We start from the raw sequence: 82540 nt of genomic DNA on the forward strand, positions 1-82540 counted from the left end.
TGGCGCGTCCTGGAGGATTCGAACCTCCGACCGCCTGGTTCGTAGCCAGGTACTCTATCCAGCTGAGCTAAGGACGCGCAGATCTTCTTGCTAAGAAGTTGTGAAGTAAATCACATTCATTTCTTACGAAACAAAAAAAAGGCCATCGGGCCAGTCAATGAATGGCGGTGAAGGAGGGATTCGAACCCTCGATACGGGATAAACCGTATACTCCCTTAGCAGGGGAGCGCCTTCAGCCTCTCGGCCACCTCACCGTTTTCATTGTTATATCTCAAAAGAGATATGGCGCGTCCTGGAGGATTCGAACCTCCGACCGCCTGGTTCGTAGCCAGGTACTCTATCCAGCTGAGCTAAGGACGCACTTTTTGTTGATAAATCAACGTTGCAAGAATGGCGGTGAAGGAGGGATTCGAACCCTCGATACGGGATAAACCGTATACTCCCTTAGCAGGGGAGCGCCTTCAGCCTCTCGGCCACCTCACCGTCTTGCGGAGGCACATATTACGTTTTACCGAAAATATGTCAAACACTTTCTTTGAAAAAATCTACGAAACTGGCTTAACCGTTGCTGATTTAATCAAAGTGACTATTAAACGAACTTTATCACTCTATTATGATGAAAAAAGAGAGTCTTCTCTGAAAAAAAGACATTTATTTTCAAATAACTTTCTGAAGTTCGAATCAACATTATTGATGAATTCACAGCCATACTCAACACAATAGTTTCTGCAAATTTTCAAAAACAGTAAAAACTAAAAAGGCCAACCCTTCGGTTAGCCTTTTTCATTCAAACTAAGCTCTGTAAACAGGAGCGACTTAGTAGTTACCTGAAGCAACGTTGCCATTGCCTTTTTCAGCTTGAATGCGCATGTAGATTTCTTCACGGTGAACTGAAACCTCTTTCGGAGCGTTAACGCCGATACGCACTTGGTTACCTTTAACACCTAGTACAGTTACAGTCACTTCATCACCAATCATCAGTGTTTCGCCTACGCGGCGAGTCAAAATTAGCATTCTTTGCTCCTTGAGTAATCTCTAAATTTTCTTGCTACAAAGCTATTATCCAACAAAAGTTATATTTTCGTAAACTACCTTGTTAGCGAAAATCAGCCTAAAAAGGCATGTTTTTGTTGAATGTTTAATGCTTCACTAGACGTAATGTAAGCATCATGCAGAATGTTTGCTGCTGTATCCACACATTCGGGTGCTAAAACTAGCATCATAGTGAGTGCATTCGTTGCGCTGAAATTGATCTCAATATCTCGCTTTGCCAACAAATCGCATGCGTGCTCTACCATTCCATTGGCCTCAAGCCCCACTGCGGTCAACAGGCTTACCACTTCACTATTACGGATTTTGTCGCTGAACACCAGATCGAACTTGGCACATGCATCTTGTTTTATCATGATACCTGCCCGTTCTGTTTCCTCGATCACATTCCAAATGTCGATACCCAACATCTGACATTGTTTTGTAGCACTAGATAAATGTTCTTTATCGACTTCGATTATGGCAAGGTCACGTTGAATGGCTATACCAGAGACGGCTTGATTGCCTAACTCCCCCTTTACCAGACTGCCTTCATTAACATCAAATGTCGAAAGCACGCGCAGTGGCACATTATTCTTCCATGCAAATTGCACTGAAGGTAAATGTAATACTTTCGCGCCTCGGCTTGCCATCGCTTCCATGGAAGGAAAATCGATAACCGCCAATTTTCGCGCGTTTTTCACTACACGTGGGTCACAAGTATAAATACCATCAACGTCGGTAAAGATTTGACACTCATCAGCGCGCAATGCGCCTGCCAGTGCCACTGCGCTCGTATCTGAGCCACCTCGACCTAATGTGGTGATATCCCCGTTCTCATTCACACCTTGAAAGCCTGCAACAATCACGATTTGGTCTTGCTCAAGCAATCCCAGAATTGTCTTAGTATCAATGTGTTTAATCGTTGCGTCATTGTGTTGATTATCCGTCACAATATTCGCCTGTGCTCCGGTAAGCGAGCGTGCAGCATGACCCAATTTATTGAGTGTCATTGCTAACAGTGCCATTGACACTTGCTCACCAGCAGAGAGCAAAACATCAAGTTCTCGAGCTGTAGGCACGCTATCTATCTGTTTAGCGAGGTCCATCAGTCTGTTTGTTTCGCCTGACATTGCAGACACGACAACAACAACTTGATTGCCATCATTTTTCGCCTTAATGATGTGTTCAGCAACTTGGTGGATTCTTTCAATTGAACCCACGGAGGTTCCGCCAAACTTTTGCACGATAAGGGGCTTTTTCACCAGTCTTCACCTTCCCAAGACCGAAGTCTCTTTAGAACTGCTTACATCGTCAGTATTTCCTTTTAGAAAAATTATATAAGCAGTAGTTACAACAAAAACCAAATAGCCTAAATGACTCGGTTAACTTTTGGTCAATTAAACCACTTGGCTGCTAAAAAAAATTACGCTCAATCAAAGAAACTTGATTGAGCGTAATTTTAGTAGTTAAAAGCTTATAAGCGCTCTTCTAACCAAGGCTGAACTGTTTTAATTGCCTCTGGTAGTGCGGCTACATCAGTACCACCAGCTTGAGCCATGTCAGGACGACCACCGCCCTTACCACCGACTTGCTCAGCAATCATCTTAACTAGATCACCAGCTTTTACTTTACCAGTTAGATCTTTAGTCACACCAGCAATCAGGCCAACCTTGTCACCTGTTACGTTAGCAAGCAGTACGACACCAGACCCCATTTGGTTCTTGATGTCATCAACCATAGTACGTAGGTTCTTGCTGTCAGCGCCTTCAAGAGCTGCGACTAGAACTTTTGTACCATTGACTTCAACCGCTTTGCCCATGATGTTAGCGCTTTCTGCTGCCGCCATCTTATCTTTTAGCTTCTGCACTTCTTTCTCTAGCGCTTTTGCTTTCTGTGCAGATTCTGCCAGTTTCTCTTCGTACTTCGCGTTTTGAGCTTCAATCGCGTCTAATGCAGCCTCGCCTGTTACCGCTTCAATACGTCGAATACCTGCAGCAATGCCGCTTTCTGAAGTGATTTTGAATAGGCCAATATCACCTGTGCTTGATGCGTGAATACCACCGCAAAGCTCTGTCGAGAAGTCACCCATAGACAGTACGCGTACTTCGTCATCGTACTTCTCACCAAACAGTGCCATTGCGCCTTTCTTCTTAGCAGACTCAATGTCCATCACGTTGGTTTCAATCGTGTGGTTGCGACGAATTTGCGCGTTAACTAGACGCTCAACTTCTTTCAGTTCTGCTGCAGTTACGGCTTCTAGGTGTGAGAAGTCGAAACGTAGGTTGTCTGCCTTCACCAATGAGCCTTTCTGCGTTACGTGCTCACCTAAAACTTGGCGTAGTGCTGCGTGTAGCAAGTGCGTTGCTGAGTGGTTTAGAGAGATAGCTGCGCGACGCTCTGCGTCAACGATAGTTGCTACTTCATCACCTTTCGCTAGAACGCCTTCTGCCATTACACCGTGGTGCGCGATTGCGTTACCTAGTTTTTGAGTGTCCTCAACGCGGAATACACCAGACTCAGTACGGATTTCACCAGCGTCACCACACTGACCGCCTGACTCTGCGTAGAATGGTGTTTCACCAAGTACGATGATTGCTTTGTCGCCCGCAGATAGCGAATCTACTTCGTTGCCTTCAACGAACATCGCTGCTACAGAACTAGAGCCTTTAGTACCTGTGTAACCACAGAATTCTGTTTGCGTATCAACTTTGATTGCTGCGTTATAGTCAGTACCGAAGTTACCCGCTTCACGCGCACGTTGACGCTGCTCTTCCATCGCTTTCTCGAAACCTTCTTCGTCGATTGCGAACTCACGCTCACGTGCTACGTCGTTAGTTAAGTCAGCTGGGAAGCCGTAAGTATCGTAAAGTTTAAATACGGTTTCGCCGTCTAGTACTTTACCGTCTAGGTTATCTAGTGCTTCGTTTAGAATCGCCATACCGCGCTCAAGTGTACGACCAAAGTTTTCTTCTTCGATACGCAGTACTTTTTCAACCACAGCTTGTTGACGCTTCAGCTCTTCACCAGCCGTACCCATGATGTCAGCTAGAACGCCAACCAACTTGTGGAAGAATGCACCTTGTGCGCCCAGCTTGTTACCGTGACGAACTGCACGACGGATGATACGGCGTAATACGTAACCTCGACCTTCGTTTGAAGGCATAACACCATCCACGATCAGGAATGAACATGAACGGATGTGGTCAGCGATAACGCGTAGTGATTGGTTTGATAGGTCTTCGTAACCGATCACTTCTGCTGCTGCTTTGATAAGAGCTTGGAATACATCGATTTCGTAGTTTGAGTGAACGCCCTGCATGATTGCAGAGATACGCTCGATACCCATACCAGTATCTACCGATGGTTTTGGTAGCGGTTCCATAGTGCCGTCTGCGTGACGGTTGAACTGCATGAATACGTTGTTCCAGATCTCGATGAAACGGTCACCATCTTCTTCAGGCGTGCCAGGACGGCCACCCCAGATGTGCTCACCGTGATCGTAGAAGATTTCAGTACATGGACCACAAGGGCCAGTGTCGCCCATTTGCCAGAAGTTATCAGACTCGTACGGCTTGCCGCCTTCTTTATCACCAATGCGAACAATACGATCAGCGGGTACGCCAACTTTCTTGTTCCAGATGTCAAACGCTTCGTCATCGGTTTCGTAAACAGTTACCAATAAACGATCCGCTGGCAGTTTAAGAACTTCGGTTAGGAATTCCCAAGCAAAGGAGATCGCATCTTCTTTGAAGTAATCGCCAAAGCTGAAGTTGCCTAACATTTCAAAGAATGTGTGGTGACGAGCAGTAAAGCCAACATTTTCTAGGTCGTTATGTTTACCACCAGCACGTACGCAACGCTGAGCCGTAGTCGCTCGAGTGTAGGCTCGTTTTTCTAAGCCTAAGAAACAATCTTTAAATTGGTTCATACCTGCGTTTGTGAACAGCAGGGTTGGGTCGTTATGTGGAACTAACGATGAACTTTCTACGATTTGGTGTCCTTTGCTCTCAAAGAACTTGAGGAACGCGTTACGAACCTCATCAGTGCTCATGTACATGCAGCTCTTCCTGAAAATAGTCGAGTTAGAATTTTGCCGTATTGTAGATCATGCAAACAGCTGAGACTAGTTTTCTTGAGGAAAAGAGGGAGTAGGAGAAAAAATTTGAAGCAAAACAAAAATCAGTGCGGACGACTGACCGTTAATCTTCGTCCTCAAAGTTCAGCGCGTAGCTGATTTGGTCAAAACTGTAGCCGCGATACTGCAGAAAACGAACTTGTTTTGCGTACTCTTTTTGGTCTTTGGCTTTAATACCTTTGAATTTCTTTTCTGCCGCCTGTTTAGCCAGCTCAAACCAATCTTGCGGCTCTTCAGCCATAGCTTGCTCAATCACCGATTCCGCAACACGCTTCTGGTTTAACTCTTGACGAATTCGACGCTCTCCATGTCCTTTGTATACATGCTGTCTAATTTGACTCTTCGCGTAACGTAAATCATCTAAATAGTTATGGTCTAGGCAAAAATTAATTGCGATGTCGATGTCTGATTCTTCATAGCCCTTCATCGATAATTTTTGGTAAAGCTCATACTGACCATGATCGCGACGGCTAAGCAATTGTATAGCAGCCTCTTTGCTCGATAATGTTGGCGCCTGGCGTTTTTGGTACATGATGATCCTAAAAGTATTTTTGCTGTACAGGCTCTCAATGGCCTTTGTGATAATTCGATTTTTGATTTCAATAGATACAACAAAGCCCCGCATTGCAGGGCTTTGTCATTTATTAATCTATGAGAGATTAAAACTCTTCAGCTTGCTCTGGCGCTTCACCAGCTTCAGGCGCTTCCGCAAGTGCTGGCGCTAGCAACATTTCACGCAGTTTTGTATCGATAGTTTTAGCCACTTCAGGGTGCTCACGCAGGTAGTTACATGCATTAGCTTTACCTTGACCAATCTTATCGCCATTGTAGCTATACCAAGCACCGGCTTTTTCAACTAACTTGTGCTTCACACCTAGATCGACAAGTTCACCTTCGCGGTTAAAGCCTTGGCCGTACATGATTTGTGTGTTTGCTTCTTTAAATGGTGCTGCAATCTTATTCTTAACAACTTTGATGCGCGTTTCGTTACCTACGACTTCGTCACCTTCTTTGATTGCGCCAGTACGACGGATATCTAGACGAACAGAAGCGTAGAACTTAAGTGCGTTACCACCTGTTGTTGTTTCTGGGTTACCAAACATCACACCAATCTTCATACGGATTTGGTTGATGAAGATACACATACAGTTAGACTGCTTTAGGTTACCCGTTAGCTTACGCATTGCTTGAGAAAGCATACGTGCTTGCAGACCCATGTGGCTATCGCCCATTTCGCCTTCGATTTCTGCTTTCGGTGTTAGTGCTGCGACAGAGTCGACAACCATAACATCGATAGCACCAGAACGTGCAAGTGCGTCACAGATCTCTAGCGCTTGCTCACCTGTGTCTGGCTGAGAAACTAGCAATGCATCGATATCAACGCCAAGTTTCTTCGCGTATACAGGATCTAGAGCGTGCTCTGCATCGATAAACGCACACGTTTTGCCTTCACGTTGCGCAGCAGCAATAAGCTCAAGCGTTAATGTTGTTTTACCTGAAGATTCTGGGCCGTAGATTTCTACGATACGACCCATTGGTAGACCACCAGCACCCAAAGCGATATCAAGAGAAAGAGAACCCGTTGAGATGGTTTCTACGTCCATTGCGCGGTTATCACCAAGGCGCATGATAGAGCCTTTACCGAATTGCTTTTCAATTTGACCTAGCGCAGCGGCGAGCGCTTTCTGTTTGTTCTCGTCCATTACTTTCTCCGATTTATTCATCTTCTTTGGGCGACGAATAGTAATTCATTTTTCTTAAGCAGAAGAACTGCTCAGCAATGAAAGTTATTATACTGTTGATTCATACAGTGTCCATACCTGTATGAAAAAAATTTGGCTGACCTAAAGTCATGATTTGCTCTAGCCCTTATCAATGCTGGGCTAAAACAAGTTAAGAAATTCTAGAGCAGATGTTGATACAATTGAGTCAACGCGTGCTCGACCGCTTTTTTGCGAACTTCTGCACGGTCACCAGAGAAATGCATGGTTTCTACTTGCTGCCAACTTTGGTTATCAGCAAAAGCAAAGCAGACCATACCGACTGGTTTCTCTTCACTGCCACCACCCGGCCCTGCAATACCACTGATGGATACACCGATGGTGGCATTTGAGTTTTTAATTGCACCCTGTACCATTTCAATCACAACTGGCTCACTCACTGCACCATGCGCTTCTAACGTTGAAGCTTGCACACCAAGCATCTCCATTTTCGCTTCATTACTGTAGGTGACGAACGCACGGTCAAGCCACGCTGAACTACCAGCAATGTCAGTAATGGCGGTTGCAACACCACCACCTGTGCATGATTCTGCGGTTGTTAAAACATGCCCGTGTTTAGCCAATAATGCGCCTAAATCGGCACTCAATTTTGTTGTTTTTTCCATAGCCAAAATGCCCTTTGTCTCTTTTTACTTGATAGGGATTCACGTATCCTAAGCCGCTACGGAAATAAACAAAAGAACTTACCTGTGAAAGCTGAACAAAAACACACTCCGATGATGCAGCAATACCTCAAGCTAAAGGCTGAGAACCCAGAGATTTTGCTGTTCTACCGCATGGGCGATTTCTACGAACTCTTTTACGATGATGCCAAGCGAGCTTCTCAGCTTCTTGATATTTCATTGACCAAACGTGGTGCGTCTGCAGGTGAACCTATCCCAATGGCGGGTGTGCCATTTCACGCCGTAGAGGGCTACCTGGCAAAACTTGTTCAGCTTGGTGAGTCTGTGGCGATCTGTGAACAGATTGGCGATCCGGCCACCAGCAAGGGCCCGGTAGAACGTAAAGTTGTGCGTATCGTGACACCAGGTACTGTGACGGATGAAGCGCTGCTTTCTGAGCGTGTCGATAACTTAATCGCAGCAATTTACCATCACAACGGTAAGTTCGGTTATGCGACGCTGGATGTCACCTCTGGTCGCTTCCAACTGACAGAACCAGAAACTGAAGAAGCGATGACAGCCGAGCTTCAACGCACTGCACCACGTGAGCTACTGTTCCCAGAAGATTTTGAACCTGTACATTTAATGGCGAGCCGCAATGGTAACCGTCGTCGCCCAGTCTGGGAATTTGAGCTTGATACGGCTAAGCAACAACTCAATCAACAATTTGGCACAAAAGATCTGGTTGGTTTTGGTGTAGAACATGCGTCCTTAGGGTTATGTGCTGCTGGTTGTTTGATCCAGTACGTAAAAGATACTCAACGTACGGCTTTACCTCATATTCGCTCTTTAACGTTTGATCATCAGGATCAATCCGTCATCCTTGATGCTGCTACCCGACGTAATCTGGAAATTACTCAAAATCTAGCAGGCGGAACCGATAACACGCTCGCTGCAGTACTCGACCATTGTGCTACTCCGATGGGCAGCCGAATGCTGAAGCGTTGGTTGCATCAGCCTATGCGTTGCATTGAAACGTTAAACAATCGTCTTGATGCGATTGGTGAGATTAAAGAACAAGCTCTGTTTGCCGATCTTCAACCAACGTTAAAGCAAATTGGTGATATTGAACGTATCTTAGCGCGCCTTGCATTACGCTCTGCTCGCCCTCGCGATATGGCTAGACTTCGCAATGCCATGCAACAGCTACCAGAGCTAGAATCTGTCACCGCTTCTTTGACCCATCCGTACCTAACGAAATTGGCGAAGTATGCAGCTCCGATTGACGAAGTATGTGACCTGTTAGAGCGCGCGATTAAAGAAAATCCGCCGGTTGTTATTCGTGATGGTGGCGTCATCGCTGAAGGCTACAATGCGGAGCTCGATGAATGGCGAAAATTGGCAGATGGTGCAACAGAATACCTTGAGCAGCTTGAGCGAGATGAGCGTGAACGACACGGTATCGATACGCTTAAAGTAGGCTATAACAACGTTCATGGCTTCTTTATCCAAGTAAGCCGTGGCCAGAGCCATTTGGTTCCACCGCATTATGTACGTCGCCAAACACTCAAAAACGCTGAACGCTACATCATTCCAGAGCTTAAGGAACACGAAGACAAAGTACTTAACTCGAAATCTAAAGCGTTAGCACTTGAGAAACAGTTGTGGGAAGAACTGTTTGATCTATTGATGCCAAACCTTGAGAAGCTGCAAAACCTAGCTTCTGCTCTGTCTCAACTGGATGTATTACAAAACCTAGCAGAGCGTGCAGATTCGTTAGATTACTGCCGCCCAACGCTTGTGAAAGACGCAGGAATTCACATTCAAGCTGGTCGTCATCCAGTCGTAGAACAAGTAACAACAGAGCCGTTCATCGCGAACCCAATTGAGCTTAACCCAGCCCGTAAGATGTTGATCATCACCGGTCCAAACATGGGTGGTAAATCAACCTACATGCGTCAAACTGCGCTGATTGCATTGATGGCACATATCGGCTCTTATGTACCGGCAGAATCCGCACAGATTGGTTCTTTAGATCGTATATTTACTCGTATTGGTGCGTCAGATGATCTTGCATCTGGCCGCTCGACCTTCATGGTAGAAATGACCGAAACAGCCAATATTCTTCACAACGCAACTAAGAATAGTTTGGTGCTAATGGATGAAATCGGACGTGGCACTAGTACTTACGACGGTCTGTCTTTAGCTTGGGCAAGTGCGGAATGGCTCGCAACACAAATTGGTGCGATGACCCTATTTGCAACTCACTACTTCGAATTAACAGAGTTACCGAACCAACTGCCAAGCTTAGCGAACGTTCACTTGGATGCCGTAGAACATGGAGACAGCATTGCCTTTATGCACGCAGTTCAAGAAGGTGCGGCAAGTAAGTCTTACGGCTTGGCTGTTGCGGGCTTAGCTGGCGTACCAAAAACGGTCATCAAAAATGCGCGTAACAAGCTATCTCAGCTAGAGCAACTGGGGCAAAACAGTGACACACCGCGTCCAAGTGCAGTAGATGTGGCCAACCAGTTGAGCCTGATTCCAGAGCCTAGCGAGGTCGAACAAGCTCTGTCAGGTATTGATCCTGACGACTTAACGCCACGCCAAGCTCTTGAAGAGCTGTATCGCTTGAAGAAGATGCTGTAAACAGACTCACACCGACGAGCAAAAAAGAAAAAAGGCTATGGGGAACCATAGCCTTTTGTGTATCTAGTGAAATACGGATTACTTAATCGTCTTCTACGTTAAACAAGTTTTCCATATTCAAACCTTGTTTGATTAGGACTTCACGAAGACGACGTAAACCTTCCACTTGTATTTGACGTACTCGCTCACGTGTCAGACCAATCTCTCGACCAACTTCTTCCAGCGTCGAAGGCTCGTAGCCTAGTAGGCCGAAGCGACGTGCAAGCACTTCTTTCTGTTTCGGATTCAACTCTTCTAACCAATGAATCAACGATGATTTGATGTCGTCATCTTGAGTCGAAACTTCTGGATCAGAGTTGTTTGCATCAGGAATAATATCCAGCAGCGCTTTCTCACCGTCACCACCGATTGGCGTGTCGACAGAGCTAATACGCTCATTAAGGCGTAACATTTTGCTTACGTCTTCGACTGGAATATCTAATTGAGCAGCAATTTCTTCTGCGGTCGGTTCGTGATCGAGCTTTTGAGAAAGTTCACGCGCAGTACGCAGATAAATGTTCAGCTCTTTCACTACGTGGATAGGTAGACGGATCGTGCGAGTTTGGTTCATCAACGCTCGCTCTATCGTTTGTCGGATCCACCATGTTGCGTAAGTAGAGAAACGGAAACCACGTTCTGGGTCGAATTTTTCGACCGCTCGGATCAAGCCGAGGTTACCTTCTTCAATCAGATCGAGTAGTGCTAGACCACGGTTACTGTATCGACGAGAAATCTTAACAACCAAACGTAGGTTACTTTCGATCATACGTTTGCGTGCCGCTTCGTCGCCACGTAGGGCGCGTCTTGCGTAAAGCACTTCTTCTTCGGCAGTAAGTAAAGGTGAGAAGCCAATTTCGCCCAAATACAACTGAGTTGCATCTAAGCTTTTACTGCTCGCGTCAAATTCTTCACGCGCAGTCGCTTTGCTTTCTGTGGATGATGATCTTTCGAGTTCGTTATCAATGGTCTTCACTGACGCATTGTCAAATGCAAACTCTTCAACTTTGGTTACTGTGTTGCTGATACTCATAACGCCTCCCCCTGGCGAGTTAGCAAGACATGACAACTCAATATGTCGCTAAATGATGTCGCAAGTTGTTTTTCAAAGTTTTAAGGCAAATAGCGCTTTGGATTCACTGATTTACCTTGATAGCGAATTTCAAAGTGTAGTTTGACCGACTTTGCACCTGAACTACCCATGGTGGCGATTTTTTGTCCGCTTTTTACGCTTTGTCCTTCTGTGACCAGCAGTTTGTCATTGTGTGCGTATGCGCTTAAATAATTGTCGTTATGCTTTACTATAATTAAGTTGCCATAACCTCGTAGCGCATTGCCTGAATAAACGACTGTGCCGGCTGCGGTTGAAACGATAGGTTGACCACGCTGTCCTGCGATGTCGATACCTTTATTTCCCTGTTCTCCCGCCGAAAAGTTCTTGATTACTCTCCCTTTTGTTGGCCACAACCACTTTGAGACTTTATCACTCTTTGCTGTGGTAGTTGGCGCTTTTTGCTTCACTTTTTGGTTATCTTTTGAACCAACATACTCCTTTGTTTTCGATTGTTCAACCTTCTTTGGAGGCTGTTTTTGTACGACTTTAGGCTTAGTCTCTGTAGGTTTTTGACTAGAGTTTTTACTCGAAGGTTTAGGTTTAGAGGCTGTTGATGTTTTCGTCACTGGAGCTGGGGGGGTCGTAACAACAGGAGCCACAACGGGTTCAACTTTTTGACCATATTTAGGGGCGACATATTTCGGAGCCCAAAGTTTTAGCCTCTGTCCTGGGTAGATAGTGTAAGGCTGAGTTAACTCATTGTAACGAACAAGATCATTTACATCTTTATCTGTGACATAAGCTATGAAGTAAAGCGTATCGCCTTTTTTTACCTCATAATAACTCCCTCTGTAACTCCCTCTTTCAAGGCTTGAATAGTCTTTTTTTAGGCTAGAGACAGGTGCAGGGGAATGCGCTGCACAACCAACTAGTCCTGCAGCAAACACAAAGCTAATACCAATATGACGTAGTAACTTATTCACCTATCCCTAACCCTTAAGCTAAATCACCCGCAACCAGAGGTACGAACCGAACCATTTCTACAACGGTAGAGAGATATTCGTCTCCCTTACGCTCTATTTTTAATAACTGTTGCTCCGTATCTCCAACAGGAATGACCATTTTGCCGCCATCTCTTAATTGTGAGAGAAGAGCTTGGGGAATCACTTTAGCGGCAGCGGTAACAATGATAGCATCGAAAGGACCTCGCGCTTCCCAGCCCTGCCACCCATCAGCATGCTTAGTTGAAACATTGTAGATATCCAATTGCTTCAGGCGACGCTTTGCTTCCCATTGCAACGATTTAATTCGCTCAACGGAGTATACATGATCAACAATTTGCGCCAGTACCGCGGTTTGATAACCCGATCCCGTTCCGATTTCCAGAACACGACTCGCCGGCTCTAGCTCAAGCAACTCGGTCATACGAGCAACGATATAAGGCTGAGAAATAGTTTGTCCCTGACCAATTGGTAACGCATTGTTATCATAGGCTTGGTGCATCATCGCTTGAGAAACAAAGCTTTCTCGTGGCAAGCGTTGGATAGCATCCAGAACTCTTTGGTCTTTGATGCCACTGGAGATAAGAAACGCTATCAACCTGTCAGCATGTGGGTTACTCATTACTTCTCTTCCTTTAACCAACTATCCATAGCACGCAGCGACTCGTGAGCGGTGAGATCAACTTGCAGAGGCGTCATTGAAACTCGGCCATGCTCAATTGCATAAAAGTCCGTGCCCTCTCCTGCATCTTGCTCCTTTCCTGGTGGCCCTAACCAATAAATGTCATGGCCTCTCGGATCTTTCTGCTTGATCATATTCTCTGCGTGATGACGTGCACCTAAACGCGTAACTTCAATTTCACCTAAATTCTCTGATGGTAAGTCAGGCACGTTTACGTTCAGTAGACGATTCGTTGGAATCGGCGACGCTAAATGCTGTTGTACAATTTGACGTGCAATTTTAGCGGCGGATTCGAAATGTCGCTTACCCACTAGTGAAAAAGCCACCGACTGAACGCCAAGGAAATGACCTTCCATGGCGGCTGCTACTGTTCCAGAATAAAGAACATCATCACCCAAATTAGCGCCATGGTTGATTCCTGACAGAACAAGATCAGGCAAATCATCTTTCATTAGCTCATTCAGCGCGAAATGCACACAATCCGTGGGCGTGCCTTGCACTGAGTAGATATTTGGGGCAATTTCAGTCACGCGTAATGGTTGTTCTAATGTGAGTGAATTCGAAGCACCTGAACGATTTCGATCAGGTGCGACAATGGTCACTTCGGCGATATCTCTCAACTCATCAGCGAGGGCATGAATCCCTTGTGCATGAACACCATCATCATTGCTGATTAAGACTCTTAAGGGCTTCGGGTTTCGTGAATCCTGTTCCATTAGTATTCTCTTTCTACTTCAACCTCATTAACTAACTCACGAACAATAGAGGTCGCAAAAGATCCCGCATCCAGTGAGAAAGTCAGCGTAATGTTGTTACCTTCAACCGTCCAAGCTAAATCTTTTGGCTTCAGCGCAATATCGCGACGATCGTGGCGCATGCGATTACCACGAATCAGCGCCATGAGGTAAGGCTCTTCGTCTAAAAATGGTTGCTCTAATGCCATAGCCTCGGCTTGAGTAGGCAGTGCATTATCGCCAGCAAGCGCAGCGGTAATTGCCGCTTCACCTTGTGCAAATTGTACTTGCAAATCAGTGATGTTGTTTGCATCAATCAACTGAGTGCCAGAATTCGTCTGTGCAATGTCACCATCAATGAACTTATCAAACACACCATTCTCTAGACGAGCTGAAACGATGCGGTTGAAAATCCACGAACGAGCCGCTGATAAATACATGCTTCGCTTGTTTTGATTGCGGGTACGGACGTTTTCGCGTCCCCATCGACGTGCTTCTTCAAGGTTGTTGCCATCGTTACCAAAACGCTGACTACCAAAGTAGTTTGGCACGCCAACTTGTTTCACTTTTTCAAGACGTTGCTCTACATCCGCTATATCTGTCACTTCAGACAAAGTAACCACGAACTCGTTCCCTACTAGGTCACCAGGACGCAGTTTTTTATTGTGACGATCTGTTGCAAGGATTTCGATACTTGGGTATTGAGCCAAAAACGCTGAAAAATCTGGCGTTTCACCTTTCGGTAAATGGACACTTAACCACTGTTCCGTCACCGCATGACGGTCTTTAAGACCCGCCCAGCTAACGTCTTTCGACTTAACACCACAGGCTTTTGCTAACTCGTTAGCAACGAAGCTGGTGTTCTCGCCCGTTTTACGGATACGAACCATTAAGTGCTCGCCTTCGCCCGTAAAGGCAAAACCTAAATCTTCGCGAACCTGAAAATGCTCTGGCTGCGCTTTGATTTTTGCCGATGCAATTGGCTTACCTGTTAGGTAAGCCAATGAAGATAAAATGTCTGACATGATGTGTTTCCGCTGATATCACAGCTTAGAGGAGCAAATTGCTAGTTATTGCTTAAACAGAAGTACAACGGCTTCCGTTGCAATGCCTTCTTTGCGTCCAGTAAAACCGAGACGTTCTGTCGTCGTCGCTTTTACGTTAATGTTACTAATGTCGGTTTCTAGGTCTTCGGCTATCGCCGCACACATTGCGTCAATGTGTGGTGCCATTTTAGGCGCTTGTGCCATGATGGTTACATCAGCATTGCCAAGACGGTAGCCTTGCTCTTTAACTCGACGGTAAACGTCTTTCAGTAATTCACGACTGTTTGCGCCTTTCCATTTATCATCCGTATCTGGGAAATGACGACCAATATCGCCGGCAGCAATCGCGCCCAGCAGAGCATCCGTTAATGCATGCAACGCTACATCGCCATCTGAGTGAGCAATCAAACCTTGCTCATAAGGGATTGCTACACCACCAATAATGACTGGGCCTTCACCACCGAATTTATGTACATCGAAACCATGACCAATTCGAATCATTTTCTATCCTTTCTTTGTTCGCCGCGCTCACGGCTTAGATAAAACTCGGCTAACGCAAGATCTTCTGGCTGAGTGATTTTTATATTGTTCGCATTCCCTTGAACTAAGGCTGGCTTCTCGCCTAGCCATTCCAAAGCCGAGGCTTCATCGGTAATGGTTACACCCTGTTCTAATGCGTCAGCCAGTGCTTGAGTAAGCTGCTGAGTTTTAAACATTTGTGGAGTCAGTGCATGCCACAATGCTTCTCTATCTACCGTATGGTCGATATCTTGTACTGCGTTTGCTCGCTTCATTGTATCTCTCACAGGAGATGCGAGAATGCCACCCGTTGAGTGGGCGCAGCAAACATCAATCAAACGGTCAATGTCGGATGTTAATACACATGGCCTTGCAGCGTCGTGAACTAATACCCACTCGCTTTCCAGGTGCTCATTGACATAGTTTAGCCCTGATAACACAGAGTCTGCTCTTTCTTTACCACCAGCTACACGAATCACATCTGGGTGCTTAGCAATGGACAATTCTGGGTAATATGGGTCGCCGTCAGTAACAGCAACGACAACCTTAGAAATATTTGGGTGAGAAAGCAGTTTCTCTACGGTATGTTCCAGTACCGCTTTACCTTCGATCAATAAATATTGCTTAGGGCGATCTGCCTTCATTCTGCTCCCTACACCAGCAGCAGGCACAATTGCGATATGCGATGAGTTCATATCCAACATTTTAATGGTTTTCCTCACCTATAATGCGGTAAAAAGTCTCGCCATCTTTAACTAAACCGAGCTCATGACGCGCACGTTCTTCAATCGCATCAAGACCTTGCCTTAAGTCATCAATCTCAGCGAACATTTCATTGTTGCGAGCTTGTAGCTTGCTGTTCACTTGTTGCTGAACTTCAATTTCATCTTTTACTGTGTAGTAGTCAGACACTCCGTTTTTACCAAACCATAGAGTGTATTGAAGCAAGCCAAACAGTAGCGTAAGGGCTATAACAAAGATTCGCATATCGCTGCTAACATTCTGTACCGGAAGGAATTAGATAAGGTGACATATATAGCATAAATGCGAGGTTGCCTCTAGGGGAGAAAGGGAGACTCACACGCTCCTTACAAGAAATAAGCAGCAAAATGAAACAAGCTCATAGGAAGCGATCCTTACCCATGACCAAAGTAAGAGCCAAAAATACAAACCTATAAATACAAAAAAACCACCGTAGCGATGGTTTCAAAAAGCTATTTAGCGAAACTTTACTCAATAAGAATTAAGCTTGATCTTTAACTTCTTTGAGACCGCTTACTTGAAACATGGAGGAGTGCGCTCACTTAGCGCTTCCGTTATATAAAGAAACACCCCGCCAAGGCAGGGTGTTTTTAAAAGCTTTAAGATAAGCCGTTAACTCAGTTAAGAATTAAGCCTGACCTTTAACTTCTTTAAGACCGTTGAAAGGAGCGCGCTCACCTAGAGCTTCCTCGATACGGATTAGCTGGTTGTACTTAGCAACACGGTCAGAACGGCTCATAGAACCAGTTTTGATTTGACCTGCTGCTGTACCTACCGCTAGGTCAGCGATAGTTGCATCTTCAGTTTCGCCAGAACGGTGAGAGATTACTGCTGTGTAACCTGCGTCTTTAGCCATCTTGATTGCAGCTAGAGTCTCAGTTAGAGAACCGATTTGGTTGAACTTGATAAGGATAGAGTTAGCTATGCCTTTCTCGATACCTTCAGCAAGGATCTTAGTGTTAGTAACGAATAGATCGTCACCTACTAGTTGAAGCTTGTCACCTAGTAGTTCAGTTTGGTGCTTGAAGCCATCCCAGTCAGACTCGTCTAGACCGTCTTCGATAGAAACGATTGGGAATTGGTTAGCTAGCTCAGCTAGGTAGTGGTTGAACTCTTCAGAAGTGAAAGTTTTACCTTCGCCTTTCATGTTGTAGATGCCAGCTTCTTTGTCGAAGAACTCAGATGCAGCACAGTCCATAGCTAGAGTAACGTCTTTACCTAGTTCGTAACCAGCAGCTGCAACAGCTTCTGCGATAACTTCTAGAGCTTCAGCGTTAGATTTAAGGTTAGGAGCGAAACCACCTTCATCACCAACTGCAGTGCTGTAGCCTTTAGACTTAAGAACTTTAGCTAGGTTGTGGAATACTTCTGCACCGATACGTAGACCTTCTTTAAGAGTCTTAGCGCCAACTGGTTGGATCATGAACTCTTGGATGTCAACGTTGTTGTCTGCGTGCTCGCCACCGTTGATGATGTTCATCATTGGTAGAGGCATAGAGAACTGACCTGCAGTGCCGTTTAGCTCAGCGATGTGCTCGTATAGAGGCATGCCTTTCGCAGCAGCAGCAGCTTTAGCGTTTGCTAGAGAAACAGCTAGGATAGCGTTAGCACCGAATTTAGATTTGTTTTCAGTGCCGTCTAGTTCGATCATTACTGCGTCGATTGCAGCTTGGTCTTTAGCGTCTTTGCCAACTAGAGCTTCAGCGATTGGGCCGTTTACAGCTTCAACTGCTTTAAGAACACCTTTACCTAGGAAACGTGCTTTGTCACCGTCACGTAGCTCAAGAGCTTCGCGAGAACCAGTAGATGCGCCAGATGGAGCTGCCGCCATACCTACGAAACCGCCTTCTAGGTGTACTTCAGCTTCTACAGTTGGGTTACCACGTGAGTCGATGATTTCACGACCTAGAACTTTAACGATCTTAGACATTAATGTTTCCTCTCGTTTCAAATATAAATGTCAATCTTAAAGGGCAGCAGCACAACCTTCGCCGCCGCCCGTATCCTTTTACTTCTCGAATTCGCCGCGTGCGTTTTGGCCCGCAGCCTTAACAAAACCTGCAAACAATGGATGTCCATCGCGAGGAGTCGAGGTGAATTCTGGGTGGAACTGAGCCGCTACAAACCATGGGTGAGCTGGGTTCTCAATCATTTCCACTAACTTCTTGTCCGCAGATAGACCTGATACTTTTAGGCCTGCTTTTTCGATTTGCGGACGAAGCACGTTATTCACTTCGTAACGGTGACGGTGACGTTCATGGATCGTCGCGCTACCGTACAGTTCACGAGCTTTAGTCCCTTTCTCTAGGTGACACAGCTGTGAACCAAGACGCATCGTACCGCCTAGGTCAGACTTTTCAGTACGCTCTTCTACGCTACCTGATTCGTCTACCCACTCTGTGATCAAACCTACCACAGGGTACTTAGTCTCTTTGTTAAATTCTGTTGAATGTGCACCTTCCATACCCGCAACGTTACGCGCGTATTCGATTAGTGCAACTTGCATACCCAAACAAATACCTAGGTAAGGCACGTTATTTTCACGTGCATATTGAGCCGCACGGATCTTGCCTTCAATACCACGATCGCCGAAGCCACCTGGTACTAGGATTGCGTCCAAACCTTCTAGAAGTTCAACGCCTTTTGTTTCGATATCTTGTGAGTCTACATACTTAATTGTGACGCTTAGGCGGTTTTTCAAGCCAGCGTGTTTAAGCGCTTCGTTCACAGATTTGTATGCATCTGGTAATTCAATGTATTTACCAACCATACCGATGGTTACTTCACCAGTAGGATTTGCTTCTTCGTAGATAACCTGTTCCCATTCAGAAAGGTCTGCTTCAGGAGCAGTAATACCAAAGCGAGCACACACAAGGTCATCTAGCCCTTGAGATTTAATCAACTGAGGGATCTTGTAGATAGAGTCTACATCCTTCATTGAAATTACTGCTTTTTCTGGAACATTACAGAACAGTGCGATTTTTTTACGCTCATTCGCAGGAATAACGCGATCGCTACGGCAAACTAGGATGTCTGGCTGAATACCGATAGATAGAAGTTCTTTTACAGAGTGTTGCGTCGGCTTAGTTTTCACTTCGCCCGCTGCCGCTAGGTAAGGAACAAGTGTTAGGTGCATGAACATTGCGCGCTCACGGCCTAGCTCAACAGCTAGCTGACGAATCGCTTCCATAAATGGTAGTGATTCGATATCACCAACAGTACCGCCAACTTCAACGATAGCCACATCATGGCCTTCAGAACCTGCAATAACGCGATCTTTGATTGCGTTAGTGATATGAGGGATAACTTGAATAGTTGCGCCTAGGTAGTCACCACGACGTTCTTTACGAAGTACGTCGGCATAAACACGACCTGCAGTGAAGTTGTTACGCTTGGTCATCTTGGTACGGATGAAACGCTCGTAGTGACCAAGGTCAAGGTCAGTCTCTGCGCCATCTTCTGTAACGAACACTTCACCGTGCTGAGTAGGGCTCATTGTGCCCGGGTCAACGTTGATGTAAGGGTCAAGCTTCATCATAGTCACTTTAAGACCACGAGCTTCTAGAATAGCCGCAAGAGATGCTGCTGCAATACCTTTACCTAGAGAGGATACAACCCCGCCAGTAACAAAAATGTAATTTGTCGTCATGTTTAACCTGAAATTGGTTGAATGAGGGAAATGGAGTGCTTCTGGACGGGAGATAAATATACCAGAAGCTCCTTACCGCCACAACGTGAAATCTATCACACCGTAATTTTTTATTTTTTGCTTCAAATCAAAGTGAGCAAAGACAAACCAAAGTCCGTTTTCGTGTAACCAAACAAGCTGACCTTATATTATGTATTCTGCCAGTTTACCTCTGCCTCGATTCTTCTTGTTTTACTTCATCCCAAAAATGGTCAAGTTCTGATAAAGAACAATCTGTAAGTACTTTGCCTGACTGCTGGACCTTGCCTTCAACTTGTTTAAAACGTCGCGCAAACTTTACGTTTGCTTTTCCTAGCGCGACTTCTGGGTTTTTATCAAGGTGGCGAGCCAAATTGACAGTCGCAAATAGCAAATCACCGAGCTCCAACTCAACTTTCTCTTCATCGGGCTGAACTTGCAGTGCCTCTTCCATGACTTCGTCAATTTCTTCTCGTACTTTATCGACAACCGGGCCAAGTGAATCCCAATCAAACCCAAATTTTGCACATTTTTTCTGAATTTTTGTAGCACGAGAAAGTGCCGGTAAAGAGTTTGGTATTGAGTCTAGGATACTTTCTTCCGCTTTGCCTACTAGGGCTTTTTCTTTTGCTTTTTCCGCTTCCCAGTTCGCGTTAATTTCCTCGTCAGATTCAAACTCAACATCTGAAAAAACATGCGGGTGGCGACGAGTCAGTTTTTCGTTCACGGTTTCGACGACATCCGAAAAGTCAAACAGCTCTTGCTCTTTCGCTAGCTGACTGTAAAAAATCACCTGAAACAACAAATCCCCTAGCTCTTCTTTTAGATTGGGCCAATCTCGATTTTGAATCGCGTCCACCACTTCGTAGGTTTCTTCTATTGTATGCGGAACGATGGTGTCAAAGGTTTGTTTTAAGTCCCAAGGGCAACCGTTTTCTGGGTCACGCAGCTTCGCCATGATTTGTTCTAACTGTTCAATTGGATGACTCATTTTTTGTTCCTTTAAACCTTTCTATTAAAGAAAAAGGTGAGCAGCCAAAACCACTCACCTTCTACATTATATTTTCTCAGCAGCTTTCACTAAGTAATTGTTACTTTGACAAGGCAACAAGTTTTCGCGACTCCTGAGCATAGCCTACTATGTGATGCCCCTGAGCCGGCACGTCGGAATAAGTGCAGCTAACGCAGATAAAAAGCCAAATATGACGCAAGTGTAACTATGACGAGAGTTTTAGCCGAGGCGTTTCACCGTCATGACATCCTTGATCTGTTCCACACGTTTCGAAACCCGCGAAAGCACCTCAATATTGGTGACTTCTAGGTCAAAGTCCATGATGGCAAGTTGACGTCTGTAGTCGACTCGGTTCTTCATACTGGTCACTTTGATCTTTTCGTTGGCGAACAGTGTCGTAATGTCTTTGAGTAGACCACCTCGCTCCATCGCTTCAACACGCACCGTGAGGATGTATGACCCCACAAAGCCGCTGCCCCAGACTGTATCGATGATGCGCTCTGGCGCATGATGGCGCAGTTCTTCTAGCTGTTCACAGTCACTACGGTGTACTGAAATCCCACGACCTTGCGTTATGTAACCAGAGATATCGTCACCTGGAATTGGCTGACAGCAACGTGCTAGATGTGTCATTAGGTTATCGACGCCTTCTACTACAACTGCGTCTTTTTTCGGTCGGCTTTGCGCGGGTGATTTATGCTCAGCTTCTTGCAGTTTTTCCAGTGCTTGCTGGTCTTCTTCCTCTGCCGTTGGCTTGTTAACTAACGCGTTAATATGGTTAATGATTTGGTTGATGCGCAAATCACCGCTACCTACACCAACATACAATTCATCTGGTGTTTTGACGTTAAACCGCTTGAGGGCGTAATGCTCTGCATCTTTTAACGTTGCGCCAATTTTGGCTAACTCATGCTCAAGGATTTCACGACCTGCTTCAAGGTTCTTCTCACGGCTTTGTTTTCGGAACCAGGCGTTAATTTTGGCACGCGCACGACCAGAATGAACGAAGCCTAATGATGGGTTTAACCAGTCACGTGATGGGTTAGGTTCTTTCTGAGTGATAATCTCGACTTGGTCACCCATATGTAATTTATGCGTGAACGGCACAATACGGCCTCCGACTTTGGCACCGATACAACGGTGTCCCACTTCGGAGTGAATGTGATAGGCAAAATCTAGCGGCGTTGCCCCCATTGGCAAATCGACAACATCACCACGTGGTGTAAAGGCATAAACACGGTCATCAAAGACTTGGCTACGCAGCTCATCGAGCATTTCGCCAGAGTCAGACATTTCTTCTTGCCAATCCAGTAGCTTACGCAGCCACGTGATCTTCTCATCATAACCGCTTCGGCTACTTGCCCCTTCTTTATATTTCCAGTGCGCTGCAACACCCAGTTCCGACTCTTCATGCATTTGCTTGGTACGAATCTGGATCTCGATGGTTTTGCCTTCTGGCCCTAGAATTACTGTATGGATCGATTGATAACCGTTTGGTTTAGGGTTAGCAACGTAGTCATCAAACTCGCTCGGTAGGTGCTTGTATTTGGTGTGAACTACGCCTAAAGCCGCGTAACAATCTTGCAGTTTGTCTGCGATGATACGCACTGCTCGCACATCAAACAGCTCATCAAAGGCCAAACTCTTTTTCTGCATTTTTCGCCAAATGCTGTAGATGTGCTTAGGTCGACCACTCACTTCGGCATTGATGCCCGACACTTCCATTTCGTGCGTGAGGTCTTCAACAAAGTCTTTGATGTACTGTTCACGAACGATGCGTCTCTCAGAAAGCTGTTTGGCAATTTGTTTGTAAGTTTCCGGTTGTTGGTAGCGGAAAGCGTAATCTTCAATTTCCCATTTCAGCTGACCGATGCCTAATCGGTTTGCTAGCGGCGCATAGATGTTGGCACACTCTTTTGCCGCCGCACGTCGAACTTCATCTGGCGCTTTTTTAACTTCAATAAGGTTACAAATTCGTTCCGCGAGCTTGATAACTACGCAGCGGAAGTCATCCACCATGGCAAGCAGCATGCGGCGTACGTTATCTACCTGAGATGACGCTGCACTGCCTTCCATGTTGACGTTGAGTTGGCCAATAGCAGCCATTTCTTCAACGCCGTCGATTAATTTTATGATTTCTTTGCTGTATTTCTCTTCCAGAATTTCTCTGTTGAAAGCACCACTTGAAACCAAAGGAAACAGTTGAGCAGCCACTAAAGTGGCTTGATCCATAGACAAGGTGATCAAAATTTCGATCATTTCTCGTCCACGCCACAACAACAGTTCCGCTTGCTCGTTATCAGCTAATACTGTCTGGCAATCTCGATATACTTCGATTAAGCGTGAGGCTGTGTTTTTCTCTTGTCCTAGGCTAGCCACCCAGTTTTCGAGTTCAAACTGTTCATCTTGGTTTAAATGCGCGCTTCTTACCGCAACCATCTCATCATCCTAATTATTATATTCGTGTGGTTTGACTAACACCGTCCAGGTTAGTTCTTTTTACCGCGCGTACACGCTGGCTTTATGACCACCCACCACAAATAAGGGGTCAAAGTCCTAAAGTTAGGATTTTTCAAACAATGCCATCGATTCTAGATGACTGGTATGAGGGAACATATCCAGCATACCTAATTTAGTTAATTTATAGCCTTGCTCTATCAAGCTTTGACTATCCCTAGCAAGGGTAGCAGGATTACAAGAAACATAAACTACACGCTGTGCGCCAAGCTCAGAAACTTGATCGATGATCCCACTCGCTCCCGCGCGTGCCGGGTCTAATAATACTTTATCAAACCGCTCTGCGGCCCAGGCTTGGCCTTCAAAATCTTGCTCAAGGTTAGCGTGATAAAATTGCGCGTTATTGATTTGGTTCAAAGATGCATTGTTTGTGGCTTTTTCTACCATCTCTGCAACACCCTCTACTCCAACCACGTACTTAGCTAATTTCGCAACTGGTAAACTAAAGTTGCCTAAACCACAGAACAAATCTAACACTCGGTCACTCTTTTGTGGGTCTAACCACTCAACCGCTTGTTTGACCATTTGTTGATTTACACCTTGGTTTACTTGAATAAAGTTATTTGGTGCAAAAGGGATTTTCACTCCAACTTCTTGATAAAAAGGCATATCGCCTTCGATAAGGTCTAATTGTTCTGTCGATGGCATTAAGTAAAACGATGCGCCATGACGTTTTGCCAACTCCGTTAGAGATTGAGTTTCACTCGTTGTCAGAGCACTCAAGTGGCGCAGCGTAATACACGGCCCATTATCACCAAGTACCAGCTCTACATGACCCAATTGTTCAGGCTTTTTGAACGCTTTTAGGGCTGAGTAAATCTCTGGCAGCAAAACATTCAGTTCCGGTGCCAGCACTGGGCAATCGGTCACTTGCGCAATTTGCTTACTCTGCTTTTTACGGAAACCAAAATGTAGCTGACGTGTTTTTTTATCAACAAACAAGCTCACTCTCGCACGGCGACGGTAGGCCTGCGAATCTCCCAATAACGGGGCATCTAGTTCAATGTCACTGCCTGAAAATTTTCGCATTAGCTGACGCAACGTTTGCTGTTTGTACGTCAATTGTTGGTCATAATCTAGATGCTGCAAATCACAGCCACCGCACTCATTATAATGTGGGCAAAATGGCTCCACACGAGCTTCACTCGGCTTAAGGATTTTAATCAACTTACCGCGAGCGTATTTGCTCTTTTCTTCCACCAATTGAGTGACCACCTCCTCACCCGGCAGTGCTCCATCAATAAACAATGGCTTCTTTTTGAGGTAAGCAATGCCTGCGCCGTGGTGATCTAAACGCTCTACTTGCACTGCTTGGTGCCGAGTATTGAGTTGGGTTTTCTTTTTCGGTTGAAAGATGCGTGCCATGCTCTATGCCTGATTTATGTGTAATTGCTCTTCGGCTTCACTATTCTTGATTGCAGCCGTTGTGTGATTCGAGTGACTTGATTATGCTTACCGTTTATTCGGTGACGTCACTTCTTTGCTCAAGGCTTTATCGTGCGCTTGAGAAATAATGCGTTATTTTCCCATATCCAGACTCCGATGTAATTAGATAACATGACCAGATATGGCTTACGAGCACGTGTAATTACACTAACTCTCGCTCCCACTCTCATTATTGGTTTATTACTGAGCGGCTTTTTCTCATTTAACCGCTACCAAGACCTTGAGAAACAAGTTATCACCACTGGTAACAGCATTATTGAGCCGCTGGCGATTGCCAGTGAAACTCATCTACTATCAGAAAGCCGAGAGGCGGTACGTCGCTTGATAAGCTACGCGCACCGTAAAAACTCCAAACTGGTTCGTAGTATCGCGGTATTTGATGAACATCATGAGCTCTTTGTAACCTCTAACTTTCATCCTAATTTTGAAGCCTTGATGTTTCCCAAAGATAAACCGATCCCGCAACTGGGTAATTCGGAAATCTACGAAAACTCACTGATATTGCGTGTCCCCATTTTGTCAGAAGGTCACTACTTAGCGGAGTTGTCGAACGAAAGCCAAGGCACAAAAGCGATTGGTTACATCGCCGTCGAGTTAGATCTATCCTCCTTGAGGCTGCAACAGTATCAAGAAGTCTTCTCTGCGTTTTTAGTTCTGGTTCTCGGTCTTGGCTTAGCAAGTGTGTTTGCTTCACGTCTAATGCACGATGTGACCCAACCTATCACCCACATGAAGAATGTCGTTGACCGCATTCGCCGTGGTCATCTGGATGTGCGTATCGAAGGCAAAATGCACGGTGAGTTAGACCAGCTAAAAAATGGCATCAACGCCATGGCGGTATCGTTATCAGAATATCACGTAGAGATGCAGCACAGTATAGACCAAGCCACGTCCGACTTACGTGAAACGCTTGAGCAGCTAGAAATTCAGAACGTTGAGCTGGATATCGCGAAGAAACGCGCGCAAGAAGCGGCCAGGGTTAAGTCAGAGTTCTTGGCGAACATGTCGCACGAGCTGCGTACTCCGCTCAATGGGGTGATTGGCTTTACTCGTCAAATGCTTAAAACGCAGCTTTCTAACAGCCAAACGGATTACCTACAGACGATTGAGAAATCGGCGAACAACTTGCTGAATATCATCAATGACATTCTCGACTTCTCGAAACTTGAAGCGGGTAAGCTGGCGCTGGAAAACATTCCTTTTGATTTCCGAGAAAGTTTAGAAGAGGTAATTAACCTACAAGCCACAAGTGCACATGAGAAAGGGTTAGAAATCACCCTAAAAGTGGACCCTAAAATTCCACCAGGTTTAGTTGGGGATCCACTACGTATCCAGCAAATTTTGACGAACTTAGTCGGTAACTCAATCAAGTTTACCGAGCGAGGCAACATTGATGTTAGCGTAGAAATGCGCTCTCAATCAGGAGACTCCGTCGAACTACAATTCATGGTGCGTGATACCGGTATTGGTATCTCTGAGCGTCAGCAAGCGCAGTTGTTCCAAGCCTTTAGCCAAGCGGACGCCAGTATTTCCCGTCGTTACGGTGGTACTGGCCTTGGTCTGGTTATCACTCAGAAACTGGTGAGCCAGATGGGCGGCGAAATCAGTTTAACCAGCCGTCTACACCAAGGTTCAACCTTCTGGTTTACGGTGCGCTTGCACTCAACCGAGATGCCAATGAGCGAACTGATTGAAGTGGAACTTCTGACTGGGAAGCAGTTACTGCTGATTGAACCAAACATGCAAGCCGCATCCGTAACCCAACAGATTCTAAGTCAGGAGGGTATTTTAGTAACCTACCGCTCTTCGCTACCAAACAACGAAGAACAATATGATTATGTACTGTTGAATTTAGCGGCCAACCAGACTCACGATGCGGAAGTTATTACACCTTGGATAGAACAAGCAAAACGCATGGCTCCAAGTGTTCTCCTAGGGACACCGAGTACCGAATTGGCGCTTGCGGACCATATAATGACTGAGCATCATGTCCAGTGCCTGACCAAGCCATTGTCTCGCCGTAAATTGCTACAAAGCCTGATTAGCGAACATGTAGAATCGCCACCGGTATTAAGCGCTCCAATTACGCCAAGCGAAGGGGACCGTTTACCTCTGACTGTACTAGCAGTGGATGACAACCCTGCAAACTTGAAGCTGATCTCTGCACTGCTCCGCGAACGAGTAGAAACCGTCACCGCCTGTAGCAATGGCCAGCAAGCGGTGAACCTGGCGACAGAGAAAAAGTACGATTTAATCTTCATGGATATCCAAATGCCACAAATGGATGGGGTGACCGCTTGTAAGCACATTAAAGAGTTGGAGCTAAATAAAGACACGCCAGTGATTGCGGTAACGGCGCATGCCATGGCAGGGGAACGAGACCGCTTGCTCTCGGCAGGAATGGATGACTACTTGACCAAACCTATTGAAGAGCATGTGCTACAACAGGTTTTGGTTCACTGGAACCCCAATGCTTGTACAGAGAGCATTGGCAAAGTCGCCCCTTCATACGTTGATGAACCTGAAGGAAGCGCACCACAATCCGTTTCTTCACCTCAACAGGATGTGATTATTGATTGGCAAGCGGCCTTGAAACAGAGCGCGAATAAAGAGGATCTCGCCAAAGATATGCTGCGCATGTTGATTGAGTTCATCCCTGAAGTAGAAGCGGTTGTTGACCAAGCTCTAGAGCAAGAAGATATCTCTCGTGATGACCTAATTCATGTCATCCATAAGCTGCACGGCAGTAGTTCATATTGTGGCGTTCCAAGACTGAAGTCACTCTGTGCGACGCTTGAGCAAGCACTGCGCTCAGGGATCAGTCTTGAGGAGGTTGAGCCTGAAATGTTCGAGCTGCAAGATGAAATGATTAAAGTAACAACAACCGCAAAGTTATACCTTGAACAGTGATCTATTGAAGAGAAACAAAAGCCAGAGCAAATGCTCTGGCTTTTTAGTATTTTGTTTAAGACTTACAAGCTAGGATTCAAAAATGACCGTCGCCACAGCGTAATGACGCTCATCGGAAATGGACAGGTGAATGTGGTTAACACCCATCGCATCCGCTATTTGCTTGGCTGTGCCCGTCAATGCGAGCACTGGTTTTCCAAGCTCATCGTTCGAGATGGAAAAGTCGTGAAACGTGACCCCTTTTGCGATCCCTGTTCCCAATGCTTTTGAGGCCGCTTCTTTAACTGCAAAGCGCTTAGCAAGATAACGACCTTGCAGCTTAAGCTGTGAGAATTTGGCCATTTCTTCTTCTGAAAGAATCCGCTGAGCAAAAGGTTCACCACTACGAGCTAACGCTTTTTCAATACGCTCAATTTCTGCAATGTCGGTCCCTAACCCTATAATCGCCATCTAGATAGCCCTATGACTGGCGAGCCTCAATCATCAGTGCTTTCATGTCAGCAACCGCTTTATTTAAACCATCAAATACTGCGCGACCAATGATTGAGTGACCAATGTTGAGTTCGTAAATTTCTGGTAATGCAGCAATTGGTGCGACATTGTGATAAGTCAGGCCATGCCCGGCATTAACAATAATACCTAGGTCATGTGCATAACTCGCACCAGCAGCAATCTTCTTCAGTTCAGCTTGCTGTTCGTCTTCTGTCGTCGCATCTGCATAGTGGCCAGTATGTAGCTCAATAAACGGAGCGCCACACTTTTTCGCAGCTTCAATCTGTTGACGGTCAGCATCAATAAAGAGCGAAACTTTAATGCCGGCATCTGTCAGCTTTTTCGTCGCAGCTTTAATTTTTTCAAGCTGCCCTACAACATCTAAGCCACCTTCCGTCGTCAGTTCTTCACGCTTTTCAGGCACTAGACACACAAACTCTGGTTTAGTTTGCAGCGCAATCTCAACCATTTCGTCCGTCACTGCCATCTCTAGATTCATACGCGTTTGAATGGTTTCACGCAGAATACGTACATCACGATCCAAAATATGGCGACGGTCTTCACGTAAGTGGATAGTGATACCGTCCGCGCCTGCACGCTCTGCAATTTCAGCAGCGTGAACAGGATCTGGGTATTTTGTACCACGTGCATTACGTAGAGTGGCAATATGGTCGATATTGACGCCTAAATAAATTGAGCTCATTTTCCGTTACTCCGTGCTCTGGGGGTCTGAATGAAAAATTCACGACTTTTTAAAGGTTTGCCGCCAAGATACGGCTTTAAGGCTATACGTGTAAAGCGTTTTGCCGCTTTTAGCTGCTCTTTAGTGACGAACCGCCGCTCACTGATAGCAATCAGTTCATTCCCTAAAAACGTGAGGTTATCGCGCCTAACCGAAGCAATAAACCCTTTCTGTTCCCGGTAACGATAGGTCATTTCTGGATCGACGGGCTCGCCGGTACCTGCACAATGCAAAAAATCCACGCCATACCCCATCGCAGACAGCAAGGCTAACTCAAAACGACGCAGTGCAGGCTCAGGGTTCTCGTTGTGCGCCAACTCGGTTAACGCATGCAAATAATCATGAAATAGTGCTGGCATCGGCACTTCAGCCATCAAAATACGGCCAATCAGTTCATTGACGTACATGGCTGAGTAGAGATTAATGCCCGTTAACGGCAAACCTAGACTTATCGGCTCGGCTTGACGCAAAGTTTTCATTGAGCCTTTCCCCGACCATTTAAGTAATAGCGGGGTAAAAGGTTGCAATGCGCCTTTTAAGTTCGAACGCTTACTGCGCGCGCCTTTGGCCATTAAAGTCATTCGGCCATATTCCTCACTAAATACATCAAGGATTAAGCTCGATTCACTGTAAGGGCGTCGGTGCAATACAAAACAGCGCTGTAAACCTTCGGAAGACAGATTACTCATCTAAGTCATTGTGCCTAAAAAGTGTGAAATAAAAAATAAGGAGCCGAGCGGCTCCTTATTTTAATCGATACTGATTTTTCATCGATGTTGGAGCGAAGCACCTTCGCAGCCAAGATTATAAATCGTCTATATAACCCAACGATCGCAACGCTCGTTCGTCGTCTGCCCAGCCAGATTTCACTTTTACCCAAGTTTCTAGGTAAACCTTACGACCGAACAATTCTTCCATATCTAAACGCGCTTCGCGACCAATGGTTTTAATCTTCTCGCCGCCTTTGCCAATCACCATTTTCTTCTGGCCATTACGCTCAACAAGAATCAATGCATTGATGTGGAAACCGTCGGTTTCTGGGTTGTAATCAAAACGTTCAATCTCAACCGTTACTGAGTATGGCAGCTCTTCACCAGTAAAGCGCATCAGCTTTTCACGCACAATCTCAGACGCCATAAAACGCTGAGAACGGTCAGTCACGTATTCTTCTGGGAAGTGATGCGTTGCTTTAGGTAAGTGATTACGCACGTGCTTACGCAGTACGTCAATGTTCTTACCTTGCTTGGCAGAGATTGGCACAACATCCACGAAGTCCATCTTCTTCGACATCTCCGCCATGTGTAGCATCACGTCGTTACGATCTTGTACGTTGTCGACCTTGTTTACACAAAGCACAACTGGGAAGTTCGATTTTTGAAGTTTGGTCAGCACCATCTCATCGTCTTTAGTCCAATGCGTACCATCGACTAAGAAGAACACAAGGTTTACATCACTCAATGACGAGTTAGCTGCACGGTTCATCAAACGGTTGATCGCACGCTTTTCTTCAATGTGAAGTCCAGGCGTGTCGACGTAAATCGCTTGGTAATCGCCGTCCGTATCCACACCCATAATACGGTGGCGTGTCGTTTGCGGCTTACGAGAGGTGATCGAAATCTTCTGACCCAAAATCTTGTTCAAAAGTGTCGACTTACCTACGTTTGGACGACCAACAATAGCAATAAAGCCACAGTGTTGGTTTTCTGGCGAGCTTGGCTCACCTTGTGATGCGAAAAACGCATCGATATCGAATTCGTTATCAGCCATTTGTTAATTGCTCAAGTGCTGTTTCAGCAGCCGCTTGTTCTGCCTTGCGGCGGCTGGTGCCTTTACCGATTACAGGCTTATCCACACCTGCTACTTCACACTCAACCGTAAACTCTTGGTTGTGCGCTTCACCTTTAATATTAGTCACTGTGTACACAGGCAGCGGTTTTCTTCTGCCTTGTAGGAACTCTTGTAGGCGAGTTTTCGGATCTTTTTGTGAGACGCCAGGTTTAATGGCTTCAAGGCGTGACTGATACCAACTCAGTACAATGCCTCGCACAACTTCAAGATCACTGTCTAGGTAAATTGCGCCAATAATGGCTTCAACCGCATCGGCTAAAATAGAGTCTCGGCGAAAACCGCCACTCTTCAATTCACCTGGACCTAATTTTAAATAATCTCCTAGATCGAATTCACGACCCAGTTCCGCCAATGTATGTCCGCGAACCAAAGTAGCACGCATGCGGCTCATGTCACCTTCGTTCACTTTTGGGAAACGATGGTACAGATCATCAGCGATGACAAAACTTAAAATTGAATCGCCCAGAAACTCAAGACGTTCATTGTGCTTACTGTTGGCGCTGCGGTGCGTCAGCGCCAAATTGATAAGCCCGGCATCTTGAAACTGGTAGCCGAGCTTTCTCTCTAGTTTATCAATTGGAGAATTCATACTCTCTCGATATTTGAATGGTTAGTGAATGCCACCGATGCGGTTAAAACGCACACCAGTTGGAATCCATGAAGGTAGAACACTATCTGCGCCACGATCAAACTCGAAGCTGATCCAGATCGCGACAGCTTTACCGACTAAGTTTGCTTCTGGAACAAAGCCCCAGTAACGGCTGTCAGCACTGTTGTCACGGTTATCACCCATCACAAAATACTGACCTTGTGGTACAACCCACTCTGTCGTGCCGCTGCGTGGGAAATATTGCTCCACGCGGTTACGCACAAGAGGGTTAACCAAAATATTGTGCTCAACGTTACCCAATTTTTCATCCAGTTGGATCATTGGAATACCGTTCGAGCTAAACTGACTTTCTTCAACATTGCTCAGTTTAACTGGCTTACATGCCGATTCGCCTTGGCTTTGCACGCAAAGCTGCTTATCACTTGAATAACGCACGATATCACCAGGTAAACCAACTACACGCTTAATGTAGTCCACACTTGGTTGTGGTGGGTATTTGAATACCACGATATCACCACGCTCAGGCTTACCAGTTTCCACTAGCTGAGTACGCCATACTGGGTCTTTTAGACCGTACGCGTACTTCTCAACTAAAATGAAATCGCCAACTAGCAAGGTAGGCATCATTGAGCCTGATGGGATTTGAAATGGTTCGTAGATAAAAGAACGTAATACTAAAACGAACGCGATCACAGGAAAAATAGAGACGCTATTTTCAACCCACCAAGGCTGACGCTCTACTTTTTGCAAGGTCACTGCATCCAAACCATTAGACGTCTGAGCTTGAATCTCAGCCAGTTTTTCCTGACGCTTTTTCGCGAAAACCAGCTTTTCCAATAGCCAAACCACGCCAGTTACCAAAGTCGCAATAACCAACATCAGTGAGAATGTATTCGCCATTAAATTCCCTTATCTAAAAATACGAAAGTGAAAGAGCCGAAACCCTTTCACTTATTTTAATATCTAACGTCTTAAGACCGACAAGTGTGAGACAAAGTTCAACTTTAGTCTTTACCTACGTGAAGGATGGCTAGGAACGCTTCTTGAGGCAGCTCAACGTTACCGATCTGCTTCATGCGTTTCTTACCTTCTTTCTGTTTCTTCAGAAGTTTCTTCTTACGACTTACGTCACCGCCGTAACATTTCGCAATAACGTTCTTACGCAACTGTTTTACCGTTGAACGAGCGATAATGTGGTTACCAATTGCCGCTTGGATTGCGATATCAAACATTTGGCGAGGGATGAATTCTTTCATCTTCTCTACCAACTGACGACCGCGAGTCTGAGACTGATCTTTGTGTGTAATCATCGCCAATGCATCAACAGTATCACCGTTAAGAAGAACGTCTACACGTACCATGTTCGAAGCTTCAAAACGTTGGAAGTTGTAATCCAAAGATGCGTAACCGCGTGATGTTGATTTCAGACGGTCGAAGAAATCCAGTACCACTTCGGCCATTGGAATATCGTAAGTCACAGCGACTTGGTTACCGTGGTAAACCATATCAACTTGACTGCCTCGCTTTTCAACACACAGAGTGATTACGTTACCTAGGTACTCTGAAGGCACAAGGATATTACAACGCGCAATCGGTTCACGAATTTCTTCAATGTCATTGATCGCTGGTAGTTTTGCTGGGCTATCAACATACAGCAGATCGCCATCCGTCTTCTCAACTTCGTAAACTACCGTTGGTGCTGTGGTGATAAGATCCAAGTCGTATTCACGCTCTAGACGCTCTTGGATGATTTCCATGTGCAACATGCCAAGGAAACCACAACGGAAACCAAAGCCAAGTGCCGCAGAGTTTTCTGGCTCGTAGAATAGCGATGCGTCGTTAAGGCTTAGTTTGCCTAGTGCGTCACGGAAGTTCTCGTAATCGTCAGAAGATACAGGGAACAGACCTGCGTAAACCTGAGGTTTAACTTTCTTAAAGCCTGGTAGCGGTTTATCACAACCATTCTTCGCTAGAGTCAGCGTATCACCAACAGGGGCACCAAGAATGTCTTTGATACCACAAACAACCCAACCTACTTCACCAGTACGAAGGATATCGGTATCTACTTGTTTTGGCGTAAAGATACCAAGACGATCTACACCCCAAACTTGGCCCGTACTCATCACTTTGATCTTATCGTTCTTCTTCAGTTCGCCGTTTTTAATACGCACTAAAGAAACAACGCCAAGGTAGTTATCAAACCATGAGTCAATGATCAGCGCTTGTAGTGGCGCATCTGGATCACCTTCCGGTGCTGGAATCGCTGACACAATGTTCTCTAGAACGTCATCAACACCGATGCCTGTCTTCGCAGAACAGCGGGTTGCTTCCATTGCATCGATACCAACGATTTCTTCAATTTCTTCCGCTACACGCTCAGGATCAGCTGCAGGTAGGTCAATCTTGTTTAAGATTGGCACAACCTCTAGATCCATTTCGATCGCGGTGTAACAGTTAGCCAGTGTTTGAGCCTCAACACCTTGACCCGCATCCACAACCAATAGCGCACCTTCACAAGCCGCTAGAGAACGTGATACTTCATATGCAAAGTCAACGTGCCCCGGAGTATCGATGAAGTTCAGCTGATACGTCTCACCGTCTTTAGCGGTGTAGTTTAGCGTCACACTCTGAGATTTGATGGTGATGCCACGCTCACGTTCAAGATCCATTGAATCCAGAACCTGTGCGGCCATTTCACGATCGGTTAACCCGCCACAAACTTGGATTAGACGGTCTGATAGGGTCGACTTACCATGGTCGATGTGGGCGATAATCGAAAAGTTACGAATGTGCTTCATAGATTTAGGGTGACTAACTCTTTACAAATAGGGACAGTAAGAAACGCCATCTACTGACGGCATTTCAATCAAGTTGGCAGATTCTACCGAATTTCGTTAACGGGCGCACGTAATTTAAAGTACATACCCAAATAACCTTTAGTGGAGGGGGACAGCACTTACTGGATTGGCTCTCCAAGTACCCGAACGAGGGTAACTTGGCGCTTAGATTCATCTTCTAACGGACGAGAAACACGTTTTGCGATCCACATTCCACCAGCGGCAAACAATACCGATGCCAATATGATGATGCCTTCCCCGCCGGCTGTCAGCGGCGCTAATAGGAAGTGACCAAACATCGCACCGATAATCAAACCAAACAATGGCAGTAAATAAACCGCCATTGCTGATTTTATTAGGCTCGACTCAGGAAAACCAATCTCGACGACTTGACCTATTTTCACCGATTTATCCGTGCGCAGGTGCCAAGATAAACTCTTGTTACCAATGGCTTTAGTAACAACGCCCGTTCCACAGCTTTTCTGTGAAGAGCAACTACTGCAACTGGTCTGCTGTTCGCAACTTAAATCAATTTCGTATTGCTTGCCGCGACGATGCACGTCTGTCACGGTAGCCAACGCGGTCATCATTGTTATTTACTCTTTGTTACATTAAATGTGACAGATTGGGCTATACGCTGTGCTGTGGTCGGTGGAATGTCTCCTACAACAGAGATTTCATGTTGACCGCTCACAAAACTGTGTAGCGTTCTTCTGCCTTGGCGAACCAACTGCCCTTTTAACGAATGCTCATCTTTGTTTGCTACGTAAACAGAGAAGCTAAACAGACCATCAGAATACAGCTGGCTCTCCACCATTTGATTAGTAACGGCCATTCGATAGCGGTTGAGCTCGTTCGGCTCGAAACCCTCAGGGATCCAACCAACCTGCCAATTACTGGTCCCAATATCGCCTTTTGGCATGGTGAGAACAGCAGGTAATTGAACATCTTGCAGGCCACTCATTAACTCTGCGATTTTTGGGTTTACCGTGTAAGAAATAGTGCGATATTGTTCAAGCATCTCACCATCGCGGTCCACAAGGTCGGCACGTAACGGCAATTTACTCTTCTCATCGATCCATAGTACGTATGAATAGCGCAGACCGTCTTTAGGAACAATACGCAGCACTTGTGTTGCCACACCAGCTTCACGAGCTCTACCCACTTTTACATAGTCGTAATACAAGTTTAGCTCATCGATATTGGTGTTGAGCATAGGCATAGTCGGAGCGACCATTTTACCTGACTCGATGGTGAATGGTTCTAAACCCGTTTCGATATAACTTACTTCAGTTCCGCGACGAATCACTTCACGCACAGGGCCACTTAAGTAGACAAGATGAGCATATTGATCGTCACCATGCGTGGCATGACGATACAGCAACGGCTCAATGCTGTTCTTTTTGATAAGGATATAAGAGAGTTCGTAACTTAAATTCTTACTCGCCTCGCTCATTTGATGCAATAAAGCCTCCGCTGGCTTATCACCAGCAAAGGCTTGAGAAGACATCATACTGAACAGAGCGCAAGCGCTGATCAGAAATTTTTTCATTCAATATCCGGATTCAGATTTGCATCTTGTTGAGATGCATCACTGTTAATTCGTAACTGCAATTCGTAGTCTCGCAGCATAGCATGAACACGCTTGCGCTGCTCTTGCATATTTGCCTCGCCTACAGAACGTTCTACAGACTCACGAGTCAAACTCACTGGTTCTGCGCTGCCAGCAAACGGAACCGTCTGCAATACAGGTAATTGATCTGTTTGCGGCGACATTGAATCGCTACCACCGTACTGCTGTACACCTAAAATAACAACAAGCGATACACATGCAGCAACAGCAACTTGACCAAACTGCGTCAACCAACCTGGCAACTGACGTTTTGCTTTTTGCGGTTCTGGTTGCGACTCTTTTGGCGTATCCGCAATTGAGATAACATTTGCACTGTGCGAATCAAACGCACGGTGTGCAGGTTCATCTTCTAACGCTAACGCCACGCTTTCAGCAATATTCCACTCAGGTTTTGCTGGCGCTTCGCCTCGCATCACATCACCAATCAGGTGATAGTTCTGCCAAGCATCACGGCTCTCTTGGTCTTGCTCTAACTCTTGAATTAAAGCCTTATCGACCAATTCTCCATCCATGAGAGCTGAAAGTTTTTCTTTGTCAGCCATTATTTTCACCATAGTTATTACTTGTACTAGCGTTGCAAAAGAGGTCTGATTTTCTTTTCCACCGCCTCACGAGCACGGAAGATACGCGATCGTACCGTTCCTACCGGGCAATCCATCACTTCTGCAATTTCTTCATAACTCAAGCCATCGAGCTCTCGTAATGTCATTGCGGTTTTTAAATCTTCAGGTAAAGCTTCGATTGCACTGAACACCACCCGTTGCAATTCTTTGGACAACGTTAAGTTCTCAGGGTTCGATATTTCTTTAAGTGCACTACCTGTTTCGTAAAATTCAGCATCTTCAGCATCGACATCTGTCGCTGGAGGTCTACGCCCTTGAGCAACAATGTGATTTTTCGCAGTATTCACTGCAATGCGATACAGCCACGTATAAAACGCACTTTCCCCACGAAAGCTAGGGATAGCTCGGTAAGCTTTAATAAACGCTTCTTGTGCTACATCTGGTACATCGCCAGGATTACTAACGTATCTGGAAATAAGATTACATACCTTATTCTGGTACTTTGTTACCAACAGGTTGAATGCTTGCTTATCGCCATTCTGAACTCGCTCAATCAATACTTGATCGGTCAGCTGCTCGTTCATTCGAGCGGATACTCCTATTTGTTATGCCCCTACTCTTCTCAGATATGGGTACTAATTATGCAAAACGTAGTATTGACACCACTGCTTACTTGAGCACTATTGTGACCCTAACGTGAATGAGAAAGTTCCATGGTTTCTCAAGTTTTTTGTCATTGTTTTTTCACAGTGTGATGTCTGTACCCAAATGACCACCGCTGCCTGACTTTAGTCTAAGTTTGACAAGCGAGCATCTTGGAGGGAAATGGGTATAATGAATGATCTCTGTCCCAGATTGTGCTGGGTCGAGCATGGAAAAGCAATGGCATTGACAAACTATTACTTTTCATTTGCATGGCTAATGGCTATCTGAACACCGCGTTACAAATTATAACTTAGGAAGCATGCTCATGCTCTGCATGAAAAAGAAGAGTGGCTCAGTCACCGCCGTAACACGGACGTCGATAGGTCTCCCAACTTAGCCCTTAGCGACAGATGTCGCGATAATGGAATGCACATGGTGTGCAAATAATACACAAGGTAGCCTTGTTACCTTAGCTTGGGATTATAAAAGTTATATGAACACAAATCGTGAACATGAGTGTGATGTATTAGTGGTAGGGAGTGGCGCGGCAGGTTTGTCGTTGGCTTTGCGCGTTGCTAACCACTGTAAGGTGATGGTGCTGAGTAAAGGACCACGCAGCGAAGGGGCGACATACTATGCTCAAGGCGGTATCGCTGCCGTATTTGATGAGTCAGACACCATTGATTCACACGTTGAAGACACGCAAATCGCCGGGAATGGTATTTGCGATGAGGAGACCGTAAGGTTCATTGCTGAGCATTCAAAAGAGTGCGTACAGTGGTTGATTGACGGTGGTGTCCCATTTGATCGTGAAGAAGATGACTCTGACGATGAACCTCGCTACCACTTAACTCGTGAAGGTGGTCATAGCCGTCGTCGTATTCTTCACGCGGCAGATGCGACAGGTATGGCGATGCAAACCTCCCTGCAAGATAACGCTCATAACCATCCAAACATTCATGTTCTCGAACGTCACAATGCTCTGGACTTAATCACCGAAGACAAAATTGGCGGTGATAAAAACAAAGTTATCGGTGCTTATATTTGGAACCGCAACGAAGAGCATGTCGAAACCGTGCGAGCCAAATTTGTGGTTCTCGCTACAGGTGGTGCTTCAAAGGTTTATCAATACACCTCTAACCCAGATGTGTCGTCTGGTGATGGTATTGCGATTGCTTGGCGTGCAGGGTGTCGTGTGGCGAATATGGAATTTAACCAGTTCCACCCTACGTGTTTATATCACCCAGAAGCACGTAACTTCTTGCTAACTGAAGCGTTACGTGGCGAAGGTGCTTACCTGCGTCGTCCAGATGGTTCTCGCTTTATGCCAGATTTCGATGAACGTAAAGAGCTTGCTCCGCGTGACGTCGTGGCTCGTGCTATCGACTTCGAAATGAAGCGTTTAGGTGCCGACTGTATGTATCTCGACATCAGCCATAAGCCTGCTGACTTTATTACGAAACACTTCCCAACCATTTATTCACGTTTGATGGACTTGGGCATTGACATGACTAAAGAGCCAATCCCAATCGTACCTGCTGCACACTACACTTGTGGCGGTGTCATGGTGGATAGAAATGGCTGCACCGATCTGAAAAATTTGTATGCGATTGGTGAAGTTAGCTACACCGGGCTGCATGGTGCTAACCGCATGGCATCAAACTCACTTCTCGAATGCGTGGTTTATGCTTGGTCTGCGGCAAAAGATATTCTAAAACATCACACTAACGTTGAGCTACCTTCACAGGTGCCATGTTGGGATGAAAGCAAAGTAACCAATAGTGATGAAGAAGTGATCATTCAGCACAACTGGCACGAGCTTCGTCTGTTTATGTGGGACTACATGGGCATTGTGCGAACTGACAAGCGTTTAGAGCGCGCCTTACGCCGTATCCAACTGTTGCAACAAGAAACACACGAGTACTACAGCAATTTTCGAGTATCGAACAACTTATTAGAACTGCGTAACCTTTTACAAGTAGCAGAGTTGATGGTTCGTTGTGCGATGCAGCGTAAAGAGAGTCGAGGTTTGCACTACACGCTTGACTATCCGAACCAACTGGAAAACAGCGGACCAACGATTTTGGTTCCAGCTAAACAGCTTTAACTCTACCGAGTAAACTATTACATCAGCAGGGAGCATTAGCTCCCTGTTTCATTTCCCATTGGCGTAATACCAAAGATAATTGACGATACTGCTCATCGTCACAGCTATCACGCCAAATCGTAACACTACGGCCAGATTGCAATTGGAATGTTATCTTGAATGGTGATGCCGATGTATCAACTCGCTGTAAATGACCCTTTTCGGACTCAATATCTTCCGAGTATTCGCCACACTCAAGGGCATCAAACCTAACTGAGCCATCGCAGTGCACATACCAATGCCCATGACTTGTAGGTTGAACAAGGCCTTGGCTTGAGAGAGCCTTAACAATCAGTAATAACAAATAAGTCGATAATACGAGCGGAATGCTAGAGAAGATAACAGCCCAAGTCATCAATAAGAAAAGTACAACATTGAAGACTCGGGCAGTCAGAGAGGGAGAAGCAGTAAAATTAACGAACTTTGCTGAGGTTATGGGCGACAATTTTATCAACCATTGCTGCATGACCTAAATTTTCGCTACGGCCATGCCCCATTACCCAAGTAAACAGATCAGGATCATCGCATTCAAGTAAAGAAACAAAGTCACGCTGCTCTTGTTCACTCAGAGTATCAAAGCACTCTTCAAAAAACGGCATAATTACTACGTCAAGCTCAAGCATGCCTCGACGACAAGCCCATTTAATACGCGCTTTTTCTTCCGGAGTGTACATTCACTATTCCTTCATAGATGTCTTGTTGTTAGTGCGGAGTGTAACAAGGGATGTGCTACGTCACTAGTGTGCGGGTCACAATACGATAGTGAAAGCAGACAAATGTTGATTCGTAAATCGCTCCCCTAGTATCTCAAGGTTATTTGGGTATAACATAGCGGAAAAATATCTTCAAAAGGCATTGTAATTATGGAATGGCAAACTCGTTTTTCAGCATTACCTCTCTCAACTCAAGACGCACTTCCAGAGTTATCTATCTCACTGCTGGATAACTTCGGCATGATCACCATGATCGGTGATGATAAAAAATCATACTTACAAGGTCAGGTTACCTGCGATGTTGTTTCTTTAGAACAAGACCAATCAACACTGGGCGCACATTGTGATGCAAAAGGCAAAGTGTGGAGCGTGTTCCGGCTTTTCCATCATCATGATGGCTACGGCATGATCCAACCAAAATCGGCGATTGACGTAGAACTTAGTGAAATAAAGAAATACGCCATTTTCTCTAAAGTAACGATTGAAGCTTCTGATGACGTTATCTTAGGTGTTGCTGGCGTCAAAGCCGACGAATTCATTTCAACAATGAGCAAGACAACTGGCAGCGTTCGCCCAGTTGACGGTGGCACAGCAGTGCAAGTTGCACAAGATCGTTGGTTACTGATATTAAGTGCGCCAAAAGCACAGCAAATCGTTGAAACTACCGACGCTGTCTTTACGACAAATGAGCTTTGGAATCGTTTCGATATTGAGGCAGGTTTACCATTTGTCTCTGCATCCGCGCAGAATGCTCACATTCCACAAGCACTCAACGTGCAAGCTTTAGGAGGCATAAGCTTCACAAAGGGCTGCTACACGGGACAAGAAACGGTAGCACGAGCGAAGTATCGCGGTACCAATAAACGTGCGATGTATATCGTAAAAGGTGCAACTTCTGCTCCATTCAGTGACGAACCAATTGAGATCGAACGCAGCGTAGGTGAAAACTGGCGTTCAGTAGGTGCTTTATTAAATCACTACCAGTTCAGTGACAATCACGCGATTGGCCTGATCGTACTGCCTAATAATCTCGATGAATACACTCGTCTTCGTTTAGTTGCGCAACCAGAATGTGAATGGACAATCGAATCACTGCCTTACAGTCTTGATGATGAGTAATACAATCAATACTCCTTTGATGCAATTTCTCACAGACCAACACATTCCGTTTCGTCTGTTACCGCATCAAAGACCATCAACCACCATTGAGGATGCCGCGCACCAACGCGGCATTCGCCCTTCTCAAATGGTGAAAGCAATCTTGCTACGAGACATGGGTAATCAATATGCACTCGCCTGTGCACCAGGTGATCGTAGCGTTGATCCCAAAAAAGTGCGCTCGTTACTGAAATGTCGCCGGATGACTTGTGTTGATCAAGCCGATGTTGAGTCCATCACTGGTTACAAAGTTGGTACTGTCACTCCTCTGTTACTCAAACGTCATATGCCAATCGTGTTCGACCCCAGCTTACTAGAAGAACAGGAAGTCACGATCAGCAGTGGCGATCGAATGGCTGGGCTGGCGCTTTCTATTCAAGATCTTATCCAATTGTGCCAGCCGACCGTAGCTGAGATCTGTCGTTAATCGTCTAAAAACAATGTAATGACACGTAGTGTTTCTATCACTGCGTGATCTCGCTCATATCTACAAAAATAGACATGAGAATTTTTAATCACATATAAAACATAAATAGTCACAAAGATAAAACTCGTATATGCTGAATTTGTTGGTTAAGTTTCAAACAAGCACTTAACCAATATAAAGTGAGTCAGCTAGCTGAGTGACAGCATTCATGCAGTTAGTTATCCACTTTTGTGTAATGCATCTGTGACTATTCGCCCGCTGAAGCGGGCTTTTTTTTACGTGGAACTTTTTCTCTTTCATTTCCTCTAATCGTTAGAACGTAAAGTGTGTTACGCGAAGCACGACCTTAATAGAAACAACTAGCAAACAACCGTTTTCGTTCTATTCTTAATTCTGTAACAAAACTATTGCTTAATGCGTCACGTAAAAAGGAGTGTATTGGCGTAAGGGTTCCTTTAGAGAGGTTATTTTTGGGGTAATCCTCACGCTATTTAAGAGATGACACTGTCAAATTGTCTAAGACAACACAATTCTCTGACGCAACACCCTACATCTGTATTTAATACTATTGCTGTCACAATAATTTTCGCGTCCAGAACGTAGAATACCTAGGCTAGGTTAGATAAAAGGAAAGTAAATATGAGACTGTTTAAGCGCTATACACCAAGTATGATTGCTAAACATATAAGTCGTCTTTTTAAAGGAAGAATTTATATTTACGGGGTCGGTAGATTCGAGTTTGATAACGGTAAGTTAATACTGCCGGAGAAAGCAGAGCAACGCCATTTCCGAGCGGTCAAAGAGATCAATCAAGAAATAATGAAACTCCGATGCGCATATGCTTAGCAAAATGTTGATAAAACAAAGGCTGGATTAACCAGCCTTTTGTGTATTTGAAGTTCGCTTTGCACTTACTGACGCGCCAGATCCGGCAAGTGTCCCTTTAAACCAAGCGCGCGCTTCATGATCTCATCTTTCGCTCCCGGCAGTTGCCCCGCTAAACTCAAGCCAATGCCACGAACAAGCTTCTTAGCAGGGTTCTCGCCAGAGAACAAATCTCGAAACCCTTGCATAGTAGCGATCATCTTTGCCGCTTCCGCTTTTCGCCAACGCTCGTAGCTTCTTAGGTTGCGTTTACTGCCGATATCTTGACCCTGCTTCCAAAGTGCTAATACTTCTTGAGCAAGACTGGCCGCATCTAATAAACCTAAATTCACACCCTGCCCCGCTAATGGGTGAATGGTATGGGCCGCATCACCAACCAGCGCGACTCGCTCGACAACAAAATCTCGCGCATAGCGCATTTTCAAAGGAAACGCAGCACGCTCTCCCACTACTTCACATAGACCAAGTCGAGCATCAAACTCACTCGTCAACGCTTTATTGAAATCATGTTCACTCATCGCCACTAACTGCTCTGCTCGATTTGGCTCCGTGGACCAAACAATAGAGCACATATCTGGTTGCGACATTGGCAAAAATGCCAACGGTCCGTGAGGAGTAAATATCTGGCGCGCAATGCTGTTGTGTGGCATAGCAGTTTTGACATTCGCGACCAAAGCATGATGACCATAGTCCCAATGCGTTAATGGAATATCCATTTGATGGCGAAGCCACGAATTCGCCCCATCGGCTCCGACCACTAATTTAGCGGTCATGGCTTGGCCATTATCGAGCGTCAGCCAGCTTTCTTGCTCACCGACCGCGAGAGTCGCGCAACGTGCAGGCATAAACATAGTGACGTTATCGAGCTTTTGGACTTGTTCAAGCAGCGCAAGTTGAATCACACGATTCTCAACAATGTGCCCTAAATCAGGTTGTGCCATACTTTGTGCATTAAATTCAATACTGGCAAAGCTATCTTGTTCCCATACTTCCATGCCATGGTAAGGTGAAGCTCGGCGCTGTTCTATGCCCTGCCAAGCACCAAGTTTACGCAAAATCGTCTCACTAGAGCGGCTCAGCGCAGACACACGAACATCGGGCAATTCTTTCAACGAATCATCTGGCACTTTACCTTCAATAACGGCGACACGCAGATCACTGTCTTTGAACGCGGCAGCAAGTGCCAACCCAACCATCCCTCCGCCGATGATGGCGATATCTACACTTTGCATCATTGCTTTTTATTACCTAATTCAGTGCGGCCGTTCATCGTTTTACCAAGCCAAGTGTATGGCGTAGTAGCGGCTGCTTAAAAATAGAAAGGTTATCCATCGCTGCTAAGGCAGTATTTCGGCCAATTCGCATCGCGGGTAAATCATTTGAAAAAACATGCACCAAGGCACTGGTTAGCCAAATAGTTTCGCTTCGATCTGCTTCTCTACGTTGACTAAAGCGCATCAGGCCTTGATAAAGACCCACATCCTCACTTTGGTGCACAATTTCTTCTGCTAGTGAGACTACATCGCGAATACCGAGATTAAAGCCTTGTCCAGCTATCGGGTGCAGCGTTTGCGCCGCATTTCCAACAATCGCAAAGCGATGTGAAATATTTTGCTTTCGATGGCGAAGAAGCAATGGGTAACTTGCACGACGCCCCACTTTTTTCATCGCGCCTAAACGCCAACCAAAATCGTTCTGTAAATGCTGGAGAAATGCTTGATCAGATAACTCAAGAACGGCTTGGGCTTCTTCAGGGTGCAAACACCAAACTAAGGACATTCGATTGTCACTCATTGGCAATAAAGCAACAGGGCCATTTTCAGTAAAACGTTCAAAGGCTCTACCTTGATGAGGTTCTTGAGTCACAATATTGGCAATGACAGCCACTTGTTCAAAATCTTGCTCAGAAAGTTCTAGACCAATTTTCTGACAACAGGTCGAAACAGCACCATCTGCAGCCACCAGCAGTTTTGCTTCAAGTTGCTCACCACTTTTCAACGTCACATGGGTACAGTTTTGCTCGCGCTCGATATCGGTAACCGAGTCAGGACAAAACAGCGTAATTGATTCGCTGCTGTCTAATAATTCTTGATATACACGCCCAACATCGGCTAATTCTACAACATACCCTAGAGCTCCCACCCCAACCTCTTGCTTGGTAATCTCCGTCATCCCAGCATGAGAACGGTCAGAAACGTGGATATGTTCAATGGGTGTGACAAACGGTTCTACTGACGTCCAGAGCTGTAGTTGACGCAACAGATTGACAGTACCGTAAGACAATGCGATTGAGCGAGAGTCAAAACCAGGGTGCATATCTGATTGTGCTTTAAAAGGCTCAACGACGGCAATGCGGAGCTTTCCCTGAGACAAATGGTCAATCGCCAATGCTAACGTTGCACCAGCCATGGCACCACCAGCAATGACTACATCATATTGCTTCATACTAACCTCTGGACGGTCTACGATTAGTGAATAGTAGGTTTTTTGTCGCTGCTTTCAGGACGAACACCAAATTCAGCATGAATCGTTAGTACGCAAGCTTTGATGTGCTCAATCACTTGCTCTAGCAATTGCGCTTGTTCACCAAGATCGTCATCTTCATCAATGCCTAATTTGGCAATCTCTTCTAGATCAGCCAGTGCTTCTTTAGCGTCATCAGATGCTTTATTAAGAGCAACGCCTGCTAGACCTAGCCCAGAAATAAAGTGGTTTACAAAGTCGGACACACTGTCGGCTAATGCGAATAAGCCTTCTTCGCCCGGCTCATCTGGCAATAATAAAGACAGCTCCATCGACGTGCCAGTTAGTTCATTGACAGTAACAGTGAATACGCTTTGAGCAAAAGCTAGCGCGGTAGAAGGCCAACCCATACCATCATTGGTGTAGTCAAACAGAATAGGCTGCCAAGTTTGATCATTAATCGCCAATCCACCACTTAACATGCCGACAAATAAGCCATGTAATTCCGCAGGTGTTACTGCTAGACTTGCAGATTGCAGTTCAGCAGCAATAGATTGGTATTCAGGAAGGGTGATTTCACTCATAACTTGGCTCATTCTTGCGTAATAATGTATTGGTATATCCTACCATCAAGGTTAGTGGTCTGAAACGGCTATCAAATTCAATTTTGGACAGCATTTGTTCAATTTGCCCAATTCCTGTGTGATCTCGTCATCATTTCTCTTTCTGTGATGGGAAATGCTTGAATCTTAATAGCGGTTTTCCTATAGTTTGCTCCTCGGTAGTTGTATGAAGCAACACCTTAGATAGCGCGAATATAGAGTTTATTCATCATGAGCAATCAAGCGATCGACGTTGAAATATTAGGCAAACTTACACGAGTGAATTGTCCGACAGGACAAGAAGAGTCTCTTGTTGCAGCGGCAAAAGATCTTGATCGCCGATTGAAAGAAATGAGCGAACGTACTAAGGTAACCAATGAAATCCAACTGCTGACCTTTGCTGCATTGAATATTTGCTATGAGTTGCACACCAAGTCATACGAATCCAATGGTCAACAGCAAGAAATTACTGAGCGAATGGAAAAGCTCACCGCGTCTTTAGAGAACGCACTAAGCAAAGTTACGCAAGGACAGCAGTAAATACAAAATTTACCCTGGGGTGTGCGTCAGCAGGATTTAAGTCCCTGAGCCGATAAGCAATACCTAAGGGTTAGTATTTGGTAACTATTGAGCAAGCTCGGCATGCACCGAGAAGCCTACGGTTGTCATTGCTGATCCGCCTTGAACCAGCTGGTTCAAGGGCCACAATCCTCAACGGCACCCTGGGGTATTCTCTCTATGTCAGACCTCTCTCGACAAGACTTCCGCAAACTGATTCGTGAAAAGCGCAACGCTCTGTGCAGTGATACGCAATACCAAGCGGGAATCGACCTGATTACTCAATTTTCCCAACTTCCTGAAATCGATCAGGCGCAACATATTGCCATCTACCTTTCTGCAGACGGTGAGCTTGATACTAAACCGCTCATTAAATGGTTATGGCAACAGGGAAAATCGGTTTATCTGCCCGTCATCCATCCCTTTTCTAAAGGTCAGTTACTGTTTCTTCAGTATATAAGTGATGAACAGCTCGTCTACAACAAGTACGGCATCTTAGAGCCCAAGCTCGATATCAGACACCTCAAACCCGTTCGCCAGCTTGATTTAATCTGCACACCTTTAGTTGGGTTCGACAGTATCGGACACCGCTTAGGCATGGGCGGGGGGTACTACGATCGTACTCTGTCACGTTGGTTTGTAACTGGAGAGGGTGCTAAACCTGTCGGTATCGCTCATGACTGCCAACATGTAGAACGCTTACCAATTGAAAGCTGGGACATTCCATTACCTAAGATCGTGACCCCAAGCCAAATATGGCAATGGGAAAGTGACAAGTAAGCCGCTATAATCACGCCCGCAAACGTTAACGAACATCTATTCAGGAGATTGGCATGACTCAAGATGAAATGAAAAAAGCGGCTGGTTGGGCAGCACTAAAATATGTTGAGAAAGGCAGCATTGTCGGTGTTGGTACTGGCTCTACCGTGAATCACTTCATCGATGCACTAGGCACTATCAAAGATGATATTAAAGGTGCAGTGTCTAGCTCTGTCGCTTCAACTGAGCGCCTTAAAGAGCTTGGTATTGAAGTATACGAGTGCAACGATGTAATGAAGCTGGATGTGTATGTTGATGGCGCAGATGAGATCAACCCAGCACGTGAAATGATCAAAGGCGGCGGCGCGGCTCTGACTCGTGAGAAAATTGTCGCAGCAATCTCTGATAAGTTCGTATGTATCGTTGACGGCACTAAAGCAGTTGACGTACTTGGCCAGTTCCCATTGCCTGTTGAAGTAATCCCAATGGCACGCTCTTACGTGGCTCGTGAATTGGTAAAACTAGGTGGTGATCCAGCTTACCGTGAAGGCGTTGTGACTGACAACGGCAACGTGATTCTGGATGTGCACAATATGCAAATTACCAACCCGAAAGAAATGGAAGACAAAATAAACGGCATCGCTGGTGTGGTGACTGTGGGTCTTTTCGCTCATCGTGGTGCAGACGTAGTGATCACTGGCACACCAGAAGGTGCAAAAATTGAAGAATAAATAACAGCCCAAAATGAACCTATCTGGTTCACTTTTCTGTTATTTCATTACATACGGTGCTGCAAGGCACCGTTTTTTATTCCTTTCTATAAGAAAATTATCTCTTATTCCGTAATTTTCTTACCCAAAGCAATTTTTTTTTGTTACTTTATTGAACAGAAGACGCACAGGGAAACGTTTGTCTTCCTACAAAACTGTTAATTATCCCCTTTTTAATAGTTTTGCCCAATGTGCGCCACATTAGCCCACCTTTCCATTTTAAGGACGAGAAAAATGGCCAAAGTTTCACTGGAAAAAGAAAAGATTAAGATCCTCTTGTTAGAGGGACTCCACCCTTCTTCAGTTGAAGTTCTTCAAGCAGCTGGTTATACCAACATTGAATACCATAAAGGTTCCCTTCCGGAAGAAGAACTAATTGAAGCAGTAAAAGACGTGCACTTCATTGGTATCCGCTCCCGTACGAACCTATCCGAAGAGGTAATCAATGCGGCGAACAAGCTGGTTGCAATTGGCTGTTTTTGTATTGGTACTAACCAAGTAAACCTAGATGCAGCAGCAAAACGCGGTATTCCTGTCTTTAATGCACCATTCTCTAACACTCGAAGCGTGGCAGAGCTTGTACTTGGGCAAATCCTTTTACTAGTGCGTGGTATTCCTGAAAAGAATGCACTTGCACATCGCGGTATTTGGAAGAAAAGTGCAGACAACTCTTACGAAGCTCGTGGTAAGTGCCTTGGCATTATCGGATACGGTCACATTGGTACGCAGCTTGGTATTATTGCCGAAAACTTAGGTATGCGCGTTTACTACTACGATATTGAGAACAAACTGTCCCTTGGTAATGCGACGCAAGTACATACCATGAGTGAACTATTGAACAAATGTGATGTGATTTCTTTGCACGTTCCCGAAACACCGGAAACGAAAAACATGATGGGTGAAGCTGAATTTGCTCGAATGAAACCAGGTTCCATCTTTATCAACGCGGCACGTGGCACCGTTGTGGATATTCCTGCACTTTGCCATAGCTTAGAAGCTGGTCACCTTGCTGGCGCTGCAATTGATGTATTCCCAACTGAACCAAAAACGAATGCTGACCCGTTCGAGTCTCCTTTACAAAAATTCGATAACGTCATCCTCACTCCACACGTTGGTGGTTCAACACAAGAAGCACAAGAAAATATCGGCTTAGAAGTGGCGGGTAAACTGGCTAAGTACTCTGATAACGGATCGACACTTTCAAGCGTAAACTTCCCTGAAGTGTCATTACCAGAACACAGTGGTGAGTGCTCTCGTCTGCTTCATATCCACAAGAACCGTCCTGGTATCCTAACTCAGATCAACACCATCTTTGCTGAAGAAGGCATTAACATTGCCGCGCAGTACCTACAAACAGCCGCTGAAATAGGCTACGTAGTGATCGACGTTGAAACTGAACGCTCAGAAGAAGCTCTAACAAAGCTCAAAAACATTGAAGGCACAATCCGTGCTCGTATCCTGCATTAAACTGTGAAATAGAAATGACAAAGGCAGGGGTTGTAACTCCCTGCCTTTTGCTTTTTACTGTTTGCTAAGCCTTACTTTAGCTTATAAATGACATCGACTTGATCGCGAATGATCATGGTTGAATCTTGGTAGCTATTCGCTCCTTCTTTACTATCCATCGCCATTGAACGCATTAACACAGGCTGAACGTGCATCTGTCTGTAATTGATCTGCCATACATCGCCCAACTTTTTCTCAAAACCAGTCGCTAATGACCCTGCTTTTTCTCTTGCGTCCTTAATCGCAGCCATTCGTGCCTTTTGCTGATACTCGGCTTGGTTGCTTACCTTAAGTTGAATATTATCAACCTGATTAATTCCCGCTTCTAACGCCATATCTAGGTATTGGTTAAGGTTTTTCAGATCCGTCACCGTGACATCAATACTGCGAGATGCTCGATACCCAACAAGTTCTGCTTTTCCTGATTTAGGGTAATGGTACTGAGGAGCAAGGTATAAATTCGAGCTAGTAATATTGTCTTTTGATAAGCCGGCATCCGATAAGCTTTTTAGAAACTCTTCAACGGTTTTATCTACGGACAATTTCGCTTGTTCGGCCGTCATTGTCGTATCGACTACTTTTACAGAAAACGTAGCCATATCAGGTGTGGCCGTCACTTCGCCATACCCCGTTGTCGTAACATGAGCAAACTCTGGCGTATTCGCCAAAACTGAAGCACTGGTAAGGCTGAGTGCTGAAGCCAGCAAAAATGAATACAATTTCATTCAATAAATCCATCCATACAAAATTAAGTACTTAATCTCAGATTCCAACATCACTATCATGGCTGAGAAAGCGTGTGGTTTCATAATAGAAACTTCCGCCGATTATCCAAGCACCCATAGTGACTTCTAACACAACTTTGACTATGTAACATTGGCGTAATTTTTAAACAAAACACACTAAGTTAACGATATGCAGCTCTGACAAACTTATTGAGGTAGATGCTGCTGCGCATACCCCACTATCGCGTGTGAGATTTCTTGTAATACCCCAGTTTCTAACTGCCAGTGGTGCCAATAAATCCGATGGGACATTAAAAAACCTGGAGTCACATCAACCAACACACCTCTGTCTAATTCGTCGGTAATTTGCAAGCGGGGGATCAAGCAATAAGCAACACCAGCTAACGCCACTTTTAGAAACGCTTCAGAACTACTGATGTTGTGATGAATAACGCTGTCAGGATTGACGTTAAAATGCTCGGTAAGAAATGTTTTATGTAGATCATCATATTGGTCATATGAAACGGCCGGTGCTTTTGCCAATGTCTGATTATTTACGCCTTTAAAAAAATAACGCTGATAGAACTCTGGGCTCGCGACACAAACATAATCGATGCGACCTAAATAGTCTGCTCTGCATCCGGGGATTGGCTGGGACTCCAAGCTGATCGCTCCTGTCACTTCGCCACTTTTGAGTTTTTCAATAGAGCGGTATTCACCAAAGATAGTCAGTTTTAGTTCAACTTGACGCTGCTTCATAATATTTTGCAGCGCTGGCAGTAGCCATGTTGCAAGGCTATCTGCATTAGTCGCTAAAGAGAGTTGCACAGGTCGCGTACTGGTATCATTTTTTAGTTCGGGGAGAATTTCATGCTCTAGCAAGCGTACTCGCCGATAAAGACCCAACAATTTTTTACCAATTGGCGTTGGCTTAGGTGGCTGGCTTCGAATTAAAACAGGCTGCGCGAGAAACTTCTCTAACTGCTTGATACGTTGAGAAATGGCGGATTGAGAAACAAATAAATGCTCGGCAGCACGCTCAAAGCTACCCTGATAAACTATAGCGTCTAATGCCTCAATCCATTTGTAATCTAACCCTCGCATACCTTTCCTCTCACTCTTGATCAAACGCCTCCCGTTAAATTAGTCTATCTAATGTAAGATTAAAATCATTAATTATACTTATTTAGATAAACGCTTTATCTTTCCCCTCTCTGTAAATGTATTTGTTATTTTGAAGTGAGGTGAAGTGTGAGCTTGTGGGTTCTATTGCAAGGTTTTGGTTTAGGAGCATCAATGATCATTCCGATCGGCGCGCAAAATGCGTATGTTTTGAATCAAGGCATAAAGCGTAACCACCACCTAACAACCGCCACTATTTGTAGCGTGCTAGATATGATTTTCATCTCTCTAGGTATCTTTGGTGGTGGTGCAATTCTGTCTCAAAATGAAATCTTACTGACGTCGGTGACACTTGGTGGTATTGCTTTCTTGAGCTTCTATGGACTGCTCTCGCTAAAAAGTGCTTTTAAGCCAGAGAGTGAATCGGAATCAAAAGGGGAGATCGTAGCTCGAGGTCGTCGAACGGTTATTCTAGGTGCGTTAGCCGTCACTGTGCTTAATCCGCACTTATATTTAGATACAGTCGTTATTCTAGGTTCGATCGGTGGACAATTTGAAGGCCATGATCGCATTGCTTTTGCACTAGGTACGATTATGGCTTCCTTTGTTTGGTTCTACACTTTATCGATAGGAGCAGCCAAACTAGGTCCAACACTCTCTAAACCAAAAGTGAAAAAAACCATCGACATTGCAATCGCAATGATGATGTTCACAATAGCGTATATCTTAGCGAGTGAGCTTATTGATAAGTATTGGTAATCATAAGGTAGTAAAGCAGCAAAGACATGGAGTCACTAAAACGTATTTATAACAACAATAGAGAGCGATTCAACGCGCTCTCTATTCCTTTTCGGGAATGGCAGCACGAAGCCATCTTAGACTTTGAGACAGATATACGCATTGCGAGAGAGCTTGGTTGGACGGGTACGCATACCAAAAGCCTCTTTTTAACACTCAAAGGACAAGGTTACGCGGTTTATCTGACAGATAAGGACTCGCGCCTCGATGCCAAGCAGATTAAAGCGATTACAGGTAAACGTCCCTCTATTTGTAATGACGATGAAATGGTCGAAGTGTTAGGTTGCGTACCCGGCGCGGTTTGCCCAATAGGCTTACCGGAATACATCACTATCATTGTTGATACCAATCTCTATCAACATCAAGAGTTGCTCTATACGCCTGGCTTACCTGAGTTCACATTTGGATTTGCAGGTAAACATCTAAAACGCCTCTTACTTGCTGGTCATCACACCCTTTACGAAGTATAAAAAAGCGAGGCCTATTGGCCTCGCTTTTGAATATCGACTGCTTTTGATTAAGCGTCGACTTTGTTCAGGTGAACATCCATTTGTGGGAATGGAATCTCGATACCATTTTCATCCAATGCTTCTTTAATACCTTGCATTGCATCAAAGTATACGCCCCAGTAATCTGCAGTTTTCACCCATGGACGAACCACAAAGTTAACTGAAGAGTCTGCTAACGTAAGTACACCAATTGTGATATCTGGGTCTTTCAAGATACGTGGATCTTTCTCTAGCGTCTCACGAATCACTTTCTTCGTTAGTTTAAGGTCTGCTTTGTATGAAACACCAATCACTAGGTCGACACGTCGTGTCGCATGGCGAGAGTAGTTAGTAATGGCACCGCCGATAACTGAAGAGTTAGGCACAACAACCATTTTGTTGTCTGGTGTTTTTAGAACGGTTTGGAAGATTTGAATTGCTTCAACACTACCCGCTACACCACCGATTTCTACGTAGTCGCCTGATTTGAATGGACGGAACGCAACAATAAGTACGCCTGCTGCAAAGTTTGATAGTGAACCTTGTAGTGCAAGACCAACAGCAAGACCTGCCGCACCAATCACAGCAACAACAGAAGCGGTTTGAACTCCTAATCGACCAAGAGCCGCGATTAGCACGATTACAAATAGCAAGTAACGAACAAGACCGTGAATAAATTCAACGACGGCCTTATCCATGTTTTTCTTTTCTAGTACTTTAGAAACACTACCAGCGACTGCCTTAACGATAAGATTACCGATAAACAGAATAAGCAGCGCAGAGATAATGTTCACACCGTACTGAACCAGTAGATCTGAATTGTTTGTCAGCCAAGTTTCAGCCTGAGTTAGACCATCCGTTAAAGTGGTATCGATACCCACCGATTCACCTGCCATAATTCTTATCCTCAAAAATAAAGAGATATAAATCCAATTGCCGTTAATTTATGAACCTTGTTTTTTAAAGGCTCTTTTCTAAAACAACATCCCTATTGCTCCACTGAACAGTGTCAGATTTTTGGCACAATATCCCAACTCTGACTTTTTTCAAAGTCAGAGTTTCGCAAAGATATGCAAAACAAGACTTTATCAGAGCTTTCTGACACTGACTTGTTACAGGTTACGCAATGCACTCTGATTTCGCCACTCTTAAGACTGATATTCCCATGTTTTCTTTAAAAAAACGTTAAAGGTGAGATATCTCACTAGCAAATACAATCTAACGCATAAAAATATCGGGAGAAAGCAGCCTGGAAGAAAATGATAGACATAAAAAAACCCGCTCAAAGAGCGGGTTTTTAAGTAACTTAATCAGTAACGATTATAGTACGTCAACTGCGTTAAGGTCAGCAAATGCTTGCTCTAGACGAGTAACCATTGAAGCTTGGCCTGCACGTAGCCATACGCGTGGATCGTAGTACTTCTTGTTTGGTGCATCTTCACCAGTTGGGTTACCGATCTGACCTTGTAGGTAATCGTGGTTTTCAGCTTCGAACTTACGGATACCATCCCAAGTAGCCCACTGTGTATCAGTATCGATGTTCATTTTGATTACACCGTAGCCGATAGATTCACGGATTTCTTCTAGAGAAGAACCTGAACCGCCGTGGAATACGAAGTTTAGAGAGTTCGCTGGAAGACCGAATTTCTCAGAAACGTGCGCTTGAGAATCACGTAGGATAGTTGGAGTTAGTACAACGTTACCTGGCTTGTATACGCCGTGTACGTTACCGAAAGATGCTGCGATAGTGAAACGGTGGCTGATTGCGCTTAGTTTCTCGTATGCGTATGCAACGTCTTCTGGAGAAGTGTATAGCTCAGACGCATCCATATCAGAGTTGTCAACGCCGTCTTCTTCACCACCAGTACAACCTAGTTCGATTTCTAGAGTCATGTTCATTTTAGCCATGCGCTCTAGGTACTTAGCAGAAATTTCGATGTTCTCTTCTAGAGACTCTTCAGAAAGGTCGATCATGTGAGAAGAGAATAGTGGCTTACCAGTTTGCGCGAAGTACTCTTCACCAGCGTCTAGTAGACCGTCGATCCAAGGAAGTAGTTTCTTAGCTGCGTGGTCAGTGTGTAGGATTACTGGAACACCGTAAGCTTCAGCTACAGCGTGAACGTATTTCGCACCAGCAACAGCACCTAGGATTTGAGCTTCTTGACCTTCAAGTTTTAGACCTTTACCAGCAAAGAAAGCAGCGCCACCGTTAGAGAACTGAACGATAACTGGAGCTTTAACTTTTGCAGCTGCTTCAAGTACTGCGTTTACAGAGTCAGTACCCACACAGTTTACTGCTGGAAGTGCAAAGCTGTTTTCTTTTGCAACTTCAAATACTTTCTGAACGTCATCGCCAGAGATAACACCTGGTTTTACGAAGTCGAAGATCTTAGACATGGATGTAATCCTATTTATCTGTCGTTTTTAAACAAAACTTGTTAAGTTGAAAATCTTGCAAACGTTTGCTCACAACTGAGGCTATTCTAGCAGAGTTCCTCACACGTTGCAGCAAACAAGAAAGCGGGAGAATCACTCCCCCGCTTTGCTTTAATTACTTAGCGCGTGCTTCTAGCATTTCTACTGCTGGAAGAACTTTACCTTCTACGAACTCAAGGAAAGCGCCGCCGCCAGTAGAGATGTAAGATACATCCGCTTTGATACCGAACTTGTCGATAGCCGCTAGCGTGTCACCACCACCAGCAACAGAGAAGCCTTCAGAAGCTGCGATAGCTTCAGAGATACCTTTAGTACCTGCTTCGAAGTTCTTGAATTCGAATACGCCTACTGGACCATTCCATAGGATAGTCTTAGCGTTTTTAAGGATTTCAGCTAGTTCAGCAGTTGAATCTGGACCAAGGTCGAAGATCATGTCGTCGTCTTGTACTTCAGAAACGTGCTTGATTTCAGCTTCTGCGTTCTCGTCAAATGCTTTCGCACATGCAACGTCAGTTGCTACTGGAATTGCACACTCGTCCATTAGCTTCTTAGCTGTTTCAACTAGGTCTGCTTCGTATAGAGACTTACCAACGTTGTGGCCAGCAGCTGCGATGAATGTGTTAGCAATACCACCACCAACAACGAGTTGGTCAGCGATTTTAGATAGAGACTCAAGAACCGTTAGCTTAGTAGATACTTTTGAACCACCAACGATAGCAACCATTGGGCGAGCTGGCTTGTCCATTGCTTTGCCTAGCGCTTCTAGTTCGTTCGCTAGTAGAGGACCAGCACATGCTACGTCTGCGTGCATACCAACGCCGTGAGTAGATGCTTGAGCACGGTGAGCCGTACCGAATGCGTCCATTACGAATACGTCACATAGTGCTGCGTATTTCTTAGATAGCTCTTCGTCGTTTTTCTTTTCGCCTTTGTTGAAGCGAACGTTTTCAAGAACAACAAGTTCACCCGCATTTAGCTCTAGGCCATCTAGGTAGTCTTTTGCTAGCTTCACTTCGCAATCTAGTGCGTCGTTTAGGTAATTAACAACTGGTTGTAGAGAGAACTCTTCAGCGTATTCACCTTCAGTTGGGCGACCTAGGTGAGACGTAACCATTACTTTAGCGCCTGCTTCTAGGCAGTGCTTAATAGTTGGAAGAGATGCGATGATACGTGCATCCGAAGTTACTTTACCGTCTTTTACTGGCACGTTTAGGTCAGCACGGATAAATACACGTTTACCTGCAAGATCCAGGTCAGTCATCTTGATTACAGACATGATGTGTCCTCTCAAATATTTAATAATTAAAGTTTTTGAAAACTCGGCAACCCTGCCAAGCCTGTTAATTCTTCAAACTGGTTATAGATATGGAGATATTATGGATTTATTTCAAGGCTAGAAATAAAAATTCTCCATCACTTCTTCGTCATTACTGTTCCACTTGCGAAGAAGCTTGCATTGCTAAGGCAGTATCCAGCATCCGGTTAGCAAAGCCCCATTCGTTGTCGCACCAAACGAGCATTTTTACGAGTTGCCCGTTACTCACTCTAGTCTGGCTTCCATCCACAATCGCACTATGGGGGTCGTGGTTAAAGTCGATGGAAACGAGTGGCGATTCAGTATAGTCAACAATGTTACGTAATGTACACTGAGATGCGTTAACAATGGTTTGATTTACGTCATTAACTTTCACATTTGTACTAATTGTGACACTTAAATCCATTGCAGTGACGTTAACCGTTGGAACACGAACAGAAATTGCTTCGAATTTGTTGGAAAATTTCGGGAAGATTCTTTCAATCCCCTTATGCAACTTAGTGTCCACCGGAATAATAGATTGGCTTGCAGCGCGGGTACGGCGTAAGTCGTTATGATACGCATCAATTACTTGTTGATCGTTCATGGACGAATGAATTGTGGTAATGGTGCCAGACTCTATGCCGAAGGCTTCGTCTAATACTTTAATGATGGGAACGATACAGTTGGTGGTGCAAGAGCCATTGGAGACAACACGGTGCTCGTCTTTCAGAGTTTCGTGGTTCACGCCATAGATAATCGTATTATCTAGGTCGTTTGCGCCCGGGTGCGAAAACAGTACTTTCTTCGCGCCTGCTTCTATATGCGCTTGCCCATCCGCTTGCGAACCAAATACGCCAGTGCAATCCAAGACGATATCAACTTCTAAATCACGCCAAGGAAGTAATTCGATTTCGGAGAGATGGAGAATGCGAATGGAATCATATTCACCGCTGTCATGATGAACATGCAAATGTTCTTGGTCATGGGAAATTTTTTTACCAAAGCGACCATGACTGGTGTCATATTGCAGTAGGTGTGCCATCGCCTCTGGCTGTGCTAGTTCGTTTACCGCCACAACCTTGATCTGCTGGTGTTTTCCGCTTTCATACACCGCTCGCAGAACATTACGACCTATACGTCCAAATCCATTGATCGCAACCTTTAGCATTTATCCTTCGCCCTACCAAAAATTTCGTGTCACAGATACTACCTGATCAGGCTGACAAACGCACCTGTTGAATCAAAGTAAAGCAGGATTAAAAAAGGTCGAGACTATGCTCGACCTTATTACAACGATAGATAATTAAAATGCGACGTCTAAACCTAACCAGTAGCGACGACCATCTTCAATATATCCGTATTCTTCGTAACTGATTTCCTCGTCCAGCAAGTTATAGATAGCGCCTTTAATACGAGTATTGTCGGTTAACTGGTATGTCACACCGGCGTCCACAAAGGTATAAGCTGGTTCTACAATACTGTTTCTTGATGGGCCAGTAACCGGATCCATTTCTTTACCTCGGTACGTGACTTTCGCCCAGCTCTCTAGATCTGTTGTCGTTTGCCAAGTCACATCCACATTAAACAGATGCTTTGGTAACTGCTGCAGCGGCATGCCTTTGTATTCACCTGTTTTTTGCTCTGAGTCGGTAAATGTGTAGCTCGAGCTGAGGTAAATGGTTTCCGTTAATGGCGATGCTAAGGTCGCTTCAATACCTTGTGTGACCGCTTCGTCCACGTTAATGCGGTACGTTGGATCTGCACCCCATTGGTTTGGTCCATCTGTACAGATGGTATCTGGACAAACAACACGTGTGATCTTGTCTTTGAACTCATTATGGAACGCAGTCAAAGAGACATCTAAAGCAGAGTCACCTTGATACAAGACACTGATTTCTTTGTTTAGCGACGTTTCAGGGTCAAGGTCTGGGTTACCGTAGATATTACCGCCGCCACTGACTTGCGCCCAACCAGGAGTAATTTCACGTAATTGCGGAGAACGGAAACCTGTTGCCACGCCACCTTTCACAGTCCAAGACGGGTCAACTCGCCATACACCATAGACACGCGGACTAAAGTGCGCGCCATAGTTTTCGTCATGATCTAGACGGCCGCCAAGCGTAACGCTAAACGGATCAGCAATTCTCCATTCATCTTCAATGAAAACAGCCCACTGCGTATTCGATGTTTCAGTCTTCGATGACGCTTTGTTGGAGGTGAAATCCTCAAGCTCTGCATGAGTAGCGTCCACACCCGTCGTCAACGTATGGTTTCCAATACCAGTCACCAAGCTCGATTTGAACGTGGTGTTGGTGATCGTCATCTCACGAGATTTGTTCTCGCTCTCTTCTCGCTGTAAGTAAGTATCTGAAATTCCGACCGAATCCCAATCACCGTTGTGGCTTACCGTTACGTAATTACGACGATATTCATTCAGTGAATCTTCACACCCACCACGACACCCTGTGGTCGGCACTGAAAGGCCCACATTGCCACGACGACTTTGTGCCGACGTGCCACCTTCTAATTGTACCGAGTGGCGCTCATTAATCTGGTAAGTCAGTTTTGAAGAGATACTCTGCATATCTTTATCTTCATAACCGTATTCGATGTCATCTTCTTCTCTGGTTGTGTACTGACCATATACTTGGAGAGATAAATTTTCAGCCAACGGACCATTAACGAAAAAGTTCGCGCTCTGCTCTCCACCTGAGCGGCTATTCTCTTGTAGTACAGTGCCCAGTTGAACATTACCCGTCCACTCTAGCGCATCTTTTCGTGTGATGACGTTAATCACACCACCAATCGCATCAGAACCGTAAAGCGTCGACATTGGGCCACGAATAACTTCGATTCGCTCAATCGCTTGAAGAGGAGGTAACCAACCTTGTTCGATACCAGGGCCGTCACTATTTGGACGAGTTTCACGCGTACTTTGACGTTTACCATCGACCAGTATCAAAGTGTATTTAGAACCCATACCACGGATACTAATGTCGGTGGTATCACCACCACCTGTCACGACAACACCTGGCACACTTTTTAGTGCATCAGTCACATCGCGGTAATAACGGGAGTCCAACTCCTCACGTGAAATCACACTAATACTTGCAGGCGCGTCCGCTTGAGATTGCTCGTAGCTTGATGCAGTTACAACCACTGTTTCCATTTTAGAAACTGCATCATTGGCAAAAACATGAGGGACACTGACGAAGGCTAAAATACCAGTTGCGGTAATAACTGGCAGTCTAAGAGTAGACATCTACATCTCCATAATTGATAATGATTATTATTTTCGAAGGTGAATTATTCACAAATAGAATGAGATGCATAGTGAGAGTTATGGAACGGTTCTTTCCATTTATGGAACTCGTACATAACGCAGTAAGGAGTAAAAGAAATATGCACGACTTAGCATCAATTAGAGCCTTTGATGCGCTCAATCAGCATAAAAGTTTGACAGCTGCTGCTAAAGCCCTTAATCAGCCAAAATCAACGCTAAGTCGTCGCTTGGCACAATTAGAAGAAGACTTCGGTCAGGCTCTAACCGCTAGACAAGGTAATCGATTAGTTCTGACAAGAGCTGGAGAAATCTTTGCCCACTACAGCCGCCAGATTCTTGAGTTAAGTGAAGAGAGTTATGATGCACTTCAAGGTTTAACGAACCAAGTTTCAGGACCACTGCATATTGTTTGTCACACCGCCTTAGTTAGAAGCTGGCTCGGCGGCGTACTCAATCGTTTTCTTGCTGATAATCCTGACGTTAGGGTTCAACTTACCAGTGACTTTTCTGAAGCGCACCATGACCCAGATTTGTTCATCTGGCTCGGCGAACGTAAAGAGCTAGACTGGCGAAAAGAAGTGCTGGGGGTATTTCGCTATACGCCTTTTGCCTCTCCAAATTATCTAAAACAACATGGACCTATACTGCACCCCAAAGAACTTGAAGCACATCCATGGATCGATTTTGGTTCAGTGCAAGAAAATGGATTGATGCTAGCACACCCTCAACACGGTGAGTTCTTTTTAGAACCCTTTGTTAGTCGCTTATACAGCGACAACATAGCAATGCAAATAGACAGTATCGCGAATGGTCATGGTATTGGACTGCTGCCGACTTGGACAGCATGCGGCTATGAGAAACATCACCCAGGGCGAATCACGCCTTGCTTAGAAGGTTGGCTTTCTGAGCCTATTTCCATTAACTGCTATACACCAGCAGGACGACCACCACTGCGCTTATCCGTACTTTTAGACTGCATTCACCAAAGCATTCCACAAGGTTGGAAAACCTGACAAAAATAAAAAGGCCATCATAATGATGGCCTTTCTAACTTTAGCGTTTAACAATCGTCGTTTACGTTCGACTGTTTAGACGGTCCTGCAATTACGCTAGCAATTCTTTTGCTGTGTTCACTACGTTTTCAGTCGTGAAGCCAAACATCTCGAATAGCTGACCAGCAGGTGCAGATTCACCGAATGTTGTCATACCGATGATGCGACCGTCGAAGCCAACGTACTTGTACCAGAAATCAGCAATGCCCGCTTCAATAGCGATACGTGCCGTTACGTCTGATGGCAGTACAGATTCACGGTAAGCGGCGTCTTGTTTGTCGAATGCATCTGTTGATGGCATTGAAACAACGCGTACTTTCTTGCCTTCTGAAGTTAGTTGCTCAGCGGCTTTCACTGCAAGCTCAACCTCAGAACCTGTTGCGATAAGGATTAGCTCAGGCTTACCTTCGCTATCTTTCAGGATGTAAGCACCTTTCGCGATGTCTGCGACTTGTTCAGCAGTACGCTCTTGTTGCGCTAGGTTTTGACGAGAGAAGATAAGTGCAGTTGGTGCATCTTTACGTTCAATCGCTAGTTTCCATGCAACTGCAGACTCAACTTGGTCACATGGGCGCCATGTGCTCATGTTTGGAGTTACACGTAGAGACGCCATTTGCTCAACAGGTTGGTGAGTTGGGCCATCTTCGCCAAGACCGATCGAATCATGCGTGTAAACTTGGATGTTCTGAATTTTCATCAGCGCAGCCATACGCATTGCGTTACGTGCGTATTCCATGAACATTAGGAATGTTGCGCCGTAAGGAACGAAACCACCGTGCAATGCGATACCGTTGATGATAGCAGTCATACCGAATTCACGCACACCGTAGTGGATGTAGTTTCCAGAGAAGTCCTCCGTTTCTAGAGACTTAGAACCAGACCACATGGTCAGGTTAGAAGGCGCTAGGTCAGCAGAACCACCCATAAACTCAGGAAGCATTTGACCAAACGCTTCTAGTGCATTTTGCGATGCTTTACGTGATGCAATGTTCGCTGGGTTTGCTTGAAGATCGGCAATGATTTGGTTCGCTTTTTCTTCCCACTGTGCAGGAAGTTCGCCGTTTAGACGACGTTTAAGCTCTGCCGCTTCAGCAGGGTAAGCTGCAGCGTATTCTTCGAATTTTTCATTCCAAGCTGCTTCTTTCGCGGCGCCCGCTTCTTTTGCATCCCACTCAGCGTAAACATCTGCCGGGATCTCAAATGGGCCGTACTCCCAACCTAGGTATTCGCGAGCCGCTTGGATTTCATCGTGACCTAGTGGTGCACCGTGACAGTCGTGCGAACCAGACTTGTTAGGAGAACCGAAACCGATAATTGTTTTGGTACAGATAAGCGTAGGACGTGGGTCCGCTTTTGCTGCTTCAATTGCTGCGTTGATCGCGTCTGAGTCGTGACCATCGACTGCTGGGATTACATGCCAGCCGTACGCTTCAAAACGCTTAGGTGTATCGTCAGAGAACCAGCCTTCAACGTGACCGTCGATAGAAATGCCGTTGTCATCCCAGAACACGATCAGTTTGCCTAGACCTAACGTCCCAGCAAGAGAGCATGCTTCATGCGAGATGCCTTCCATTAGACAGCCGTCACCCATGAACACATACGTAAAGTGGTCAACGATATCGTGACCTTCTTTGTTGAACTGTGCCGCTAGTGCTTTCTCTGCGATCGCCATACCAACAGCGTTAGTGATGCCTTGACCTAGAGGACCCGTTGTTGTCTCGATACCAGGCGCGTAGCCGTACTCTGGGTGACCTGGGGTTTTTGAGTGCAATTGACGGAAGTTTTTCAGATCGTCAATAGATAGCTCGTAACCGCTTAAGTGCAGTAGAGAGTAAATAAGCATTGACCCATGACCGTTTGACAGCACAAAGCGATCGCGGTCGGCCCACTCTGGGTTTGAAGGGTTATGGTTTAGGTGAGAGCGCCAAAGAACTTCAGCGATATCAGCCATACCCATTGGTGCGCCTGGGTGGCCTGAGTTAGCTTGTTGAACACCATCCATGCTTAGAGCACGAATTGCATTGGCAAGATGTTTACGAGACGACATGTCTGCTCCTGAGTACATTAAGCGAAACGAAAAGTAGGTCATAATTCTCTCAAAGCCCTGTTGGGTGTGCAAACGTTTTCCAGTCCAAAACCTCACAAATATTGCACCTTTCGCGCCAAATCGTTCGAAGTTCTTAAAATTATCAATAAATCAGGCAAACGTTTGGTTATAACAAAAACCAAAAAAGAGCTTGTAATTCGAGCAATCAAATTTAGAATAGACGTCTAGATGTAGATACACCTACAAAAATTAGTATTAATTTGCGCTGGAGAGTTTATCATTCCCCAGTTTTAAACCAGATATAGTGGAGCTAACATGGCTAAGCACCTGTTTACTTCTGAGTCAGTATCAGAAGGTCATCCAGATAAAATTGCAGACCAGATTTCTGATGCGGTTCTTGACGCGATTCTAGAGCAAGATCCAAAGGCTCGTGTTGCATGTGAGACTTACGTTAAAACCGGTATGGTAATGGTGGGTGGTGAAATCACGACTTCAGCATGGGTAGACATCGAAGAGTTAACTCGTGAAACCGTTCGTGAAATCGGCTACGTACATTCAGATATGGGCTTTGACGCAGATTCTTGTGCGGTACTAAACACAATCGGTAAACAGTCGCCAGATATCAACCAAGGTGTTGATAAAGCTGACCCTAAAGAACAAGGTGCAGGCGACCAAGGCATCATGTTTGGTTACGCTTGTAACGAAACTGAAGTACTAATGCCAGCGCCAATTACTTACTCTCACCGTCTTGTTCAAAAGCAAGCAGAAGTTCGTAAAAACGGCACACTACCTTGGTTGCGTCCTGATGCAAAATCTCAGGTAACATTCCAATACGATCAAGGTAACATCGTTGGTATCGACGCGGTTGTTCTTTCAACTCAACACTGTGACTCAATCTCAACTTCAGACCTGCGTGAAGCGGTAATGGAAGAGATCATTAAGCCAGTGCTACCTTCTGAGTGGATCAACAAAGAAACAAACTTCTTCATTAACCCAACCGGTCGCTTCGTAATCGGTGGTCCTATGGGTGACTGTGGCCTAACTGGTCGTAAGATCATCGTAGATACCTACGGCGGCGCAGCTCGTCACGGTGGCGGTGCGTTTTCTGGTAAAGATCCATCAAAAGTTGACCGTAGTGCAGCATACGCAGCACGCTACGTAGCGAAAAACATCGTAGCGGCAGGCATGGCTGACCGTTGTGAGATCCAACTTTCTTACGCAATCGGTGTTGCTGATCCAACGTCTATCATGGTGGAAACGTTCGGTACTGAGAAAGTATCTCACGACATCATCATTGAAGCGGTTCGTCAATTCTTCGACCTACGTCCATACGGTCTACAAGAAATGCTTAACCTTCTTCAACCTATCTACAAGAAGACAGCGGCTTACGGTCACTTCGGTCGTGAAGAATTCCCGTGGGAAGCGACAGACAAAGCTGCACTTCTACGCGATTTCGCTGGCATCAAATAATCAAGCCAAGCAAGAATCAATCAAGCCCTCGCCTATGGCGGGGGCTTTTTATTTTCAGCAACTTTTATCCAGCCATTTCGGCTCATACCGCCCTGCCCCACAAAGCAATCCTGTTTCTCCCTCATTTTTATACCGAATAAATTTTAAGCAATTATTTGTAAATTATCCCATCTCCGCCAATAGTTAAAATATTGTTAACTCCAATTTAAATAGAGACGTCGGATGCTGGCGACTGTGGAAGCAACACTTAAGTAAAGACATGAGTCAGGCATCTTTATGGCCGATACCAAACTAAGCCAATGCTCAGATGTAAACTTGAAAAAGTCGCTTCAAGTTTGACTGAACAAAAACCGCTGTCAGTTGGTATAAGCGGATAATGTGGGAATAAATCAAGGAGGAATTATGCCTCGAACTGTTAATCCATCGGACTTCCACAACAAACGAAAGGAAGTGCCAGACAACGAATACGCCAGAACCATACCGTGCAATACGGTCAATCTTTCTGCACCTTTTCATTGGCTCGCATTAGGTCTGCATGATTTCGTGCGAATGCCGCTTATTAGTGCTTTCTATGGCATCTGTTTTATGGCTGCTGCGATAGGCATTGTTTTGCTCGTACAGTGGCAAGGCACACACTTAGTCGTCATGCCCAGTTTGATTGTTTACATGTTAATCGGTCCGTTTCTCGCGCTGGGCTTGTATGATGCCAGTTGGGAGAGAGAGCGCGGACACAAAGCAAGCTTGTTCCATTCAATGAAAGCGATCGGTCGTAACTCAACATCTCAATGGGCGTTCGCCGTGTTACTCGCAGTGTGTATGATATTTTGGATGCGCATTGCCGCTCTACTTCATGCGCTCTACCCTTCTGTTCAAGGGGCACCTTTAAGTGAGTTCCTACCCTTCCTTGTCATCGGCTCTTTAGTTGGCTTTGTTTTGGCTTGTGTGGTGTTTAGCATTTCAGCCTTTTCTATTCCGCTCATGATGGAGCGTCGCGTAGACATGATGACCGCTGTATTTACCAGCTTTAATGCCGTGAAATCCAACATTCCAGCAATGATTGTTTGGGCAGCGATCATCTGTGGCGGTATTCTTATCGGCTTTGCGACCTACGGGATCGGAATGTTGTTTACCATGCCAATTCTAGGCTACGGTACATGGCACGCTTACCATGCCACCATCAAGAAAAAACACACACCATAATTAACTGATGCTATGATCTGGCCCTCGCAAATGCGGGGGCTTTTTTATTTGATTTATCGAGGTGAATTGTGGATATAGAACTCAGCTATAAAGCCAAGCAAGTGATGGCGAGCTGTATCGCGATGGCGGAACAAGCTTTCAAACGTTCTTTCCCGATTCCAACAATCACCTTCGACGTCCGTGGGAAAGCGGCAGGAAAAGCCTACCTTCAATTAAATCAAGTACGCCTAAACCCTGTTTTATTTCGCGAAAACACCCAAGCATTCTTAGATGAAGTCATTCCTCATGAAGTAGCACACCTGATTACTTATCAGGTTTACGGGCGAGTTAGGCCTCACGGTAAAGAATGGAAAGGCGTCATGGAAGCCGTATTTAACGTACCAGCCAAAACCACTCACAGCTTTGAAGTAAAATCCGTTCAAGGTAAAACCTTTGAGTATCGTTGTGGTTGTATGACCTACCCTCTGTCGATTCGCCGCCATAATAAAGTGCTGCGCAAAGAGGCGACGTACTCTTGTCAAAAATGCCGCCAACCACTTAACTTCACCGGCATTCAATTATCGTAGCCCTTACCTCATAGTGTTACTTGCGTTCCCAAAATAAAAATCGAGTTGATCAAAACCTTCCCTTCGCCACTTATTGTTAACTTACTCATCACTAAAGCTATTTTATGCGTGTTATCATGAATAAAGTCATACTTTATAAAGACTTTTATCATGAAATACTTACTCTCTCTGTTGCTTATCGCGCTTTCTAGCACTGCGATTGCCGCGCCACCGAGCTCATTCTCTGCTGCCAAACGTGAGGCGGTCAAAATTTATCAAGACCATCCAACAAGCTTCTACTGTGGCTGTAACATTCAATGGCAAGGCAAGAAAGGCTTACCCGATTTAGCCTCTTGCGGCTACCAAGTCCGTAAACAAGAAAAACGGGCTGCACGAATCGAATGGGAGCACGTTGTTCCTGCGTGGCAATTTGGCCACCAGCGTCAATGCTGGCAAGATGGCGGACGTAAAAACTGTAAGAAAAAAGACGAAACTTTTCGTTTGATGGAAGCAGACTTGCACAACCTAACTCCTGCTATTGGTGAAGTAAACGGTGACCGTTCGAACTACAACTTCAGCCAATGGAACGGTATGGATGGCGTAAGTTATGGTCGCTGTGAGATGCAAGTGAACTTTAAGCAGCGTAAAGTCATGCCACCAGACCGTGCGCGTGGCTCAATTGCTCGCACCTATCTATACATGAGCAAAGAGTACGGTTTCAAACTGTCGAAGCAGCAAACGCAATTAATGAGTGCTTGGAACAAAACCTATCCTGTCGATAAATGGGAATGTGAGCGTGACGAGCGCATTGCAAAAGTACAGGGCAATCACAACCCATTTGTTCAAGAAGCCTGCCGCGCACTGTAACCTCCGACCTCGAAGCGTTTCAATTACTGATATTGAAACGCTTCTTGCCCCTTGTTTTTTCGGTGCAAAGCATCCATGTTAGGGTTTAAGTTTATTCTCTTGCTGGAAATCTCATGCGTACCCCTCGAATTTATCATCCAGAAACCATTCATCAACTTGGCTCACTTGCTTTAAGTGACGACGCAGCAGGCCATATCGGTCGTGTTTTGCGCATGAAAGAAGGCCAAGACGTTCTCCTTTTTGACGGCAGTGGCGCAGAGTTCCCAGCGGTTATCAGTGACGTCAGCAAGAAATCAGTTTTGGTTAACATCACCGAGCGCTTAGAAAACAATATTGAATCCCCTCTAGATCTGCACCTTGGTCAAGTCATTTCACGTGGCGATAAGATGGAGTTCACCATCCAAAAGTCTGTTGAACTTGGCGTCAATACCATCACTCCTCTGATTTCTGAACGTTGTGGCGTCAAGCTTGACCAAAAGCGTTTTGAGAAAAAACTCGCGCAATGGCAGAAAATCGCCATCAGTGCCTGTGAGCAATGTGGGCGTAATGTCGTGCCCGAAATTCGTCCAATTATGAGCTTGGAAGAGTGGTGTAAAGAAGAGTACGATGGTTTAAAGCTTAACCTTCACCCTCGTGCTAAATACTCAATCAACACTTTGCCAACCCCGGTTGAAAAAGTGCGCCTACTGATCGGTCCTGAAGGCGGTTTATCGTCTGAAGAAATCGAGATGACTCGAGAATACCAATTTGAAGAAACGCTACTCGGCCCTCGCGTTCTGCGTACCGAAACAGCGGCTCTGACAGCAATTACAGCCTTACAAGTTCGTTTCGGCGATCTTGGTTAAACGGAGAAAAATAATGATCAAACTCGGTATCGTAATGGACCCAATCTCGTCCATTAACATCAAAAAAGACTCTAGCTTTGCCATGATGCTTGAAGCGCAACGACGCGGCTATGAAATCCACTACATGGAAATGAATGATCTGCATCTCGATCAAGGCGTTGCCATTGCAGATACTAAAGTGGTAGAACTAAAAGAAGATCCAAACGATTGGTACGAGTTCAAATCAGAGCAAACTATCGAACTGTCTGAGCTAGACGCGGTGCTAATGCGTAAAGATCCTCCGTTTGATACTGAATACATCTACGCGACTTACATCCTTGAGCGTGCAGAAGAACAAGGTGCACTGATCGTTAACAAGCCTCAAAGCTTACGTGATTGTAACGAAAAGCTGTTTACAGCATGGTTCCCAGAGCTGACACCTACAACGATCGTGACGCGAAAAGCAGAGAAAATTAAAGAATTTCGTGAAAAACATGGTGATGTCATCCTGAAACCGCTTGATGGTATGGGTGGCGCGTCCATCTTCCGTGTAAAAGAAAACGATCCAAACGTCTCTGTAATCATCGAGACATTGACTAACCACGGTCAAAACTACGCAATGGCACAAACCTTCGTGCCAGACATCAGCAACGGTGACAAACGTATCCTAGTGGTAGATGGCGAACCTATGCCTTACTGTCTAGCACGCATTCCTGCTAAAGGCGAAACGCGCGGCAACCTAGCCGCTGGTGGTACTGGTGAAGCTCGTCCGCTAAGCGAAACCGACCTCAAAATTGCGCAAACCGTTGCCCCGACACTGAAAGAAAAAGGCCTTATCTTTGTTGGCCTTGACGTAATTGGCGACAAGCTAACAGAAATCAACGTCACCAGCCCAACCTGTATTCGCGAAATTGAAGCAGCTTTTGATATCTCAATCACAGGCAAGCTGATGGATGCGATTGAGCGTCGAGTAAAAGGCGAATAACTCAAACTGTATTACAGTTAATAGAGAGCGTAGTACATTAACTTAAGCAAACTCATGCACATACCTAGATATAAATTGTATGATGTTTGCTTAAGGGCATTTACGAGAGTTAAGGGTCAGTATGAGTATGAATCTCACAAATCACTTTTTGGTTGCCATGCCTGGGATGAAAGATCCGTACTTTCAAAACAGCGTGATCTACGTTTGTGAGCACAACGAAGACGGCGCTATGGGGCTGATGATCAATGCTCCTGTTGATATCACCGTCGGCAACATGCTCAAGCAGGTGGAAGTTCAGCCAGTACACCCGCGCCTATTTGAAGCCAGTCTAGATAGACCAGTCTACAATGGCGGCCCAATCTCGGAAGATCGTGGTTTTATTTTGCATAAACCCAAAGATTACTACGAGTCCAGCGTCCAAATGACCGATGACCTCGCGGTAACCACTTCGCGTGATATTCTGTCGGTGTTAGGAACAGAAGCAGAACCAAGTGATTACTTAGTGGCACTTGGCTACTCCGGTTGGAGTGCAGGCCAATTAGAAAGTGAGCTGGTCGAAAACTCTTGGCTCACCATTGAAGCGACGCCTGAAATTATCTTTAATACACCAATCAACGAGCGTTGGAAGAAAGCGGTCGAAAAGCTGGGCATCGACCCAAGTCACCTTTCAGCAGACTCTGGACATGCTTAGTCCAAATATACAGTTACATTAGATAGAGACACCTTATGTCACGCACAATTATGGCTTTTGACTTTGGAACCAAAAGCATTGGTAGCGCTATTGGCCAAGAAATTACTGGTACAGCTTCCCCATTAAAAGCCTTTAAAGCCAATGACGGTATTCCAAACTGGGACGATATCGAAAAGCAAATCAAAGAGTGGCAACCAGATTTGCTAGTGGTCGGTTTACCGACCGATCTGCATGGTAAAGACCTTGAGACCATAACCCCTCGTGCACGAAAATTTGCTAAGCGTCTGCAAGGCCGATACGGATTGCCAGTTGAACTGCATGATGAGCGTTTATCTACAGCAGAAGCTCGTGCGGAGTTGTTCAGCATGGGCGGCTACAAAGCCCTATCGAAAGGTAATGTTGACTGCCAGTCAGCAGTGGTGATTCTAGAAAGCTGGTTTGAAGCCCTTTGGGGTGAGTAAACACTTCAAGCACAATGAAAAAAGGTTGGCTCCTGCCAACCTTTTTTGTTTCTGGATTGGATTAATCCATATCGATCTTAACGTTCGCCAAACTGCCCGTAGAGAATGCTTCACCACGCTGCGTTTTCAACATCAAGCGCAGATCATTTGCCGAGTCGGCACTATGTAGTGCATCCTCTTCGCTGATCTTACCTTGCATCACTAACTTATAAAGAGATTGATCGAACGTCAGCATACCAAACTCATTTGAGCGAGCCATGGTTGACTTCAACTCATGTAAATCTCCGCGACGAATCAAATCCGACACACGTGGGCTATTTAGCAAGATCTCAAATACACCATGACGTCCCTGCCCATTTTTATCTCGGATCAGCTGCTGACCAACCACGCCTTTCAGATTCATCGACAAGTCGAACAAGAATTGTTCTTTTTGATCTTTCGGTACCAAGTGAAGAATGCGCTCTAAAGCTTGGTTTGCATTGTTGGCGTGCAACGTTGCCATACACAGGTGACCCGTTTCGGCGAAGGTCATCGCGTATTCCATTGTTTCACGGCTACGGATCTCACCAATCAAAATCATATCTGGTGCTTGGCGCAGCGAGTTTTTAAGCGCAACTTCATAGCTTTCCGTATCTAACCCAACTTCACGTTGAGTCACGATACAGCGCTTGTGTTCATGCACGAACTCGATCGGATCTTCGACCGTCAAAATGTGCCCGGTTTTATTGCTGTTTCGATAGCCTGTCATCGCCGCCATAGTGGTCGATTTACCCGAACCAGTAGCACCGACCACCAGCACCAAACCACGCTTAGCTATCGCCAAATCTTGCAACACTAACGGTAACTTTAACTGCTCAAAAGTAGGAATATTAGTTTCAATACGACGAATCACTGCGCCTGGTAACTCGCGTTGAAAAAAGGCACTCACACGGAAGCGACCACAATCTCTCACAATGGCAAAATTCGACTCGCGACTTTTACGAAATTCCTGACGCCGATCTGGTTCCATAGCGCTGTCGAGTAATGCAGCCACATCGCTCTCGGTAAGTTTTTCCCCTTGCGGACGCAATTCGCCATCCACACGAAATAGAATTGGCGCTCCAACCGTGATGTAAAGATCCGACGCTTTCAGCGCCAGCATGCCTTCGAGAAATTTATCTAGATCCATCTTCCGTATTCACCATTATCTGTATGAACGTTACGAGAATTGCTGCACTTCTAATCCGATCTTACTATCGACCTCTTCACGAGCAACCATGCCTTGCGCCATTAACTGACGAGCATTTTGCTCCATGGTTTGCATGCCGTGAGCCGCACCTGTTTGAATGATCGAATACATCTGCGCGACTTTGTCTTCGCGGATCAAGTTACGAATCGCAGGCGTTGCCATCATAATTTCATGGCATGCAATACGTCCACCACCATTACGCTTCAGAAGCTTTTGCGCGATAACCGAACGAAGAGACTCAGATAGCATCGAGCGGACCATATCTTTATCACTACCAGGAAATACATCGATAATACGGTCAATGGTTTTTGCCGCCGAGCTGGTGTGCAACGTCCCGAAAACTAAGTGACCCGTTTCTGCCGCCGTTAAGGCAAGGCTGATGGTTTCTTTATCACGCATCTCACCAACCAGAATAACGTCTGGGTCTTCGCGCAATGCACTACGCAAAGCATTTTGGAAACTATGGGTGTCACGGTGAACTTCACGCTGGTTGATCAAACATTTATTGTTGTTGTGAACAAATTCAATCGGATCTTCAATTGTGAGTACGTGCTTGTTGTGATTACGGTTAATGTAGTCAACAATGGCTGCTAAGGTCGTCGATTTACCTGAACCTGTTGGGCCAGTGACCAGAACTAAGCCTTTTTCAGCATTCGCAATTTTTTTGAAGATCTCTGGCGCTTCTAGCTCTTCCAGAGTTGGAATGCTGCTTGGAATGGTACGGAATACTGCCGCACAACCGCGAGATTGGTTGAAAGCGTTGACACGGAAACGGCCAACGTTATGCAACTCAAAAGAGAAATCGACTTCGAGTTTTTCTTCGAACTCACTGCGTTGGGCATCGTTCATGATTTCGAAAACCAAACGATGCACTTCTTGGTGTGTAAACGCTGGAATGCCTAGTTTTCTCACATCCCCATCAATACGAACCATTGGTGGGACACCTGCAGAAAGATGTAGATCCGAGGCATTATGTTTTACACTAAAATCCAGTAACTCAGTGATATCCATTTAAAATCCTTAAGTCTAAAGTACAGCTATGAGTAGTATTCAACAAAATATTGAACATATCACCTCTCAAATTCGATATGACGAGCAAAAATGTGGTCGAACTCCAGAGTCAGTGCAACTTCTAGCGGTAAGCAAAACTAAACCTGTCGAGGCAATTCTCGAAGCCTACCAAGCGGGACAAACCGCCTTTGGTGAAAACTACGTTCAAGAGGGCGTCAGTAAAGTTCAGCACTTTGCCGAGCATTATCCAGATAATCGAATCGAATGGCACTTCATTGGCCCGATTCAATCCAATAAATCGCGACTTGTTGCTGAACATTTCGATTGGGTTCACACCATCGATCGAACCAAGATAGCTCAACGCCTGAATGATCAGCGGCCAAGCGAACTTAAACCGCTACAAGTTCTGATTCAGGTTAACACCAGTGGTGAGGCATCTAAGTCTGGTGTCACTGAAGCGGAAGTATTCGAGCTGGCGGAGTTGATTTCTCGCCTACCTAACCTCACTTTAAGAGGGTTGATGTCGATTCCTGCCAACGTGTCTGACTACGAATCACAACTCCGTGAATTTCAGAAGTTGGCTACGTTGAAGCAAACACTCGAAGCACAGTTCCCAGAAATCGATACATTATCAATGGGAATGAGTGGTGATATGACCGCTGCAATCGAAGCTGGTAGTACAATGGTTCGTATTGGAACCGCTATTTTCGGCGCACGAGACTACAGCTAAATCAACAAAACGCTCACTCGCGACATAAGTTATGTCGTCAATCGTTGGAGCGTAAATGCGCAATCATCTTACTCGCCAATAGGAGCAGTAAGTAACAGCGGCGCCATTATACACCTGAGCGCACAACAAATTCTAAATATCATGATGGAAATCAGACAAATGGAACATAAAAAAATCGCCTTCATTGGTGCTGGCAACATGGTGAGAGCCATTGTTTCCGGCTTGGTTGCTAACGGATACCCAGCGCAAAACATTACCGCGACGGCTCCTTCAGAGGCTCGCCGCCTTCTGCTAGAACAAGATTTTGGCATCCGTACCACCAGCGATAACATCCAAGCTGCGACCGAGGCGGATGTGGTGGTATTGTCTGTAAAACCGCAAATGATGGCGGATGTCTGTAAACCACTGCAATCGATCGATTTCACTAATAAACTGGTGATTTCTATTGCCGCAGGCATCAACTGTTCACGATTGGATGATATGCTAGCCACCAAATTGAACTTGGTTCGTGTTATGCCAAATACGCCATCACAACTTGGATTGGGTATGAGTGGGTTGTTCGCACCAACTCATGTAACCGAGCACGACAAAGCTTTTGCCGCAGAGTTAATGGAAGCGGTCGGTAAAGTATGTTGGGTTGAGCAAGAGTCTGGCATCAATAATGTGATTGCCGCAGCGGGCAGTGCTCCAGCATACTTCTTCCTGTTTATGGAAGCGATGCAAGCAGAAGCGATTGCGCAAGGCTTTGATAAAGAGACCGCTCGACTATTGGTTCAGCAAGCTGCACTGGGCGCGGCCAGTATGGTGGTTAGCAACCCAGAAACTGAGCTATCGACCCTGCGTGAGAACGTAACTTCGAAAGGTGGGACAACGGCAGAAGCACTGCGTACATTCAACGAACATCAACTTTCAGATATTGTCGCTAAAGCCATGCAAGCTGCTGTGGCTCGCGCGGAAGAAATGGAAAAACTGTTTTAATTATTTGGATGAACTCCGTTTAGTATCATCCATCACTTGTTAAGGGTACCTTATGAATTCAATGAGTTTTCTCATCTCAACCCTATTTGACCTGTACATCATGGTCGTAATTTTGCGAATTTGGTTGCAAGCTGCGCGCGCAGACTTCTACAACCCATTCTCGCAATTTATAGTAAAAGCGACTCAGCCGGTCATTGGTCCATTGCGCCGCGTTATCCCTTCCGTGGGGAATATTGACCTAGCAACCGTGTTGTTTGCCTACGTGTTGTGTGTGCTTAAATTTGTCGTGCTTATCCTAATAGCTTCGAACGGTTCCGTCTCTTTCAGCGCTGACTTCTTATTCTTGGGCTTATTATCATTAATCAAAGCCGCAGGTGGCCTATTGTTCTGGGTACTATTGATCCGTGCAATTTTGAGCTGGGTAAGCCAAGGCCGCAGCCCTATCGAGTACGTATTCCATCAACTGACCGAGCCAATGTGCGCTCCAATCCGTCGTATTCTTCCGGCTATTGGTGGTCTTGATTTAAGCGTACTAGTGTTATTTATCGGCTTGCAGTTCGCGAACTTCTTAATGGGCGATATCATTGGTCCAATTTGGTTCCAGCTATAATGTCAGCTGCAGTTTGGCAAGATGGTGAGGACATCATCCTGAAGCTCTATATTCAACCTAAAGCTAGCCGCGATAAAATCGTTGGCTTGCATGGTGAAGAGCTAAAAATCGCCATTACTGCTCCACCTGTCGATGGCAAAGCTAATGCACACCTAACTAAGTTCTTAGCCAAGCAGTTTAAAATCGCTAAGGGCTTGGTTCACATAGAAAAAGGTGAATTAGGACGGCACAAACAAGTTCGGATAGAATCGCCTACCCAGATACCGACAGAAATTAAAGCCATCTTATGATGGCTTTTTATTTACGATTTTGTACCACACTTACTAATACCAACGACTGAGTACGCATTTTTTACCCCCTGACCAAGGTAAAATTGCAGCTATGGTTGTTTTATAACAAGTGCTTTGAGGAAGTAACAATGAGCAAATGGATTACCGCATTACTGATTAGCCTGTTGTCGTTACCAAGCTTCGCCGATCAGTTTAAAAATATGAAAGATATCGAAGTACACTATGTCGCGTTTAACTCAACATTCCTAACACCCAAAGTCGCACGTAGCTACGATATCAAACGTAATGGATACCTCGCTGTGGTTAATATTAGCGTGTTAGATAGAGCTTCATTGGGTAAGCCAGCATTAGAAGCAAAAATTGCTGGACGCGCGAAGAACCTTATCGGCCAAACTCAGACCTTGACCTTTCGTGAAGTCAAAGAAGGCAATGCGATATACTACTTAGCCGAACTGTCAATTACCCACGAAGAAACTTTTACTTTCGATATTGACGTAAAAGCTGGAAACAAAGGCTCAGGTAAGCTTAAATTCACCCAGAAGTTTTATGTTGAAGAGTAATTGGGTTGTGATGTTCCAAAAGCTTTTGGATCTAAGCAGGCTAAAAACCATTTATTAGTTAAAGAATATCTAGAGGAGAACGATTTGTTCTCCTCTATCACTATTAAAAGAGATTCCCATGAAAAAAATTGTGCTAGCAACTGGTAACCAAGGCAAAGTTCGTGAAATGGCAGATTTATTGTCTGACTTCGGCTTTGAAGTATTAGCGCAAAGTGAATTCAATGTATCGGAAGTAGCTGAAACGGGTACAACTTTCATTGAAAACGCAATCATTAAAGCTCGCCATGCCGCACAAGAAACAGGGCTTCCTGCCATTGCAGACGACTCTGGATTAGAAGTCGATTTCTTAAAAGGCGCTCCGGGCATTTACTCTGCACGTTACGCAGGCGAGAGCGCATCTGATCAAGAGAATCTAGAAAAATTGCTAGCGGCAATGGAAGGCGTACCAGAAGCAGAGCGTACAGCACGTTTCCACTGCGTATTAGTCCTCATGCGTCACGAGAACGACCCAACGCCTATCGTCTGTCACGGTAAATGGGAAGGCCGAATTCTAACTGAAGCACACGGTGAAAATGGCTTTGGCTACGACCCTATCTTCTTTGTTCCTGAAGACAACTGTGCGTCAGCCGAACTTGAACCTGCACGTAAGAAACAACTGTCTCACCGCGGTAAAGCGCTCAAGTCGTTGTTTGCTCAACTGTCTGAGCAAGTGTCTCAGTAATCACGAGCGAATTAGACCATGTTAACGCCCCCAGCACTCAGCTTGTATGTACACATCCCTTGGTGTGTGCAAAAGTGCCCGTATTGCGACTTTAACTCTCACGCGCTCAAAACCGAGATTCCAGAAGAAGAGTACATCAGTGCCCTTTTAGAAGATTTGGATACCGACATTGAGAAATACCGACTTAACGAAGCGCCACGTCCACTGCATTCAATCTTCATTGGTGGTGGTACGCCGAGTTTGATTTCGGCAGAAGGCATCGAGCGTCTACTTAAGGGCATTAAAGCGCGTATTCCGTTCAAGCCTGAAATCGAAATCACCATGGAAGCGAATCCAGGCACCATCGAAGCAGAGCGTTTTGTTGGCTACCGCAAAGCTGGTGTAACGCGTATCTCTATCGGCGTACAAAGCTTTGAGCAGCAGAAGCTTGAGCGTTTGGGGCGCATTCACGGCCAAGACGAAGCCGTCAATGCTGCTAAGCTGGCGCACCAAATCGGTTTGAACAGCTTTAACCTCGATCTCATGCACGGCTTACCTGATCAAAGCATCGAACAAGCCTTGGCAGATTTGGACAAAGCGATTGAGTTGGCACCGCCGCACTTGTCTTGGTATCAGCTGACCATCGAACCAAACACCATGTTCTACTACAAGCCACCAACGCTACCTGACGATGATGACTTGTGGGATATTTTCGAGCTCGGACACCAAAAACTTGCAGCCGCGGGTTATGTGCAATATGAAATCTCCGGTTACAGTAAGCCGGGCTATCAGTGTCAGCACAACCTCAACTACTGGCGCTTTGGTGATTACCTTGGTATCGGTTGTGGCTCTCATGGCAAACTCAGTTTTACCGACGGACGTATTATTCGAACGACAAAGGTAAAACACCCGCGAGGCTATTTAGCGGCTTATCAAAATATGGTCAAACCTTATCTGCATACGGAACATGTCGTCGCGGATGAAGATCGTCCATTCGAGTTCTTTATGAACCGATTCCGCTTAATTGAAGCCTGTCCGAAGCAAGATTACGTGGACACCACGGGCTTACCGCTTAGTACGATTCAAGAAACCATCAACTGGGCGATAGAAATGGGCTACCTGAGTGAAACGCCTACCCACTGGCAAATTACTGAAAAAGGGAAGCTCTTCCTTAATGATTTGCTCGAAGCCTTTATGGCCGAAGAAAGCGAAGAGTAACGCAACCCAAAAACAAAAAAAGCCTCTCAATTGAGAGGCTTTTTATTTAGAAACTGTGCCGTCCTAAATAAGGTTGACACATTTCTAACATTAGAAAATTGAACGGCCAATTCGCTCTGAGAGCAGCTCAAGCGCCTTAGTACCCGCAAGCGAGTTACCTGAAGGATCAAGCTCTGGAGACCATACTGAAATGGTCATTTCACCAGGTACTACCGCGATAATGCCACCACCAACACCAGACTTACCAGGCATACCAACGCGATAAGCAAACTCGCCCGCGCCATCATACAAGCCACACGTTGCTAACAGTGCATTAAGTTGTTTGGTTTGCACAGGAGAAACTACAGGCTTACCCGTTTGTACCGATGTGCCCTTGTTTGCTAAATAGCTAAACGTTTTAGCCAAATCGACGCAACTCATCTTCAGCGCACAAGCGTGGAAGTAGTTTTGTAGTACTGGAATCACTTCATTTTCGAAGTTGCCAAACGAACGCATGAGATATGCAATCGCCGCATTACGATCACCATGCATCATTTCGGATGCCGCAACGACTTTGTCATACACAATATGGGTATCACCAGAAAGCTGACGCACAAATTCCAACAGGCGCTGACGAGGTGCAGATAAGCGAGTTTGTAACAAATCTGCCACTACTATCGCTCCAGCATTTATAAATGGATTACGAGGAATACCTTGCTCCATTTCTAGCTGGATTAGCGAATTAAATGCCTGCCCCGAAGGCTCTTTTCCCACTCGAGACCAAATTTCTTCTTGCTTGTACAAGCACATCGCTAACGTCAAGCTCAATGCTTTTGAAATAGATTGGATAGAGAAAGGTTCATCGGCATCACCCGCCTTAATAACCTCACCTTCGTTGGTGTATACCGCAATACCTAACTTGTTGCTGGGTACTTTTGCCAGAGCAGGAATGTAATCAGCCACTTTACCTTGGCCGATTAAAGGGCGTACTTCCGCCAAAATATCTGTCAAAATTTCCACTGTCGGTTTCATTCTCTACCTTCTATTTACAAGAGAACTCGTTGAGCTCAGAGGTAAAAAAAGCCAACGTGTCGTTGGCTTTTCCATAGGGTTCGTTCGACTCAAGTCGATTATGGTTTTACTGCCACAATAATATTGCGGTTGATAGATTGATCAACACGGTGAAGATAACCGATGTAAGGCTCTTCTGAAAGTACCTTCCAACCTTGCTCTTCAAATAATGCCGCGACATCTTTCCATTTCAATGTGAATTCATTGAAAGACAACACCACTGAACCTTGCTTTTTCAATACCACTTTCCATGCAGGCAGAGCCTCTTTTAAAAGCTCTAGTGGACTACGGTTCAGTTTGCTGTCCTTGGCATTTTTGCTGCCGTGCTGCACGCCATAAGGCAGATCAGACACCATCACATCAACTGAGTTCTTTTTCACGACTTGATCAGCGATACGAGTATCAGCCGAATACAGCTTCATAAACTGAAGATTGCCTTGGTTGTAATCTTCTTTATTTGCTGCAGCTTCAACCACGAAACCATCCGCCACTTTCTTGCCACCCGCAGTGCGCTTTTCTTTGCTCACTTTGTGCTTAAAGCGGCCATTCTTCATGAACTTAACAATAAAGGTCTGGATCTCTTGCACCCACTTGGCGTTGATCTCAACCCCTACCACGTTCAAACCGTGGATCAAGCCTTCAAATAAGGTTGTACCTTTACCACACATTGGATCCATTAAGGTCAGTTGTTCACTTCCCGTATTGGACGCACTAATGCCGATATTCACCATCAAACGGGTAAACTGCTCATTTGTTTTCCCGGTGTAGCGCAAAATCTGGCTCATGCTTTCCGGGAAAGTGTTAAATACGGGCGCTTGAACTGGTCGAAGTAAACCATCTTCGCGCACTTCAAATAGCGCATAGTAAATCGAAGAGGCTGCGATTCTTCGCGCCTGCTCATCGGTTAGCGCTTCCTGACAAGAAAACACCAACGCAGCAGGTAAGCCAACGTCTTTACTACCAATTTCTGTCACATCCACGCCTTGTGAAGCTAAAATTGCTTTTAGTTCAGAACAGGCAATGGTCATTGCGCTATCAAAGTAAATTCGGTTATGACCCGGATTCGCTAATATCGCGTAATGGTACATCCCATGAACTCCTCTGGTTACGCAATACGCTTATATTTGATATCCCAAACACCGTGACCAAGACGGTGACCACGAGCTTCAAACTTCGTTAGCGGGCGATCGTCTGGACGAGGAACGAAATCACCATCTTTAGCAATGTTTTCGAAACCTGGCGCTTGGTTCATCACTTCAATCATGTGCTCTGCGTAGTTTTCCCAGTCGGTCGCCATGTGGAAAATACCTTCATTAGGGATAAGCTTCTCACGCACCATTTCCGCAAAACCTAATTGAACAATACGACGCTTGTGGTGACGCTTCTTATGCCAAGGGTCTGGGAAGAACAATTGCAGTGTCGATAAGCTGCCATTTGGGATCATGTGTTCGAATACTTCTACCGCATCGTGACACATTACACGCAGGTTAGTAATTCCCGCTTCGCGAGCATCGGCAAGACAAGCACCAACGCCTGGGCTATGAACTTCGATACCGATGAAGTTTTTCTCTGGCGCGTTCTTTGCCATTTCAACCAATGAAGCACCCATACCAAAACCGATCTCAAGCACTACTGGGTTATCGTTGCCAAACACCTCTTTCCAATCGAGAAGTTCAGCTTTGAAGTCAATACCCATCGTAGGCCAGCATTCATTCATCGCGCTCTCTTGACCTTTAGTCAAACGCCCTTCACGGCGTACAAAGCTGCGGATTTTGCGGATCAGCTTTCCGTCTTCGTTGTATTCGTTAGTGGTTACTTCACTCATTGATTTTGCCTGCACATTGATTAATCAAAGCGGGGATTATCCAAAGAATTTACTTAGGTGCAAGTATTTGTTGAGCTCTTGGTCTATGGCAACCCAAAAGCAACGACACACCTCTTTATATCCCTACTGTTTATCCGTTGTACTTCTTGCCCATTATGTGGTGCAATTTTGCACCTAACCAATAATAGAATACAGAGCAAGTCGTGACACCTTTCGCCAGTGCCATCCTAGAATGGTATGACGCATATGGAAGAAAAGATCTTCCGTGGCAACAAAATAAGACCGCATACAGTGTCTGGTTGTCTGAAATTATGCTTCAGCAAACTCAGGTCACTACGGTTATTCCGTATTACCAACGTTTTTTGGAGCGCTTTCCAACCGTGATCGATCTTGCCAATGCTGAGCAAGATGAAGTCCTACACCTTTGGACTGGCTTAGGGTATTACGCCCGAGCCCGTAACCTTCACAAAGCAGCACAAGAGGTCGCCTCTACATACAATGGTGAGTTTCCTCTTGATATAGAGAAAATGAACGCCCTACCGGGGATTGGTCGCTCTACTGCTGCCGCCATTTTATCGTCTGTGTATAAACAACCACACGCGATTCTTGATGGTAACGTGAAGCGCACCCTATCCCGCTGTTTCGCAGTCGAAGGATGGCCAGGACAAAAAAAGGTTGAAAACCAGCTGTGGGAAATTGCCGAAACGCATACCCCACAAACGGATGTAGATAAGTATAACCAGGCAATGATGGACATGGGCGCAATGGTCTGCACTCGCAGCAAACCCAAATGTAGCCTCTGCCCTGTTGCTGATCTGTGTGTGGCAAAGCAACAAGGTAATGTGCTCGACTACCCGGGCAAAAAACCGAAGAAAGATAAGCCAATCAAGCAAACTCGTTTCGTGATGCTTCACCACAACACCGAAAATGGTCATGAGGTGTGGTTGGAGCAAAGACCACAAACAGGCATTTGGGGTGGCTTATTCTGCTTCCCACAAACCGAACATGTGGATGCAGAAAGCGACATTGAATTGCTACTGGATCAACGCGGCATTCAAGCCTGCAATATCAAACAGAAGCAAACACTGATTACCTTTCGTCATACATTCAGCCATTACCACCTAGATATCACGCCAATTTTGTTTGATTTATCAAAGCAACCGGACGTGATAATGGAAGGCAACAAAGGTCTTTGGTATAACTTATCTAAACCTGAAGAAGTCGGTTTAGCCGCGCCAGTAAAACTATTGCTGGAAACGCTACCCCACGAACTTCGTTAATTGAATACAAGGAGTCATTATGAGCCGCACTGTATTTTGTGCTCGACTAAAGAAAGAAGGCGAAGGTCTAGACTTTCAACTTTACCCTGGTGAACTAGGTAAACGCATTTTCGACAACATCTCGAAAGAAGCGTGGGCTCAGTGGCAACACAAACAAACCATGTTGATCAACGAGAAGAAACTCAACATGATGGATCCAGAACACCGCAAACTGATCGAAACAGAAATGGTAAATTTCCTCTTTGAAGGAAAAGACGTTCATATCGAAGGTTACACACCTCCGAGCGAATAAAGTCGCTTGAGTTAAACAATGACATCACAACCATTTGTGGTGTCATTTTTCTATTACCTTCAATAACTCTGATACTTATGAAAAAAATTGTCTTTATTGCTGCCGCACTTTTAATGGCAGGCTGTAGCCGTGAATTCGTCGAAAAGATTTATGACGTCAACTACGAGCCAACAAACCGTTTTGCCAATAACTTAGCTGAGCTACCAGGACAATTTGAAAAAGATACTGCGGCGCTAGATGCCTTAATCAATAGCTTTTCAGGCAATATTCAAAAGCGCTGGGGTAAAAAAGAAATCAAGTACGCTGGCAAGAGTAATTACGTTAAGTACATCGATAACTACCTTAGCCGCGCCGAGGTCGACTTTCGCAAAGGCGTGATCACGATAGAGACCGTATCACCGACCGAGCCCCAAAAACACCTAAAAGACGCGATTGTCACCACCTTATTAACACCAGACGATCCCGCGCACGTCGACTTATTCTCCTCTAAAGGTATCACGTTAGAGGGGCAACCATTCCTGTATAAACAAGTTGTCGACCAAGACAATAAGCCAATTCAATGGTCTTGGCGGGCAAACCGATTTGCGGAATACCTCATCGCAAATAAAATAAAAACCAAAAATGTAGATTTCAAGAAAGCGTATTACGTCGAAATTCCCATGGTTGAAGACCACTTTTCAACTCGCAGCTACCAATACGCCGATATCGTGCGTCGAGCTTCCAAGAAATACGACATTCCAGAAGACTTGATATACGCCATTATTAAAACCGAGAGCAGCTTCAACCCATACGCGGTAAGTTGGGCAAATGCGTATGGCCTAATGCAAGTTGTACCTAAAACAGCGGGACGAGATGTGTTCAAACTCGTGAAAAAGCGCTCGGGCCAACCAAGCCCTGAATATTTGTTTAATCCAGAAAACAACATAGATACCGGTACTGCGTATTTCTATATCTTAAAAAATCGTTATTTAAGAGAAGTCCGCCACCCTACCTCTCTCGAGTACAGCATGATTTCAGCTTACAATGGCGGTACTGGAGGAGTTTTAAACACATTTCATCGCAGTGATCGCAAACGCGCAATGCAAGATCTTAATTCATTGCAACCCAACCAAGTTTATTGGGCGTTAACCAAGAAACACCCGAACGCAGAAGCGCGTCGCTACCTAGAAAAAGTTACAAATTTCAAAAAGGAATTTAACTCGAAGCAAACTTTGTAGTGACAGTTGAATAAAAAGCGTTCGAACAACCACTTTTTTGAAATTATTTAAAAAAAGTGGTTGACGCAACGCGGGAAAATCCGTTTAATAGCGCTCCGTTGCCCGGATAGCTCAGTCGGTAGAGCAGAGGATTGAAAATCCTCGTGTCGGTGGTTCGATTCCGCCTCCGGGCACCACAATTTGATTTGTTGGTGTCTTAACGAAATGTTATAACACGGACAAAAGCACAAAGAATAAAGTGTGCCGACTTAGCTCAGTAGGTAGAGCAACTGACTTGTAATCAGTAGGTCACCAGTTCGATTCCGGTAGTCGGCACCA

79 protein-coding genes, 6 tRNA genes and 1 other RNA gene are annotated in these 82540 nt (G+C 45.3%); 34 read left to right on the forward strand and 52 right to left on the reverse strand.

Annotation, left to right across the window (positions count from 1 at the left end):
- The 10 genes from R7R78_RS17765 to pncC form a co-directional block, all read right to left on the reverse strand.
- Positions 1–77: transfer RNA gene (locus tag R7R78_RS17765), tRNA-Arg, on the reverse strand.
- 85 nt (positions 78–162) lie between these two features.
- Positions 163–254, reverse strand: a tRNA-Ser gene (locus R7R78_RS17770).
- 29 nt (positions 255–283) lie between these two features.
- Positions 284–360: transfer RNA gene (locus R7R78_RS17775), tRNA-Arg, on the reverse strand.
- Between the two features lie 31 nt (positions 361–391).
- Positions 392–483, reverse strand: a tRNA-Ser gene (locus tag R7R78_RS17780).
- Positions 484–816: 333 nt separating this feature from the next.
- The gene (gene csrA, locus R7R78_RS17785; RefSeq protein ID WP_004415691.1) at positions 817–1014 is read right to left on the reverse strand and encodes a carbon storage regulator CsrA; all 198 of its coding nucleotides are present in this window, start codon (positions 1012–1014) and stop codon (positions 817–819) included.
- Between the two features lie 92 nt (positions 1015–1106).
- Entirely contained in the window at positions 1107–2294 is a 1188-nt protein-coding gene (locus R7R78_RS17790) for an aspartate kinase (RefSeq protein ID WP_005383803.1), read from the reverse strand.
- A 212-nt stretch (positions 2295–2506) separates the two neighbouring features.
- Positions 2507–5089, reverse strand: coding sequence for an alanine--tRNA ligase (gene alaS, locus R7R78_RS17795; protein ID WP_005380872.1), 2583 nt, complete (start codon positions 5087–5089; stop codon positions 2507–2509).
- A gap of 142 nt (positions 5090–5231) precedes the next feature.
- Entirely contained in the window at positions 5232–5699 is a 468-nt protein-coding gene (recX, locus tag R7R78_RS17800; protein ID WP_005383799.1) for a recombination regulator RecX, read from the reverse strand.
- Between the two features lie 127 nt (positions 5700–5826).
- Entirely contained in the window at positions 5827–6870 is a 1044-nt protein-coding gene (gene recA, locus R7R78_RS17805; protein ID WP_005380874.1) for a recombinase RecA, read from the reverse strand.
- Between the two features lie 200 nt (positions 6871–7070).
- Positions 7071–7553, reverse strand: coding sequence for a nicotinamide-nucleotide amidase (pncC, locus tag R7R78_RS17810; protein ID WP_005383794.1), 483 nt, complete (start codon positions 7551–7553; stop codon positions 7071–7073).
- An 84-nt stretch (positions 7554–7637) separates the two neighbouring features.
- Here pncC and mutS point away from each other — a divergent pair, with 84 nt between their 5' ends.
- Positions 7638–10199 carry a DNA mismatch repair protein MutS gene (mutS, locus tag R7R78_RS17815; RefSeq protein ID WP_017633545.1) on the forward strand — a complete coding sequence of 854 codons (2562 nt, stop codon included), beginning with the start codon at positions 7638–7640 and terminating at the stop codon, positions 10197–10199.
- Between the two features lie 82 nt (positions 10200–10281).
- Here the strand turns inward: mutS and rpoS are convergent, their stop codons facing one another.
- The 13 genes from rpoS to rlmD form a co-directional block, all read right to left on the reverse strand.
- A complete protein-coding gene (gene rpoS, locus R7R78_RS17820; protein ID WP_005380887.1) occupies positions 10282–11268 on the reverse strand; it encodes an RNA polymerase sigma factor RpoS in 987 nt (328 codons plus the stop codon).
- An 80-nt stretch (positions 11269–11348) separates the two neighbouring features.
- Positions 11349–12272, reverse strand: coding sequence for a peptidoglycan DD-metalloendopeptidase family protein (locus R7R78_RS17825; protein WP_017633546.1), 924 nt, complete (start codon positions 12270–12272; stop codon positions 11349–11351).
- Positions 12273–12285: 13 nt separating this feature from the next.
- Positions 12286–12912, reverse strand: coding sequence for a protein-L-isoaspartate(D-aspartate) O-methyltransferase (locus R7R78_RS17830; protein ID WP_225474073.1), 627 nt, complete (start codon positions 12910–12912; stop codon positions 12286–12288).
- Positions 12912–13688 (reverse strand): 5'/3'-nucleotidase SurE, encoded by a 777-nt coding sequence (gene surE / locus R7R78_RS17835; protein WP_005380894.1) that lies wholly within the window; start codon positions 13686–13688, stop codon positions 12912–12914. Before surE ends, R7R78_RS17830 begins: the two co-directional genes overlap by 1 nt.
- Positions 13688–14731: a tRNA pseudouridine(13) synthase TruD gene (gene truD, locus R7R78_RS17840; RefSeq protein ID WP_225474074.1), complete on the reverse strand. Its 1044-nt coding sequence runs from the start codon at positions 14729–14731 to the stop codon at positions 13688–13690. Before truD ends, surE begins: the two co-directional genes overlap by 1 nt.
- Before the next feature lie 45 nt (positions 14732–14776).
- Complete coding sequence (gene ispF / locus R7R78_RS17845; RefSeq protein ID WP_005380896.1) at positions 14777–15253, reverse strand: 2-C-methyl-D-erythritol 2,4-cyclodiphosphate synthase; 477 nt, start codon at positions 15251–15253, stop codon at positions 14777–14779.
- A complete protein-coding gene (gene ispD / locus R7R78_RS17850) occupies positions 15250–15975 on the reverse strand; it encodes a 2-C-methyl-D-erythritol 4-phosphate cytidylyltransferase (RefSeq protein ID WP_005383786.1) in 726 nt (241 codons plus the stop codon). Before ispD ends, ispF begins: the two co-directional genes overlap by 4 nt.
- Position 15976: 1 nt before the next feature.
- Positions 15977–16258, reverse strand: coding sequence for a cell division protein FtsB (gene ftsB / locus R7R78_RS17855; protein WP_005380907.1), 282 nt, complete (start codon positions 16256–16258; stop codon positions 15977–15979).
- Between the two features lie 403 nt (positions 16259–16661).
- The gene (eno, locus tag R7R78_RS17860) at positions 16662–17963 is read right to left on the reverse strand and encodes a phosphopyruvate hydratase (protein ID WP_225474075.1); all 1302 of its coding nucleotides are present in this window, start codon (positions 17961–17963) and stop codon (positions 16662–16664) included.
- Positions 17964–18041: 78 nt separating this feature from the next.
- Positions 18042–19682: a CTP synthase gene (locus tag R7R78_RS17865; protein ID WP_021034029.1), complete on the reverse strand. Its 1641-nt coding sequence runs from the start codon at positions 19680–19682 to the stop codon at positions 18042–18044.
- A gap of 205 nt (positions 19683–19887) precedes the next feature.
- On the reverse strand, positions 19888–20691 hold the full coding sequence (gene mazG, locus R7R78_RS17870; RefSeq protein WP_005383780.1) for a nucleoside triphosphate pyrophosphohydrolase: 804 nt from the start codon (positions 20689–20691) through the stop codon (positions 19888–19890).
- A gap of 240 nt (positions 20692–20931) precedes the next feature.
- Positions 20932–23151, reverse strand: a complete 2220-nt coding sequence (gene relA, locus R7R78_RS17875) for a GTP diphosphokinase (RefSeq protein WP_005380915.1) — start codon at positions 23149–23151, stop codon at positions 20932–20934.
- A gap of 123 nt (positions 23152–23274) precedes the next feature.
- A complete protein-coding gene (gene rlmD, locus R7R78_RS17880; RefSeq protein WP_054575400.1) occupies positions 23275–24594 on the reverse strand; it encodes a 23S rRNA (uracil(1939)-C(5))-methyltransferase RlmD in 1320 nt (439 codons plus the stop codon).
- 192 nt (positions 24595–24786) lie between these two features.
- Here rlmD and barA point away from each other — a divergent pair, with 192 nt between their 5' ends.
- Positions 24787–27585 carry a two-component sensor histidine kinase BarA gene (gene barA / locus R7R78_RS17885; RefSeq protein ID WP_054575401.1) on the forward strand — a complete coding sequence of 933 codons (2799 nt, stop codon included), beginning with the start codon at positions 24787–24789 and terminating at the stop codon, positions 27583–27585.
- Positions 27586–27654: 69 nt separating this feature from the next.
- Here barA and acpS read toward each other — a convergent pair whose 3' ends face one another.
- From acpS to rpoE, 11 genes are all read right to left on the reverse strand, one after another.
- Positions 27655–28035, reverse strand: coding sequence for a holo-ACP synthase (acpS, locus tag R7R78_RS17890; RefSeq protein WP_005380927.1), 381 nt, complete (start codon positions 28033–28035; stop codon positions 27655–27657).
- 10 nt (positions 28036–28045) lie between these two features.
- Positions 28046–28780, reverse strand: a complete 735-nt coding sequence (gene pdxJ / locus R7R78_RS17895) for a pyridoxine 5'-phosphate synthase (RefSeq protein WP_005384579.1) — start codon at positions 28778–28780, stop codon at positions 28046–28048.
- A complete protein-coding gene (gene recO, locus R7R78_RS17900) occupies positions 28777–29508 on the reverse strand; it encodes a DNA repair protein RecO (RefSeq protein ID WP_005384578.1) in 732 nt (243 codons plus the stop codon). Before recO ends, pdxJ begins: the two co-directional genes overlap by 4 nt.
- 115 nt (positions 29509–29623) lie before the next feature.
- Positions 29624–30586, reverse strand: a complete 963-nt coding sequence (gene era, locus R7R78_RS17905) for a GTPase Era (RefSeq protein WP_005380931.1) — start codon at positions 30584–30586, stop codon at positions 29624–29626.
- Complete coding sequence (gene rnc, locus R7R78_RS17910) at positions 30579–31256, reverse strand: ribonuclease III (RefSeq protein WP_005380932.1); 678 nt, start codon at positions 31254–31256, stop codon at positions 30579–30581. Before rnc ends, era begins: the two co-directional genes overlap by 8 nt.
- A gap of 21 nt (positions 31257–31277) precedes the next feature.
- Complete coding sequence (lepB, locus tag R7R78_RS17915; protein ID WP_005380933.1) at positions 31278–32177, reverse strand: signal peptidase I; 900 nt, start codon at positions 32175–32177, stop codon at positions 31278–31280.
- Between the two features lie 104 nt (positions 32178–32281).
- Positions 32282–34075: a translation elongation factor 4 gene (lepA, locus tag R7R78_RS17920; RefSeq protein ID WP_005384577.1), complete on the reverse strand. Its 1794-nt coding sequence runs from the start codon at positions 34073–34075 to the stop codon at positions 32282–32284.
- Positions 34076–34233: 158 nt separating this feature from the next.
- Entirely contained in the window at positions 34234–34704 is a 471-nt protein-coding gene (locus R7R78_RS17925) for a SoxR reducing system RseC family protein (RefSeq protein ID WP_005384575.1), read from the reverse strand.
- 2 nt (positions 34705–34706) lie between these two features.
- Positions 34707–35666 carry a sigma-E factor regulatory protein RseB gene (rseB, locus tag R7R78_RS17930; protein WP_005380941.1) on the reverse strand — a complete coding sequence of 320 codons (960 nt, stop codon included), beginning with the start codon at positions 35664–35666 and terminating at the stop codon, positions 34707–34709.
- Complete coding sequence (locus tag R7R78_RS17935; RefSeq protein ID WP_005380944.1) at positions 35663–36289, reverse strand: sigma-E factor negative regulatory protein; 627 nt, start codon at positions 36287–36289, stop codon at positions 35663–35665. Before R7R78_RS17935 ends, rseB begins: the two co-directional genes overlap by 4 nt.
- A 26-nt stretch (positions 36290–36315) precedes the next feature.
- Complete coding sequence (gene rpoE, locus R7R78_RS17940; protein WP_005380946.1) at positions 36316–36894, reverse strand: RNA polymerase sigma factor RpoE; 579 nt, start codon at positions 36892–36894, stop codon at positions 36316–36318.
- A gap of 554 nt (positions 36895–37448) precedes the next feature.
- Here rpoE and nadB point away from each other — a divergent pair.
- Positions 37449–39062, forward strand: coding sequence for an L-aspartate oxidase (gene nadB / locus R7R78_RS17945; protein WP_225474076.1), 1614 nt, complete (start codon positions 37449–37451; stop codon positions 39060–39062).
- A 22-nt stretch (positions 39063–39084) separates the two neighbouring features.
- Here the strand turns inward: nadB and R7R78_RS17950 are convergent, their stop codons facing one another.
- Together R7R78_RS17950 and R7R78_RS17955 are read right to left on the reverse strand one after the other, a co-directional pair.
- Positions 39085–39546 (reverse strand): protein YgfX, encoded by a 462-nt coding sequence (locus R7R78_RS17950; protein ID WP_225474077.1) that lies wholly within the window; start codon positions 39544–39546, stop codon positions 39085–39087.
- The gene (locus R7R78_RS17955) at positions 39515–39775 is read right to left on the reverse strand and encodes a succinate dehydrogenase assembly factor 2 (protein ID WP_005380951.1); all 261 of its coding nucleotides are present in this window, start codon (positions 39773–39775) and stop codon (positions 39515–39517) included. The genes R7R78_RS17950 and R7R78_RS17955 overlap by 32 nt, the downstream gene beginning before the upstream one ends.
- Positions 39776–39964: 189 nt before the next feature.
- Between R7R78_RS17955 and ygfZ the strand changes: the two genes are divergently transcribed.
- The 3 genes from ygfZ to R7R78_RS17970 all read left to right on the forward strand — a co-directional run bounded on the left by ygfZ (position 39965) and on the right by R7R78_RS17970 (position 42245).
- A complete protein-coding gene (ygfZ, locus tag R7R78_RS17960; protein ID WP_225474078.1) occupies positions 39965–40933 on the forward strand; it encodes a tRNA-modifying protein YgfZ in 969 nt (322 codons plus the stop codon).
- On the forward strand, positions 40926–41399 hold the full coding sequence (locus R7R78_RS17965; RefSeq protein WP_021707783.1) for an aminoacyl-tRNA deacylase: 474 nt from the start codon (positions 40926–40928) through the stop codon (positions 41397–41399). Before ygfZ ends, R7R78_RS17965 begins: the two co-directional genes overlap by 8 nt.
- Positions 41400–42038: 639 nt before the next feature.
- Positions 42039–42245, forward strand: a complete 207-nt coding sequence (locus R7R78_RS17970) for a DUF1107 domain-containing protein (RefSeq protein WP_005380970.1) — start codon at positions 42039–42041, stop codon at positions 42243–42245.
- A gap of 65 nt (positions 42246–42310) precedes the next feature.
- On the opposite strand, the gene R7R78_RS17975 is transcribed toward R7R78_RS17970, so the two are convergent.
- From R7R78_RS17975 to R7R78_RS17985, 3 genes are read right to left on the reverse strand one after another with little or no spacing between them, the layout of a single operon-like run.
- Positions 42311–43519 (reverse strand): FAD-dependent 2-octaprenylphenol hydroxylase, encoded by a 1209-nt coding sequence (locus R7R78_RS17975; protein WP_033907445.1) that lies wholly within the window; start codon positions 43517–43519, stop codon positions 42311–42313.
- Between the two features lie 31 nt (positions 43520–43550).
- On the reverse strand, positions 43551–44729 hold the full coding sequence (gene ubiH, locus R7R78_RS17980; protein WP_104975592.1) for a 2-octaprenyl-6-methoxyphenyl hydroxylase: 1179 nt from the start codon (positions 44727–44729) through the stop codon (positions 43551–43553).
- Between the two features lie 23 nt (positions 44730–44752).
- Positions 44753–45331 carry a YecA family protein gene (locus tag R7R78_RS17985; RefSeq protein ID WP_033907447.1) on the reverse strand — a complete coding sequence of 193 codons (579 nt, stop codon included), beginning with the start codon at positions 45329–45331 and terminating at the stop codon, positions 44753–44755.
- 249 nt (positions 45332–45580) lie between these two features.
- On the opposite strand from R7R78_RS17985, the gene R7R78_RS17990 reads away from it, so the two are divergent.
- The 5 genes from R7R78_RS17990 (at position 45581) to serA (ending at position 48903) form a co-directional block, all read left to right on the forward strand.
- Positions 45581–45889, forward strand: coding sequence for a cell division protein ZapA (locus tag R7R78_RS17990; protein WP_005384553.1), 309 nt, complete (start codon positions 45581–45583; stop codon positions 45887–45889).
- Between the two features lie 8 nt (positions 45890–45897).
- Positions 45898–46082: non-coding RNA, 6S RNA (gene ssrS, locus R7R78_RS17995), on the forward strand.
- A 5-nt stretch (positions 46083–46087) separates the two neighbouring features.
- Entirely contained in the window at positions 46088–46687 is a 600-nt protein-coding gene (locus tag R7R78_RS18000; RefSeq protein WP_225474079.1) for a 5-formyltetrahydrofolate cyclo-ligase, read from the forward strand.
- A 53-nt stretch (positions 46688–46740) separates the two neighbouring features.
- Positions 46741–47397: a ribose-5-phosphate isomerase RpiA gene (gene rpiA / locus R7R78_RS18005; RefSeq protein ID WP_005380982.1), complete on the forward strand. Its 657-nt coding sequence runs from the start codon at positions 46741–46743 to the stop codon at positions 47395–47397.
- Positions 47398–47670: 273 nt separating this feature from the next.
- Entirely contained in the window at positions 47671–48903 is a 1233-nt protein-coding gene (gene serA, locus R7R78_RS18010; protein ID WP_005384551.1) for a phosphoglycerate dehydrogenase, read from the forward strand.
- A gap of 71 nt (positions 48904–48974) precedes the next feature.
- Here the strand turns inward: serA and R7R78_RS18015 are convergent, their stop codons facing one another.
- Together R7R78_RS18015 and R7R78_RS18020 are read right to left on the reverse strand one after the other, a co-directional pair.
- The gene (locus tag R7R78_RS18015) at positions 48975–49667 is read right to left on the reverse strand and encodes an oxidative stress defense protein (protein ID WP_005384550.1); all 693 of its coding nucleotides are present in this window, start codon (positions 49665–49667) and stop codon (positions 48975–48977) included.
- A 207-nt stretch (positions 49668–49874) separates the two neighbouring features.
- Complete coding sequence (locus R7R78_RS18020; RefSeq protein WP_225474080.1) at positions 49875–50771, reverse strand: LysR family transcriptional regulator ArgP; 897 nt, start codon at positions 50769–50771, stop codon at positions 49875–49877.
- Positions 50772–50918: 147 nt separating this feature from the next.
- Here R7R78_RS18020 and R7R78_RS18025 point away from each other — a divergent pair, with 147 nt between their 5' ends.
- Together R7R78_RS18025 and R7R78_RS18030 are read left to right on the forward strand one after the other, a co-directional pair.
- Positions 50919–51548, forward strand: a complete 630-nt coding sequence (locus tag R7R78_RS18025; protein WP_025998531.1) for a LysE/ArgO family amino acid transporter — start codon at positions 50919–50921, stop codon at positions 51546–51548.
- Between the two features lie 26 nt (positions 51549–51574).
- On the forward strand, positions 51575–52057 hold the full coding sequence (locus R7R78_RS18030; RefSeq protein WP_017633558.1) for a YbaK/EbsC family protein: 483 nt from the start codon (positions 51575–51577) through the stop codon (positions 52055–52057).
- Positions 52058–52104: 47 nt separating this feature from the next.
- On the opposite strand, the gene mscS is transcribed toward R7R78_RS18030, so the two are convergent.
- The 5 genes from mscS to R7R78_RS18055 all read right to left on the reverse strand — a co-directional run bounded on the left by mscS (position 52105) and on the right by R7R78_RS18055 (position 59070).
- Complete coding sequence (mscS, locus tag R7R78_RS18035) at positions 52105–52971, reverse strand: small-conductance mechanosensitive channel MscS (RefSeq protein ID WP_005380995.1); 867 nt, start codon at positions 52969–52971, stop codon at positions 52105–52107.
- 424 nt (positions 52972–53395) lie between these two features.
- Positions 53396–54472, reverse strand: coding sequence for a class II fructose-bisphosphate aldolase (gene fbaA / locus R7R78_RS18040; RefSeq protein ID WP_005380996.1), 1077 nt, complete (start codon positions 54470–54472; stop codon positions 53396–53398).
- Positions 54473–54626: 154 nt separating this feature from the next.
- A complete protein-coding gene (locus R7R78_RS18045) occupies positions 54627–55787 on the reverse strand; it encodes a phosphoglycerate kinase (protein WP_005384547.1) in 1161 nt (386 codons plus the stop codon).
- Between the two features lie 151 nt (positions 55788–55938).
- Positions 55939–56976 carry an erythrose-4-phosphate dehydrogenase gene (epd, locus tag R7R78_RS18050; protein ID WP_005384545.1) on the reverse strand — a complete coding sequence of 346 codons (1038 nt, stop codon included), beginning with the start codon at positions 56974–56976 and terminating at the stop codon, positions 55939–55941.
- Between the two features lie 135 nt (positions 56977–57111).
- A complete protein-coding gene (locus R7R78_RS18055; RefSeq protein WP_225474081.1) occupies positions 57112–59070 on the reverse strand; it encodes a ligand-gated channel protein in 1959 nt (652 codons plus the stop codon).
- 140 nt (positions 59071–59210) lie between these two features.
- On the opposite strand from R7R78_RS18055, the gene R7R78_RS18060 reads away from it, so the two are divergent.
- The gene (locus R7R78_RS18060) at positions 59211–60104 is read left to right on the forward strand and encodes a LysR family transcriptional regulator (RefSeq protein ID WP_225474082.1); all 894 of its coding nucleotides are present in this window, start codon (positions 59211–59213) and stop codon (positions 60102–60104) included.
- A 91-nt stretch (positions 60105–60195) separates the two neighbouring features.
- Here R7R78_RS18060 and tkt read toward each other — a convergent pair whose 3' ends face one another.
- Positions 60196–62190, reverse strand: a complete 1995-nt coding sequence (tkt, locus tag R7R78_RS18065) for a transketolase (protein WP_213973286.1) — start codon at positions 62188–62190, stop codon at positions 60196–60198.
- 315 nt (positions 62191–62505) lie between these two features.
- Here tkt and metK point away from each other — a divergent pair, with 315 nt between their 5' ends.
- The 8 genes from metK (at position 62506) to ruvX (ending at position 69233) form a co-directional block, all read left to right on the forward strand.
- On the forward strand, positions 62506–63660 hold the full coding sequence (gene metK / locus R7R78_RS18070) for a methionine adenosyltransferase (protein ID WP_005381027.1): 1155 nt from the start codon (positions 62506–62508) through the stop codon (positions 63658–63660).
- Between the two features lie 402 nt (positions 63661–64062).
- Entirely contained in the window at positions 64063–64860 is a 798-nt protein-coding gene (locus tag R7R78_RS18075; protein ID WP_005381026.1) for a DUF2189 domain-containing protein, read from the forward strand.
- Positions 64861–64928: 68 nt separating this feature from the next.
- Positions 64929–65426, forward strand: coding sequence for a SprT family zinc-dependent metalloprotease (locus R7R78_RS18080; RefSeq protein ID WP_054579063.1), 498 nt, complete (start codon positions 64929–64931; stop codon positions 65424–65426).
- Between the two features lie 150 nt (positions 65427–65576).
- Positions 65577–66272, forward strand: a complete 696-nt coding sequence (endA, locus tag R7R78_RS18085) for a deoxyribonuclease I (protein ID WP_005381023.1) — start codon at positions 65577–65579, stop codon at positions 66270–66272.
- A 113-nt stretch (positions 66273–66385) separates the two neighbouring features.
- Positions 66386–67117, forward strand: coding sequence for a 16S rRNA (uracil(1498)-N(3))-methyltransferase (rsmE, locus tag R7R78_RS18090; protein ID WP_005381022.1), 732 nt, complete (start codon positions 66386–66388; stop codon positions 67115–67117).
- A 13-nt stretch (positions 67118–67130) separates the two neighbouring features.
- Positions 67131–68081: a glutathione synthase gene (gene gshB / locus R7R78_RS18095; protein WP_086047045.1), complete on the forward strand. Its 951-nt coding sequence runs from the start codon at positions 67131–67133 to the stop codon at positions 68079–68081.
- 127 nt (positions 68082–68208) lie between these two features.
- Positions 68209–68772, forward strand: a complete 564-nt coding sequence (locus tag R7R78_RS18100) for a YqgE/AlgH family protein (RefSeq protein ID WP_005381020.1) — start codon at positions 68209–68211, stop codon at positions 68770–68772.
- Between the two features lie 35 nt (positions 68773–68807).
- The gene (gene ruvX / locus R7R78_RS18105) at positions 68808–69233 is read left to right on the forward strand and encodes a Holliday junction resolvase RuvX (RefSeq protein WP_005381017.1); all 426 of its coding nucleotides are present in this window, start codon (positions 68808–68810) and stop codon (positions 69231–69233) included.
- Between the two features lie 61 nt (positions 69234–69294).
- Here ruvX and R7R78_RS18110 read toward each other — a convergent pair whose 3' ends face one another.
- Both R7R78_RS18110 and R7R78_RS18115 read right to left on the reverse strand, forming a co-directional pair.
- Entirely contained in the window at positions 69295–70401 is a 1107-nt protein-coding gene (locus tag R7R78_RS18110; RefSeq protein ID WP_005381016.1) for a PilT/PilU family type 4a pilus ATPase, read from the reverse strand.
- 30 nt (positions 70402–70431) lie between these two features.
- Positions 70432–71472 (reverse strand): type IV pilus twitching motility protein PilT, encoded by a 1041-nt coding sequence (locus R7R78_RS18115; protein ID WP_005381015.1) that lies wholly within the window; start codon positions 71470–71472, stop codon positions 70432–70434.
- Between the two features lie 28 nt (positions 71473–71500).
- Here R7R78_RS18115 and R7R78_RS18120 point away from each other — a divergent pair, with 28 nt between their 5' ends.
- The 7 genes from R7R78_RS18120 (at position 71501) to hemW (ending at position 76558) form a co-directional block, all read left to right on the forward strand.
- Entirely contained in the window at positions 71501–72202 is a 702-nt protein-coding gene (locus tag R7R78_RS18120) for a YggS family pyridoxal phosphate-dependent enzyme (RefSeq protein ID WP_005384521.1), read from the forward strand.
- Between the two features lie 159 nt (positions 72203–72361).
- A complete protein-coding gene (proC, locus tag R7R78_RS18125; RefSeq protein ID WP_005381013.1) occupies positions 72362–73180 on the forward strand; it encodes a pyrroline-5-carboxylate reductase in 819 nt (272 codons plus the stop codon).
- A gap of 52 nt (positions 73181–73232) precedes the next feature.
- The gene (locus R7R78_RS18130) at positions 73233–73790 is read left to right on the forward strand and encodes a YggT family protein (protein ID WP_005381012.1); all 558 of its coding nucleotides are present in this window, start codon (positions 73233–73235) and stop codon (positions 73788–73790) included.
- Positions 73790–74080 (forward strand): DUF167 family protein YggU, encoded by a 291-nt coding sequence (gene yggU, locus R7R78_RS18135; RefSeq protein ID WP_005384515.1) that lies wholly within the window; start codon positions 73790–73792, stop codon positions 74078–74080. Before R7R78_RS18130 ends, yggU begins: the two co-directional genes overlap by 1 nt.
- Positions 74081–74208: 128 nt before the next feature.
- The gene (locus R7R78_RS18140) at positions 74209–74640 is read left to right on the forward strand and encodes a DUF4426 domain-containing protein (RefSeq protein WP_005384513.1); all 432 of its coding nucleotides are present in this window, start codon (positions 74209–74211) and stop codon (positions 74638–74640) included.
- 118 nt (positions 74641–74758) lie between these two features.
- Positions 74759–75361 carry an XTP/dITP diphosphatase gene (locus tag R7R78_RS18145; protein ID WP_005381009.1) on the forward strand — a complete coding sequence of 201 codons (603 nt, stop codon included), beginning with the start codon at positions 74759–74761 and terminating at the stop codon, positions 75359–75361.
- A gap of 18 nt (positions 75362–75379) precedes the next feature.
- Positions 75380–76558, forward strand: coding sequence for a radical SAM family heme chaperone HemW (gene hemW / locus R7R78_RS18150; protein WP_225474083.1), 1179 nt, complete (start codon positions 75380–75382; stop codon positions 76556–76558).
- A 90-nt stretch (positions 76559–76648) separates the two neighbouring features.
- Here the strand turns inward: hemW and glsB are convergent, their stop codons facing one another.
- From glsB to trmB, 3 genes are all read right to left on the reverse strand, one after another.
- Positions 76649–77569 carry a glutaminase B gene (glsB, locus tag R7R78_RS18155; RefSeq protein ID WP_005381007.1) on the reverse strand — a complete coding sequence of 307 codons (921 nt, stop codon included), beginning with the start codon at positions 77567–77569 and terminating at the stop codon, positions 76649–76651.
- 98 nt (positions 77570–77667) lie between these two features.
- Entirely contained in the window at positions 77668–78696 is a 1029-nt protein-coding gene (locus R7R78_RS18160) for a TRM11 family SAM-dependent methyltransferase (RefSeq protein ID WP_005384509.1), read from the reverse strand.
- A gap of 17 nt (positions 78697–78713) precedes the next feature.
- Positions 78714–79433 carry a tRNA (guanosine(46)-N7)-methyltransferase TrmB gene (trmB, locus tag R7R78_RS18165; protein ID WP_005384506.1) on the reverse strand — a complete coding sequence of 240 codons (720 nt, stop codon included), beginning with the start codon at positions 79431–79433 and terminating at the stop codon, positions 78714–78716.
- Between the two features lie 203 nt (positions 79434–79636).
- On the opposite strand from trmB, the gene mutY reads away from it, so the two are divergent.
- The 5 genes from mutY (at position 79637) to R7R78_RS18190 (ending at position 82540) form a co-directional block, all read left to right on the forward strand.
- Positions 79637–80713, forward strand: a complete 1077-nt coding sequence (gene mutY / locus R7R78_RS18170; protein ID WP_225474084.1) for an A/G-specific adenine glycosylase — start codon at positions 79637–79639, stop codon at positions 80711–80713.
- 19 nt (positions 80714–80732) lie between these two features.
- On the forward strand, positions 80733–81005 hold the full coding sequence (locus tag R7R78_RS18175; protein ID WP_005381002.1) for an oxidative damage protection protein: 273 nt from the start codon (positions 80733–80735) through the stop codon (positions 81003–81005).
- Between the two features lie 77 nt (positions 81006–81082).
- The gene (gene mltC, locus R7R78_RS18180) at positions 81083–82222 is read left to right on the forward strand and encodes a membrane-bound lytic murein transglycosylase MltC (protein ID WP_005381001.1); all 1140 of its coding nucleotides are present in this window, start codon (positions 81083–81085) and stop codon (positions 82220–82222) included.
- Between the two features lie 100 nt (positions 82223–82322).
- Positions 82323–82398 (forward strand) — tRNA-Phe (locus R7R78_RS18185).
- Between the two features lie 66 nt (positions 82399–82464).
- Positions 82465–82540: transfer RNA gene (locus R7R78_RS18190), tRNA-Thr, on the forward strand.

It is taken from the genome of Vibrio sp. 2134-1 (assembly GCF_033339495.1).

Bases quoted from the DNA above. Each gene is read 5' to 3' on its own strand.
- R7R78_RS17965 (WP_021707783.1), top strand. From the start codon at position 40,926: ATGAGTAATACAATCAATACTCCTTTGATGCAATTTCTCACAGACCAA.
- gshB (WP_086047045.1), top strand. From the start codon at position 67,131: ATGATCAAACTCGGTATCGTAATGGACCCAATCTCGTCCATTAACATC.
- R7R78_RS18130 (WP_005381012.1), top strand. From the start codon at position 73,233: ATGAATTCAATGAGTTTTCTCATCTCAACCCTATTTGACCTGTACATC.
- R7R78_RS17975 (WP_033907445.1), bottom strand. From the start codon at position 43,519: ATGATGCAAAGTGTAGATATCGCCATCATCGGCGGAGGGATGGTTGGG.
- ispD (WP_005383786.1), bottom strand. From the start codon at position 15,975: ATGTTGGATATGAACTCATCGCATATCGCAATTGTGCCTGCTGCTGGT.
- R7R78_RS18140 (WP_005384513.1), top strand. From the start codon at position 74,209: ATGAGCAAATGGATTACCGCATTACTGATTAGCCTGTTGTCGTTACCA.
- surE (WP_005380894.1), bottom strand. From the start codon at position 13,688: ATGGAACAGGATTCACGAAACCCGAAGCCCTTAAGAGTCTTAATCAGC.
- R7R78_RS17985 (WP_033907447.1), bottom strand. From the start codon at position 45,331: ATGAGTGAAATCACCCTTCCTGAATACCAATCTATTGCTGCTGAACTG.
- relA (WP_005380915.1), bottom strand. From the start codon at position 23,151: ATGGTTGCGGTAAGAAGCGCGCATTTAAACCAAGATGAACAGTTTGAA.
- R7R78_RS18160 (WP_005384509.1), bottom strand. From the start codon at position 78,696: ATGTACCATTACGCGATATTAGCGAATCCGGGTCATAACCGAATTTAC.
- trmB (WP_005384506.1), bottom strand. From the start codon at position 79,433: ATGAGTGAAGTAACCACTAACGAATACAACGAAGACGGAAAGCTGATC.
- R7R78_RS17990 (WP_005384553.1), top strand. From the start codon at position 45,581: ATGAGCAATCAAGCGATCGACGTTGAAATATTAGGCAAACTTACACGA.
- R7R78_RS18115 (WP_005381015.1), bottom strand. From the start codon at position 71,472: ATGGATATCACTGAGTTACTGGATTTTAGTGTAAAACATAATGCCTCG.
- rpoE (WP_005380946.1), bottom strand. From the start codon at position 36,894: ATGAACGAGCAGCTGACCGATCAAGTATTGATTGAGCGAGTTCAGAAT.
- R7R78_RS18060 (WP_225474082.1), top strand. From the start codon at position 59,211: ATGCACGACTTAGCATCAATTAGAGCCTTTGATGCGCTCAATCAGCAT.
- alaS (WP_005380872.1), bottom strand. From the start codon at position 5,089: ATGTACATGAGCACTGATGAGGTTCGTAACGCGTTCCTCAAGTTCTTT.
- R7R78_RS18030 (WP_017633558.1), top strand. From the start codon at position 51,575: ATGGAGTCACTAAAACGTATTTATAACAACAATAGAGAGCGATTCAAC.
- R7R78_RS18075 (WP_005381026.1), top strand. From the start codon at position 64,063: ATGCCTCGAACTGTTAATCCATCGGACTTCCACAACAAACGAAAGGAA.
- proC (WP_005381013.1), top strand. From the start codon at position 72,362: ATGGAACATAAAAAAATCGCCTTCATTGGTGCTGGCAACATGGTGAGA.
- mazG (WP_005383780.1), bottom strand. From the start codon at position 20,691: ATGAGTCATCCAATTGAACAGTTAGAACAAATCATGGCGAAGCTGCGT.
- glsB (WP_005381007.1), bottom strand. From the start codon at position 77,569: ATGAAACCGACAGTGGAAATTTTGACAGATATTTTGGCGGAAGTACGC.
- rsmE (WP_005381022.1), top strand. From the start codon at position 66,386: ATGCGTACCCCTCGAATTTATCATCCAGAAACCATTCATCAACTTGGC.
- R7R78_RS17935 (WP_005380944.1), bottom strand. From the start codon at position 36,289: ATGGCTGACAAAGAAAAACTTTCAGCTCTCATGGATGGAGAATTGGTC.
- recA (WP_005380874.1), bottom strand. From the start codon at position 6,870: ATGGACGAGAACAAACAGAAAGCGCTCGCCGCTGCGCTAGGTCAAATT.
- R7R78_RS18055 (WP_225474081.1), bottom strand. From the start codon at position 59,070: ATGTCTACTCTTAGACTGCCAGTTATTACCGCAACTGGTATTTTAGCC.
- R7R78_RS18145 (WP_005381009.1), top strand. From the start codon at position 74,759: ATGAAAAAAATTGTGCTAGCAACTGGTAACCAAGGCAAAGTTCGTGAA.
- fbaA (WP_005380996.1), bottom strand. From the start codon at position 54,472: ATGTCTAAGATCTTCGACTTCGTAAAACCAGGTGTTATCTCTGGCGAT.
- mscS (WP_005380995.1), bottom strand. From the start codon at position 52,971: ATGGCAGGTGAATCGGTGGGTATCGATACCACTTTAACGGATGGTCTA.
- era (WP_005380931.1), bottom strand. From the start codon at position 30,586: ATGGCTGATAACGAATTCGATATCGATGCGTTTTTCGCATCACAAGGT.
- ubiH (WP_104975592.1), bottom strand. From the start codon at position 44,729: ATGAAGCAATATGATGTAGTCATTGCTGGTGGTGCCATGGCTGGTGCA.
- R7R78_RS18000 (WP_225474079.1), top strand. From the start codon at position 46,088: ATGTCAGACCTCTCTCGACAAGACTTCCGCAAACTGATTCGTGAAAAG.
- barA (WP_054575401.1), top strand. From the start codon at position 24,787: ATGACCAGATATGGCTTACGAGCACGTGTAATTACACTAACTCTCGCT.
- R7R78_RS18015 (WP_005384550.1), bottom strand. From the start codon at position 49,667: ATGAAATTGTATTCATTTTTGCTGGCTTCAGCACTCAGCCTTACCAGT.
- serA (WP_005384551.1), top strand. From the start codon at position 47,671: ATGGCCAAAGTTTCACTGGAAAAAGAAAAGATTAAGATCCTCTTGTTA.
- R7R78_RS18045 (WP_005384547.1), bottom strand. From the start codon at position 55,787: ATGTCTGTAATCAAGATGACTGACCTGGATCTTGCAGGTAAACGTGTA.
- R7R78_RS18175 (WP_005381002.1), top strand. From the start codon at position 80,733: ATGAGCCGCACTGTATTTTGTGCTCGACTAAAGAAAGAAGGCGAAGGT.
- rpoS (WP_005380887.1), bottom strand. From the start codon at position 11,268: ATGAGTATCAGCAACACAGTAACCAAAGTTGAAGAGTTTGCATTTGAC.
- lepA (WP_005384577.1), bottom strand. From the start codon at position 34,075: ATGAAGCACATTCGTAACTTTTCGATTATCGCCCACATCGACCATGGT.
- R7R78_RS18120 (WP_005384521.1), top strand. From the start codon at position 71,501: ATGAGTAGTATTCAACAAAATATTGAACATATCACCTCTCAAATTCGA.
- epd (WP_005384545.1), bottom strand. From the start codon at position 56,976: ATGCTAAAGGTTGCGATCAATGGATTTGGACGTATAGGTCGTAATGTT.
- endA (WP_005381023.1), top strand. From the start codon at position 65,577: ATGAAATACTTACTCTCTCTGTTGCTTATCGCGCTTTCTAGCACTGCG.
- R7R78_RS17925 (WP_005384575.1), bottom strand. From the start codon at position 34,704: ATGATGACCGCGTTGGCTACCGTGACAGACGTGCATCGTCGCGGCAAG.
- metK (WP_005381027.1), top strand. From the start codon at position 62,506: ATGGCTAAGCACCTGTTTACTTCTGAGTCAGTATCAGAAGGTCATCCA.
- recX (WP_005383799.1), bottom strand. From the start codon at position 5,699: ATGTACCAAAAACGCCAGGCGCCAACATTATCGAGCAAAGAGGCTGCT.
- truD (WP_225474074.1), bottom strand. From the start codon at position 14,731: ATGTCAGACATTTTATCTTCATTGGCTTACCTAACAGGTAAGCCAATT.
- csrA (WP_004415691.1), bottom strand. From the start codon at position 1,014: ATGCTAATTTTGACTCGCCGCGTAGGCGAAACACTGATGATTGGTGAT.
- rseB (WP_005380941.1), bottom strand. From the start codon at position 35,666: ATGAAAAAATTTCTGATCAGCGCTTGCGCTCTGTTCAGTATGATGTCT.
- R7R78_RS17970 (WP_005380970.1), top strand. From the start codon at position 42,039: ATGAGACTGTTTAAGCGCTATACACCAAGTATGATTGCTAAACATATA.
- R7R78_RS18020 (WP_225474080.1), bottom strand. From the start codon at position 50,771: ATGCGAGGGTTAGATTACAAATGGATTGAGGCATTAGACGCTATAGTT.
- lepB (WP_005380933.1), bottom strand. From the start codon at position 32,177: ATGGCGAATACATTCTCACTGATGTTGGTTATTGCGACTTTGGTAACT.
- R7R78_RS17955 (WP_005380951.1), bottom strand. From the start codon at position 39,775: ATGTACACTCCGGAAGAAAAAGCGCGTATTAAATGGGCTTGTCGTCGA.
- rnc (WP_005380932.1), bottom strand. From the start codon at position 31,256: ATGAATTCTCCAATTGATAAACTAGAGAGAAAGCTCGGCTACCAGTTT.
- acpS (WP_005380927.1), bottom strand. From the start codon at position 28,035: ATGGCGATTATAGGGTTAGGGACCGACATTGCAGAAATTGAGCGTATT.
- nadB (WP_225474076.1), top strand. From the start codon at position 37,449: ATGAACACAAATCGTGAACATGAGTGTGATGTATTAGTGGTAGGGAGT.
- recO (WP_005384578.1), bottom strand. From the start codon at position 29,508: ATGAGTAATCTGTCTTCCGAAGGTTTACAGCGCTGTTTTGTATTGCAC.
- tkt (WP_213973286.1), bottom strand. From the start codon at position 62,190: ATGTCGTCTCGTAAACATCTTGCCAATGCAATTCGTGCTCTAAGCATG.
- eno (WP_225474075.1), bottom strand. From the start codon at position 17,963: ATGTCTAAGATCGTTAAAGTTCTAGGTCGTGAAATCATCGACTCACGT.
- ftsB (WP_005380907.1), bottom strand. From the start codon at position 16,258: ATGCGAATCTTTGTTATAGCCCTTACGCTACTGTTTGGCTTGCTTCAA.
- R7R78_RS18100 (WP_005381020.1), top strand. From the start codon at position 68,209: ATGAATCTCACAAATCACTTTTTGGTTGCCATGCCTGGGATGAAAGAT.
- ispF (WP_005380896.1), bottom strand. From the start codon at position 15,253: ATGATTCGAATTGGTCATGGTTTCGATGTACATAAATTCGGTGGTGAA.
- ruvX (WP_005381017.1), top strand. From the start codon at position 68,808: ATGTCACGCACAATTATGGCTTTTGACTTTGGAACCAAAAGCATTGGT.
- rlmD (WP_054575400.1), bottom strand. From the start codon at position 24,594: ATGGCACGCATCTTTCAACCGAAAAAGAAAACCCAACTCAATACTCGG.
- ygfZ (WP_225474078.1), top strand. From the start codon at position 39,965: ATGGAATGGCAAACTCGTTTTTCAGCATTACCTCTCTCAACTCAAGAC.
- R7R78_RS17830 (WP_225474073.1), bottom strand. From the start codon at position 12,912: ATGAGTAACCCACATGCTGACAGGTTGATAGCGTTTCTTATCTCCAGT.
- mltC (WP_005381001.1), top strand. From the start codon at position 81,083: ATGAAAAAAATTGTCTTTATTGCTGCCGCACTTTTAATGGCAGGCTGT.
- R7R78_RS17865 (WP_021034029.1), bottom strand. From the start codon at position 19,682: ATGACGACAAATTACATTTTTGTTACTGGCGGGGTTGTATCCTCTCTA.
- hemW (WP_225474083.1), top strand. From the start codon at position 75,380: ATGTTAACGCCCCCAGCACTCAGCTTGTATGTACACATCCCTTGGTGT.
- yggU (WP_005384515.1), top strand. From the start codon at position 73,790: ATGTCAGCTGCAGTTTGGCAAGATGGTGAGGACATCATCCTGAAGCTC.
- rpiA (WP_005380982.1), top strand. From the start codon at position 46,741: ATGACTCAAGATGAAATGAAAAAAGCGGCTGGTTGGGCAGCACTAAAA.
- pdxJ (WP_005384579.1), bottom strand. From the start codon at position 28,780: ATGAGCTCAATTTATTTAGGCGTCAATATCGACCATATTGCCACTCTA.
- pncC (WP_005383794.1), bottom strand. From the start codon at position 7,553: ATGGAAAAAACAACAAAATTGAGTGCCGATTTAGGCGCATTATTGGCT.
- R7R78_RS18110 (WP_005381016.1), bottom strand. From the start codon at position 70,401: ATGGATCTAGATAAATTTCTCGAAGGCATGCTGGCGCTGAAAGCGTCG.